The organism is Holzapfeliella sp. JNUCC 72 (assembly GCF_053668685.1).
In genome coordinates, this window is sequence record NZ_CM132220.1 from 749,728 (window position 1) to 865,070 (window position 115,343).

The 115,343-nt window shown below is 35.3% G+C and carries 108 protein-coding genes, 1 other RNA gene and 2 riboswitches (2 of these 111 only partly in view); of the genes, 13 read left to right on the plus strand and 96 right to left on the minus strand.

The features are described from left to right. Positions 1-433 carry the start of a diaminopimelate decarboxylase gene (gene lysA, locus JNUCC72_RS03670; protein ID WP_454143002.1) on the minus strand. It extends 872 nt beyond the left edge of the window, so the window shows 433 of its 1,305 coding nt (coding positions 1-433); the start codon lies at positions 431-433; its stop codon lies beyond the left edge, outside the window. 97 nt (positions 434-530) lie between these two features. Then, positions 531-706: riboswitch (Lysine riboswitch) on the minus strand. 200 nt (positions 707-906) lie between these two features. Here lysA and JNUCC72_RS03675 point away from each other — a divergent pair. Continuing rightward, positions 907-2,259, plus strand: a complete 1,353-nt coding sequence (locus JNUCC72_RS03675; protein WP_454143004.1) for an aspartate kinase — start codon at positions 907-909, stop codon at positions 2,257-2,259. 10 nt (positions 2,260-2,269) lie between these two features. Then, complete coding sequence (gene dapF / locus JNUCC72_RS03680) at positions 2,270-3,253, plus strand: diaminopimelate epimerase (protein WP_454143006.1); 984 nt, start codon at positions 2,270-2,272, stop codon at positions 3,251-3,253. Here the strand turns inward: dapF and JNUCC72_RS03685 are convergent. From JNUCC72_RS03685 to JNUCC72_RS03720, 8 genes are all read right to left on the minus strand, one after another. Continuing rightward, entirely contained in the window at positions 3,250-4,431 is a 1,182-nt protein-coding gene (locus JNUCC72_RS03685) for a cation:proton antiporter (RefSeq protein ID WP_454143008.1), read from the minus strand. The two genes, dapF and JNUCC72_RS03685, sit on opposite strands and share 4 nt — an antisense overlap. Positions 4,432-4,516: 85 nt before the next feature. Continuing rightward, on the minus strand, positions 4,517-4,993 hold the full coding sequence (locus JNUCC72_RS03690; protein WP_454143010.1) for a nucleoside deaminase: 477 nt from the start codon (positions 4,991-4,993) through the stop codon (positions 4,517-4,519). Positions 4,994-5,102: 109 nt separating this feature from the next. Beyond that, a complete protein-coding gene (locus tag JNUCC72_RS03695; protein ID WP_454143012.1) occupies positions 5,103-6,443 on the minus strand; it encodes a glucose-6-phosphate isomerase in 1,341 nt (446 codons plus the stop codon). 148 nt (positions 6,444-6,591) lie between these two features. Beyond that, the gene (fba, locus tag JNUCC72_RS03700; RefSeq protein WP_454143014.1) at positions 6,592-7,461 is read right to left on the minus strand and encodes a class II fructose-1,6-bisphosphate aldolase; all 870 of its coding nucleotides are present in this window, start codon (positions 7,459-7,461) and stop codon (positions 6,592-6,594) included. Positions 7,462-7,526: 65 nt separating this feature from the next. Continuing rightward, positions 7,527-8,156 carry a VanZ family protein gene (locus JNUCC72_RS03705; RefSeq protein WP_454143016.1) on the minus strand — a complete coding sequence of 210 codons (630 nt, stop codon included), beginning with the start codon at positions 8,154-8,156 and terminating at the stop codon, positions 7,527-7,529. Positions 8,157-8,161: 5 nt separating this feature from the next. After that, on the minus strand, positions 8,162-9,625 hold the full coding sequence (locus tag JNUCC72_RS03710; protein ID WP_454143018.1) for an ATP-binding protein: 1,464 nt from the start codon (positions 9,623-9,625) through the stop codon (positions 8,162-8,164). Next, positions 9,625-10,332, minus strand: a complete 708-nt coding sequence (locus JNUCC72_RS03715) for a winged helix-turn-helix domain-containing protein (RefSeq protein ID WP_454143020.1) — start codon at positions 10,330-10,332, stop codon at positions 9,625-9,627. Before JNUCC72_RS03715 ends, JNUCC72_RS03710 begins: the two co-directional genes overlap by 1 nt. Positions 10,333-10,344: 12 nt before the next feature. Further along, the gene (locus tag JNUCC72_RS03720) at positions 10,345-10,746 is read right to left on the minus strand and encodes a hypothetical protein (RefSeq protein WP_454143022.1); all 402 of its coding nucleotides are present in this window, start codon (positions 10,744-10,746) and stop codon (positions 10,345-10,347) included. A gap of 234 nt (positions 10,747-10,980) precedes the next feature. Between JNUCC72_RS03720 and JNUCC72_RS03725 the strand changes: the two genes are divergently transcribed. After that, positions 10,981-11,865, plus strand: a complete 885-nt coding sequence (locus tag JNUCC72_RS03725) for a GRP family sugar transporter (RefSeq protein WP_454143024.1) — start codon at positions 10,981-10,983, stop codon at positions 11,863-11,865. Positions 11,866-11,926: 61 nt separating this feature from the next. Here the strand turns inward: JNUCC72_RS03725 and ssrA are convergent. The 11 genes from ssrA to JNUCC72_RS03780 form a co-directional block, all read right to left on the minus strand. Further along, positions 11,927-12,292: a transfer-messenger RNA gene (gene ssrA / locus JNUCC72_RS03730) on the minus strand. A gap of 32 nt (positions 12,293-12,324) precedes the next feature. Continuing rightward, positions 12,325-12,747: a hypothetical protein gene (locus JNUCC72_RS03735; RefSeq protein WP_454143026.1), complete on the minus strand. Its 423-nt coding sequence runs from the start codon at positions 12,745-12,747 to the stop codon at positions 12,325-12,327. Positions 12,748-12,806: 59 nt separating this feature from the next. Next, the gene (locus tag JNUCC72_RS03740; protein WP_454143028.1) at positions 12,807-13,994 is read right to left on the minus strand and encodes an acetate/propionate family kinase; all 1,188 of its coding nucleotides are present in this window, start codon (positions 13,992-13,994) and stop codon (positions 12,807-12,809) included. A gap of 13 nt (positions 13,995-14,007) precedes the next feature. After that, positions 14,008-15,012 carry a class I SAM-dependent methyltransferase gene (locus tag JNUCC72_RS03745; protein WP_454143030.1) on the minus strand — a complete coding sequence of 335 codons (1,005 nt, stop codon included), beginning with the start codon at positions 15,010-15,012 and terminating at the stop codon, positions 14,008-14,010. A gap of 216 nt (positions 15,013-15,228) precedes the next feature. Next, positions 15,229-15,669, minus strand: a complete 441-nt coding sequence (locus JNUCC72_RS03750) for a competence type IV pilus minor pilin ComGF (RefSeq protein ID WP_454143032.1) — start codon at positions 15,667-15,669, stop codon at positions 15,229-15,231. Next, a complete protein-coding gene (locus JNUCC72_RS03755; protein WP_454143034.1) occupies positions 15,659-15,925 on the minus strand; it encodes a hypothetical protein in 267 nt (88 codons plus the stop codon). The genes JNUCC72_RS03750 and JNUCC72_RS03755 overlap by 11 nt, the downstream gene beginning before the upstream one ends. Then, a complete protein-coding gene (locus JNUCC72_RS03760) occupies positions 15,915-16,343 on the minus strand; it encodes a hypothetical protein (RefSeq protein WP_454143036.1) in 429 nt (142 codons plus the stop codon). The genes JNUCC72_RS03755 and JNUCC72_RS03760 overlap by 11 nt, the downstream gene beginning before the upstream one ends. Next, positions 16,324-16,614: a competence type IV pilus major pilin ComGC gene (locus tag JNUCC72_RS03765; RefSeq protein WP_454143038.1), complete on the minus strand. Its 291-nt coding sequence runs from the start codon at positions 16,612-16,614 to the stop codon at positions 16,324-16,326. The genes JNUCC72_RS03760 and JNUCC72_RS03765 overlap by 20 nt, the downstream gene beginning before the upstream one ends. Then, positions 16,611-17,612, minus strand: coding sequence for a type II secretion system F family protein (locus JNUCC72_RS03770; RefSeq protein ID WP_454143040.1), 1,002 nt, complete (start codon positions 17,610-17,612; stop codon positions 16,611-16,613). The genes JNUCC72_RS03765 and JNUCC72_RS03770 overlap by 4 nt, the downstream gene beginning before the upstream one ends. After that, positions 17,578-18,546 carry a competence type IV pilus ATPase ComGA gene (comGA, locus tag JNUCC72_RS03775; RefSeq protein WP_454143042.1) on the minus strand — a complete coding sequence of 323 codons (969 nt, stop codon included), beginning with the start codon at positions 18,544-18,546 and terminating at the stop codon, positions 17,578-17,580. Before comGA ends, JNUCC72_RS03770 begins: the two co-directional genes overlap by 35 nt. A gap of 92 nt (positions 18,547-18,638) precedes the next feature. Further along, positions 18,639-19,373, minus strand: coding sequence for a YebC/PmpR family DNA-binding transcriptional regulator (locus JNUCC72_RS03780; protein ID WP_454143044.1), 735 nt, complete (start codon positions 19,371-19,373; stop codon positions 18,639-18,641). Between the two features lie 129 nt (positions 19,374-19,502). Next, a riboswitch (PreQ1 riboswitch) is annotated at positions 19,503-19,547 on the plus strand. A 7-nt stretch (positions 19,548-19,554) separates the two neighbouring features. Between JNUCC72_RS03780 and JNUCC72_RS03785 the strand changes: the two genes are divergently transcribed. Then, positions 19,555-20,070: a QueT transporter family protein gene (locus tag JNUCC72_RS03785; RefSeq protein ID WP_454143046.1), complete on the plus strand. Its 516-nt coding sequence runs from the start codon at positions 19,555-19,557 to the stop codon at positions 20,068-20,070. Positions 20,071-20,300: 230 nt separating this feature from the next. Then, positions 20,301-21,461, plus strand: coding sequence for an IS3 family transposase (locus tag JNUCC72_RS03790; protein WP_454144710.1), 1,161 nt, complete (start codon positions 20,301-20,303; stop codon positions 21,459-21,461). 50 nt (positions 21,462-21,511) lie between these two features. On the opposite strand, the gene glmS is transcribed toward JNUCC72_RS03790, so the two are convergent. The 9 genes from glmS to murB form a co-directional block, all read right to left on the minus strand. Further along, positions 21,512-23,326: a glutamine--fructose-6-phosphate transaminase (isomerizing) gene (glmS, locus tag JNUCC72_RS03795; RefSeq protein WP_454143048.1), complete on the minus strand. Its 1,815-nt coding sequence runs from the start codon at positions 23,324-23,326 to the stop codon at positions 21,512-21,514. 193 nt (positions 23,327-23,519) lie between these two features. Next, positions 23,520-24,875: a phosphoglucosamine mutase gene (gene glmM, locus JNUCC72_RS03800; protein ID WP_454143050.1), complete on the minus strand. Its 1,356-nt coding sequence runs from the start codon at positions 24,873-24,875 to the stop codon at positions 23,520-23,522. Between the two features lie 41 nt (positions 24,876-24,916). Continuing rightward, positions 24,917-25,870: a CdaR family protein gene (locus JNUCC72_RS03805; protein WP_454143052.1), complete on the minus strand. Its 954-nt coding sequence runs from the start codon at positions 25,868-25,870 to the stop codon at positions 24,917-24,919. Continuing rightward, positions 25,870-26,712 (minus strand): diadenylate cyclase CdaA, encoded by an 843-nt coding sequence (gene cdaA, locus JNUCC72_RS03810; protein ID WP_454143054.1) that lies wholly within the window; start codon positions 26,710-26,712, stop codon positions 25,870-25,872. The genes JNUCC72_RS03805 and cdaA overlap by 1 nt, the downstream gene beginning before the upstream one ends. Before the next feature lie 50 nt (positions 26,713-26,762). Further along, positions 26,763-27,833 (minus strand): ABC transporter substrate-binding protein, encoded by a 1,071-nt coding sequence (locus tag JNUCC72_RS03815; protein WP_454143056.1) that lies wholly within the window; start codon positions 27,831-27,833, stop codon positions 26,763-26,765. Next, positions 27,830-28,645 carry an ABC transporter permease gene (locus tag JNUCC72_RS03820; RefSeq protein ID WP_454143058.1) on the minus strand — a complete coding sequence of 272 codons (816 nt, stop codon included), beginning with the start codon at positions 28,643-28,645 and terminating at the stop codon, positions 27,830-27,832. Before JNUCC72_RS03820 ends, JNUCC72_RS03815 begins: the two co-directional genes overlap by 4 nt. A gap of 14 nt (positions 28,646-28,659) precedes the next feature. Next, positions 28,660-29,451: an ABC transporter permease gene (locus JNUCC72_RS03825; RefSeq protein ID WP_454143060.1), complete on the minus strand. Its 792-nt coding sequence runs from the start codon at positions 29,449-29,451 to the stop codon at positions 28,660-28,662. A gap of 2 nt (positions 29,452-29,453) precedes the next feature. Next, entirely contained in the window at positions 29,454-30,539 is a 1,086-nt protein-coding gene (locus JNUCC72_RS03830; protein WP_454143062.1) for an ABC transporter ATP-binding protein, read from the minus strand. Between the two features lie 10 nt (positions 30,540-30,549). After that, a complete protein-coding gene (gene murB, locus JNUCC72_RS03835; protein WP_454143064.1) occupies positions 30,550-31,449 on the minus strand; it encodes a UDP-N-acetylmuramate dehydrogenase in 900 nt (299 codons plus the stop codon). Positions 31,450-31,547: 98 nt separating this feature from the next. On the opposite strand from murB, the gene JNUCC72_RS03840 reads away from it, so the two are divergent. Next, positions 31,548-32,081, plus strand: a complete 534-nt coding sequence (locus tag JNUCC72_RS03840) for a 3'-5' exonuclease (protein ID WP_454143066.1) — start codon at positions 31,548-31,550, stop codon at positions 32,079-32,081. Here the strand turns inward: JNUCC72_RS03840 and tsaE are convergent. From tsaE to JNUCC72_RS03855, 3 genes are read right to left on the minus strand one after another with little or no spacing between them, the layout of a single operon-like run. Further along, the gene (tsaE, locus tag JNUCC72_RS03845; RefSeq protein WP_454143068.1) at positions 32,078-32,557 is read right to left on the minus strand and encodes a tRNA (adenosine(37)-N6)-threonylcarbamoyltransferase complex ATPase subunit type 1 TsaE; all 480 of its coding nucleotides are present in this window, start codon (positions 32,555-32,557) and stop codon (positions 32,078-32,080) included. The genes JNUCC72_RS03840 and tsaE overlap by 4 nt on opposite strands. A 13-nt stretch (positions 32,558-32,570) precedes the next feature. Next, positions 32,571-33,539, minus strand: a complete 969-nt coding sequence (gene pta / locus JNUCC72_RS03850) for a phosphate acetyltransferase (RefSeq protein WP_454143070.1) — start codon at positions 33,537-33,539, stop codon at positions 32,571-32,573. Between the two features lie 21 nt (positions 33,540-33,560). After that, positions 33,561-34,238 (minus strand): uracil-DNA glycosylase, encoded by a 678-nt coding sequence (locus JNUCC72_RS03855; protein ID WP_454143072.1) that lies wholly within the window; start codon positions 34,236-34,238, stop codon positions 33,561-33,563. Positions 34,239-34,309: 71 nt separating this feature from the next. On the opposite strand from JNUCC72_RS03855, the gene JNUCC72_RS03860 reads away from it, so the two are divergent. Beyond that, positions 34,310-35,176, plus strand: coding sequence for a Cof-type HAD-IIB family hydrolase (locus JNUCC72_RS03860; protein ID WP_454143074.1), 867 nt, complete (start codon positions 34,310-34,312; stop codon positions 35,174-35,176). Positions 35,177-35,221: 45 nt separating this feature from the next. On the opposite strand, the gene JNUCC72_RS03865 is transcribed toward JNUCC72_RS03860, so the two are convergent. From JNUCC72_RS03865 to JNUCC72_RS03905, 9 genes are all read right to left on the minus strand, one after another. Beyond that, positions 35,222-35,725, minus strand: coding sequence for a hypothetical protein (locus tag JNUCC72_RS03865; RefSeq protein ID WP_454143076.1), 504 nt, complete (start codon positions 35,723-35,725; stop codon positions 35,222-35,224). 125 nt (positions 35,726-35,850) lie between these two features. Further along, positions 35,851-36,315: an SsrA-binding protein SmpB gene (gene smpB / locus JNUCC72_RS03870; RefSeq protein WP_454143078.1), complete on the minus strand. Its 465-nt coding sequence runs from the start codon at positions 36,313-36,315 to the stop codon at positions 35,851-35,853. Between the two features lie 17 nt (positions 36,316-36,332). Then, the gene (gene rnr / locus JNUCC72_RS03875) at positions 36,333-38,714 is read right to left on the minus strand and encodes a ribonuclease R (RefSeq protein ID WP_454143080.1); all 2,382 of its coding nucleotides are present in this window, start codon (positions 38,712-38,714) and stop codon (positions 36,333-36,335) included. 72 nt (positions 38,715-38,786) lie between these two features. Next, on the minus strand, positions 38,787-39,023 hold the full coding sequence (gene secG, locus JNUCC72_RS03880; protein ID WP_454143082.1) for a preprotein translocase subunit SecG: 237 nt from the start codon (positions 39,021-39,023) through the stop codon (positions 38,787-38,789). A gap of 129 nt (positions 39,024-39,152) precedes the next feature. Continuing rightward, positions 39,153-40,445, minus strand: coding sequence for a phosphopyruvate hydratase (eno, locus tag JNUCC72_RS03885; protein ID WP_454143084.1), 1,293 nt, complete (start codon positions 40,443-40,445; stop codon positions 39,153-39,155). Positions 40,446-40,521: 76 nt separating this feature from the next. Continuing rightward, positions 40,522-41,277, minus strand: coding sequence for a triose-phosphate isomerase (tpiA, locus tag JNUCC72_RS03890; RefSeq protein WP_454143086.1), 756 nt, complete (start codon positions 41,275-41,277; stop codon positions 40,522-40,524). A gap of 24 nt (positions 41,278-41,301) precedes the next feature. Next, positions 41,302-42,513: a phosphoglycerate kinase gene (locus tag JNUCC72_RS03895; RefSeq protein WP_454143088.1), complete on the minus strand. Its 1,212-nt coding sequence runs from the start codon at positions 42,511-42,513 to the stop codon at positions 41,302-41,304. Between the two features lie 94 nt (positions 42,514-42,607). Next, positions 42,608-43,624, minus strand: a complete 1,017-nt coding sequence (gene gap, locus JNUCC72_RS03900) for a type I glyceraldehyde-3-phosphate dehydrogenase (protein WP_454143091.1) — start codon at positions 43,622-43,624, stop codon at positions 42,608-42,610. A gap of 45 nt (positions 43,625-43,669) precedes the next feature. Next, positions 43,670-44,701, minus strand: a complete 1,032-nt coding sequence (locus tag JNUCC72_RS03905; RefSeq protein ID WP_454143093.1) for a sugar-binding transcriptional regulator — start codon at positions 44,699-44,701, stop codon at positions 43,670-43,672. A 390-nt stretch (positions 44,702-45,091) separates the two neighbouring features. Here JNUCC72_RS03905 and JNUCC72_RS03910 point away from each other — a divergent pair, with 390 nt between their 5' ends. Further along, positions 45,092-46,906 (plus strand): FAD/NAD(P)-binding protein, encoded by a 1,815-nt coding sequence (locus JNUCC72_RS03910; protein ID WP_454143095.1) that lies wholly within the window; start codon positions 45,092-45,094, stop codon positions 46,904-46,906. 34 nt (positions 46,907-46,940) lie between these two features. On the opposite strand, the gene JNUCC72_RS03915 is transcribed toward JNUCC72_RS03910, so the two are convergent. Continuing rightward, complete coding sequence (locus JNUCC72_RS03915; RefSeq protein ID WP_454143097.1) at positions 46,941-47,684, minus strand: amino acid ABC transporter ATP-binding protein; 744 nt, start codon at positions 47,682-47,684, stop codon at positions 46,941-46,943. Beyond that, complete coding sequence (locus JNUCC72_RS03920) at positions 47,684-49,144, minus strand: ABC transporter substrate-binding protein/permease (protein ID WP_454143099.1); 1,461 nt, start codon at positions 49,142-49,144, stop codon at positions 47,684-47,686. Before JNUCC72_RS03920 ends, JNUCC72_RS03915 begins: the two co-directional genes overlap by 1 nt. A gap of 213 nt (positions 49,145-49,357) precedes the next feature. Between JNUCC72_RS03920 and clpP the strand changes: the two genes are divergently transcribed. Next, the gene (gene clpP, locus JNUCC72_RS03925; RefSeq protein ID WP_454143101.1) at positions 49,358-49,939 is read left to right on the plus strand and encodes an ATP-dependent Clp endopeptidase proteolytic subunit ClpP; all 582 of its coding nucleotides are present in this window, start codon (positions 49,358-49,360) and stop codon (positions 49,937-49,939) included. Positions 49,940-49,991: 52 nt separating this feature from the next. Here the strand turns inward: clpP and JNUCC72_RS03930 are convergent, their stop codons facing one another. The 24 genes from JNUCC72_RS03930 to JNUCC72_RS04045 form a co-directional block, all read right to left on the minus strand. Further along, positions 49,992-50,435 carry a MarR family winged helix-turn-helix transcriptional regulator gene (locus JNUCC72_RS03930; protein WP_454143103.1) on the minus strand — a complete coding sequence of 148 codons (444 nt, stop codon included), beginning with the start codon at positions 50,433-50,435 and terminating at the stop codon, positions 49,992-49,994. Between the two features lie 19 nt (positions 50,436-50,454). After that, a complete protein-coding gene (whiA, locus tag JNUCC72_RS03935; RefSeq protein WP_454143105.1) occupies positions 50,455-51,396 on the minus strand; it encodes a DNA-binding protein WhiA in 942 nt (313 codons plus the stop codon). Between the two features lie 12 nt (positions 51,397-51,408). Beyond that, positions 51,409-52,374, minus strand: coding sequence for a gluconeogenesis factor YvcK family protein (locus JNUCC72_RS03940; protein ID WP_454143107.1), 966 nt, complete (start codon positions 52,372-52,374; stop codon positions 51,409-51,411). Beyond that, positions 52,371-53,255, minus strand: a complete 885-nt coding sequence (rapZ, locus tag JNUCC72_RS03945; protein ID WP_454143109.1) for an RNase adapter RapZ — start codon at positions 53,253-53,255, stop codon at positions 52,371-52,373. Before rapZ ends, JNUCC72_RS03940 begins: the two co-directional genes overlap by 4 nt. Before the next feature lie 72 nt (positions 53,256-53,327). Continuing rightward, positions 53,328-56,156 (minus strand): excinuclease ABC subunit UvrA, encoded by a 2,829-nt coding sequence (uvrA, locus tag JNUCC72_RS03950; RefSeq protein WP_454143111.1) that lies wholly within the window; start codon positions 56,154-56,156, stop codon positions 53,328-53,330. A gap of 6 nt (positions 56,157-56,162) precedes the next feature. Further along, complete coding sequence (uvrB, locus tag JNUCC72_RS03955) at positions 56,163-58,160, minus strand: excinuclease ABC subunit UvrB (RefSeq protein WP_454143113.1); 1,998 nt, start codon at positions 58,158-58,160, stop codon at positions 56,163-56,165. 110 nt (positions 58,161-58,270) lie between these two features. Continuing rightward, on the minus strand, positions 58,271-60,001 hold the full coding sequence (locus tag JNUCC72_RS03960; RefSeq protein WP_454143115.1) for a phospho-sugar mutase: 1,731 nt from the start codon (positions 59,999-60,001) through the stop codon (positions 58,271-58,273). A gap of 76 nt (positions 60,002-60,077) precedes the next feature. Further along, positions 60,078-61,004, minus strand: a complete 927-nt coding sequence (gene trxB / locus JNUCC72_RS03965; RefSeq protein WP_454143117.1) for a thioredoxin-disulfide reductase — start codon at positions 61,002-61,004, stop codon at positions 60,078-60,080. Between the two features lie 71 nt (positions 61,005-61,075). Beyond that, positions 61,076-62,086: an NAD(P)H-dependent glycerol-3-phosphate dehydrogenase gene (locus tag JNUCC72_RS03970; RefSeq protein WP_454143119.1), complete on the minus strand. Its 1,011-nt coding sequence runs from the start codon at positions 62,084-62,086 to the stop codon at positions 61,076-61,078. A 21-nt stretch (positions 62,087-62,107) separates the two neighbouring features. Further along, the gene (lgt, locus tag JNUCC72_RS03975; protein WP_454143121.1) at positions 62,108-62,944 is read right to left on the minus strand and encodes a prolipoprotein diacylglyceryl transferase; all 837 of its coding nucleotides are present in this window, start codon (positions 62,942-62,944) and stop codon (positions 62,108-62,110) included. Continuing rightward, complete coding sequence (gene hprK / locus JNUCC72_RS03980; RefSeq protein ID WP_454143123.1) at positions 62,944-63,897, minus strand: HPr(Ser) kinase/phosphatase; 954 nt, start codon at positions 63,895-63,897, stop codon at positions 62,944-62,946. The genes lgt and hprK overlap by 1 nt, the downstream gene beginning before the upstream one ends. A 75-nt stretch (positions 63,898-63,972) precedes the next feature. Next, positions 63,973-64,329, minus strand: coding sequence for a phage holin family protein (locus JNUCC72_RS03985; RefSeq protein ID WP_454143125.1), 357 nt, complete (start codon positions 64,327-64,329; stop codon positions 63,973-63,975). Continuing rightward, positions 64,322-64,615 (minus strand): hypothetical protein, encoded by a 294-nt coding sequence (locus JNUCC72_RS03990; RefSeq protein WP_454143127.1) that lies wholly within the window; start codon positions 64,613-64,615, stop codon positions 64,322-64,324. Before JNUCC72_RS03990 ends, JNUCC72_RS03985 begins: the two co-directional genes overlap by 8 nt. 11 nt (positions 64,616-64,626) lie before the next feature. Continuing rightward, positions 64,627-66,447 carry a glycerophosphoryl diester phosphodiesterase membrane domain-containing protein gene (locus tag JNUCC72_RS03995; protein ID WP_454143129.1) on the minus strand — a complete coding sequence of 607 codons (1,821 nt, stop codon included), beginning with the start codon at positions 66,445-66,447 and terminating at the stop codon, positions 64,627-64,629. A 45-nt stretch (positions 66,448-66,492) separates the two neighbouring features. Continuing rightward, entirely contained in the window at positions 66,493-67,176 is a 684-nt protein-coding gene (phoU, locus tag JNUCC72_RS04000; RefSeq protein WP_454143131.1) for a phosphate signaling complex protein PhoU, read from the minus strand. Positions 67,177-67,199: 23 nt separating this feature from the next. Further along, a complete protein-coding gene (gene pstB / locus JNUCC72_RS04005) occupies positions 67,200-67,958 on the minus strand; it encodes a phosphate ABC transporter ATP-binding protein PstB (protein WP_454143133.1) in 759 nt (252 codons plus the stop codon). A gap of 13 nt (positions 67,959-67,971) precedes the next feature. Then, positions 67,972-68,775, minus strand: coding sequence for a phosphate ABC transporter ATP-binding protein PstB (pstB, locus tag JNUCC72_RS04010; RefSeq protein ID WP_454143135.1), 804 nt, complete (start codon positions 68,773-68,775; stop codon positions 67,972-67,974). Positions 68,776-68,785: 10 nt separating this feature from the next. Then, positions 68,786-69,673 (minus strand): phosphate ABC transporter permease PstA, encoded by an 888-nt coding sequence (gene pstA / locus JNUCC72_RS04015; RefSeq protein WP_454143137.1) that lies wholly within the window; start codon positions 69,671-69,673, stop codon positions 68,786-68,788. Beyond that, entirely contained in the window at positions 69,673-70,599 is a 927-nt protein-coding gene (gene pstC, locus JNUCC72_RS04020) for a phosphate ABC transporter permease subunit PstC (RefSeq protein ID WP_454143139.1), read from the minus strand. The genes pstA and pstC overlap by 1 nt, the downstream gene beginning before the upstream one ends. 12 nt (positions 70,600-70,611) lie before the next feature. Then, positions 70,612-71,472, minus strand: a complete 861-nt coding sequence (locus JNUCC72_RS04025; RefSeq protein ID WP_454143141.1) for a phosphate ABC transporter substrate-binding protein — start codon at positions 71,470-71,472, stop codon at positions 70,612-70,614. Positions 71,473-71,491: 19 nt separating this feature from the next. Then, positions 71,492-72,608, minus strand: a protein-coding gene (gene prfB, locus JNUCC72_RS04030) for a peptide chain release factor 2 (protein WP_454143143.1) whose coding sequence is annotated in 2 segments (ribosomal slippage) — positions 71,492-72,535 and positions 72,537-72,608 — 1,116 coding nt in all. Because the reading frame shifts where the segments join, the coding sequence is not laid out codon by codon here. A 56-nt stretch (positions 72,609-72,664) separates the two neighbouring features. Then, complete coding sequence (gene secA / locus JNUCC72_RS04035) at positions 72,665-75,031, minus strand: preprotein translocase subunit SecA (protein WP_454143145.1); 2,367 nt, start codon at positions 75,029-75,031, stop codon at positions 72,665-72,667. 125 nt (positions 75,032-75,156) lie between these two features. Continuing rightward, positions 75,157-75,849 carry a ComF family protein gene (locus JNUCC72_RS04040; protein WP_454143147.1) on the minus strand — a complete coding sequence of 231 codons (693 nt, stop codon included), beginning with the start codon at positions 75,847-75,849 and terminating at the stop codon, positions 75,157-75,159. Beyond that, on the minus strand, positions 75,840-77,126 hold the full coding sequence (locus JNUCC72_RS04045) for a helicase-related protein (protein ID WP_454143149.1): 1,287 nt from the start codon (positions 77,124-77,126) through the stop codon (positions 75,840-75,842). Before JNUCC72_RS04045 ends, JNUCC72_RS04040 begins: the two co-directional genes overlap by 10 nt. Positions 77,127-77,157: 31 nt before the next feature. Here JNUCC72_RS04045 and JNUCC72_RS04050 point away from each other — a divergent pair, with 31 nt between their 5' ends. After that, on the plus strand, positions 77,158-77,784 hold the full coding sequence (locus tag JNUCC72_RS04050; protein WP_454143151.1) for a YigZ family protein: 627 nt from the start codon (positions 77,158-77,160) through the stop codon (positions 77,782-77,784). Between the two features lie 17 nt (positions 77,785-77,801). Here the strand turns inward: JNUCC72_RS04050 and JNUCC72_RS04055 are convergent, their stop codons facing one another. The 12 genes from JNUCC72_RS04055 to JNUCC72_RS04110 form a co-directional block, all read right to left on the minus strand. After that, a complete protein-coding gene (locus JNUCC72_RS04055; RefSeq protein ID WP_454143153.1) occupies positions 77,802-78,935 on the minus strand; it encodes a glycosyltransferase family 4 protein in 1,134 nt (377 codons plus the stop codon). 96 nt (positions 78,936-79,031) lie between these two features. Beyond that, a complete protein-coding gene (gene rny, locus JNUCC72_RS04060) occupies positions 79,032-80,594 on the minus strand; it encodes a ribonuclease Y (RefSeq protein ID WP_454143155.1) in 1,563 nt (520 codons plus the stop codon). Between the two features lie 111 nt (positions 80,595-80,705). Next, positions 80,706-81,764, minus strand: coding sequence for a recombinase RecA (gene recA, locus JNUCC72_RS04065; RefSeq protein ID WP_454143157.1), 1,059 nt, complete (start codon positions 81,762-81,764; stop codon positions 80,706-80,708). A 159-nt stretch (positions 81,765-81,923) separates the two neighbouring features. Then, on the minus strand, positions 81,924-82,511 hold the full coding sequence (gene pgsA, locus JNUCC72_RS04070) for a CDP-diacylglycerol--glycerol-3-phosphate 3-phosphatidyltransferase (RefSeq protein WP_454143159.1): 588 nt from the start codon (positions 82,509-82,511) through the stop codon (positions 81,924-81,926). Positions 82,512-82,513: 2 nt separating this feature from the next. Beyond that, entirely contained in the window at positions 82,514-83,389 is an 876-nt protein-coding gene (locus tag JNUCC72_RS04075; protein WP_454143161.1) for a helix-turn-helix domain-containing protein, read from the minus strand. A gap of 66 nt (positions 83,390-83,455) precedes the next feature. Then, positions 83,456-84,706: an EF-P 5-aminopentanol modification-associated protein YfmH gene (gene yfmH, locus JNUCC72_RS04080; RefSeq protein WP_454143163.1), complete on the minus strand. Its 1,251-nt coding sequence runs from the start codon at positions 84,704-84,706 to the stop codon at positions 83,456-83,458. Positions 84,707-84,721: 15 nt separating this feature from the next. Then, positions 84,722-85,930 carry a M16 family metallopeptidase gene (locus tag JNUCC72_RS04085; RefSeq protein ID WP_454143165.1) on the minus strand — a complete coding sequence of 403 codons (1,209 nt, stop codon included), beginning with the start codon at positions 85,928-85,930 and terminating at the stop codon, positions 84,722-84,724. A gap of 6 nt (positions 85,931-85,936) precedes the next feature. Then, a complete protein-coding gene (locus tag JNUCC72_RS04090; protein WP_454143167.1) occupies positions 85,937-88,447 on the minus strand; it encodes an FtsK/SpoIIIE family DNA translocase in 2,511 nt (836 codons plus the stop codon). Between the two features lie 28 nt (positions 88,448-88,475). Continuing rightward, positions 88,476-88,868 carry a DUF1149 family protein gene (locus JNUCC72_RS04095; RefSeq protein WP_454143169.1) on the minus strand — a complete coding sequence of 131 codons (393 nt, stop codon included), beginning with the start codon at positions 88,866-88,868 and terminating at the stop codon, positions 88,476-88,478. A gap of 23 nt (positions 88,869-88,891) precedes the next feature. Beyond that, positions 88,892-89,407, minus strand: coding sequence for a tRNA (uridine(34)/cytosine(34)/5-carboxymethylaminomethyluridine(34)-2'-O)-methyltransferase TrmL (trmL, locus tag JNUCC72_RS04100; protein WP_454143171.1), 516 nt, complete (start codon positions 89,405-89,407; stop codon positions 88,892-88,894). 174 nt (positions 89,408-89,581) lie between these two features. After that, on the minus strand, positions 89,582-90,781 hold the full coding sequence (locus tag JNUCC72_RS04105; protein WP_454143173.1) for an AI-2E family transporter: 1,200 nt from the start codon (positions 90,779-90,781) through the stop codon (positions 89,582-89,584). Positions 90,782-90,801: 20 nt separating this feature from the next. Then, positions 90,802-91,170 carry a PTS glucitol/sorbitol transporter subunit IIA gene (locus JNUCC72_RS04110; protein WP_454143175.1) on the minus strand — a complete coding sequence of 123 codons (369 nt, stop codon included), beginning with the start codon at positions 91,168-91,170 and terminating at the stop codon, positions 90,802-90,804. 113 nt (positions 91,171-91,283) lie between these two features. Between JNUCC72_RS04110 and JNUCC72_RS04115 the strand changes: the two genes are divergently transcribed. Genes JNUCC72_RS04115 through JNUCC72_RS04125 form a run of 3 tightly spaced genes read left to right on the plus strand, consistent with a single transcriptional unit; the run spans position 91,284 to position 93,846 of the window. After that, positions 91,284-92,303 carry a lactonase family protein gene (locus JNUCC72_RS04115; protein ID WP_454143177.1) on the plus strand — a complete coding sequence of 340 codons (1,020 nt, stop codon included), beginning with the start codon at positions 91,284-91,286 and terminating at the stop codon, positions 92,301-92,303. A gap of 42 nt (positions 92,304-92,345) precedes the next feature. Then, positions 92,346-93,173: an undecaprenyl-diphosphate phosphatase gene (locus JNUCC72_RS04120; protein ID WP_454143179.1), complete on the plus strand. Its 828-nt coding sequence runs from the start codon at positions 92,346-92,348 to the stop codon at positions 93,171-93,173. A gap of 28 nt (positions 93,174-93,201) precedes the next feature. Next, positions 93,202-93,846: a copper homeostasis protein CutC gene (locus tag JNUCC72_RS04125; protein ID WP_454143181.1), complete on the plus strand. Its 645-nt coding sequence runs from the start codon at positions 93,202-93,204 to the stop codon at positions 93,844-93,846. Between the two features lie 59 nt (positions 93,847-93,905). Here the strand turns inward: JNUCC72_RS04125 and JNUCC72_RS04130 are convergent, their stop codons facing one another. The 17 genes from JNUCC72_RS04130 to groL all read right to left on the minus strand — a co-directional run. Next, positions 93,906-94,229, minus strand: a complete 324-nt coding sequence (locus JNUCC72_RS04130; protein WP_339969116.1) for a DUF1292 domain-containing protein — start codon at positions 94,227-94,229, stop codon at positions 93,906-93,908. 21 nt (positions 94,230-94,250) lie between these two features. Continuing rightward, positions 94,251-94,667: a Holliday junction resolvase RuvX gene (gene ruvX, locus JNUCC72_RS04135; RefSeq protein ID WP_454143184.1), complete on the minus strand. Its 417-nt coding sequence runs from the start codon at positions 94,665-94,667 to the stop codon at positions 94,251-94,253. Then, on the minus strand, positions 94,667-94,924 hold the full coding sequence (locus JNUCC72_RS04140; RefSeq protein WP_056974458.1) for an IreB family regulatory phosphoprotein: 258 nt from the start codon (positions 94,922-94,924) through the stop codon (positions 94,667-94,669). Before JNUCC72_RS04140 ends, ruvX begins: the two co-directional genes overlap by 1 nt. 67 nt (positions 94,925-94,991) lie before the next feature. Continuing rightward, positions 94,992-97,631: an alanine--tRNA ligase gene (gene alaS, locus JNUCC72_RS04145; protein ID WP_454143186.1), complete on the minus strand. Its 2,640-nt coding sequence runs from the start codon at positions 97,629-97,631 to the stop codon at positions 94,992-94,994. Between the two features lie 248 nt (positions 97,632-97,879). Continuing rightward, complete coding sequence (locus tag JNUCC72_RS04150) at positions 97,880-99,226, minus strand: DEAD/DEAH box helicase (protein ID WP_454143188.1); 1,347 nt, start codon at positions 99,224-99,226, stop codon at positions 97,880-97,882. A 2-nt stretch (positions 99,227-99,228) separates the two neighbouring features. Then, positions 99,229-100,185: a DHH family phosphoesterase gene (locus tag JNUCC72_RS04155; protein WP_454143190.1), complete on the minus strand. Its 957-nt coding sequence runs from the start codon at positions 100,183-100,185 to the stop codon at positions 99,229-99,231. Between the two features lie 33 nt (positions 100,186-100,218). Further along, positions 100,219-101,346, minus strand: a complete 1,128-nt coding sequence (gene dinB / locus JNUCC72_RS04160; RefSeq protein ID WP_454143192.1) for a DNA polymerase IV — start codon at positions 101,344-101,346, stop codon at positions 100,219-100,221. Positions 101,347-101,396: 50 nt separating this feature from the next. After that, positions 101,397-102,845, minus strand: a complete 1,449-nt coding sequence (zwf, locus tag JNUCC72_RS04165; RefSeq protein ID WP_454143194.1) for a glucose-6-phosphate dehydrogenase — start codon at positions 102,843-102,845, stop codon at positions 101,397-101,399. A 103-nt stretch (positions 102,846-102,948) separates the two neighbouring features. Further along, positions 102,949-103,296, minus strand: a complete 348-nt coding sequence (gene yajC / locus JNUCC72_RS04170; protein ID WP_454143196.1) for a preprotein translocase subunit YajC — start codon at positions 103,294-103,296, stop codon at positions 102,949-102,951. A 26-nt stretch (positions 103,297-103,322) separates the two neighbouring features. Further along, entirely contained in the window at positions 103,323-104,459 is a 1,137-nt protein-coding gene (gene tgt, locus JNUCC72_RS04175) for a tRNA guanosine(34) transglycosylase Tgt (protein ID WP_454143198.1), read from the minus strand. A gap of 28 nt (positions 104,460-104,487) precedes the next feature. Continuing rightward, positions 104,488-105,519: a tRNA preQ1(34) S-adenosylmethionine ribosyltransferase-isomerase QueA gene (queA, locus tag JNUCC72_RS04180; protein WP_454143200.1), complete on the minus strand. Its 1,032-nt coding sequence runs from the start codon at positions 105,517-105,519 to the stop codon at positions 104,488-104,490. Between the two features lies 1 nt (position 105,520). After that, a complete protein-coding gene (gene ruvB, locus JNUCC72_RS04185; protein WP_454143202.1) occupies positions 105,521-106,522 on the minus strand; it encodes a Holliday junction branch migration DNA helicase RuvB in 1,002 nt (333 codons plus the stop codon). 14 nt (positions 106,523-106,536) lie between these two features. Then, positions 106,537-107,139, minus strand: a complete 603-nt coding sequence (gene ruvA / locus JNUCC72_RS04190; protein ID WP_454143204.1) for a Holliday junction branch migration protein RuvA — start codon at positions 107,137-107,139, stop codon at positions 106,537-106,539. Between the two features lie 2 nt (positions 107,140-107,141). After that, positions 107,142-109,037, minus strand: a complete 1,896-nt coding sequence (mutL, locus tag JNUCC72_RS04195; RefSeq protein ID WP_454143206.1) for a DNA mismatch repair endonuclease MutL — start codon at positions 109,035-109,037, stop codon at positions 107,142-107,144. 20 nt (positions 109,038-109,057) lie between these two features. Further along, a complete protein-coding gene (gene mutS, locus JNUCC72_RS04200; protein ID WP_454143208.1) occupies positions 109,058-111,646 on the minus strand; it encodes a DNA mismatch repair protein MutS in 2,589 nt (862 codons plus the stop codon). A gap of 83 nt (positions 111,647-111,729) precedes the next feature. Then, on the minus strand, positions 111,730-113,562 hold the full coding sequence (locus JNUCC72_RS04205; protein WP_454143211.1) for an APC family permease: 1,833 nt from the start codon (positions 113,560-113,562) through the stop codon (positions 111,730-111,732). Between the two features lie 180 nt (positions 113,563-113,742). Further along, a protein-coding gene (gene groL, locus JNUCC72_RS04210; RefSeq protein ID WP_454143213.1) for a chaperonin GroEL crosses the window boundary here: on the minus strand, positions 113,743-115,343 show its 3' portion. It continues 19 nt past the right edge of the window; only the last 1,601 of its 1,620 coding nucleotides appear in the window; the start codon falls outside the window, past its right edge; its stop codon occupies positions 113,743-113,745.

Below are 115,343 nucleotides of genomic sequence, written 5' to 3' on the forward strand. Positions count from 1 at the left end.
CAATCAAGTAAGACGATAGCAATTCAATCTCATGAAAGTTATCAAGGACGATAACACCTACACCCGCATCGACAGCCATTTTGATTTCATCAAATGATTTATTATTGCCATGAAAACTAATTTTTGATAAATCAAATCCAGCTTGTTGCGCGGTGAATAATTCGCCACCAGATACTACATCCAGATGTAGATTTTCTTTTTGCATCAATTCATATAAGGCTAAACATGAAAATGCCTTGCTAGCATAACTAATTTCATATTCAACATCGTTTTGCTCAAAAACAGATTTGAATCCTGCAATTTGTTGTTTGATTTTTGAAATATCATAAACAACTAATGGCGTCTGATATTTTTGAACCAAATCAACAGTATCGATTCCGCCTATTTCTAAATGATGATTCGCATTTGTGACTAAATTAAAATTATGTTCCATAACGAAAATTCCTCCAAGACTATATAAAAAGGGTTCTTCTGCTATCTAAAATAACAAAAGAACCCTTTGAAAGTTTCACATTCATCATGATTGTTCGTTTGTCGATAGCTCTCCGCAATTACTGCGACAGTCCATGACTTGTTCAATCATGTCCCAGCCGATACTTATCTGCTTAAGTACTAGCTTCGGCAACTTCCCCTTTCAAAATAACATAATTGTCTTAACAGAAGACTAGTTATTTCTAATAATGTTAGCTGCAACCTCTTCGATGTGATTAAAATATTATAATAAAACCAATCAAAAGTCAAACCATTAGGTTAATTATTTTTTAAAAATTTTTTTATTTTTATTTATTTCCATATATTGACCTTTAAAACGACATGTATTAGTCGGATTTGGGTGTTGAAATTTAAAACAGGCATGTTAAATTTAATTTACTTATCATTTGAAAAGAAAGCTAAAGGGGAATTTTTATGAAAGTAGTTAAATTTGGCGGAAGCTCGCTAGCTTCAGGACAACAGTTTGAGAAAGTTATTAATATTTTAAAACAAGATTCAAGTCGCAAAGTTGTTGTGACTTCAGCCCCAGGAAAAAGAAGTGCTTCTGATACGAAAGTTACAGATTTATTAATCAAATACGCTACACTTACAATCGAAAACAAGCCTACTGAATCAATCACCGAACAGCTATTCAACCGATATGTTGAAATCGCAAACCACTTTGATTTAGAAGAAGAAGAATTGCAAAGCATTAAAGATAAAATCGAAAAATTAAAGTATGAAAAATTCGAAAACAACGCCTATCTAATGGCTTGTTTTAAAGCTCATGGTGAACGATTAAACGCAAAGCTAATGACATTGATTTTAAACCATCTAGGGCTTAAAGCTCGATTTCTAGATCCGGAAAAATTTGGATTTTATGTTAGTGATTCAGCTAATAACGCACAAGTTTTAGATGAAACTTACGACAACATTAAATCAATTGATGTTGGTGATGAGCTTTTAATTGTACCTGGATTCTTTGGCATCACTAAAGACAATAAAATCGCCACTTTTTCACGTGGTGGCTCAGATATTACAGGTGCTATCTTGTCAAAAGGCTTCAATGCCAGCTGCTATGAAAATTTCACAGATGTTGATGCAATTTATGCAGCAAACCCTAATACTGTCAAAAATCCATATGCCATTAATAAAATGACTTATCGTGAATTACGTGAACTCTCTTACGCTGGATTTTCAGTATTCCATGATGAAGCCATTATTCCAGCAATTGAAGCTGAAATTACTATTAACGTTAAAAACACTAACCATCCTGATTTACCGGGCACACTTATCGTACCTGAAAATGATTTTGAGCCAGAACATTTAATAACAGGTGTGGCCAGCTCTGATCGTTTTGCTGCTTTATATCTCCACCGTTATCTACTTAATAAAGAGGTTGGCTTCACATTAAAATTGCTAGAGATTTTATATCGCTATAATGTTTCTTATGAGCATATGCCTTCAGGTATCGATGATTTGACAATTATCTTTGATAAAAGCCAACTTACAGACCTTAAAATCAAACAACTTTGTCAAGAGATTAAAAACACTCTTCAACCAGACGAAATGCAATGGATTAATGATTACGCCATTATCATGGTTGTTGGTGAAGGTATGAAAGATAATATTGGTGTCTTAGATCGTGTCATTTCGCCACTGGCTCAAAATAATATTGGCATTCATATGATTAATCAAGGTGCCTCAAGAATTTCTGTAATGCTTGGGACTAGACAAGCCGATGCTGATTTAGCAATAGACTATATTTATCATAATTTTTTTAGTTAGGAGTTTAACAATGATTACATTACAAAAAGTTCACGGTTCATCTAACCAGTTTTTTATTTTAGACTTAGATCAACTTTCATTTAATCCCTCAGATGACCAAATCATCGCACTTACACAGCAACTAACAGAATCTTTTTTGGAGGGGGCCGATGGTCTATTAGTCGTCTCAAAATCTCAAAATACCGATTGTTTAGGCAAAATGCGCGTCATTAATGCCGATGGTAGCGAGGCATCTATGTGTGGCAATGGATTGCGTACGGTGGCGCGTTATTTAGCCGAAAAATATCAAGAATCTGAATTCAAAGTCGAAACAGCTAATGCAAATTTAACTGTTAAAAAACAAGACAGCCTGGCTCAAAACGTTCCTGCGTTTGGTGTGGAAATCTCACCTGTCCACTTTGATAACCATTACTTCCCTTTTCATAACCTAGGAACAACACAATTACTCAACTCACCCGTTCCAAAATTTAATGATCATTTAAATTTCTATGCTATCGCGGTCCCTAATCCTCACTTAATTAGTTTTGTTCAAACAGATGAAGACTTAAATAACACACTTGAAACATTAGGGGAAAAACTCAATCAAAAGAATGATTATTTCCCTGATGGTGTTAATGTCAATTTTGGAAAAATACTATCAGATAATACGCTTTTTGTTCGTACATTTGAGCGCGGTGTTGGCTTCACAAATGCTTGTGGTACTGGAATGTCTGCGACTTCTCTTGCTTATGTTTTACATAAAGGTATCGATTCTTTTCCTTCAGATGAAATAACCGTTTATAATCCAGGTGGTGTCGTTAAAACGATTGTTCACAAAGAATCTAATAATGACTTTTGGATAGAGTTAATCGGCAACGCCACTCACACTCATAACATCACAATATCTGAAGATGATTTATTCAATCGTCAATTCAATCACGCCACTGTTAGTGAAACAGGAGAACAGAAAAGCTATCTAAAATTTATTGAACAAATAAAAAAACAAGCAGACTAATCTGCTTGTTTTTTTTGTGGGTATATTTTCGAGAATACAATTGGATCAACAATTGTTGTAATAACAGCCGCTAGAATAAAAGCACCTGCTTGCTTTGCATCAATAATATTTGCACTTTGACCTAGGGTAACATTAGGTACAATCAACGTAATAGTTGTTGTTGTCAACATCATGCCTGAAAGTGCTTGTCTGAATGAGTATTTTTGCATCAAAATTGGTACGACTAGAAGTCTTGTCAACATAAACCCAAAGAAGAAAATAGGAATCAACATCAGCGTATTAGGATCACTCACTAAACTTTTTAAGTCTAATTTTAATCCAGTTGAAATGAAAAATATTGGAATAAAGAATCCATATCCAATTGAGGTTAATTTTTGCTTTGTTTCTTCGCTTGGATTAAGTGATTTCATGACCAACCCTGCTAAGAAACACCCTAAAATATTTTCAACACCTGTTTTTTCAGCAACTGTAACTAATACAATAATTAAAAAGAAAGCTAACCGAATATCTAACTGTGTTGTTGACTTGTCTATTTTATCAAAAAACTGATGGACTTTTTTGACGTTCAATAATAATAATGCCACTATAAATACGAGTGGGAATAACCAAAGTATTGCTCCCCTGGCACCTTTAAATGTCATATAAAAAGTGATTTCAATTAATGGGATAACAACACCCAGAATTGCAATTAGAAGCAGGGTTTGTCCATAACTAGTATTTTCAAGTTTTTTATCTTTTAGTGCAACTAAAATCATGCCAATTGTCATTGTGGTAAATAAAATTGTTGCAAATAAAAATTCCGAAAAAATATTAAAGTAACTTAGTAGTAAGCTGTAGCCTAATGCCAGCACAATAATTGAGATAATTGATAAAACCGCCATCCCTAAAGGCATTTTAAAAAATGATTGTCCTGCTTTCTCAGCTTTACTTCGCCGTTTAAATATCGATAAGTCAACTTCCATCCCACTTAAGAATAACAATATCATAACACCTAAGGAGGATAATTGGTTTAGCGTCGGGGTCATTTGAACAATATTCAAAAGCCCTTTCCCTAGAACTATTCCTATCAATATCTCAGCGACAGGAACAGGAACATTATTTATTTTAAACTTTGCCATTACAATTGGTACAATCAATGCCATGGATAATACGATTAATAATTCTAAATTAGTGTGCATACTTCTTTCCTAACTATAAAAATTCTCGATAAAGTTTACCATAATTTTAATTCGAACAAAACAATAAATTTTAATTTGTTTAAATTTAATAGATTGTTTTGTCTTGATCAGCAGCAAATTCTTCAAAACTTTTAATAGTCAATTCTCTATCATGTTGTTGTAAGTCCATGACAGTTTTATCTTTTGTTCCACCTTCAATGAATTTATAAATATAATCATCACGAAAACCAATATCAGCAGCATCTACGGCGCTATTACCATAATAAACCATTTTAATGTTTGCCCAAATAATAGCACTTAAACACATTGGACACGGTTCACTTGAAGTGTATAACTCACATCCTGACAAATCAAATGTCTCAAGTTTTTGACCAGCATTTCTGATTGCGGTTACTTCACCATGAGCCGTTGGGTCATTGTTTAATAAAACTTTATTGTGTCCAGTTGCAACAATTTCGTCGTCTTTTACGATAACGCATCCAAAAGGACCACCTTCATTTGTTAAGTTATTTGAATGCGCTTCTTTCACGGCTAATTCCATATATTTTTTGTTATATGACATTTAACATTCTCCTTTTATCTATTTGTAATTCAATAATACACTATAACCAACATTAAAAAAAGGATTTCACGAACATTACGCGAAATCCTTTTTAGATTATTCTATTTAATTATAGACGATTGTTTAATTCTTGTGTTAATTCTTCAAAACCTGGTTTACCTAATAAAGCGAACATGTTTTTCTTGTATGCTTCTACACCTGGTTGGTTAAATGGGTTAATACCATTTAAGTATCCTGAGATACCAACAGCGATTTCGAAGAAGTAAATCATGTAACCTAATGTGTATTCTGTTTGATCTGCAATAGAAACAGTCATAACTGGAACACCACCATCAGTATGAGCTAAAACAACACCTTCGTATGCTTTTTCATTAGCATGGTTCATTGTTTTACCTTCTAAGAATGAAAGACCATCTAAGTTTTGTTCATCGCTTGGTACAGCAACATCAAAACGAGGTTTTTCAACTTTAATAACAGTTTCCATTAAGTCACGACGACCTTCTTGGATGTATTGTCCAAGTGAGTGCAAGTCTGTTGAGAAGTTGGCTGATGAAGGGTAAATACCTTTTTGATCTTTACCTTCTGATTCACCCATTAATTGTTTCCACCATTCACCAAAGTATTGTAAAGTTGGTTCGTAGTTTTCAAGCAATTCAACAGTATAACCTTTACGGTATAAAATATTTCTTAACGCAGCATATTGGTAAGCTTCGTTTTTGTTAAGGTCTGTTTCTGTATATTCTGAGCGAGCGTCTGCTGCACCTTTCATCAATTGATCGATATCAGCACCAGCAACAGCAATTGGTAATAAACCAACAGCAGATAATACTGAGAAACGTCCACCAATGTCATCAGGAACAACAAATGTTTGGTAACCTTCTGCATCAGCTTCTGATTTTAAGGCACCTTTTTCACGGTCAGTTGTTGCATAAATACGTTTAGCAGCTTCTTCTTTACCATATTTTTTAACTAATTTGTCTTTCAATACACGGAAAGCAATAGAAGGTTCCATTGTTGTTCCTGATTTTGAAATAACGTTTAGACTAAAGTCACGGTCACCGATTTGTTCGATTAAATCGTGTAAGTAACTACCACTGATTGAGTTACCTGCAAAGTAAATTTCAGGAACTTTACGATCAGGTGCATAGTTATAAAAAGCATTATTTAAGAAATCGATAGCAGCACGAGCACCTAAATAAGAACCACCAATTCCGATAGCTACGAAAACTTCTGAATCTGATTGTACTTTTTTAGCCACGTCTTTAATACGTGAAAATTCGTCTTTATCATAGTCAACAGGTAGGTCAATGAAACCTCTGAAATCGCTTCCAGCGCCTGTTCCTTTTCTTAATTGTTCATCTGCAGCATTCACCATTGCTTGCATTTCGTTTAACTCATTTTCTTGAACAAATGGAGTTAATTTTGAAGCATCAAACTTAACTTGTGCCATTGTTTGCCTCCTATATTTCTTTTTATCTACCCTACTTACTTTAAGCGCATTCGGTCAAAAAAGCAAGGTTTAAAACAGGATAATTCTTATTTTGATATCAAAAAAAGTCACGACCAAATGGCGTGACTTTTTTGTTAAAAGGTATGAATTAGTTGTTACCTTTTTGTGAACCAAACCAGTCGATACGTTCTTCAACTGTATCTTGGATAGCTTGTGTACCTGGTGCAAGAACTTTACGAGGATCGAATCCTTTTTCTGCTTCATCTTTGTCAGCAGCGTAGTAAGCTTTAACAGCTTTTGACCAAGCAATTTGTTGTTCTGTGTTAACGTTGATTTTAGCAACACCTAAGTCGATAGCTTTTTGGATTTGGTCTTTAGGAATACCTGAACCACCGTGTAGTACCAATGGTACTTCAACTGCGTCAGCGATTTCTGAAAGACGGTCGTAGTTTAGACCTTCCCAGTTTTCAGGGTAAACACCGTGAATGTTACCGATACCAGCAGCTAAGAAGTCAATACCTGTTGCAGCTAATTCTTTAGCTTCTTCAACTGATGCAAGTTCACCTGCACCGATGATACCGTCTTCTTCACCACCAATTGAACCAACTTCAGCTTCAACTGAAATACCTTTTGGATGTGCTAAAGCAACGATTTCTTTAGTTTTAGCAACGTTTTCTTCGAAAGGTAAGTCGTGACCATCGAACATAACTGATGAGTAACCAGCTTCGATAGCTTCTTTAGCAGCTTCAAAGTTACCGTGGTCTAAATGCATTACAACTGGAACTGTGATGTTCATTGATTCAACTAATCCTTCAACTAGTTGACGAACTACTTTGTATCCACCCATGTATTTAGCAGCACCCATTGAGCTTTGAACGATTGCTGGAACACCTTTAGCTTGGGCAGCAGCTAAAATAGCTTTTGTCCATTCCAAGTTGTTTGTGTTGTAAGCACCGTGTGCGTATCCGCCTTTACGAGCAGCTTGCATAATTTCTGTACCGTGAATAAATGATGACATGAGTCATTCCTCCTAAAATTTCTTTTAAAAAATTCAACAATGTGATTTTAACATATTTTTGTGTATTAGTCAGACCTTTTAGTAAAATTATTAAATATTTGTTGAAATATCAGCCCTACAACAGCTCCTAAGAAGCCACCTACAGTATTAAAGATAACATCATCAATATCTGCGACTCCTGTCCATAAAACAAACTGCATCCCTTCTATGCTGACTGAGAACAAAATAGAAATAATCGTAATTTTTAATATCGATAGTTTCTTTTTAGATAACAATTTCATTAAGAACCCTAAGGGCATAAACCACAAAATGTTCCCAAAAGAATTATAAAAGAAATCTAATTGAGATTTAGCTAGCGAAAGCTTCATCGTTTCATCTAAAATTTGTAGGTTTATCTGATTCAAGGGTCGATAGAAATAAAATTTGATATCACTTGGAAAATAAATACCTCTAAAAACAGTCAACGAGAGTAATAACATAAGATAAAACGCCAATATCAAAATAATCGTAATATGCTTTTTTGACCGCTTTTTCTTGAACAACTTTAAATATACTGTATAAAGAGAAATAAAAATCAAAAAGTAAAAAATGGTTTTGTCTAAACTGTAAAATACTAGTTCCACCAAAGGAAAGTGATTAATTTTAGTAGCAAAATGCTCAACTATAAATTGATATATTGGATTTAAAAATATCATTTTAATTACTCGCTATCTACTTTTTTTTCTGGTTTAGGATCAAAGAAAGTTAAAGTAAAGGTTGTCCCTTTGTTTTCTTGACTATCAACTTCAATTTGTCCCTGATGCTGATTAACTAGAGAGTAGACAATAGCTAGTCCTAATCCTGACTCTCCAGTCCCAACGTTATTACGAGATGGATCAGCTTTGTAAAAACGCTCAAAAATAAAGCGCTTTTGTTCATCGCTCATCCCAATACCAGTATCCTTTATTTTAACACGTGTGCCACCATCTATACGATAAATTGTTAAATCTACATTGCCATTTTCAGTAAACTGAATTGCATTTTGTGTAATATTGAAAACAACTTGCGTAAAACGATCATGGTCGGCATAAATCATGACGGGTTCTTTTGATAGTAGCTTCAACTTATTGTTCTTCTTCTTAGCATTTCCCGAAAGTTGTTCAACAATATTTTCAAGCACTGATGTCCCATTAAACTCTGTTTTAAACAACTTAATTTGATTATTTCTAATTTTTTCGTAGTCTAAGTTTTCATTAACTAATCTGATTAATCGATTAGTCTCACTTTGCATCAATTGAATACTCTTATCTTTTGAATCAGCGGGAATTGCGTCATAACGTAATCCTTCTAGAATACCATTAATTGTTGTTAGAGGTGTTCGCATTTCATGTGCGACATCCGCCATAAACTGATTTCTTCTCGCTTCTTGTCGTTTAATCTCCTCATCAGATAATCTGAGTGACTCAACCATCTTGTTAAAATCACATGCCAAATCATCGATTTCATCATTATCTTTGTGCTCTATTCTAACTGAGAAATCCCCTTCTCCGACTTTTTTAGTTGCACGCGATAATTTTTTGATTCTAGACAAATTAAACCAAACAATCACTAAACTGATAAGCATCCCTATCAGCACACTGGCAAAGAGGGCCACAATAGAATTTTGTTGTGCTTGTTTAATCGTCGTTTCAGTTGATGAGACTTTAGCCCCTAGCCAAACAACGGCTTTCAGTTGAGAACCATCAAACCACGGTACCATTATTGATGAATAAGGTTCTTTAGTCGACAATTTTGGCTGATTATTAAGATAGTCATTTTGAATTCTAAAACTCTTACCAGACTTTAACTCTTGCCAAACATCTTCTCTTAATGAGTAAGGCGTGAGTGTCGCTTCAGGATAGATTTGCTCGTTATCCTCATTAAACACCCTGATTGTTACATTTTGAACCTGCATAACTTGTTGAAACTCATCCAAAAAAGAAGGCTTAATTTGCTGATATCTACCTGTTAATGGGTCTTTTTTGAGCGCAATATGACCCATTGAATCAGCATAGCCCTCCAATTGAGAGAAAGTATTATCATAGGACTGTCTGGTAATGAAATTCATCATTGAAAAGCCAATAATTGAGAGTGTAATCACAATAACTAAAAGAAAAGATAATACTTGCTGATAAAACAGTTTCATTATTTATCCACATCCGAATCATCAAACTTATAACCTACGCCCCAAACAGTTTGAATAATTTGAGGTGCTATTTTTTCGATTTTTTGTCTTAGTTTTTTGATATGCGCATCGACTGTTCGTTCCTCACCAAAGTACTCATAACCCCAAACAACTTCTAATAGTTTTTCTCTTGAAAATACTTGTTTTGGGTTTTTAGCCATCGTTACAAGTAAATCAAATTCTTTTGGTGTCAATCCCTGAACTTTTTGGTCATCGACATATACTTCTCTTGTTTTTTCATTGATTTTCAGATGAGGTGTTTCAACCATATCTTCGGTATCTGCTGGTTTTGTCGTTTGATTCATTAACGTTCTACGGTGTAATGCCTTGATTCTAGCAATCAAAGTCAACGGACTAAATGGCTTAGTTACATAATCATCTGCCCCAAGCTCTAGCCCCAATACTTGATCAGACTCCGAGTCTCGAGCTGTCAACATGATAATTGGAACATCAGAAACTGCTCTAATTTCACGAGCAACTTCCATTCCATCTTTTCCAGGTAGATTCAAGTCAAGCGTCACAATATCGTAATATTCTTGATTAGCTTTAAACTTGTCAACAGCTTCATTCCCGTCAACAGCCAAATCCATTACCCACTGTTCTTTTTCAAAAAACATTTCCATCATTTGTGCGACAGAAACATTATCTTCTACCATTAATAGTCTCATTAAAAATTCCTCCTATAGGTCTTTAAACCCTTTCACTCTTTTTTTAGTGGTATGTGCCTTTTCATATTTATCGATTTCTTCTTTTGATACAATACCATCTCTAACTAAAATTTTTCTTAAACACGTTTCGGTGATTGCATAGACCAAAATAATGGAGAAATAAAAAGTCAATAACCAAATTAAGAAGAACTGATCCCAATTCAAATACTTGATTATGAAGCCAATAATTATTTGAATAATACCCACGATCAAACATGCTTTTCGATAAATCACTTGCACTCTTTTTTCAATATTAGAATCTATTTTTGAAAAATAGGATTGGTAACCAAACAAAAAACCTGGTTTTTGTTTTCTCATAACAAAACTAATAAAACTCATCATAACTAGTAAACAACCGGTATAAATATAAATCACTTTTTGTTCCCCTTACCTTTTTTTCTAAGTTTAACATGAAATAATTTACCACGATAAAAAAAGTCCTTTAATCTCTTGAAAAAGAAAAAAGAAAGCGTTTACATTTTTTTGTTGCTTTTTTGGTTCGGACTTGTTATATTATGAATGTAAACGTTTTCTTTTTTAAAAAGAAAACTTCTGATTTTTAAATATTTCAAATATAGACTATTATTATCACGAGAGGTGGATATAAAAATGAACTTACTTATTGGAATTTTACCAGCACTATTTTGGGGGTGTATGCCCCTTGTTATGTCTAAAATTGGCGGACGTACAGTTAACCAAATTTTAGGAACTACATTTGGAGCAATGATTACTGCGATTATTTGCTTTATTATTATGCAACCTGCAATGACGACAGAAATCTTTCTTTTTGGTTTTCTAAGTGGTCTAGCTTGGTCTCTTGGACAAATTCTTCAGTACGAATCATTTAAAGCAATTGGTGTTTCAAAAGCAATGCCAATTTCAACAGGTCTTCAAATTGTTGGTACATCATTTGGTGGTGTTTTACTATTTAGTGAGTGGGCTTCTGCTTCCGCAAAAATTGCTGGATTTGTAGCTATCATTATCATTGTTGGTGGTATTTACCTCACAACTATTAGTGAAAAAACAGCTGAAAATGCAGCTAAGAAATCAAAAGTTAAAACTTCCACTATCTTCTGGATTTTCTTTTTCTCAACAATTGGTTATATTGGATTCTCAATTTTCCCAAGATTTGCTCACCTTCAAGGACTAGAAGCATTCTTACCACAATCAGTAGGTATGGTTTTAGGTGCTCTAATCTGTATGTTTTTACCACAAAACAAAGACGTTAAACCTTTAAGAGAAGCAGTTACTTACAAAAATATACTGGTTGGTTTAATCTTTGCTGGTGGTTCACTAAGCTACTTAATTTCAGCAAACCTTAATGGTGTTGCAACAGGATTTACAATTTCACAAATGAATGTTGTTATTTCAACACTTGGTGGCGTTTACATCCTAAAAGAAGCAAAAACCAAAAAAGAATTAACCTTCACTTTAATTGGGCTTGTCCTAGTTATTGCTGGTGGCGTTATGATTAGCTTCATGACAGGTGCTTAATTTCTAAGTACTAATTGAATAAAAAAAAGAACTGGATAACTTAAGTTATCCAGTTCTTTTTTTATGGAGGTGAGGGGATTTGAACCCCTGTCCATACATGTTTCATCATAAACTTCTACAATCATAGTTATACTATTTAATTGTACTCTTCAAAGAACGCCGCATAACAGGGCTCACCTTCAAAGAGTTATCTGATTATCTCTTTTTAATTATTCAGATGGCATAATTAAACGTAACCCGTTAAAGTTGAGACCTAATAGAAATCCGGGTCAATTTCAATCAGATCACGCGAACTGTTTTTTAGGCAGCTACTGCGTAAGAATTTTCGTTATTTGCAGTTATATTTAAACTGAACGTTTTTACGTAGACGTGACCTACGAATTGCCATTTATGCAAAATCATGCATGTCGAATTCCAAAACACCCCCGACATCTCCACTATTCTAACACAAAATAGTTGCTAAACAAAATAGTTGTTTAAAAATTCAGTTACTTCTTTAGCTTTTCCTTTAACTTTCATTGCTAATCTTACTTGTTTATTTGAATAAAACTTAATTTCAGTTTCGTTATCTTTCACTTGATTTGCTTTAAAACTAGTAAATTCACGATAGGATCTGATTCGATAATTTTTAAAGATTATCGATCCTAATCCTGCTCTGAAAAAAGTTAATACAATACAAAACATACCAATTAAAAGAAGTACAGACCATTTGATTGCATTTGTTTGGGTAACGGCTGTTATAAAAAGTATAACAAACACTATTGCTGCAAAAAGTTTAATTACTTTTCCCTGCTTTTGATCAAGAAATTTTACATTTAACCTTTGCCAAACTAAAAAGTACCCCAGTAATAAAGCAATCGCAGTGTATAATATATCAATCATTAAAATTCACCTTTCTAAAATAAAAAACATCCTTTTAAAAGGATGTTTTTTATTTTACGCTAAAGATTAGCAATTTCAACCAAATCACGAATAATCATAATTTCTTCGTTAGTTGGGACTAATATTAATTTGATTTTTGAATTTTCAGCACTAAAAATAGTTTCTTGACGTGTAATTTCAACTTTTTCGGGGTCAACTTTTGCCCCTAAATAAGCAAATTTATTAGAAATACGATCTAATAACCAAGGGTTATTTTCACCGATACCTGCTGTAAAGACGATACCATCTACACCGCCCATTTCTGTAATGTATTGTGAAATGTATTTCACAATGCGATTAACAAAAATATCGACTGTTAGCTTAACTTGCGGATTTTCAATATTATCTTCTAAATCACGCATGTCAGATGAAAGTCCTGAAAGTCCTAAAAGACCTGATTTTCCATTTAAAATACTAATCATTTCTTGTGGATTTTCAATTTCAAGTTTTTCCATCAAATAAGCCATTAATGATGCATCAATATCACCAGAACGTGTACTCATTGTTACTCCGGCAAGTGGTGAAAAGCCCATAGATGTGTCGATTGATTGACCATTTTCAACAGCTGTCAATGAAATACCATTACCCATGTGAACAGTAATCAAACGTAAATCTTTGATATCTTGCCCTAACATATCTGCTGCTCTTTGTGAAACATAGCGATGACTTGTTCCATGAGCACCATATTTTCTAGCACCAAATTTTTCGTAATATTCCATTGGAATAGAGTATAAATAATTTTCTTTTGGCATTGTTTTATGGAAAGAAGTATCAAAAACAGCGACTTGTGGAATATCAGGTAGAACCTTTTCAAATGCTTCAATACAGCGTGCTTCAACTGGATTGTGTAAAGGTGCAAATTCTGAAAGGTCGTAAATTTTGTTTAAAACATCTTCGTTAATCAAAGTGCTTTGAGCAAAATGTTCACCACCGGCCACAATTCGATGTCCAATTCCTTTAATTTCGTCATACGATTCAACAATGCCTAGTTCAATCATTGCTTTTAAAATAATTGATACTGCTTGCTCTTGGTCTTTAATTTCAATTGTTTCTTCGTATTTTTTACCATCGTATTTAATTTGATAGTTAGAACCTGTGATACCGATTCTTTCTGCAGCACCTTCTGCTATTACTTCTTCATTTTGTACGTTAAACATTTTCCATTTAACGGAAGAACTTCCGGCGTTAATTGCTAAAACTTTAGTCATTATTGTCTATCCTTTACTTTAAATTTTTGATGTACCAATCTTTTAAATTATAATTGAAAGTTTCAAGTACATTTCTATCATTTAAGCTTGGGAGTTGTCCCAATAAAATATTGTCGGCTTGTTTAGTTTGGGCACCACGATTTTGAAGGACCAAAATTGCTTTTTGATATTTTTCATCATTAAATGAATCTTCAGGTAATGTTAGAAAAGCTTGAATATGCGCTTTCTTAGCTAACCATTTCGTTAATTCTGAGGCGTTGGCATCTTGTAGCATCATCGCTGGAACAATGAAAATTCCTAATCCGCCTGGAGATAAGTGCGAAATTGCTTGTTCTAACATTAAATAATGTGAAAATGAATGTCCAGATTTGGCTCTCAACTCATAATTTTCAGCTCGGGAGTCAATTGGATAATACCCCACCGGTAACTCTGAAATAATCAAATCTAACTCGTTAATCAACCAAGTATCTAATGCATCTTGATGGAATAACTCCGCTTTAATTCCTAAAGATTCCGCATATAAACTTGATAATGCTAATGAGATTTCATTATTATCCATTCCATAAACTTCAAAATCAATAGTGTCTGTTTGTTTTAATTGATCTACTGTATTTAGTAACAAGCTACCAAACCCACTACTCAAGTCGAGTACTTTTGCAGATTTTTTACCTTGTAGTAATTGGTGTGCAATCATAGCTACAACAACAGATAAAGATTTTGGTGTCATTTGCAAGTTAGTATCAAGCTTATCTTCTTTGATACCTGCTAGAATTAATAGATAAATCAGTTCACTTTTTTCTTTAGATGATTGATTAACAAAGTCTACTTGATCAGAAATCTCAGTTAATCGTTTCACTGTTTCTGGACCAGGGGCGCCATTTTCCACTTTAACTTGTTGATCAATTAAGTTTTCAATAGTTTCTATCAAAGCATCTAGATAAGACGTTTTAAGTTCTTTTTTTAGACGCTGAACCGCTTCGTCAATTAAAGCATATCGTTCTTGTATTGATAATTCCAATGAAAATTTCTCCTCAAAACAGTTAAAATACTCCTACCTATATCATTACTTATTTTTTGTATGCATGCAACTTATTAAGGTGAATTTAAAATTTCTTTTAAATTTGATACCACTAAGTCTTTTTGCGACATCTCAATCTGGAAGATTTCAAGTTTAAAATAAAGGGTGGCTAGTGAGATACCGATTAAAAAAATAACACTTAACAAAAGACTTGCCTTAACTTTTAAGTATGAATAATAACTGTGATTTTCTTTTTTTGGAATCTTCCACATCTAAGCTAAAGCCCCTTTCGATATTATAACAAAAATTTGCGCGACGTACCTCCGTTAAAACTGGTACGTAACCTTCATTGTTATTACGTAAAATAACTGTGTTTTCTTTTATAACAAGCGATAATCGACTGGTTTGATTATTTTTTTGAGTCGTTAAATAAATTTGTTTATCCTGACTTTTACTTTTATCAATTTCAACTCGATCATATTCATTCAATGTATCCCTTATTTTTAAATAAAAATAGGCATAATCAGTCTGGTCGTTGCTGGGGTTTTGATTGACACGTTGATTCAACCCACTTATTTGTAAAATAAGTTGCAAAGAAAGTACAACAATTGCAAGAGAAACAACTGCTTCTATTAAAGTGAAGCCCTTAAATTTCATAAGACAAGTTTTTCGTAATATTTATGATTCTTGTCTTTCCGACCAGTCTGTACCAGTCCCCTTTTAATTGACAATCTTTTTGAGTTGATTCATTCAACATGGCAGCAGCTAAATAAGCATCAACTTCCAAATTTTTACGAATTTCAAGCTGGTTGAATTGCCGTATTGTTCCTGCAAAGCTCATCACTATCGCCACTAGTAGTAAAAATGAAACTACATGTTCTACCAAAATAAATCCTGATTGTTTAATTTTCATAAATTTCACCCCATGCCATCTGAATTCGAAAACTATAGTTGAAGCCCTGCGGCCCCTTCAATGTAATTGTTTTAGGTGCAACATAACCGCCTTTTTTAATAACTAGCTCATTTCCAGGAAGTTCTAAATAATAATCAGTCGGAAATTTAAGATAGTACTTTACGTTAGCTCCTGACTTCAACGTCATCAGTTGTTGTTTCTTACTGTATTGAACAAAAACTGCTCTGTTTGATAAAAATGCTAATTTGATTCCCTGCTTTAAGTTAGTCCGCACTTTTGTTATTAGTTGATCTTGTTGCACTTTTGGATTAGGTTTGTAATTGACAGTCAAAGTCATCAGAGTAGCTAATACACAAACAATTAATAGGCAAATAACGGTTTCTAACAACATAAATCCTTTAGCTCTGGGGTTTGACACGTTTTTTCACCAGACCATTGACTATTTCATAGTCTTTTACTTTTTCTTTTTGACTAGGTGACAATTCTAAATCAGCTAAATTAACAATTGATTTATCTTGCAATTCTAATTGCGTTTGTAAAGTAGTTTGAAAAGCTTCTTCTATTTTTTGTTCGGCTTTTTGTTTTTGCTGTGTAATATTAGGCACAATTAACAATACTAAAATAGCAATAATGGCAATAACCAAACACATCTCAATTAATGTAAATCCCTTTGCTTTCACTTTCATCATAATCCCCTTAACGTACCATACAGTGGCATCAATATTTTTAAATATAATCCTAAAACAAATAAGCCAATTAAAATAAAACAAGCTGGCTGTATTTTCAGCGTCACACGTTTTAAATTTCCTAGTAGCTCATCGTAAATAATTTGATTCAAAACTTTTATCTGCTGACTTTTCACTTGTCGATTTTTTCCAGATTCTATGATTGGAATCAGTCGATTAGGCAAAAAAACTTCTTGAAACACAAAAGACTTCAAAGATAGTCCTTTGATTAAGTGCTGATTTAAATCAGCGGCTATTATCCCTGGCAAAGAATCTTTTTGATTGTTTTTCAAAAAAGCACAAATCTCACTAATTTGATAATCATTAGCTACTAGATAAGTCAGATTAAACGTCGCAACATAATGAATGTATAATTCAATAATTTTGCCAATAACTGGCCACTTTATTAAAAATCTCAATTGCTCAATTTTTTGGCAATGTTTGGCATATAGTAAATAACTAACTAAACTCACAAACACCCCGGCTAATCCTAAAACAGAGTAACTAACTAAAATTTCAAACCATGACGTTGTTGACTCCAAAAAACCTGAATTTAACGTTTGTTGAATGAAAAAGAACCCCACAAATGTCAAAACAAATAGCATAAACGGATAGGCTAACTGGCCTTTTATTCTTTTCATTTGTTTGTGTTGTAACTCTGTTAGCGTAATTAATTGGGACAAACAAGAAATAAGTGTTCCCTGCTTTAGCGCTAACTGAATTTGAAAACTAACAATTTTATTAAACCTGGCTTTAAGTAGTGCGGAGTGAATATCATTACCTGACTTCAAATCAATCGCGAATCTTTCAAACCAGCTCAATCTATTTTTAGGCCAAATCAACTTCATAAAACCAATTGCCTCACTAAAAGAAAAATGACTCTCTAAGTACATTTTTAAATATTTCATGAACAACAACTGCTCCGAATCACCCTTCTTGGTATTGCTGAAAAGTTTTTTCATTTATTTGCCCCCTATCGTAAATACTTTGAAGGTTCTGATGCCACTGCTTATAATTTTTTTGTTGATGCCCTTGATAATCTGTATTTTGGGAAGTCAAAATATCAAGAAGACAAGCTAAATTGTTATCAACTTTTGGTAATAGTCGCTGATAGCACAGACAATTGACGGTACTTTTTAACCTATCACCGTCGACGCCCAGTTGATTAAAACGTTCAATAATGCCATAAGTATTTTTAGCATGAATAGTCGTCATTACCAAGTGACCACTTAGTGCTGCCTCAATGGCTGCTTGAGCAGTCTTTTGATCTCTAATTTCACCAATAATCAAAATGTCAGGTCGATGTCTTAAAGCAGCTTTTAGTAAATCAGCATAAGCCATTTGAACTTGATCATTGACTTGTACTTGAAAAAAATTGTCATTTTTTATTTCAACCGGATCTTCAATTGTCATAACCATTTGATTCACCATCAATGATTTAGCAATTTCATACATTGTTGTCGTTTTTCCTGAACCAACTGGTCCTGCAAAAACAATTAACCCCCTATTTTTAGCAAGTAATTTTAATTGTTCTAATTGTTTAGGTAAAAAATAATCTTGTTGGTGAGTCGAATAAATCAAACGCATTACCATTGACTCTTGATTTTGAAAGTTTGATAATGTTGCTACTCTAAATCCAATATTAGGATAGGCTTTCAAGTTAAAACTCCCGTTTTGAGGGCGTCGATGCTCAGCAATATCTAGCTTAGCAACATACTTGAGTTGATTAATGATAATCTGTGCCTCTGCTATTTTTATTTTTCTTAATAATTTAAAATCATTGTTTTGTTTGTAGCAAATACGGTAGCACTTCTTTTCTGGAAGTAGATATAAATCCTGTACATTGTGTTTAATTACTTCTTCTATTAAGCTTAGTGATTCATAAGATAGACCCATATTTAATCCTTTCAATTGATTGATAGAATTAAGTACGCTAATCTTTGTTAATCACATTTTGGGCAAAAAAAATAAGCCTTTCGGCTTAATTTTTATTCGTCATCTTCGTCTTCTGCAGCAGTGTAAACGTTTTGAACATCATCATTGTCTTCTAAAGCATCAATCATACGTTCAAATTGTTCTTGTTTTTCTTCTGGAACTGCCATTTTGTTTTGTGGGATCATTGTCAATTCAGAGTTTGCCAATTCGTATCCTGCAGCTTCTAAAGCATCACGAACATCTGTAAATTCTTTTGCACCTGTATAGATTTCAAATGCATCGTCACTTGTTTGTAAGTCTTCTGCACCTGCATCCATAATTTCAAGTAGCAAATCATCTTCTTCAACATCAGTTGTTGAACGGTCAATTACGATGTAACCTTTACGGTCAAACATGTAAGCAACTGATCCTGGTTCACCTAAAGTTCCACCATTACGTGAAAAGTTTAAACGAACAGATGTTGCTGTACGGTTTTTGTTATCAGTTAATGTTTCAACAAATACCGCAACACCACCTGGGCCGTATCCTTCGTAAGTTACTTCATCGTAACTTTCACCGTCTCCACCTTGTGCTTTTTTGATGGCACGTTGAATATTATCTTTAGGCATGTTAGCCGCACGAGCTTTATCCATTACCAGACGTAATGCTGGGTTATTTACTGGATCTGTATCGCCGTTACGCGCTGCCATGTAAATTTCTTTTGAAAGTTTTTGGAAAATTTTTCCACGTTTAGCATCTTGTGCATTCTTACGACCTTGAATGTTATGCCATTTTGAATGTCCTGACATGTTGTATCCCTCTTTCAGAATAATAGATTTAACCTATCCTAGGATAGCAAAACATTAGTTTAAGAGCAAGGCTTTACACAATTTATTTGTCAAATTTTTGAAAATCCTGTATATTATATTATTGTTTTGAATTTTGTGGTTCGAAACCATCCCACATAAAAAAACTAGGAGTGACTATATCATGAATCAAAACGTTGTTAGTCTAACTAAGACAGCGCTTGTAACAGCTATTTACCTTGCACTAGGGTTTTTGTTTCAGCCTGTTTCTTTTGGACCATTACAATTTAGAGTTGCAGAAATAACTAATCCTATTGCTGTTTTTAATAAAAGATATGTTTGGGGTATTACTATCGGTTGTTTCTTATTTAACCTTATTTCAAGTCCTAACGCCCTTATTGATATGGGAATTGGAACAGCTAATACGTTAGTAATGACCGGTGTTAGTTATTTAATTGCCAAAAAAATCAAAAACTATTGGACAAAATTGCTAATCACACCTTTTATCGGTGCAATCAGCATGTTTATGATTGCAGCAGAATTATACTGGTTTGCAAGTGCGCCATTTTGGATTACTTACGGCACTTTGATGGTGACACAATTTGCCATGATGCTAATTGGTGCGGTGATATTTGGAATTATTGAAGAAAAAACACATTTCTTTAGAAATGAAAATAAAACTGATTCATCAAATAAATAAAACAAAAAAAGCAAAGCACTCTTTCATGAGGCTGATGTGACCCAAAAAAGTTGGACCAAAAATCCAAACTTAAAGGGGTCTTTTTTATGGTCAAATTTAATCAAGCATTCAAGCTAAAAGTCGTCACAGATTATTTAAATGGGACAGGGTCAACTAGTCTGTGCCGTTACTATCATATTGCTAAACCGAGCACTATTTTTAAATGGGTTAATCGATACCAAAGTTATGGTATGGCTGGTTTAGCGATTCAAAAACCAAATACCAGCACTTATACTTTGGAATTTAAACGACAGGTGTTAGACTTTCAAAAAAGACACCAATTATCCTATCCGGAAGCAGCTTTATATTTCAATATCCCAACTGCTAGTACGATTTATAATTGGCAAAAACGATGGGAGTTATACGGTGCATCAGGCTTAAAATCAAGTCCTGGTCGCTATAAAAGACAAATGAAACCACAAGATCCACATTATTTTATTAAGTATCACTATGAAAGAATCAAACATCAAGCAACTTCAACTATCAAGGCTGCGACAGAATTAATTCAACAGTTACCTGAGTATTCAACTCGGTTTATTTTGCACACCATTGGTCTGGCTAAAAGTGTGTATTATTATCACTTAAATCAAGACAAACAAAAAGATGAGCAATTACTTAATCACATCAAGTTAATTAAGCAAGCTCATCCTAACTATGGTTATCGGCGTCTAACCTTCGCCCTTAAAAATGAAGGACTAGACGTTAATCATAAACGCGTTCAGCGTATCATGCAGTTAAATAACTTGCAAGTAACCGCCTATGGCAAGAAAAAGCGTCGCTATAATTCTTATCGAGGTCAGATTGGAAAAATCGCAAATAATCATCTCAAGCGTCGTTTTGATGCTCAAAAACCTTATCAAAAACTGGTAACAGATGTCAGTGAATTTAGATATGGTAAAGCCGATATCAACCATCGCGTTTATTTCTCGCCAATACTAGATTTGCATTCTCGAGAAGTTTTAGATTATGAAATCAGTTCCCATCCGACTGTGAAGTTGACACTAAATCCAGTTCAAAGACTGGTTAAACGATTACCTCAAACACAGACGCAGCCTATTTTACATAGTGATCAAGGATTTCAATATCAAACACCAATTTGGCAAAAAACGTTAAAAGATAATTCAATTAGTCAAAGTATGTCACGCAAAGGTAACTGTTTAGATAATGCGGCCATGGAATCATTTTTTCACATTATGAAAGCTGAAGTCATGACAACACATTATCAAACAAAACCCGAATTAGTTGACGCAATGAAAAAATGGATTCATTATTACAATAATGATCGAATCAAATTAAAATTGGGTGGCAAGTCTCCGGTTCAATACCGAAAACTCACCACCCATTTTAACTAAATCAATGTGTCCAACTTTTTGGGGTCACATCAGGCTTTGCTTTTTTTGTTTTATTCAACAGTTACTGATTTTGCTAAGTTACGTGGTTGATCAACATCATGACCACGATTCAAACTTGTATAGTAAGCAATTAGCTGTGCAGGAATAACACTTAATAACGGTGTTAATAGTTCATCTACATCAGGTAAAACGATTCCGTCGTTTTCATTTGCAACGCGCTTCATAGAGATTGTAAATACTTCTGCTCCACGAGATAACACTTCTTGAAGATTACTTCTAGTATGACCAGCGCTTAATTTATCTGTGATAAATCCAATAACTGGTGTTCCTTCTTCAATTAAAGCGATTGTACCGTGTTTCAATTCACCAGCTGCAAAACCTTCGGTATGAATGTATGAAATTTCTTTTAACTTCAATGCCGCTTCAAGTGCCACATTGTAATCGATTCCACGTCCAATATAAAAGGCATTATCTGCATCTGTCAAAATACGACGACTCATATCATCTAATAATTGTTTTTCGTCTACAATTTCTTGCATCCCATTAGCTACTAATGCCAATTGTGTTTGCAAGTCAAATTGCTTACCACTTGCGTAGTTAGACTTTTCACTAAGTGCTTTAGCTAGAACAGCTTGCACAGCAATTTGAGCCGTATAAGCTTTAGTAGAAGCTACTGAGATTTCAGGACCTGCGTGAAGTAACATTGTATAAGTTGCTTCACGAGATAAAGTTGAACGGTCAACGTTCGTGATTGTTAGACTTGGATAACCTTTTTTGTTAACTTCAGATAGCACTTGGCGACTGTCAGCAGTTTCACCAGATTGAGATAAGAAGATGAAGAATGGTTTCTTAGATAAAATCGGTGGATAGTAACCGAACTCACTAGCAACATGAACTTCTACTGGAATACCTGCTAGTTTTTCAAGAATCTTTTGTCCAACTAATCCAGCATGATAACTTGTCCCTGCAGCAACAATGTAGATGCGGTCACTATCTAAAATGCTGTTCACAATATTTTCATCCACTTCTACTTCACCTTTTGAAGAAAAGTATTCTTGACTAATTCTTCTCATTACAGAAGGTTGTTCATCAATTTCCTTCAACATAAAGTGTGGGTATGTCCCTTTTGAAACAGCTTCTGAATCAACTGATAAGTGGTACGAATCACGTTTAACTTCTTGATTATTTTCGTCAAAAATACGGTAATCATCTTTAGTTAAAATAACAATTTCGCCATCGTTTAATTCAACGAAATCTTTTGTTTGATCAAGCATTGCCATCGCATCACTTGTTACCACATTATAGCCTTGTGCAAGCCCAAGTAGTAGTGGACTTTTTCTTTTAGCAACATATAATGTTTCTGGGTTTTCACGGTCCACTAATAAAAATGCATATGAACCATCAATTAAGTGAAGTACTTTTTGAAATGCTGTAAAGGTATCTAAACCTTCGTCAACAACAAAGCGGTCTACTAATTGGACAACAACTTCAGTATCTGTTTGACTACGAAACTTCACATCAGCCAAGTAGTCATCTTTTAATTCTTGATAATTATTAATCACACCATTATGCACTAAGTAAAAACGATTATCATTTGATAAATGTGGGTGTGCATTTTCAATAGTTGGAATACCATGAGTAGCCCAACGAGTATGCCCAATTCCAATAGAACCTTTTACTTCGGGTGTAATTTTGTCTTTTAATTCTTTAATTTTTCCAGTTGCTTTAACTAGAAAATCTTGATTATTTTGATTATTAACATAAATACCAGCTGAATCATAGCCTCGGTATTCTAATTTAGTTAAGCCATTAACTAAAATGTCTGTGGCGTTTTCATTCCCAACGACTCCCACGATTCCACACATACTATTGAACTCCTCTATAAATTGGTATATATCAATTATACCAGTAGTTTTTATTATTAATACTTGTTAAAAGTACGTTACAGTAACAATTTTAGTTATTGTATAATTAAAAGTCAACAACTTATTTCTGAATTGGTATAGATTAAATAAAATTTAAACAAAAAAAGAACTAGCATTTAGCTAGTTCTTTTTTTTATAATCCAATTTGATCTTCAACAACGTCTACAATTCGATCAACATAACTATGTACTAGTTCTTCTGTTGGTGCTTCTGCCATTACTCGTAGTAAAGATTCTGTTCCACTAGGGCGAACAAGAACACGACCATTTGAACCCATTTCTGATTCAACTTCAGCAATAATCGCTTGAATTTTGTCGTTGTCTTTCCACGCATTTTTGTCTTTAACTTTAACGTTAACTAGTTTTTGTGGGTAGATTTTTACTGGAGCAGCTAATTCACTTAGACTCTTACCAGTTGCTTTCATCACATAAAGTAATTGTAGTCCAGTTAACATCCCGTCACCTGTGTTGTGGTAATCAAACAAGACAACGTGACCTGATTGTTCACCACCGATGTTATAGCCATGCTCTCTAATTTCTTCAACAACATGACGGTCACCTACAGCAGTTTTAACATAATCAATGCCTAATTCATCAAAAGCTTTATATAAACCAATATTACTCATTACTGTTGTTACGACAGTGTCTTTTTTAAGGCGGCCGCGTTCTTTCATAAATGCAGCAATAATGTACATGATTTTGTCACCATCTACTAAATCACCGTTTTCGTCAACCGCAATACAACGATCGCCATCACCATCAAAAGCTAATCCAGCTTGTGCTTTATTTTCTAAAACAGCTTCTTTTAGCAGTTCTGGATGTGTTGATCCGGCATTCTTATTAATGTTAATTCCATCAGGGCTAGCATTAATTGCTACAAAATCAGCATCAACATCAGCGAACAAACGGTTAACTAAGGCACTTGTTGACCCATTGGCACCATCAACAACCACTTTTAGACCATCTAAGTCTTCTGGAATAGTTTGTTCAATAAATTGCAAGTACTTAGCAGCACCTTCAGGATAATCTTCTAGATGACCTAATTTTTCTGCAGATGGTCTTGGTAGGTCATCTACAGGATTATCTAAGTATTCTTCAATTTCAGCTTCTGTATCGTCTGACAACTTGTAACCGTCACCACCAAAGAATTTAATACCATTATCTTGGGCTGGATTGTGAGAAGCAGAAATCATGATTCCAGCATCTGCGCCTTGAACTTTCACAAGATAAGCTACAGCTGGTGTTGTCACAACACCTAACTCTAAAACTTCAATTCCAACAGATAAAAGACCTGAAATCAAGGCATACTGTAGCATTTCTCCTGAAATTCTAGTGTCACGTCCTACTAAAACTTTTGGACGTTCTGTCCCCTCAGCTTTATGTTTTGTTAAAACATAACCGCCGGCTCTTCCCAATTTAAACGCTAGTTCGGGTGTTAGTTCTTTATTAGCTACACCTCGTACACCATCTGTTCCAAAATATTTAGTCATTGATTAACAACCTTTCTTGTTTTAAATGCTTAGGCATTTAATTATGATTCTTTATTTGTTGATTTTATTTTAATATGAGTGGTATCTGGAGTTACTCCCATGATACCTGTCGGTAATTCAATTTTCAAATCTTGCTCTGTCACATCTTTAACATTAGCGACATCTACCGAAACGTTAAGTTCATCCAAATCATCTAACGCTGATTGTGGTCCAAAAACTTTAACTTTTTGAGTATTTGAAGTTACCTCGTAGTTCAGTTTATCAGATTGGTTTTTCAAATTAAATTTCAAGTTAACTTCTTTACTTGGTAAAGTAACTGGCAATTGAACATGTGTTGTTTCTGGATTTAATACGACATTAACTTGGTTGCCACTAGCATCAAGCGCTTGTAACATCACTTGTTGTTCAACCGTTTCCTTCGTATTTGGTGTTAGATTCAAGTGCGCTTCAATTCGTGAAATCTTAGCAATTTCAGATTGTGGCCCTGTCACACTAACTGTGTCTGGTGAAAGTTGTGGAATTCCTACATTATAACCTGATGCAATACTTGCTTTGTTAAATGTTGGTTGAATTGGTAAAGTTACCGCACCTCTTGGCTGAATATTAACTGTAATCGTTTCAGGCGAGATTTTTGTCGTGATTTGGTTATTAATACCTGATTGTTGCAATTTCACCTGATGTGTTCCCACACCTAATGAACTTAAATCTGCAAAAACCTTGAAGTTATTGTTGTTTAGTAGAACCGTTACAACAGCTGCTGGACCGTCTAAATCAATATTAACTTTTTCGGGGTATCCCGTAACAAAGTATTTATCAGAATCAAATTCAAGTTGTAGTGGTACGCTAGCTGAACGCATTGTGCTAGCAACTTGAGAATTTTCGGTACTATTTTTTGAAATACCGAGGTTATTATCGTGAACATAAAAATAAAGGCCCACAGCAAATAACAATGCTAAAATCTTATAAATAATTGGTCTGTTTAGAAATTTACGCATTATTTATTTGACCCCCATTTCCAAAAACGATCAATGACACGATCCCACCAAGATGTCTTAATATCTGCTTCAGGAACAAACTGGGCTGTTAGATATTTCAAATAATCTTCACGAGTTAAGTCAACCATTAACTGACTATTTCTCGTAATGGTTACCCCACCTGTTTCTTCAGAAACAACAATAGTAATAGCATCTGTCACTTCTGAAATACCAACTGCTGCACGGTGTCTGGTTCCTAATTTTTTAGGAATAATGTTGCTATCTGAAAGTGGTAAATAAGCGGCTGCAACAGCAAGCTTACCGTCTTTTACAATAACTGCACCATCATGAAGCGGTGTATTTGGAATGAAGATATTAATCAACAATTCTCCTGTAATATCAGCATCCAATGGAATTCCAGTCTCAATGTAATCATCAAGTCCTGTATTCTGCTGGATACTAATCAATGCCCCAATACGTCTTTTAGACATGTATTGAATTGATTTATCTAGCTCTTTAACAAATTTTTCACCTGTCTTTTGAGCCATTTGCGAACGAGACCCTAAAATGGGTGTGCGACCAATATGCTCTAGTCCGCGTCTGATTTCAGGCTGGAAAATGATGATAATTCCAATAACTCCCCAAACCATAATTTGATTAACAATGTAGTTAACCGTGTCCAATTTTAAAATTGAACTTGCGATTTGCACAACTACAATAACAGCCAACCCTTTAACTAATTGAACCGCTTTTGTGCCTTTAACTAGCGTAATTAGTCGATACAAAACGTACCAAACAATAAAAATATCAACTACGCTTAAAAAATTGTGCAAGGTAATAATATTACCCCAATCTAAACTCACAAAAATCCCTCCATTACTAAACGTATTATATCACGCTTTTAGCCGCTTTTTTAATTACGGTACATTTTAAACTCTAAAAATAAATCATTGTAAGTTTGTACAGCCTCTTGGCCTAAATCTTTAAATACTTCCAAGTGCTTCATCTGGTCAGCTGTTGGATAAAAAGCCAACACTGGATCTTGTGTTTTTTCTAATTCTTGTTTAGCCAACACATTAGGTGTTGAATAACCCAAGTAAACCGAATTTTTAGCAGCGTTTTCAGGTCTCATCATAAAGTTCATAAAGGCATACGCAGCATCTGGATGTTGAGCTGATTTTGGAATCACAAAATTATCAACCCAAAGATTACTACCTTCTTTTGGAATCACATAATGCAAATGCTCATTATTCTTCAACATTTCTGCTGCTTCACCAGACCAAGTCACACCAATAGCTGCTTCATTTTGAATCATGTACATCTTCATTTCATCGGCCACGATTGCTTTGACATTGGGTGCTAGTTTATCCAACTTTTCTTTAGCTTGTTTTAAAAGACTATTGTCAGTTGTATTTAAGCTGTGACCATCAGAAATTAAAGACAGCCCCATCACGTCACGGGCACTATCAACCAGCATCATGCTATGACGATAATCTACCCGCCACAAATCGTTAAATGACTGTAACTTGGCACCATCAACGTACTGATCATTATAGACGATACCTAACGTGCCATAAAAATAAGGAATCGAATAATTATTTTGACTGTCATAAGATAATCCCATGATACTTGAATCCATCTCATTTAAAAAATTAAGCTTACTTTTATCAATTGACTGTAAAAGACCATCCTTTTTCATCTTCTCAACCATGTAATCAGATGGAATTGTTAGATCGTAATGATTAGACCCTTGTTTTAACTTAGTATACATCGATTCATTACTATCAAATGTCTCATATACGACGTGATAGCCTGTTTCACTCTCAAATTCAGATATCAACGAGGGATCAATATAGTCTCCCCAGTTATATAAGTTTAATACTTTTCCTGACTCCTTTGGTGTTTCATTCAAAGCACTTGACCCTAGTCCAAGAAGGAGACAAAATCCCAAAATCACGCCACTCAGCAGTGCTAATTTTTTCATTTTGTCACCCTCTTCTTTTGACTATTAATCTTGCGATTTTGGCTGTATTGGCTAAGGAAATAATAACCAATTACTAACAATAGTGAAAATAGAAACATCAATGTACTTAGCGCATTAATTTCTAAACTAATGCCACGGCGAGCTCTTGAGAAAATTTCAACGGATAAAGTTGTGAATCCTTGACCCGTTAAGAAGAACGTCACAGCAAAATCATCTAACGAATAAGTTAATGCCATAAAAAACCCAGAAAGAATACCCGGTGTAATTAAAGGCAAAATAATAGCTGAAAGCACCTTATATTTGCTGGCACCTAAATCATAAGCCGCATCAATTAGTGTCGGATTAATTTCTTTTAGCTTGGGGAGTACCATTAGAACAACAATTGGTACACAAAAAGCAATGTGACTCAATAATACTGAATAAAATCCTAAGCTAAACCCAGCAAATGTAAATAATATCAAGAAACTAGCCCCTATAATAACATCAGGTGAAACTAGTAAAATATTATTTAATGACAACAAACCATTTCTCACTGCTCTTTTTTTGACTTGATGAATATAAAGTGCGCCTAAAGTCCCAATCACTGTTGCAAACAAACTGGCTAAAAGAGCTAACAAGATTGTATCTAATACGATACGGATTAATCTTGGATCATTCAAAAGTGCTTGATAGTGATCAAACGTAAAACTTTCAAAATAATTCATCGAATCACCACTTGAAAAAGAGAAGTAAATCAAATAAAAAATAGGAAAGTATAAAACAACCATGACTAATGTTAAATAAATAAGTTCAAATTTCGATTTTTTCTTCATGTGCCATACTCCTCCTACTTCGATCCATTCGTTAGTTTCATTGATGCAATCATAATAATCATTAATATTACACCGATAGTTGACCCCATACCCCAGTTCATTGTGGTTAAGAAATGTTGCTCAATAGCCGTTCCTAAAGTGATTACTCGATTCCCACCAATTAATCGTGTAATCATAAACAATGATAAAGTCGGAATGAAGATAGATTGGATACCTGATTTAACACCATCTAAACTCAATGGCCAAATTACTTTAGTAAACGTTTGAAATCGCGTTGCACCTAGGTCATTAGCAGCATGTATGTATTCACCATTAATAGTTTTTAGTGAGTTGAAAATAGGCAAAATCATAAATGGAATTTCAATATATGATGCCACAAAAATAAAGGCAAAATCTGTAAACAGTAGCTGTGCTGGACCGATACCAAAAATACCTAAAAATTGGTTAACCCAACCACTTTGACTGAATAATCCAATAAACGCATAGGCCTTTAACAACACATTAATCCAAGTTGGCAAAATAATTAGCAACAAGAAAAACTGCGAATGTTTTAATTTAGTTAAAATATAAGCCACAGGATAACTGATAACTAATGTGATTACTGTCACAATCAAAGCATAGATAAACGAGTTCAATGTCATAGACAAGTACGTCCCACTTGTAAAGAATTCAGCGAAATTAGCAAGTGTTAATTTGCCGTCTGTTCCAAACAAAGACTGTACAATAATTAAAATCAGTGGCAAGATTACAAACAAAATCAACCAAAATAAATAAGGCAGCATAAAAAGATTTTTTCTTAGTTTCATAGCTACTCTCCATATTCTTCGATTCGATTATGAAAGTCGGTTTGTGATTCCCCTATTCTCATAACATGAATATCTTCTGGGTCAAAATATACACCGACTTTTTGTCCTACTGAAACAGAATTTGTGGCATGAATAACCCACTGATTATTATCTTCATCAATAGCATTAACTTCAAAATGATTACCTAAAAACATCTGTGAACTGATTGTTACAGTTAACTTACCTTCATCAACAGAAGTAATATCAAGATCTTCTGGTCTCAATACAACATGCACAGGTTCATTTTGTTGCATCCCTGCATCAACACAGTCAAATGTCTTCCCAACAAATTCAACAGAATAATCCGCCTTCATGACACCATCAACAATATTAGACTCTCCAATAAATTCAGCAACAAAGCGATTGATTGGTTCGTCATAAATGTCAGTAGCTGTTCCATTTTGGACTAACTTACCTTCATTCATAATAAAAATTTCATCACTTAAAGCTAACGCCTCTTCCTGATCATGCGTCACAAAAATAAACGTAATGCCCAAATCTTTTTGGAGACGGCGCAACTGATATTGCATATCTTTTCGTAGTTTTTTATCTAAGGCAGATAGCGATTCATCAAGCAATAGCACCTTAGGTTCATTAACAATAGCACGTGCAATTGCAATACGTTGCTTTTGCCCACCACTTAACTCAGAAATTTCTCGATCAGCATGATTAGGCAGTCTCACTTTTTCTAGCGCATTCGCTACCTTTTGCTTAATTTCGTCTTTAGGACGTTTTTTAAGCTTCAACCCAAAAGCAATGTTGTCAAAAACATTTAAATGTGGAAAAAGCGCATAATCTTGAAACACCGTGTTAACTTTACGCTGATTAGCAGGCAAATGTGTAATATCTTGATTATCAAAATATAACGCACCACTCGTAATATCACTAAATCCTGCAATAATTCGTAAAACTGTTGTTTTACCTGAACCTGAAGGTCCTAAAATCGAATAGAATTTGCCACTTTCAATTTTTAAATTAAGATTGGTTAAGGCTTCAAAACCATCATCATATCGTTTTGAAACATTTTTCATTTCTATAATAGTTGCCATCGCAATCTCCTTACTTGGCTCTTTCACCAATAATTCTAACTTCTGGCACTAACTTAATTTGGTTCTTTTCCCAAATTGTTTTTTGAACTAATTCAATTAAATCAAGATAATCGGTTGCTGTTGCGTGGTTAATATTCACAATAAAACCCGCATGTTTTGTTGAAATCTGTGCGCCTCCAATAATTTTACCCTGAAGTCCAGCTTCAATGATTAATGGCCCTGTAAAATGACCAGCTGGTCTTTTGAAAACACTTCCGCAAGAAGGATACTCTAGGGGTTGTTTACTTGAACGACGTTCATTGAAATCATCCATCATTGCTCTAATTTTTGATGCTTCATCTTTTTGGAGTTCAAAAGTTGCCTCTAGCACGATATCTTCATTATCTTGTAGTAGACTATGGCGATATGAAAAATGCAAGTCTGCATTTTGATAGGTCTTAAGTTCACCTTGACGTGTCAAAACAGTTACTGTTTTTAATACATCTTTGATTTCACCACCATAAGCACCTGCGTTCATAAAGACCGCACCTCCAACACTACCTGGAATGCCTGCTGCAAACTCGAGTCCGCTTAGACTATGCTGATAAGCTGTTTCAGAAGTTTCAATGATTTTTGCACCTGCTTGTGCAGTAACCTGATAATTGTCTACTGTAATTTTATTCATCTTCGTCAAAATAAGGACTAGACCTTTGATGCCACCTTCACGAATGATAAGGTTACTTGCATTACCTATGATTGTGATTGGTAAATTTTCAGTCTTGCCAGCCTGTAATAACTGCTCGATTTGTGTTATATTTTTTGGAAATGCTAAAAATTCAGCTGGACCACCTGTTTTAGTAAATGTAAACTGATCCAGTGAAATGTTTTGGTCAATTAAAAAACCTTGTTCTTTTAATTCTTTGATAGTCATACTTCTCACACCTCTTTGCTATTCTTATTCATTTTACCAAAAAAACGACTAGACTAAAATTAAACGTTATTCATATTTATAAAATAAAGGAGTTTTCTATGAACTTTATTGCTTTTGATTTTGAAACCGCTAACCAAAAACGCAACAGCGCCTGCTCGCTTGCGATTGTCATGGTTCGAAATAACCAAATTGTCGATTCTTTCTATTCACTAATTAATCCGCAAGATAAGTTTCACTATCGCAACGTCCAAATCCACAATATTACGGAAGATCAGGTACAAGATGCTCCTACATTTGCTGAAATTTGGCCTTACATCAAACCCCTTTTTGCAGAAAATTCGTTGACTGTAGCACACAATGCCCCTTTTGATAATAGTGTCTTGAAAGCTTGTCTTAAAAAATACAATTTTGAAGTTCCTAATTTTTTATCTTTAGACACGGTCAAAACTAGCCGTACCTTTTATCCAGAATTACCGAATCATAAGCTGAACACTGTTTCAGATTATCTTGAAATTGAACTAAAAGATCATCACAATGCTTTAGCTGACAGTCTGGCATGTGCCAATATTTTAATCAACCAACATCAACAATTTGGCAATCCCCCATTAAAAAAACTAGTTAAACAGGTTTAACCTGCAAAACTAGTTTTTTTTAGTTCTTCAATTAGCTGATTATTCTTTTTACCAACTGCTTCTAGTGTAAATTGACGTTTAGTTGATTCAATCTCGTTATCTAATCGTTCAATTTTGATACGTAAATAGTCTTCAGGTAATTGATCTAAAACATTGACTGACCATTCCATTACGATGACTGAGCCTTGATCAAAATAAGATTGCAAATCAATGCTACTCATATCGCCATCTTCCAGACGATACATATCCATATGAAATAACGGTAATCTACCCTTCAAATATTCGCGCACAATAGTAAACGTTGGGCTTTTGATCGGACGCTTGATTCCTAGTGCACTAGCAATTCCCTTAGTTAAGGTGGTTTTGCCAGCACCCAAGTCGCCATCTAGTAAAATTAGCGTCTTGGGTGTCAAAAGTTCCCCCAACTGCTGTCCAAACTTCAATGTCTGTGCTTCATCTTGTGTGACAAATTGCATTATGTTCACCTCTTTAAAGTGATTGTGCAGCAGTTAAAATCGCTGTTTTGTAAACATCTTCTTCATTAGCCCCACGGGATAAATCGGAAATTGGTTGGTTAAGGCCTTGCAAGATAGGACCTACTGCTTCATAACCACCCATACGTTGTGCAATTTTGTATCCAATGTTTCCTGATTGTAATTCTGGGAAAACAAATACATTAACATGTCCAGCAACTTTTGAGCCTTTCGCTTTTGATTGACCTACGGCTGGCACAAAAGCGGCATCAAATTGAAATTCACCATCAATATCCAATTCTGGCGCCATTTCTTGTGCGATTTTGGTTGCACGTTGAACTTTTTGAACTTCTTCACTATTTGCGGATCCTTTTGTAGAAAAACTTAGCATCCCTACTTTAGGTTCTAGTCCTGCCATTTTAGCTGTTTCAGCTGATAAAACAGCAACCTCTGCTAGTTCTTTATCTGTTGGATTAATACTAATTGCGCTATCTGCAAAAATATATCTTTCATCGCCTTTTTGCATAATAAAAGCACCACTAATACGGCTAATACCAGGTTTTGTTTTAACAATTTGTAAGGCACTACGCACTGTTTCAGCAGTCGAATGAACCGCACCAGAAACCATGATATCTACTTTATTCATGTAGACTAACATTGTCCCAAAATAGCTAACCGTCTTTAGCAATTCTTCAGCTTGTTCGCGTGTTTCCTTGCCTTTGCGACGTTCCAAAAACGCCTCAACCATGTCATCAAACGCCTCATAATTCTGCGGGTCTAAAATCGAAAGATCTTCAAGCGATAATGATAATTCAGCTGCTTTATTTTCAATTTCTGCTTTATTTCCTAGCAAAACTGGGTTTAACAAGTTATCAGCTTTCAAACGAACAGCCGCACTTAAAATACGTCCATCATTTCCTTCTGGAAAAACAACACTAATATTTTTTCCTGTGATTTTTTCTTTGAATAATTTAAATAAATCCATAATAAATTCTCCTTGGTTTTTTTAAGGGGTTTCGGGAAGTTGCCAATCAATCGGGGCTTCTCCGAATTGTTTCAAAGCCTCATTAGTCTGCGAGAATGGTTTTGAACCAAAAAATCCTCGATAAGCAGACAATGGGCTTGGGTGGGGTGATTTAATCATGACATTTTTTGTCGAATCAATCAACTTACTTTTTTTCTGAGCATAAGCTCCCCACAAAATAAAAACCACGTTTCCTCGATCACTTAAGGCTTTAATAGCAGCATCCGTTACTTGTTCCCATCCTTTTCCAGCGTGAGAATTAGGTTGGTGATATTGCACAGTTAACACTGCATTCAACATCAAAACACCTTGATCAGCCCAAGACTTTAAGTAACCATGGTTAACAGGACTAACTCCTAAATCATCGTTTAATTCTTTATAAATATTTTTTAAGGATGGTGGTAGTTTGGAGCCTGGCAATACACTAAAACTTAACCCGTGAGCTTGATTAGGATTATGATAGGGATCTTGTCCCAAAATAACTACTTTGGTTTTTTCAAACGGTGTTAACTTAAATGCTTCATAAATATGATGCATTTCAGGATAAACTGTTTGTTGACTATATTCCGATTTCAAAAATTCTCTCAATTCTTGATAAGATTCCGATTCAAAGCTCGATTTTAAAACTTTGTCCCAATCATTTCCAATAAGTTGTTTCATTATTAAACCTACTTTACTAATTAATATTATTTTATGTTAAAATTTAAGTATAACTTTAGGAGGTGGCTCTTTTGATTAAATTAATTGCGTCCGATATGGATGGCACATTATTGAATGACAAACTTGAATTATCACAAACAAATGCACAAACAATTAAAAAAGCACAAGAAAAAGGCGTTGAATTTATCGTAGCTACAGGACGTAGCTTAACAGAAGCTCGCCCACTAGTTGAAGGTGCTGGCTTGAAAGCAAGCTACATTACCTTAAACGGTGCAATGGTTTTTGACCCTGATGGCAATGTTGCGGTTGAAATTCCACTTGAAAAAGAACGTACACAAGATTTAATGACCTTACTAAATGAACACGGCTTTTATTTTGAACTTGTCACAAACAAAGGCCTTGTTTCAGATAGCCGCGTTGGTCGTATCAAAAACGTTGCTGACTTAATCGTATCATTAAACCCTGGTACTGATTTCAAAACAGGAATCGCACTAGCCTCAGCTCGTGCTGAACTAATGGATATCCTTTACGTTGATGATTATAACAAAATTTTAAACGACGATTCTTTCAAAGTCATGAAAATGGTCGTTTTTGATGAAAATGGTCCAGATGTCTTCAAAGATTTACGTCATACTTTAGAACAAAAAGATGACTTAATCATTACCTCTTCATCACCTAACAATATTGAAATTAACCATAAAGATGCACAAAAGGGAATTGCTCTAGCGCGTTATGCTGAAGAAAAAAATGTTGATATCTCAGACGTTATGGCAATTGGCGATAATTACAACGATGAATCAATGATTCGTACAGCCGGATTACCTGTCGCTATGGAAAATGCAGTTCCAGAAATTAAGGAACTTTCAAAATACATTACAGATACTAACAAAAATAACGGTGTTGCTAAAGCCATTGAGCATTTTATTGACTTAGACTAATGCTAATAAAAACCCTTATCTTATTTACAAGATAAGGGTTTTTTATTAGTTGAATCGTTCAAGAAGACGCAGTGAGAAAATTAAGTCATAAATCACTTTTTCATAGCTATCATTAAAATCTAAACTCATCCATTGAATAATTCTTGAAGCATTTGACCGTGAAACAAGTTCATACATTCGATTACTCTTTAAGGTTGGTGAATTATGCTTAATTAAAAAATGGACCATTAAGCGATTTAAAGTCTCTAACTGTAAATCAATTGCAATTTTGGTTTTTAATTGCGCAAATAGTAACTTTTCTGCATCCAACAATAGGACTAAATTCTTAAACTTGATATCTAAAGGCTGTGATTGCTTATTAAAAATCATTCTGACTTCTTCAGTAAAAATATGGAGATACGCTTGTTCTAGTCCTCGACTGAAGTAGCGATAAAACGTTGAGCGATGCACATTCGCTAGTTTACAAATTGATGTCACAGTTATTTTGGGTGATCCTTTTATTAATTCACTCTTGATATGATTACAAATCGTCACCAAATGATTAGCCATATTTTTACCATCCTTAAGTTTTGTCTTATTGTTTAATTATATACGCTAAGGATTAAAAAATACATTTATTTTTCATCAAAATTTTATTTGGGTACTAAAAAAGCCGATTGTCTGGTTACAATCGACTATCTTACTTTCAATAAACGTTGCATATCTCTTTCTTGGTCACGACGACGAATTGTTTCTCGCTTGTCATAGTTTTTCTTACCTCGACCTACCCCAATCAAGACTTTAGCAAATCCACGCTTAAGGTAAACCTTTAAAGGTACAATCGTTAGCCCTTTTTCTTGTTGAATACCCAGCAAATGAGCAATCTGCTTTTTATGCAACAATAATTTTCGATTTCGAGTAGGCTCTTGATTAAATTGGTTACCCTCTTTATATTCACTAATATGAACATTTTCTAACCAAGCTTCGCCTCTTCGAATACGAACATAACCATCTTTAATGTTAACACGGCGATTACGAATTGATTTAATCTCTGTTCCAGTTAAAACCAAACCAGCTTCAACCGTTTCATCAATAAAATAATTATGGTTCGCTTTTCTATTTTGTGCAATTAAGTTATCTGTATTTTGTTGTTTTTTCACGGTTTATCACCCCATGATTATCTAGATTTTTTAGCTCTCTTAAAATCTTGACGATTATTTTGTCCACGTTTATCTGATGATTGACGGTTATCTCGCTGATCATTGCGACGACGTTTGAATGGACGTTTTTTACGACGACCGTTATCTTTGTCGTCTTTTTCACTTTTTGGCATAACCACTTCAGCTTTACCATCAGTACGTTTAACTTGACGCTTTTCTTGTTCAACTTTTTCATCATAAATTTCAAAGTCAATTTGACGTTGTTCAAGATCGGCACGAATTAGTGTAACTTTAATAGGCTGTCCAATCTTGAACTGACGGTTAGTCTTTTTACCTACTAATGTTAACTGTTTTTCATCAAATGAATAGAAGTCATCTTTCAAGTTAGTAATGTGAATAAGACCTTCTACTGTGTTTTCTAACGCTACAAACATTCCGAAACTTGTAACAGAACTGATGACAGCATCAAAACTATCGCCAACTTTGTCAATCATGTACTCAGTTTTCTTCAAGTCATTAACCGCACGTTCAGCGTCAACTGATTTTCTTTCTTGTTGTGATGAGTGCTCTGCAATAACAGGCAATTCTGATTCAAAGTGTTGTTTTACTTTTTCAGTCGCACCTTTTTCGATGTATTGGTGAATTAGTCGATGCACCATTAAGTCAGGGTAACGACGAATTGGTGAAGTGAAGTGCGTATAGTAAGGTGCAGCTAATCCAAAGTGACCTAATTGGTCTTCACTATAACGAGCCTGTTTCAAGCTTCTAAGCATCATTGTTTGAACAACTGGTTCTTCCGGTGTACCTTGTGTTTTGGCTAGAATTTTTTGTAATGTTTTAGGCTCTAAATCATTTGGATCAGCTTTAATATTCAATCCAAAAGCTGAAATAAATTCAAAGAAGTTCGTTACACGTTCACCTTCTGGTGTTTCGTGAACACGGTATAAGAACGGTACATGTTTTTTATTGAAGTGCTCAGCAACGGTTTCATTTGCCATCAACATGAATGACTCAATCATTTTTTCAGCTGTACCACGTTGTCTCAATTGAATATCAACAGCATGACCATCTTGGTCGACGATGATTTTAGCTTCATTTTCTTCAAAATCGATTGCACCACGTTGATGACGTTTGTTAAATAGCGCATGGTGTAAGTCTGACATTTGATGTAGCATTTCTTCAGATTGTTGGTATTTGTCTTCTAATCCTGCCATATTGTTATCTAAAACAGCATTTACATTATTATAAGTCAAACGACCATGTGAACGGATGACACTAGCATAAATATCATAATCGACACGTTCTCCATCAGGTGTTAGCTCCATATCACAAGATAAAGCCAAACGGTCTTCATCTGGATTCAATGAGCAAATACCATTTGATAGGCGGAAAGGTAACATTGGGATAACACGATCAACCAAGTAAGTACTGTTTCCACGTTCAAATGCTTCTTTATCAAGTGGTGAATTTTCTGTTACATAGTGGCTAACGTCGGCAATGTGGACCCCTAGATGGTAATTCCCATTATCTTTTTTCCAAACAACTACCGCATCGTCAAAGTCTTTTGAATCATCACCATCAATGGTTACCATTGCTTGGTCACGAATATCACGACGATTTGCCATATCACCTTTTTGAATATGATCAGGGATTTTATTTGACTGTTCTAATGATTCTTCTTCAAAATCCGTTTTGATATCGTTGTCATAAACTAACGACATAATATCAACACCTGGATCATTTTTGTTACCGATTGTTAGTAGCGCATTTCCTAACATACGAGTTGGAAACTCTGATGAAGGATAGTCTGTAATTTCTACTTTAACCATATCTCCCATTTGAGGATGAATTCCAGTTTTAGAAATATATGCTGAATAAGCACTCAATTTACGATTTTTGCTTTTAACATAGCCATAAAAACCAGTTTTATTAACCATGACATCACTGTATGGCATAAATTCGCCGACCATTGTTTTTAGTCCACGCTCAAGAATTTGATTAACCTGGCCTTCTGGTCCTTTATTGTTCCAAGGATTTTCACCCTTGATAATTTTGACTTCAACAGTATCTCCGTCTAATGCAAAATTAGTATTGGGTTTTGCGATAAAAATATCGTCTTCATCTTCATCATCTACTCGAACAAATCCAAATCCTTTATCATTTGCACGAAAGACACCTTCAACTAAACGGTCTTCTTGTACCAGTTGGAATTGACCTAAATCATTTGAAAAAATCTTATTTTCATTTTCCAAGAAAGTCAATGTTTTGACTAAATCGCTAAATTCAACGGCATTACGGCCACGTCTTTTTCTACTAATTTGATCGACTGTATATTTAAAAGTTGGTTTTTGTCTGAATATTTCTAAAATATCAGCAATCATTTGCTCATTTTGAGCCATTAAAACACCTCATTATTTGTTATTATTTTTTGATAAACTAAATAAAACCTCCCAATAAATAGGAGGCTTTGATTATTTTGTAAGCATAGCTAAGATAATCGCAAGAATAAAGAATAATGCGAGAAGAACAGATGTTAGTCGTTCCATAAACGCTTCAAATCCACGCTTTTTAGTATGTCCACTAAAAAGCTCTCCTGCTCCTCCTGAAAGTGCATTCAATGCATCCTGCTGTTTAGATGGTTGTACCATAACGGCGATAATTGCTAACACCGAAACAATCACCAATAAAACTAAAACAATATTATACAAGATTTTCCCTCCATAACTTAGAGACTTCACACTATTTACTATTACAACTTTAACATATATCTGGTTTTATTGCTACAAAAAAGCAGGCCTGATAACTCAAGCCTGCTTTTTATTAAACTAATAAATTAATTATTTGTTTAGGTTGTAGAAACTGTTGATACCTTTGTATTTTGAAGTATCGCCAAGTTGTTCTTCGATTCTCATCAATTGGTTGTATTTAGCAATACGGTCTGTACGGCTTAATGAACCTGTCTTGATTTGACCAGCGTTTGTAGCAACAACTAGGTCAGCGATTGTTGTATCTTCTGTTTCACCTGAACGGTGAGATACGATAGCTGTGTAACCAGCTTCTTTAGCCATTTCGATAGCGTCAAATGTTTCTGTTAAAGTACCGATTTGGTTAACTTTGATAAGGATTGAGTTTGCAACACCCATTTCGATACCTTTTTCTAGGTATGAAGTGTTTGTTACGAATAAGTCATCCCCAACGATTTGAACTTTCTTAGCTAGACGATCTGTAAGTGTTTTCCAGTCATCCCATTCGTTTTCATCCAATGGATCTTCGATTGAGATAAGTGGGTATTTTTCAACAAGTGATTCAAGCAATGAAGTAAATTCTTCAGCTGTGTATTCTTTGTTGTCAGCAACTGTAACGTATTTACGTTTTTCTGCATCGTAGAATTCTGAAGCAGCAACGTCACATGCGATAGCGATTTGTTCACCAGGTTTGTAGCCAGCACGTTGGATAGCTTCAACAAGGATTTCAAATGGAGCTTCGTTGTTTTCAAGGTTAGGAGCAAATCCACCTTCGTCACCAACAGCTGTGCTGTCGCCACGTTCTTTCAAGATAGCTTGTAGTGAATGGAATGTTTCTGCACCCATACGAACAGCTTCGTGAATGCTTTTAGCACCAACAGGCATAATCATGAATTCTTGGAAGTCAACGTTGTTGTCAGCGTGTTCCCCACCGTTAATAACGTTCATCATAGGTGTTGGCATAACGTATGAGTTTGGTCCACCTAAGTATTCGTAAAGAGGTAAGCCAAGTTCATCAGCAGCAGCGTGAGCAGCAGCTAGTGAAACACCTAAAATAGCGTTAGCACCTAATTTACTTTTTGTTTCTGTACCATCTAGTTCGATCATTGTTTTGTCGATACCGCGTTGGTCAGTAACATCTAAACCAATAACTGCTTTAGCGATTTGTGTATTTACGTTTTCTACAGCTTTCAATACACCTTTACCACCAAAACGTGATTTATCACCATCACGTAATTCTACAGCTTCGTGTTCACCTGTAGAAGCACCTGATGGAACGATTGCGCGACCGAAGCCACCCATTTCTGTGTAAACTTCAACTTCAACAGTTGGGTTTCCACGTGAATCTAAAACTTCGCGACCTAAAATATCAGTAATTACAGACATTTCATTATCTCCTTTAATCTTTATTATACAAGTATATTTTATACTATTTCGATGAATTATTAAACCTTTTGTTTAATTAATCTTGGTAGTTTACTAATGCTAAGAATGATTCTGGATCTAAACTAGCACCACCAACAAGACCACCATCGATATCTGGTTGAGCCATTAATTCTTTGATGCTATCTGGTTTTACAGAACCACCGTATTGTAAACGAACTTTATCAGCAGCTTCGTCACCGAATTCTGCACGAATAGTTTCACGGATTGCATGAACTGTTTCTTGAGCTTGTTCGCTTGTAGCAGTTTTACCTGTACCGATTGCCCAGATTGGTTCGTAAGCAACAACTAAACTAGCAACTTGATCAGATGATAGTCCTTTAAGAGCTGCTTTAACTTGGCCACCAACAAATGCATCTGTTTCACCAGCTTCACGTTGTTCTAAAGTTTCACCAACAGCAATGATAGGTGTCATGTTGTTGTTGAAAATAGCGTGAGCTTTTTTGTTTACATCTTCATCTGTTTCGTGGAAGTATTCACGACGTTCTGAGTGTCCGATAACAACGTATGAAATTCCCATTTCTGAAAGAACTTTAGGACTTGTTTCACCTGTGAAAGCACCTGCATCTTCAAAGTATGCATTTTCTGCTGCTGCTTTAAGGTTTGAACCTTTTGCTGCTGCAAGTAATGCTGAAAGGTCTACTGCTGGTGCAGCAATAACTGATTCAACTTTATCTGAAGCAGGTAGTTGATCTTTAACAGCTTCAACAAATTTTGTTGTTTCTTCTGGGTTATTATTTAATTTCCAGTTTCCTGCGATAATTGGTGTACGCATATCTTAAAAACCTCCGAATTGATATTATTTATCAGAAATTGAAGCAATTCCTGGTAATTCTTGTCCTTCTAAGTATTCTAGAGAAGCACCACCACCAGTAGAAATGTGAGTGATTTGGTCAGCAATACCTAATTGAATAGCTGCTGCTGCTGAATCACCACCACCGATGATTGTAGTTGCATCTTTCAATGCACCTAAAGCACGACCTACTTCTAGAGTACCTTCAGCAAAGTTACTCATTTCAAATGCACCCATTGGTCCATTCCAAACAACTGTTCTAGCATTTGCTAGTTTTTCTTTGAATAGTGCAATTGATTTAGGACCAATGTCAAGACCCATTTGGCCATCAGGAATATCTTCCCCAACAACTTCGTGAGCTGCATCATTTGAGAATTCTGCTGCGGCAATGTTATCAACTGGTAATACTAATTTGTCGCCAGCTTTTTCAATTAGTTCTTTTGCAAGGTCTAATTTATCTTCTTCAAATAATGATTTTCCAATGTTGTGACCTTTAGCAGCTAAGAATGTGTAAGCCATTCCACCACCGATTAAGATGTGGTCTGATTTTGGAATTAAGTTTTCAATAACACCGATTTTATCTGAAACTTTCGCACCACCTAAGATAGTTACGAATGGGTGAACTGGGTTATCAACAGCTTCACCTAAGAATTTGATTTCTTTTTCCATTAGGAAACCAGCAGCAACTGGTTTACCAGCAGCTTTCATAGCTTCAGAAATACCAACGTTAGATGCGTGAGCACGGTGAGCTGTACCGAAAGCGTCGTTTACGAATACATCACCTAATGATGCCCAGTATTCACCTAATTTAGGATCGTTTTTACTTTCGCGTTTACCAAAATCGTTATCAATATCTTGGAAACGTGTGTTTTCCATTAATAGAACTTGGCCGTCACCTAAATTGTTAACAGCATCTTCTAGTTCTTTACCTTCATTTGTAGGAACAAATGTAACATCTTGTTCAAGTAACTCACTTAAACGTTCTGCAACAGGTTTTAATGTTAAAGCTTTTTTGTCTTCGTCAGATTTAATACGACCTAAGTGAGAAAGTAAGATAACTTTTCCACCATTTTCTAGAACGTATTTGATTGTTGGAAGTGCTGCAACGATACGGTTATCGTTTCCAATAACACCATCTTTAATAGGCACGTTAAAGTCAGCACGAATAAGAACTTTTTTATCTTTTACATTAACATCAGAAATAGTTAATTTAGCCATGATTTACCTCCAAAATTTCTTTAAAAAAGGCGGAAGGAGTTAATCTCCCTCCGCCTTTAACTCCAAACTAGTTATTAAAAGTTGGAATATCTAATTAAAGAGCTGCGAATTTCAATAGAGTACGAACCATTTGACATGTAAATCCGTATTCATTGTCGTACCAAGCAACTGTTTTAACTAGTTGTTTGTCACCAGCAGTTGTAACTTCTGTTTGAGTTGGGTCGAAAACTGAACCAGCAGTTGTACCGATAATATCGCTTGATACTACTGAATCTTCGTTCCAAGCAAAACTTGGGTTGTTTTCTGTGTATTTCTTGATTGCTTCGTTAACTTCGTCAGCAGTAACTTTTTTGTCTAAAATTGTTACTAATTCTGTTAATGAACCATCTACAACTGGTACACGTTGTGCGTGTCCTTGTAATTTACCGTTCACACTAGGAACAACTAAACCGATAGCTTTAGCAGCACCTGTTGAGTGAGGGATTGTGTTTGCAGCAGCAGCACGAGCACCACGAGGGTCTCCACCACGAACTGGACCATCAAGAATCATTTGTGTTGATGTGTATGCGTGAACTGTTGTCATTGTACCAACTTCAAGACCAAATTCTTTGTCTAGAGCGTTAGCCATTGGAGCTAAACAGTTTGTTGTACATGAACCAGCTGATACGATTGTATCTTCTGATGTCAATGTGTCATCGTTAACGTTGTAAACGATTGTTTTTAGATCGCTTCCAGCTGGAGCTGAAACTAATACACGTTTAACACCTGCATCCAAGTGAGCTTGTGATTTTGCTTTTGATGTGTAGAAACCTGTACATTCTAGTACGAAGTCAACACCATCGTTTTTAACCCAAGGAATGTTTTGTGCTTGAGGTTCTGCGTATACGTGGTATTCTTTACCGTCAACCACGATTGCGTTTTCTGTAGCACTAACTTCATGGTTTAATGTACCATGAGTTGAGTCATATTTTAATAAGTGAGCTAATAATGATGGACTTGTTAAGTCATTGATTGCAACAACTTCGATATCGCTTGAGTTTAATTCAAGAATACGACGAAATGCTAAACGACCAATACGTCCAAATCCGTTAATACCAATTTTTACTGTCATAACAGTTCCTCCTTAGGAATTATGTAAAATTATTTTAAAGGGGCATTATTTCCCTTTTAAAATCGAGTTAGCGGCACCCTCGTCAGTAATTAACCATGACTGACTAGGCGCATGTTTCATGTATGCTTCAATAGCTAAGGCCTTACTTTGACCAGCAGCTACGGCAAAAACACGGGGTATTCGATTAAGATCCTCTAATTGCAAACCAATTCTGGGTATCTTATATATCATCTGACTTTGCTGATTGAAGAAGTACCCAAAGCATTCAGCAACGGCTTTCTTTTCTGTCAACATCGATTTTGTCTCAAGACTCAAGCCTCGACGCTTTGCCATGATTTGTGCATCCCCGATGCTGTGAATTACAGCGTCACTATTTGAAATAAAGTCTAGCACATCACCAATATTTTCATCTTTGATTAAAGACTTCATCGCCTCAGAACTAACATTCTCAGGTAAATACAAAGTACGATAATGTGAATGTGTACTGTTTGCCATCATTTGGCAAACGGTATTACTTTGAATTTCAACTGACTCCCCTAATCCACCTCGACCAGGAACAAATAGCAGGTCTCGATGTCGGTTCAGAGTTGGTGAGAGCTGTGAAGCTACACTAGACATTGTCACACCACCGAAAACAGTAATGATATTATGCCCAAGTGGTAAAAGCAACTTTAATGCATCATTAAGTGCATCACCTAATGACTTCGAAAGGTGTGGCTGAACATCGGTATTACCCGGAACAATCACCGCACGAGCGATTTGTAAATGTGCAGCTAAGTCAGATTCTATCTGACTTACGTTATACACTTTAGCAATTACTGGTGCTAATTGTTCTAACGTTTGCTCACCTTTCTCAGTTAAAGTCATCCCTCGACGGCCAATATCTATCAGTCCAACTTGTTTAAGATATTCTGTTTCAGTACGCATACTTCTTTCAGAAAGCCCAAGTTTAACTGCTAAAGACCGCCTTCCAACTGGAGAAAGCCATGAAATTTGTTGTAAAATTTCATATCGCTGTCGAATGACCTTTAAGAAATCCGGAGCGATATTCTCAATCCACGATAAATTATTTAACATGAACGGCACTCCTTTTGGGTCTCAAAACGTCCCTTAGATGTCGTTGAGTGACCCATTAATTTCAAAAAATTAAGAAGTAGCTTTTTTGCTATCTCCTTCATTCGACAAGTAGAGTATACCAACTATAAAAATTCTTTTCAAGTGAAAAGTTTATTTTTTAATTTGTTGGCTATTTATAATTTTATTGTTATAATTCTCGTTGTGTCGCACCTTTAGTGTAATGGATCGCACGCAAGATTCCGGTTCTTGAAATCTGGGTTCAACTCCCAGGAGGTGCATCATTCTTAAACCGCCAAGCATTCTCATTGAGTGCTTGGCGGTTTTTTATTGGTTTAAAAATGTTAAAATATAAGTAATCATTATATAGTGAATAAGAAAGTAGGTTTAATTATGAAAATTGCAATTGTTGGGGCTGGACCTCGGGGAATTTCGACACTTGATCAAATCAACTTGAATAGTGAACAGCTAAGTCATGAATCATTAGACGTTATCGTCTTTGATTCTTTTGATATAGGGGGCAGTGTTTGGATAGCTGACCAAAATCATCTTTTAATTATGAATACCCCGTGTGGTCAGGCAACTTTATTTAGTCAAAACACATCAGAGTCTCCTAGCTTTTTTGACTGGATTAAATCACCACGTAGTTCTTTAGCTATTAAAGATTCACAACTGACACCTAGTCAAAAAGAAGCACTTTTAACCGAAGTTGAAAGGTTGTCTGCCACTGACTATGCTTCAAGAAGTTTATTCGGTGTCTATGCTAAATGGGCTTTTAAAAAGCTAGTTGATACCCTTACACAAAAGAATATTTCTATTAATTTTATTAATCAAGAAGTTACAAGTGTTACCGTTACTTCTTCTAATTTGTTTGAAGTTCAGACTTCAAGTTTTACAGATTCTTTTTCAGCAGTATTTATGGCGACTGGATTTCCTCTAAATACACTTACAAAATCCGAAGATAGGTTAATTGACTTTGCTGCTAACCATAATCTTACTTATATTCCAGCTAAAAATCCTAGTTTAACTAACCTTGAAACAATTAAGCCACAAGAAAAAGTAATTTTACGCGGTTTAGGATTAACCTTTTATGATTACGTGACACTCTTAACTCAAGGTCGAGGCGGCCACTTCACAATAGATGACAAAGGTCGATACCATTATCACAAAAGCGGTCAAGAACCACTTATGTATGGCTTTTCAAGACGTGGTTACCCTTCTCATGCTAAAGGAAACTATGAAAAAGGTTTAACTGAGACAATGACACCAAAATTTTTAACACGCTCTTATCTCAAAACACTTAACCCTTCTAGCTTGTCCTATCAAACATTTCTTAAATTGATGGTAAAGGATTTAGCCTATGTGTACTACACAAAAAGCCTACCTAATCTAAGTCAAAAAGAAGTTTTCAATCAATTATCTGACGGCCATCTTGATGACAATATCAAAAAACAATTTTTACCTCACCGTCTCTTTGATTTTGATAAGTTAATCCAACCCGAAGCAGAAATCAAACCTAGTGATTTAGACGACTTCACCTCTACTATCGGAAACTTTTTGCTTCACGATGCAACAGAAGCTTTACAAGGTAATCAAACTAGTCCACTGGCAACAACACTTGAAATGATTCGTGATCTTAGAAAGAGTATTCGTTTTATTATCGAAAATGATTTATTTGATCCATCAGATTACGTCAACCAATTCTTGGGTAACTTCAAGTCACTGAATAACTTTTTAGCTGCTGGTCCTGCTGTGACACGTTTATTAGAGTTAGAAGCACTTGTCAGGTCTAATATTGTCCATTTCATTGCACCGCCTGTTGAATTTAAACCTTTTGATAACCAATTTATGATTAAAAATCACTGGCACAATATCAAAGCGACAACATTAATCGAAAGCCGTTTACCTAAAGAATCTGTTATCACTGCACATGACCCTGTTTACAAGGAACTGTTGAACACCACAATCAAACCACATAAACTCAACAACGACGATAACTTGCAGACAGGTGCTATTGCAGTCGATCGTAAAACTAATCAAGTTATCAACCATGAAGATAAATTGGTTAAAAACTTATTCATCTGGGGACTACCAACTGAAGGTCTTCATTTCCAAACGACAACCGTTGCTCAAGTTACTCCTGACAACTTCTTTATTAATGAAAGCCAGGCCATATTCAACGCATTCTTAAAAAATATTAACAATTAAAAAAAGCTACCGCGATATCGCGGTAGCTTTTTGATTATAGCACTTTTGATAAAAAGTCTTGTGTTCGTTTGTGTTGTGGATGATCAAAGATTTGTTCAGGTGTTCCCTGTTCAATAATGTGTCCTTGATCAAAGAATAACACGTGGTCTGCTACTTCTTTAGCAAATCCCATTTCGTGAGTAACCACAAGCATGGTCATTCCTTCTTTAGCCACGTCTTTCATAACGCCTAAAACATCGCCAACCATTTCAGGATCTAACGCACTTGTTGGTTCATCAAAAAGCATCACATCTGGGTTCATCACAAGTGAACGCGCAATTGCGACACGTTGTTTTTGTCCACCTGATAGTGAGTCAACTTTGACTTCTGCTTTGTCACTTAGACCCACACGTTTAAGATATTGACGCGCTTTCTTTTCAGCTTCTTCTTGACTCATTAAGCCTAGTTCTCTTGGTGCTAAAGTCAAGTTATCAATCACGTTTAAGTTATTAAATAAGTTAAAGTGTTGAAACACCATGCCGATTTTTTCACGGACTTTATTGATGTCAGTTTCTTTACTGTTTAAATCATGACCATCAATGTTAATATTGCCACCAGTTGGTTCTTCTAAATGGTTTAGCATTCTCAAGAAAGTACTTTTACCTGATCCAGAAGGTCCAATAATAACCACAACTTGGTTACGTTTAACGTCTAAATCAACGCCTTTGATCACGTGATTGTCGCCATAACTCTTTTGCAAGTCACGAACTTTAATAATGTTTTCGGTTTTTTTAGCCATTATTTGTTCAACCTTCTTTCTACGTATTTAGAAGCCCATGTTAATAAGGTAATGATTACTAAGTAAATTAGTGCGATAATTGCCCAAACCTTGAATCCTTCAAGGTTTCTAGCAATAATAATCTTACCTGTTTGTGTTAGTTCAACTAATCCGATAATCGATAAGATTGACGTATCTTTCAATGTGATAATGAATTGATTGATAAATGATGGAATAATTAACTTAATTCCTTGTGGTAGCACAACTCGTCTCATGGCTTTACCAAATGGTAATCCAAGTGAACGTGCTGCTTCCATTTGTCCTTTATCAACAGACTTAATCCCACCTGCAATGAAGGCCGCTGTATAAGCCCCTTCATTGAACATTAAGGTGATAATTCCGGCAACAACAGCTGGAATTTTTACCCCTGTTAAGCTTGGGATACCTGTATAAATGAACAATGCTAATACTAGCAATGGCAATCCACGGAAAATATAAATAACTGTCGTTGAAATACCATTTAAGATTTTACTTGGGACAACGCCCATTAATCCGAAGACAATTCCAAAAATAGTTGCAAAGAAAATGGCCATAATCGTCAATGCCATTGTTTCTTTTAATCCATCTAATAATGCAGTACCGTTAACTTTTAGCAACCCTCCAAAAGTACTTTCACTTTCTTTTTGTTGCTTTTGTAATTCTAAAGCGTCTTTTCCTAAGTAACGTGACACGATTTGATCGTATTCGCCACTCTGCTTAATTTTTTCAAGACCTTTATTGAAGGCTTCCAGTAATTCTTGATTTTGACCTTTTTTAACTGAAAAACCATACTGACCTGTTGTGTTAGCTTCTGAAGATACCTTTAAAGCTGTCCCTTGGTTAATAGCATAGGTAATAACCGGCATATCTTCAAACAAACCAGCAGAATTACCAGTCAAAACATCTTGATACATGGAATTAGTGTCATCAAATGTTACAACTGTAAAGTCATATTTTTTAGCTTGTTCAATACCATAGTTAGCAGCGGCTGTCCCTGTTTTAACTGCGACTCTTTTACCTCTAGCATCTTCCATGGACTTGATTGAATCATTATTTTGTGCCGTTACAAAAACTGCCCCTGTGTTGAAATATGGTGTTCCAAAGTCCATTTTCTTCTCACGGTCAGCAGTAATTGTTGTCCCAGCAATCACACCATCTACTTGACCTGTATCAAGTGCTTGAACTGCAGCACTAAAGCCAAGTGGTAAAATCTTAACCTCAAAATTTTCAGCCTTAGCAACCGCTTTTATTATATCAATATCGATTCCTATGTACTCTGTATTGCTTGAATTAGCAAACTCAAAAGGTGGATACGTTACATCAGTCCCAATCTGGTAAACTTTTTTTTCTTCAGCCTTAGCGATCTCTTGATGACTGGTCATAAAAATACCACTCACTAAGAGTGCAAAGCTCATCACAACTAGCATAATTTTGCTTTTCATTGTAAACCCTCTCACACAAATAATGTTTTATTATAATACTTAATATAAATTTAAGATATCATATTTTAGTATAAAAACGCCAGTTTAATTTAGAATACAGCTGGTTTTAGCTTAGTAAATTTAGTCATTGCATATTGACCTTATTCTTATTTTATGATTAAATTAGCACAGTACTTAAAAGAGTGCTAATTACTAAAAGGAGGCACTTAAAATATGCTTATACCAACAGTTATTGAACAAACTTCTCGTGGTGAACGTTCTTACGATATCTATTCTCGTTTACTAAAAGATCGTATTATCATGTTATCTGGAGAAGTTAACGACCAAATGGCTAACTCAATTATTTCACAATTACTTTTCTTGGATGCCCAAGATTCTGAAAAAGATATCTCAATCTACATTAACTCACCTGGTGGGGTTATCACTTCTGGATTAGCTATTTTAGATACAATGAACTTCATTAAAGCTGATGTTCAAACAATTGCAACAGGTATGGCTGCGTCAATGGCCAGTGTCCTACTTGCAGGTGGAACAAAAGGTAAACGTTTTGCTTTACCTAACTCAACAGTTTTAATTCACCAACCTCTTGGTGGTGCTCAAGGACAAGCAACTGAAATTGAAATTGCCGCTGAAGAAATCCTAAAAACACGTAAAAAAATGAACAAAATTTTAGCTGATGCAACTGGACAAGATATTGAAACTATTCAAAAAGATACTGAACGCGATCATTATCTAACTGCACCAGAAGCAAAAGAATACGGTTTGATTGACGAAATCATGACTAACAAACGTTAATGATAATTCAATCAATAAAAAACACGCCTCAATTTTATGAGGCGTGTTTTTTTTATATTTCAAAACTGATTTTTGATAGTTTTGAACCTAATTGTGTCATCGTTTCTCTCAATGATTGATATTGTTCTGGTGTTAAGTCTAATTTACTCAAACAAAAGTTGAGATGATCATACAACTCTTGACGCTTTTTAAGAGCTGAAGGTGTTGGCTTCAAAATTAATCGACGTTCATCTTCTGAAGAATGACGACGCTTAACCCAATCAAGCTTTTCAAGCCTTCTTAATAAAGGTGTTAGCGTTCCACTATCAAGACCTACATTTTCACCCAGCTCTTTTACAGACATTGATTCATGCTCGTATAAAGCAAGCATTACAATATATTGTGCATACGTCAAATTAAAGGGTTCTAGTGCTTTTGAGTAAAATCTCTTAAAAAATTTATCTGCTTGATAAATCGAAAAGCATAGCTGCTCTCCTAGAATAATTTCATTATCCATAACCGATTCTCCAATTTATTTATTCTGTTCTAATCTTGTCTGCAATATCATTTAGCTTTTTAAATCTATGATTGATTCCAGATTTTGAAATTGGACCATCTGGAATTTTTGCAGCTAGTTCTTTTAGTGACATTTCTTGATTTTTTAATCTAAATGAAGCTAAAACTTGTAGTTTTTCTGGTAACATATCTAATCCATAAGTCTGCTCGATTAAACTGATATTTTCAACTTGTCTAGCCGCAGCATTTGCTGTTTTTTTCAAGTTAGCAGTATCACAATTCACTAAGCGATTAACCGAATTTCTCATGTCTCGCATAATTCTTAAATCTTCAAAAGCTAGCATCGCACTTGTTGCGCCTGTAATATTTAAAAATTCAGCAATCTGTTCTGCACCTTTTAGATAGGTGATGTAACCACTTCGCCTTTGCGTAGTCTTAGCATTTAAACTAAATTTATTCATAATTTTGGCGATTGCTTCATTGTGATTACGATGATTTGAATAAATTTCCAAGTGATATCGACTAGTTTCAGGATTGTTAATACTGCCACCTGTCAAAAATGCGCCTCTTAAATAACAAATGCTATCTTGCTGGCTGTCAATAACACGTTGTGGAATCGTTGTACTAATATCAAAAGAATTAGGCTTCATGATTTTTAAGTCATCTAATATTTCTGATACTTTTTCTTTAATTCTAACAACGTACTGGTTATTCTTTTTGAGTTTCATTTTTCTTGAAACAATAATTTCAGGTTCAATATTATATACTTTTTTCATCAAGGAAAATAAGCGTCGAGCTGTGGCTGGATGTTCAGTTATAACATTAAGTTGTAGCCTTTTATGACCAATTGAAATTGAACCGCTCATTCTGATGAATGCGGCTAGTTCAGATTTGGCATGCTCATCGTTAACTTCTAGTGACGCAAGCTCTTTTTTAACTTGGCTTGCATAAGATGCTACCATGCGCTTCTCCTTCTATAATAAATCTAATATTGCGTTTCTCACTTTTACCCCATCATGGTAAATATTTTTATTTTTGATATCTAAAAAATCGCCTGAGATAACTTTGACGCCATTATTTAATAAGGCTTCTTCATCATGTTCAACAGGTTTGAGGTATCCTTTAGGTGAATTTTGGTGGACTATTTTTTGAGGGATTTGGCGGTTATTAACTAAAACAGTATCAACCGTGCGCGTTTTAAGATGACGGTTGATAATTTCAAGATGGTTATAATCAGTCAAGCACTCCGTTTCGCCTTCTTGAGTCATAATGTTGCAGATATAGGTAATATCAGCTTGCGTTTGTGCTAAGGCTTGACGCACGTTGGGAATAACAACATTAGGTAGAATGCTAGTAAAGAGGCTTCCCGGTCCTAAAATAACCAAATCAGCCTGTTCAATCGCATCAATAACTTCAGTTACTGCTTTGGGTACTTCATCTTGACGGGCTGGATCAGTTACCCAAACTGACTTTATTTGTTTATCAAAAGTCACAATATGACTTTCCCCGCTTTCAACTGTACCATCTTCAAATTCAGCATTTAAAATCAAGGGACTATTTGAAACCGGATAAACGTTGCCATCTATCTTCATTAGCTTTGATAAATACTGAATAGATTCAAACATATCATTTGTCATCTCTGAAAGTGCAGCTATAATCAAGTTCCCTAATGCGTGACCTGAGAAAAAGTCATCTTGGCTCTTAAAACGATACTGAAATAAATCTAGCTGATCTTTTGGTAATGTTGAAAGAGATACCATAACATTTCGAATATCACCAGGTGGGACGACATTAATATAATCTCGAATAATGCCGGAAGACCCACCATCATCTGAAACTGTCACCACTGCTGTTAATTCAATATCTGAATCTTTTAATGAGTTCAAAATTACTGATAGCCCTGTTCCGCCGCCAATAACGACAACTTTTTTTGAGCTCATAATTCTTCTCCTTGATAACGCCAAATTTCTCGATGCGTAATATCCGTTGGATAGTCTTTCATTAGTTCCTTACCGAGTTTTTCTGCTAATGCAACTGATCGATGTTGCCCACCAGTACAGCCAATAGCAATCGTCAAATTAGTTTTACCTTCTTTAATATAGCCAGGAATAATTGTGATTAATAATTCCCACAGTTTGTCATAAAAATCTGTGGTCATTTTTTGTGTCAAAACATATTCTGCAACCGGTTTTTGTAGCCCCGTTAACGGTTTCATTTCTGGAATATAGTATGGATTAGGTAAAAATCGAACATCAAAAACTAAATCAGCGTCAATTGGCAACCCATATTTAAAACCAAAGCTCATAACTTCAATGTGAAAGATATCAGATAAATCTTCCCCCTTAGTCTGCTCAATTAGTCGCTGTCTTAACTGTTTGGGCTTAATGTTTGACGTATCAATTATTAAATCAGCATGCTGCATAACTGGCATTAGCAGCTGACGTTCTTTGTTAATCCCGTCTAAAAGACGACCTGACATTGCTAAAGGATGGCTACGTCTGGTTTGATTATATCGCTTAACCAAAACTTCATTTGAAGCGTTGAGATAAATAATTTTTGACTGAACTTCTTCTTTAGTTTCAAGAATAGAAACCGCATCAAGTAGTTCGTTATCCAAATCTCTTGATCTCAAATCAATCACAACAGCAACTTTGTCAATATGGCCTGATTCAAACATCAAATTCCAAAATTTGCGCAAAAGCTTTGGCGGCAAATTATCAACGACAAAGTACCCCATATCTTCAAAGCTTTGAATAGCAACAGTTTTACCTGCACCAGACATTCCTGTAATGATGACCAACTGTTTTTTATTATTAACCATGGCGACCCCTCCTAAATAGACCCAAATATTATAACACACCCGGGTGTTTCTTTTGAAGCAACTAATTAATAATTAGTTTTGATTGAGATATTTTTTTAAATAATAACCTGTATAACTTTCAGCATTTTGAGCAACTTCTTCTGGTGTCCCTAGTGCAACGATTGTTCCGCCACCTTCTCCACCTTCGGGACCTAAGTCAACTAATTGATCTGCATTTTTTATTACATCTAAATTGTGTTCAATTACCAAGACCGTGTTTCCTTGATCTACCAAACGCTGTAATACCGTAAGCAAACGATTAATATCATCAGTATGCAACCCTGTTGTCGGTTCATCTAAAATATAAAGATTTTTCCCACTTGATTTTTTGTACAACTCTGAAGCGAGTTTCATCCGTTGGGCTTCCCCACCTGAAAGTGTCGTAGCCGATTGACCTAATTTGACATAACCTAAACCAACATCTTCAATGGTTTGGAGTTTGCGTTTAATTTTTGGAATATTATCAAAAAATTCAAGAGATTCTTTAATCGTCATCTCTAACACTTCAGAAATATTTTTATCTTTGTACTTCACTTCTAGTGTTTCAGAATTATAGCGCGTCCCATGACAAACTTCACAAGGTACATACACATCTGGTAAGAAGTTCATTTCAATTCTGATAATCCCATCACCACGGCAATTCTCACACCTTCCGCCTTTTACATTGAATGAAAAACGGCCTTTTTGATAACCACGAAGTTTAGCTTCGTTTGTCTTAGCAAACAAATCACGAATATCATCGAACACACTTGTATAAGTCGCGGGATTACTTCTAGGGGTACGACCAATTGGACTTTGATCAATATTAATTAGCTTTTCAATGTTGTCATATCCTGTAATTTCTTTGAATTTACCTGGTTTTTCGTGATTATTATTCAATTTTTGAGCTAAAGCACGTTTCAATACGGTGTTAACTAGAGTTGATTTTCCTGATCCTGATACACCTGTAACAGCTGTAAATGTTCCCAATTTAAAATCAACGTTTACATCTTTTAAGTTATTTTCACTAGCACCTTTTACACTAATTATTTCACCATTTCCAAGACGGCGTTCCTTTGGTATGTCAATTCGTTTCTTACCAGATAAATATTGTCCAGTTAATGACGCTGGGTTCTTTTCAACTTCCTTAGGGGTTCCTGCAGCCGTTACATAACCACCGTCAATTCCTGCAGCTGGTCCCATGTCAATGAGATAATCCGCTGCATTCATTGTGTCTTCATCATGTTCTACAACAATCAATGTATTGCCTAAATCTCGCATCTGTTTAAGGGATTCAATCAAACGATCATTATCTCTTTGATGCAATCCAATTGAAGGCTCATCCAAAATATATAAGACACCTGATAGATTAGAACCAATTTGAGTGGCTAAACGAATACGTTGTGCCTCCCCACCTGAAAGCGTTCCTGCTGAACGAGATAAAGTAAGATAATCCAATCCTACATTAATTAGAAAGTCTAGGCGATCTTTAACCTCTTTCAAAATAGGCTTAGCAATTGTCATTTCCTTTTCAGGTAATATCACATGATTAAAAAAGTCAAAAGTATTAAAGATTGAGTAATCAGAAACTTCAGCAATATTTTTGCCATCGATTTTCACACTTAAAGCTTGGCGGTTTAATCGAGACCCGTGACAAGTTTGACAGGTTAATTCTGTCATGTATTTTCTCATTTGTTCGCGTGTGAATTCACTATTTGTCTCATGATAACGGCGCTTGATGTTAGTCATGACACCTTCAAAAACTGTTTCAACATCTTTAACACGGCCAAAATCACTTTCATAATGAAAATGAAAAGGCTTATCAGCCCCATTCAAGACTAAGTCTTGTTGTCTCTTTGTGAGCTTTTTAAAAGGTTTGTCCATTGAAATTTTAAATTGTTCAGCAAACTGGCGTAACATTTCAGGGTAATAGTTTGAACTGATTGGATTCCAAGGTTCGATAGCACCCTCGGCTAATGTTTTTGTATCATCAGGAACAACTAAATCGTAGTCTACTTCAAGTTTTGATCCTAATCCATCGCAGTCTTCACAAGCACCAAAAGGTGCATTGAATGAAAACAGACGAGGCTCTAATTCACCTACAGTAAAACCACAGATTGGACAAGCATTATGCTCTGAAAAAATTAACATTTCTTTGCCAATTACATCAATATTGACATAGCCTTCAGACATCTTTAGTGCTGTTTCAATTGAGTCAAATAATCGTGAACGCACACCGTCTTTAACGACAATACGGTCAACGATAATACTAATATCATGTTTTTTATTTTTATCTAAATCTAGCTCCAAAGCATCAGCAATATCATATTGCTCACCATCAACTAACAAACGTACATAACCTTGTTTTTGAATATGCTCAAAAGCTTTTTTATGTTGTCCCTTTTTTTGTTTAACAATAGGTGCAACCACCTGTAGTTTTGTACGCTCTGGTAATTCAAGCACTTGATCCGTAATTTGATCAACAGATTGACTGGTTATTTTAGTGCCATCGTTAGGACAAATCGGTTCTCCTGCACGAGCCCACAATAATCTTAAATAGTCATTAATCTCAGTTACAGTTCCAACCGTCGATCGTGGGTTTTTTGACGTTGTTTTTTGGTCAATTGAAATGGCAGGACTTAACCCATCAATTGAATCGACATCCGGCTTATCCATTTGTCCTAAAAACTGTCTAGCATAGCTGGATAATGATTCAACGTAACGACGTTGACCCTCGGCGTAAAGTGTATTAAAAGCCAATGAACTTTTACCAGAACCCGATAACCCAGTCACAACAACTAATTGATTTTTAGGTATTGTTAAATCAATATTTTTTAAATTATGTTCACGTGCGCCATGAATAATGATTTTGTCATTTAACATTTAATCTCATTCTCCTTGTAATTCTAAAATTGCATCCCTCAAATTAGCAGCTGTTTCAAAATCAAGTTTTTGAGCAGCGCCTTCCATTTGTGTAGTCAAATCGCCGATTAATGCCTGTTTTTGATCTTTAGTCATTTCAGAAAAGTCAAAATCAGTTAATTTCTTGTCATCAGACTTATCACTTGATTTCTCGTTAACTGAAATAACATCGCGAATTGGTTTGATAATGGTCTTAGGGGTAATATGATGTTTTTCGTTGTAAGCTTCTTGAATTTCACGACGACGGTGTGTTTCATCTATCGCAATTTTCATTGATTTGGTTATCTTATCAGCGTACATAATCACTTCACCATTTTGGTTACGTGCAGCACGACCAATCGTTTGAATCAATGGGCGTTCAGATCTTAAAAATCCTTCTTTATCTGCATCCAAAATAGCTACTAGAGAAACTTCTGGTACGTCTAGTCCTTCTCTAAGCAAGTTAATCCCGATTAAGACATCGAATTCACCTTTTCTTAAATCATGAATAATTTGTGTGCGTTCAAGTGACTTAATTTCACTATGCAGATATTTCACACGAATCCCTAAATCCTTCAGATAATCTGTTAAGTCTTCGGACATTTTCTTCGTTAAAGTTGTAATGAAGACACGTTCATCTTTTTCAACGCGTTGGTTAATTTCACTTACTAAGTCATCGATTTGTCCCATAATTGGACGGACCTGAACAATGGGGTCAAGTAATCCAGTAGGTCGAATAACTTGTTCAACAATATCATGTGTTCGATTTAGTTCATAATCTCCTGGTGTTGCTGAAACATATAATATTTGATTAACATGGTCTTCAAATTCTTCTAGTGTTAATGGTCGATTATCCAAAGCACTCGGCAATCTAAAACCGTGGTCAATTAACATTTGCTTACGTGCGCGGTCACCATTATGCATCCCTCTGATTTGAGGCATTGTTACATGTGATTCATCAACCATAATCAAGAAATCATCTGGAAAGAAATCAAGCAATGTATAAGGTGGTTCCCCTTCTGCACGCCCTTCCATATGACGAGAATAGTTTTCAATCCCGTTGGTATAACCCATCTCTTTCATCATCTCAATGTCGTAATGCGTACGCTGTTCCAGACGTTGCGCTTCGAGTAATTTATTATCGTTTTTTAATTCAATCAAACGGTCATTTAGTTCTTTTTCAATGCGTGCAATGGCTTTTTCCATTTGCTCATCATTAGTTGTAAAGTGAGTCGCTGGGAAAAGTGTCACAATTTTCTTTTCAGTTATTTTTTCGCCTGTTAACGCATCCACTTCTACAATACGATCGATTTCGTCCCCGAAAAATTCAACACGGTAAATATTTTGTGTGAATCCCGCTGGAAAAATTTCAACGACATCTCCACGAACACGAAAACGACCACGTTGAAAGTCATAGTCATTTCTATCGTATTGATTCTCTACTAACAGACGTAGCAAATCATTACGTTCCATTTCTGCACCAGTTGAAAGTGAAATAATATGTTTAGCGTACTCTTTTGGATCACCTAGCCCAAAGATACTCGACACACTAGCTACAATAACCGTGTCATTTCGTTGTAATAGTGCACTAGTTGCCGCATGGCGTAATTGATCAATTTCATCATTAATGGCAGAATCTTTTTCAATATACGTATCTGATGAGGGCACATACGCTTCTGGTTGGTAATAGTCATAGTAAGAAACAAAATATTCCACCGCATTTTCTGGGAAGAATTCTTTGAACTCACTGTACAACTGGCCTGCCAAAGTTTTGTTATGTGACAAAATTAGCGTGGGCTTATTAACTTGTTCAATAATATTAGCCATTGTGAACGTTTTACCCGTTCCTGTTGCCCCTTGCAAAATCTGTTCTTTCTTGTGGTCTTTGAAACCTTTGACCAATTTTTCAATAGCTTGGCCTTGATCACCGGCCGGTTGATAATCTGATTTTAATTTAAATTTATTTTGAGTAATTTCAGGAGTCATCTTGCACCCATCCCTTCAGCTATATAAAAAAGTTGGATAATAATATCCAACTTTCACAGTAATTATAGTTTAGCACTTGCCAGTCATTATGACTATTTCAAAAGTCTGACTTATTGTGTCATGAGCTCAAAAAAAGCCTTTTGATAATTTTCTATTTTTGTGTCCGCTTCTTGCTGACTGGCTGTCTCAACACCAATGTATAATTTGATTTTTGGTTCAGTTCCAGAAGGTCTCAAAGCAAGCCAAGTACCATCTTCAAGATAGTATTTCAAAACATCCGCTTTTGGATACTCAGTAAAGTCTTTAGCTTGACCTGATTGATGACTAACTTGACTTAAATAATCTTCTATTTTGACAACAGTTGTGCCATCCAAATCAGTTAACAAGTGACTGCGAAGCTTTTGCATTAACTGTTTCATCTTTGCAGCACCATCTAGTCCTTCAAATTCAAATGAATAGGTCTTTTCAACAAAGTAACCATATTTTTGATAAATATCTTGCATGGCATCATACAATGTTTTGTTTTTAGCTTTATAAAACGCAGCAGTTTCAGCCAATATTAAAGCTGCTTGCATGGCATCTTTATCGCGAACAAAGTCTTTAAGTAAGTACCCGTAGCTTTCTTCAAACCCAAATAGGAAGTGTCCTGACTGTGTTTCGTTTAGTCGTTCAATTTCTTCACCAATATATTTGAATCCAGTTAACACATCACAACAACTCACTTGATAGTCAGCCGCAATTTTTGCAGGCAATTCACTTGAAACAATACTTTTAACAATTTCACTATTAGGCGCTAATTGTCCTAACTGATGACGAGATTCCAAAATATATTGTGTGACGATTGCCGCAATTTGGTTACCTGTTAGCACTTCAAATTTTTGGTCTGAGTTTCTAACAGCAACACCTAGTCTGTCAGCATCTGGATCAGTTGCAATAATCAAATCAGCTGCCACTTCATCCGCTTGTTTTTTCGCTAAATCAAAGGTCTCCATGAATTCTGGATTAGGAGTTTTGACTGTTGAAAAGCCAGGATCTAAAATAGCTTGTTTAGCAACAACATAAACTTGTTTAAAGTGATTCATTTCAAAAACTTGACGGTACAACATTTTACCTGTCCCGTGAAGAGGTGTATAAACAATTTTTAGGTCTTTTCCTTGTTCTTTGTTTAACTCTTCATTGATTGAAACAGTCTTCAATTTTTCCAAGTAAGCTTGATCAACATCTTCACCAATATAAGTTAGCAACCCATCTGCTTCTAGTTCGACAATTGGCGCTGTTTTGATATTAAAAATATCAGTAATTTTTGCCATTTCATCGATAACAATTTGAACATGCTTAGGTGGCATTTGGCCACCATCTTCACCGTAAATTTTGTAACCGTTATATTCTTTAGAATTGTGGCTAGCCGTAATCATAATTCCAGCATAAGCATTCAGATGACGAATCGCAAAAGATAACTCAGGTGTTGGTCTTAACGCATCAAATAAATAAACCGGAATTTGGTGGTTTCCTAAAACTTGGGCACAATGTGCCGCAAATTCTGCAGAGTGTAGACGTGAATCATAACTAATAACCACACCACGTTTTTTGTTTTCGATAGACAACTGATCCATCAAACGTGCTAAAGCTTCTGTTGTTTGACCAACCGTCAATAAGTTTAGACGATTAGATCCAGGTCCCATAATGGCACGCATTCCTGCAGTCCCAAATTCTAAATTAGTACTGAAAGCTTCTTTTGCCTGTTCATGATTTGTTTGTATTTTATCTAGTTCTTGTTTCAAGTAATCAGGTAATTTTGCCTGATTGTCTTGCCAAATTGCAATGTTTTCTTGCCAGTTCATTAAAACAACTCCTCTTAAAAACCATTATACCTGGAATTGTCACAAAAAAAAGCCTTAAACAAGGCTTTTAAAAATCTTAATGTTTGAGTTCTTGGATATAGTCGTAAACTTGTTGACCTGCATTACCACCATCACCAACAGCTGTCGTGATTTGGCGTAGTGCTTTTTCACGTACATCACCAACAGCAAAGATGCCAGGAACCTTTGTCTTCATAAGTTCGTCAGTTTGAATCCAACCGTTTTCATTTAAAATTCCTAAATCTTTAAATGGTTCTGTGATTGGGTAAATACCAACATAAATGAAGACACCTGAAGCTTCGACTTTTTTCTGTTCACCAGTATTTTTATCTTTGTAGGTTACACTCGTTACTTTTTGGCCATCGCCATCAATTGTTTCAACTTGTGCATCCCAAATGAAGTTCATTTTATCGTTCTTAAAAGCACGTTCTTGTAAAATTTGTTGGGCTTTTAATTCTGAACGACGGTGAATTAAAGTGACAGACTTAGCTAATTGAGTCAAGTAAATACCTTCTTCAACAGCTGAGTCTCCACCACCGACAACAACAACATCTTTATCTCTAAAGAATGCACCATCACAAACGGCACAGTATGAAACACCCATACCAGAATACTCTTCTTCACCCGGTACGCCTAAATGTTTGTGTTGTGCACCTGTTGCAATAACAACACTTAAAGTTTCAATATCGCCATCGTCAGTATGAATCACTTTATGATCACCAAGGTCAGTAATTCCTGATACATTACCGTAGCCATACTCTGCACCAAATTTGATAGCAGAAGCATACATTTTTTCACTTAACTCAGGGCCCTTAACATTTTCAAACCCTGGGTAGTTTTCAACATCGGCTGTATTATTCATTTGACCACCGTAAATACCACGATCTAAAATCAAAACTGATAAATTAGAACGAGAAGCATATAACGCGGCGGTCAATCCACCAGGACCAGCACCAATTACAACAACATCATATTTTTTTGTCATAGTATCTCCTCACTTACTAAAAATAAGTATATAGAGATTATATACTATCTCAACTTATTTTGCAAAATCTATTATTGAAATTCACGTTTTAATGGACGGTGCATCATATTTGTGATTTCATCTTCGACTTTAGTTTGTTCGTATAATACACGATAAACTGCTTCTGAAATTGGTAAATCTAAGTCTAGTTCTTCAGCTAGTTCATGAACAGCTTGAGCTGTTTTGACACCTTCAACAACCATTCCCATGTTGTTGACAACATCATCTAAGTTTTGACCTTCAGCTAATTGTTTACCTGCACGCCAGTTTCTTGAATTAGAACTAGAAGCAGTCACAATTAAATCACCAATTCCTGAAAGGCCATAAAAAGTTTCTTTTTGACCGCCTAAAGCTTCACCAACTAAGGCTAGTTCGCGAATACCACGTGTAATTAAAGCAGCTAAAGCGTTAATTTCATACCCCTTACCTGCAATCATTCCAGCAGCTAGGGCTAGAACGTTTTTGATAGCCCCACCAACTTCAACACCAATAGGATCAGAGTTTGTGTAAAGGCGAACATAGTCACGTGTAAACATTTTTTGAACCGCTTTTGCATTTTCTTCATTATATGAAGCAACAGAAAGCGTTGTTAAATCTTTTTGAGAAGCATTTTCAGCATGACTTGGACCTGAAACTACAACTAAATCCTGGACCACTTCTTTATCAAATTCTTGTTCTAAAATTTGAGATACAATACGTTTTGTGCCAGGTTCAATTCCCTTGGTTGCACTCATCAAAATAGGATTTTTAGCAGTAGGTAATAGCGGCTTCAATTGTTTTGACACGCTTGCAATTGCTGCTGTTGGAATAACAAACAAAATACCTGAAGCATCTTTAACAGCCTCAGCCAAGTCTGTTGTTGCTTTAATTGGCTTACTAAATTTAAAGCCTTCTAAATATCGACCATTAGTTTGTGATTCATTAATTTCACGAGCAACACTTTCTTCAATACCATAAAGACAAACGTCATAATCGTTTTCAGCTAAGATATTAGCTAATGTGCTACCCCATGATCCTGATCCTAACACGGTAATTTTTTTCATAATGGATAATACCCCTTTTCACTAACGTTTATAAGGAAACTTAAAACCACTGCCATCAATATACTGCTTAGGTTTTACAATTTTTCTACGATAAATCATAATCCCAATTACAGCAACAAATAAAACAATGGATAATGCTTGAGATACGCGAATGCTGCCTAGCATCAAACTATCAGTTCGCATACCTTCTACAAAGAATCTTACAACTGAGTACCACAGTACATAAGATAAAGCGACTTCACCTTGTTTAAATATTCTTTTATGTCTTAATACTAGAATTAGTACTAATCCAATCAAGTTAAAGAAAGATTCATACAAGAATGTGGGTTGGCGATAAGCCCCATCAATAAACATTTGTTGAATGATAAAGTCTGGTAAATGTAGTCCCTTCAAAAAATCAAGTGAAGTGACAGCACCGTAGGCTTCTTGATTCATAAAGTTTCCCCAACGTCCCATGATTTGCGCCAACATCACACCTGGTGTAATGATATCTAACAATAACCATGTTGGAAGATGTCGATAATATGTATAAACGATTAATGTTATTAGTCCAGCGATTAACCCACCGTAAATTGCAATTCCACCTTGCCAAATCATAAATATTTTAGCAGGTTCGTGCGCATACTCAGACCACTGAAAAATAACATAGTACAATCGTGCACCAATAAAACCAATTGGTAAAATAAAGAATAATAAATCGATGATGTCATCAGGCATAATTTGACGTTTTTTGGCTTCGTTTGTTGCCATTAATACAGCCACAATCACACCTGTCATGATAATAATACCATACCAACGCACACTAAATGGGCCTAAATTGAAGGCAACCGGAGATAATGATTGTAAAAAGTTGATCATTAGTTTGCATCTCCTTGATTATCTTGCTTGTTTTTTTCGATTAGTTCTGTTAATTGATTTTCAAATACTTTAGTTGCGTCAAATCCAAGATTCTTAGCTCTAAAGTTCATTGCCGCAACTTCGATAATAATTGATAGATTGCGTCCAACTTTGACTGGGATTGTCATTTTAGGAACGTCTACATCAAAAATTGTTTGATAATCATCTGCTGAACCTAAGCGATCATAAGATGCTTTTGGATCCCAATTTTCAAGATTAATAATTAAAGATACCGGTGTAGACTGTCTAACAGCACCCACACCAAACAAGTTCATGACATCAACAATTCCAATGCCTCTAATTTCAAGCAAGTGTTTCAAAATTGAAGGCGCTTCACCCACGATAGTCTTTTCATCTTGTTGGAAAACATCAACACGATCATCGGCAATTAGACGGTGACCTCTTTGAACCAATTCGAGAGCCGTTTCACTTTTACCAATTCCAGAATTACCTGTTAGTAAAATACCTGTTCCATAAATTTCTACTAGAACACCGTGAATACTTTGACGTTCAGCTAATTTATAATCTAAGTAATCAGTAATCACACTGGATAAACGTGTTGTTGGTAATTTAGAAATTAGTACTGGCATTTGATTTTTTTCAGCAGCTTCCACTAATTCTTTTGGTGGTGTTAAATCTCTTGAAATCAAAAATACCGGTGTGCTTTTAGTACACATTTTAGTAAAAACAGTCATTCTTTCATCAGGTGTTAACTGATTAGCAAATGAAATTTCAGTCATTCCAAACAACTGAATACGTTCATGTGGATAGTAGTCAAAGTAACCTGTCAATTCAAGTCCTGGTCTTGATATATCACTAACATAAACGCGCTTACTGTCTAAATATTCTTCTCCAACTAGCACTGTCAGATCATTGTCTTTGGCAAAGTCTTTCATACTAACGTAATTCAACATAGCGAACCCTCGTCTTTCCTATACTCTATAGCTTTATTTTATCATTCTATTACTCATTTTTCGAAATATCTCACTTTATTTCAAATTGTTTTGAAAAAAGTTTGCAACAACACGTTGAACAATCGTAATGACAATTGCACAAATAATGGTTGACCAAAAACTTGATATGACAATAGCTCCACCTGAAAGTGAGATGGCAATCGCAAGCGTTATACCATTAACGACTAGTGCAAAAAGCCCTAGCGTTAAGAACGTTAATGGTAGTGCAAAAAATTGCAATAAAGGGGTCAATGTCATACTCAAAACAGTCAAAATCACACCCACAACGATAGCTGCCAATAGGTTGTCTACATAAACCATTTTGGGAAAAATTCCAGCTAACGCAATTAAGACAATCGCATTAATCAAAGAACGACCGATAAATTTAGTCATGAGAATCCCCCTTTGTTTCTTCGGTTACATTTTCAGCGTGTTTGCGTTTTGAATTTGATTTGTAATAACTATGATAACGATTATTTTTAAAATAGTTTTTATTAAATTTAGTTGTTCCTTTGCGACGATTATGGGCAACATAAATCCACATTCCAATCGCAAATATAATAAATAGCGGCAAAATAAATTTAAATAGGACAGTTAAAATCAATCCTAGCATTATAAAGAAAATAACCACTAACATAACTAAAAATAAAATTCCTAATACGATTAGAAAAACTGACATTTTGTTCTCCTTTAGTTTACTAAATAATTTTTCAATCCATTTATTTCACTAATATATATTACTAATTTTTGTGTGATAGAAGTAGCGTTTCTCAATTCATTAACGTTTTCTTTAACTTCTTTCAAGTTATCAGTTATTAACCCGTCCACTCGATACAACATCATTAAATGAATCGATTCTATATCATTGATATCCCAAGCATAGACGTTCTTACGGCCTTGATGAGCTTTTAAAACTAAATAACGATTTAATGTTGAAGACTCCATACTGTAACCATTTACATCTAATGTGGGGGTAAATATATTGTAGGTCGTAATGTAATTTACATCAAATTCTGAGTTGATTTTTTTCAATTCGGTTACTACCTTAGCTGATAGCGAGTGAATTTTGTGCTGGTGAAGTAAGACATTTTTTTGGTACTTTTGATTAAATTGATTAACGACTTCTGCGGGATTATCTCCCTTATCTGTTTTGATTTCAATTAATAGCTTTTGATGATGATCATTTGCTGTTTGTAAGTAATCATCAAAACTAGCTAGGGGCGCACTTTGCCCGTTTTCTGAAACAGTTAATTGTTTTAACTGTTCTAGCGTCAAGTCATGAACATGCGCATTCTTGCCAGTCAATGCTGATAAATTATTATCATGCATCACCACAAACTGTCGATCTTTTGTCATATGAATATCCATTTCAACGTAATCTGGATTTTCTGGGATAACATGCAGTAAAGCTGGAATTGTATTTTGAACACCGTTGTTTTGATCTAATCCCCTATGCGAGATAATTGTAACATTATTGAATCCGGGATTTTTGAGGTAGCCATAATTAGAATAAGTTACGCGTATCGCAATTAATAGAATCGATAAGCCAATAAATAGTCGATAAATTCTTTTTTGTTTTTTTATTTCTGAGTAATCAATCTGGTAGTTAATATTTTTGGCAACAATCTGCTCTTTTTCTTCATATAGCTGAAGCAGCACAATCATAACCGATGCAGTTGATAGTGTTGTTGTAATCACTTGTGTCAATTGGATTAGCACAAGAATAACTTGTCCTGATACAAAGGTGTATTGTGGTAACATTTGCTCTATTAAAAATGAAAGCGTTACCCATAGACCCATTAAAACAAGATTAATCAAAGCAAAAATTCCTGCTGGTATCAAAATTCGCAGTAAAATCTTCCAAAAACTGCGCTTAGTTGATTTTAGGCAGTTCTTAATTAACTTTTTAGGGCGGCGCCAATTAAATGACATTATGGGTAATAATAAAATGAACCGAACTTCTATATAAATTAATACCGCGGTTAATGCGATAAGAACAACCGCTACGATTGGATTTTGCGTAATAAATACCATTACAAATTGCGGAATCTTAACTTTACTTAACAACGGTGATGAGAAGATAAAGTCCGAAAATGGAATAATAACTAATGCATAGAATATGAAAAATGGAATTGTTTTCATATTTAAGCTACGCAAACTATTTTTTACATCTTTGAATAAATTATCTAAATTGATTTGGTTCAAATGAACAATCTGACGAATACCATTTAGCAAAATTGAAAATTGTAAAAAAACAATAAATAAAATCGCCAACAGTAACAGTAAAATCGTAATAATAAATAATAAATCGTGTGAAATAATAGCCAGAATATTATCATATGCGATATATTCCACTTCAAATAACTTAGCTAAAAAACTCGTTGTGGCATTTGTAAAAGGTACAATGAGCCCTAACAAAATAATATCAACAACAATATAAAGCAATACAATAATCGAAAAGTTCTTTCTTAATTCTTTTAATGTCTCTTTTACTGACTCAATAATCGACATTTTTATCCCCCCTAAACAAAAAAGCCGACATTAAATGTCAGCTTTTTAGTTATCTTGGCTATCATGTTTAACATGATTATTTAATTCAATTAATTTACCTGTCTTTAGGTAAACAACCCACTCACAAATATTAGTTGCATAATCACCAATACGCTCTAGGTAACTTGTTACTAGCATGTAGTAAGTATTACCTAAAATTGTATCCGGATCTTTTTTCATTTCACTAATAATATGAGCATTAATTTTTTTAGCTTGTTTATCAATTGAAATATCTTGTTTTGAAATTTCACGAGCCCATTGATCGTCTTGAACGCGGTAAGCTTCTAAAGCATCAATTACAAGTTGGATAACTAAATCAGCCGTGTGTGCAATTTCATCTTCGATGCCATATACACGTGCTTCACCTTTAACTTTAATTGTTGCTTTGGCAATACTTACAGCATGGTCTGCCATACGTTCAAGGTCAGAGCTAGCTTTCATAATTGTTACAATGTTTCGTAAATCAGTTGTAACAGGTTGTTGCAACGCAATCATTTCAAATGATTTCTTTTCCAAATCAACTTCAATACCGTTGATACTTGGATCAGTATCAATCACGTATTGTGCTTGTTGTTTATCATGATCAATGAATGATTTGACTGCACGGCCAATATTTTCACTGACTAATCGACCCATGCGACCAAAATTATCATGCAATTCATGTAATTCTTTTTCAAAATTTGATCTCACAATATTTCTCCTCCCTTATTGTATTAACCAAATCTACCAGAAATGTAATCATCTGTTTCTTTTTCAGACGGTGTCATAAAAATGTGTTTTGTCTTATTATATTCTACCAAATTACCATCTAAAAAGAACCCTGTTTTATCAGAAATTCTGGATGCTTGTCCCATGTTGTGAGTCACGATAACAATTGTATACTCATCTTTCAATGATAATAACATATTTTCGATTTTCCCACTTGAAATAGGATCCAATGCACTGGTTGGTTCATCTAATAAAATCACTTCAGGGTGAACGGCTAAAACACGTGCAATACAAACTCTTTGTTGTTGTCCACCTGATAATGATAGCGCACTCTCATGCAACTTATCTTTAACATCATCCCACACAGCTGCAGCTTTTAGACTGTCTTCTACAATTTGATCAATTTCTTCTTTGGTATGTTTTTTTTCTAATTTTAATCCATAAGCAACGTTTTCATAAACAGAAAATGGAAAAGGATTAGGTTGTTGGAACACCATACCTACACGTTTTCTCAAGTCAACTTTATTGGTTGTAGGTGCATAAATATTTTTACCGTCAATATTCACAGACCCCGTGATTGTCACATCATCTTGTAAGTCATTCATTCGATTGAGTGAGCGCAGTAAAGTTGATTTACCACTACCACTAGGGCCAATTAACGCTGTGATTTCATTTGGGTAAAAATCCATCGAAATCCCTTTAAGAACTTCCTTTTTTCCATAAAACAGATGTACATCTTGAGTTGAAATAATTGGTTTTGTCATTTGCTTTACCTACCTATCCAAAGTGTCCTGATACATAATCTTCAGTTAATTTTACTTTTGGTCTAGTAAAAATCTTACGTGTTTCATCATATTCAATTGCATCACCTAAGTGGAAAAAGGCTGTACGATCACTAATTCTAGCAGCTTGTTGCATATTGTGAGTCACAATTACAATTGTATAATGCTTTTTAAGTTCCATTAATGTTTCTTCAACTTTTGATGCTGAAATAGGATCTAACGCACTAGCTGGTTCATCTAAGAGTAGAATATCTGGTTTCATTGCGATTGCTCGTGCAATACACAATCTTTGTTGTTGTCCACCTGACAAGGCTAAAGCACTTTTATGAAGATCATCTTTAACTTGATCCCACAAAGCTGCTTGCTTGAGTGATGTTTCAACAATTTCATCTAGTTGTTTTTTATTGCGTATACCATGACGCTTTAATGCAAAAGTGATGTTATCATAAATAGATTTTGAAAATGGATTAGGTCTTTGGAATACCATTCCAATATGCTTATGCATTTCATAAACATCAATGTTATCACGGTTAATATCTAACCCACGATAATTAATTTCACCTGTTACCGAAGTATTCGCAATATTGTCATGCATACGGTTCAAAGCTCTTAAATAAGTTGACTTTCCTGAACCTGACGCCCCAATTAAGGCAGTGATCTTATAACGTTCAAACTGTAAATCTACACCGTGAATCGCTTCATGATCACCATAACTGACACGTAAGTCTTTTGTAGAAAGTGCAATTTCATGCTTATTTTCATCTAGCTTTTGAATGTTTTTTGTTAATCTTTCTGCCATGAGCGTCTCCTTATTTAGCACCTGTTAAGCGTTTGTACAACCTTTTACCCCAGCTTCTTGCAATTAAGTTAAAAATTAAAACTGCTAGAATCAAGATAGCTGAAGAAGCTGTTGATACGGCATTCAAATCAGGGATAATCCCTTCACCATTGATTTTCCAAATATGAACAGCTAATGTTTCAGCTGGTCTAAATGGGTTCAGTGGACTATTAATATATAGCGGGTTCCAATTTGAGAAGTTTAGTGCAGGGGAACTTTGACCTGCTGTATAAATTAAAGCGGCCGCTTCACCGAATACACGTCCAGCTCCCAAAATAATACCTGTAATCAAACTAGGTAATGCTTCAGGAATAATAACGCGCGTAACTGTTTCCCAGCGAGATAGTCCTAATGCATATCCTGCTTCACGTTGAGTAAAGTGGATAGATTGAAGTGATTCTTCTACATTACGTGTTAATAATGGTAAGTTAAATAGTGTTAGTGCTAAAGCACCTGAAATGATTGAAAATCCAATCTTAAATTGAATAACGAATACTAAAAATCCAAACAACCCTACAACAACTGAAGGTAGTGAACTTAAGATTTCGATAGCTGTTCTAACAAAGTCAGTCAATTTATTTTTAGGTGCATATTCTGAAAGAAAAATTCCAGCTAAAATAGATAATGGAATCGAAATTATCATTGAAAGAACCAATAAGTATACTGAGTTAAATAACTGGGCAGCAATCCCACCACCTGCTTCGAAAACTTTTGAAGGAGATACAATAAATGACCAGCTAACATGAGGTAGCCCACTAACTAAAATATAAGCTAGTAAAGCAACCAGAATTAACACAATAATTCCTGCCATTGCATAAATGACACCTGTTGCTATTTTGTCGACACGTTTTGGACTCATTATTTACTGTTTCCTCCTTTGTTACCAATCCATCTAATCACTAAGTTAAAGATTAAGGACATCATCAATAAGATTAAAGCAAGTGACCAAAGAGCGTTATTACTCAAAGTTCCCATTACTGAGTTACCCATTCCCATTGTCAACACACTGGTTAATGTTGAAGCAGGTGTTGTCAAACTGTTAGGAACTGTGAAGGCATTACCAATAACCATTTGAACCGCTAAAGCTTCACCAAATGCACGAGCCATACCGAACACGATTGCGGTTAAAATACCTGGCATTGCTGAACGTAAAATGACTTTATAAATTGTTTGCCATCTAGTTGCAGCTAAAGCATAAGACGCTTCACGATAGTGTCTAGGAACTGAACGTAACGCATCAACAGTCATTGAGGTCACTGTTGGCAAAATCATAACAAAAAGAACGAAAGTCCCCGCTAAAATACCAAATCCAGTTCCACCAAAAACTGATCGAACGAATGGCACAATAACTGATAATCCAATAAATCCGTACACAACAGATGGAATACCAACTAATAATTCAATAACTGGTTGTAAGATACTGGCCCCTTTTTTACCGGCAACTTCTGTCATGAAGATAGCAGCAGCAATCGCAAATGGTGTTGCAATTACAGCAGCTAAAATTGTTACTAAAAATGAGCCCAAAATCATAGGTAAAGCTCCAACAAGTGGCTTACCGTCAGCTCCTTTTGAACCTGGATTCCATGTGTCACCTGTCAAGAAGTCCCAAAAATTAACACCGTTTTGAGTGAAAGTTGAGATTCCTTTTGAAGCTACAAAGTAAAAAATTGCTGCAACAACAGCCACAATAATGGCAATTGCTAAAAATGATATTGTTTTCCCAAAAGTCTCACGTCTTGCGGCCTTGGACTTTTTCAGCATACTCTCTCTAATTGGATCGTTCATAAATCACACCTCTTATTCAATTGACTTAATTTGACCATCTAGCGTTTTTTCAACTTTCATATCTTTAATTGCGATATAACCCATCTTATTAACGATGTTATCTTGAACATCATCAGATAGTATAAAGTTTAAAAACTCATGAACACGTTCTTTTTCCATATCTTTTCGGATATACATATGTTCATATGCCCAAATTTTCCAACTATTGTCAATAACTGTATCATGACTCAAGACAACACCATCAACTGCTGGTGTCTTAACTGTGTCATTAATATAACTGTATGATGAATAACTAATTGCTCCCGGTGTTGTGGCTACAATTTGACGAACCATCCCACTAGAATCTTGTTCTTGAGCTTTAACAGCTTTTTCACCATTTTTGAAGACTGCACTTTCAAATACAACACGTGTTCCACTACCTTGAGCTCTATTGATTACAGTAATTGGTAAGTCATCGCCACCAATTTCTTTCCAGTTCGTAATCTTACCTGAAAAAATGTCGCTCAATTGTTGTGTTGTTAAATTAGAAACCTTTAAATCTGGATTGACAATTGGGGTAATCCCAACAACAGCCACACGATGATCAACTAATTGTGAAGCATCAATCCCTGACTTTTCCTCAGCGTATAAATCGGAGTTTCCAATATCAACGGCTCCAGCTTGAACTTGCGCAAGTCCAGTACCAGTTCCGCCTCCTTGAACATTAACATATAAATCTTGATGAATTTTTGAAAAGCTTTCACCTGCAGATTCAACTAACGGTTGTAGCGCAGAAGAACCAACGACGTTCATTACTTCACCTTTAATTTGGCAACCTGTTGCCATTAGCATTGTTGCTAGTAGTGTTAACAGTCCTAATATTTTTTTCTTCATACCTAATCTCCTGAGAGTTTTAATTATTGTCTTGATGGCTTAAATGCCATTGTAAATAAGCATACATAAATGAATCAAGATTCCCGAGCATAACACTTTGACCATTTCCCACTTCATGTTGAGTACGATGATCTTTGACCATCGTGTAAGGATGAAAGACATATGATCTAATCTGTGAGCCCCAACCAATTTCCAACTGTTCACCTTTGATTGCTGCTTTTTCTTGCTCTTGCTTTTCTTTTTCTAATTGGAAAAGCTTCGCTTTAAGCATTTTCATAGCTGTTTCTTTATTTTGCAATTGCGACCTTTGGGCTTGTGAACTTGTCACAATACCTGTTGGTAAATGCGTAATTCGAACAGCAGATGACGTTTTATTAATATGTTGGCCACCCGCACCGCTAGCACGGAAAACATCAATTCGCAAGTCATCGTCATTAACTTCAATATCAATCGAATGATCAATATCAGGCATAACTTCAACAGAAGCAAAAGAGGTATGACGACGATTTGCTGAGTCGAACGGTGATATTCGCACCAACCGATGGACCCCATGTTCCGATTTTAACATACCATAAGCATTTTCACCTTTAATTAAAAGACTAACACTTTTAATACCGGCTTCCTCTCCTGGCTGATAATCGTTAAATTCTACAGAAAAATGATGTTTATCTGCCCACTTTTGATACATTCGCAACAGCATAGAACCCCAGTCCTGGGACTCTGTCCCACCTGCACCTGGGTGAATTTCAAGTAGTGCATTTTTTGAATCATATTCATCAGAAAGAAGTAAGCTCAATTCATATTCTTGCATTTTTTCTTTTAATGACTCAAGCGAAGTTTCAAGTTCAACTTTCAGCTCTTCATCACCCGTTTCTTGTACGAGCTCAAACGATACTTTTGCATCATCTAGCTCCTGAATTAATGATAACAAATTATCATGTTTTTTCTTCATTAAATTTGTTTCATCAATCACTTTTTGTGCCTTTTGATGATTATTCCAAAAATCGTTTTGACTCATTTGATGCTCGTTTAGAGCAATCGACTCAGCTAGACTATCTAAGTCAAAGAGACCCCCTAAATTGAGTTACTTTTTGGTCAAGTTCGGATAGTATTCTGACAATTTCATTATTTTCCACAGGTCACTTTTCCTCTCCATCAAAAAGCAGGTCGTATGTAACGGCCTGCCTATTTATTAACGACGCATGTTTTGACGAATTTCTGCTTTCATAAACAATCTTGTAACATCGTATTCGATATTTCCAATCATTTCTTCAAACATTTTGAATCCTTCTTCTTGATACTCAACCAATGGGTTAAGTTGACCATAACCACGTAGTCCAATTGATTGACGTAATTGTTCCATCGCATCAATATGGTCTGTCCAACGATCGTCTACTACACGCAAGATAACCACTTTTTCAAATTCTAAGAATTGTTGTGGATCTGGTAAATCTTGTGCTTTTTGATCATAACTAGTATCAGCTAATTCTTGTAAACGGCTTTTAACTGCTTCAGCGTCTTTTAATTCACTAAAATCAATCTGACTTACTGCTTCTTCAGATCCAAGTGAATTGATAGCAAAGTCTTTAAGTGCATCCACATTCCAATCGCTAACATTACCTTGTGCATACAAGGTAACTTGTTGTTCGATTGTTCTATAAACCATCGGCATTAGAATTGGTTTTAGGTCAATTCTTTCTTCGATAACTTGCATTCTTTGTTTGTAGATAACTTCACGTTGTTCACGTAAAACATCATCGTATTGCAAGGTTTGTTTACGTGTATCATAGTTATTACCTTCAACACGTTTTTGGGCAACCTCAACTTGACGAGTTAACAAGCGACTTTCAATCACTTTGTCTTCATCATCTCCTGAAATGCGATCCAAGAATGCTTTTACACGTTCAGAACCAAAACGTTTCATCAAGTCATCTTCAAATGACAAGTAAAAACGAGTTTCACCAGGGTCACCTTGACGTCCTGCACGTCCACGCAGTTGATTATCGATACGACGTGATTCGTGTCGTTCAGTACCAATAACGGCTAAACCGCCGACTTCTTTCACACCAGGTCCTAATTTGATATCAGTACCACGTCCGGCCATGTTTGTCGCAATTGTTACTGCACCACGTTGACCAGCGTTTGTAATAATTTCAGCTTCTCTAAAGTGATTTTTAGCATTTAAAACAGCGTGTGGAATATTTTCTTTATTTAACATTCTTGATAATAGTTCTGAAGATTCAACCGCCACTGTTCCGACTAAAACAGGTTGACCTTTTTGGTGGCGCGCTTTGATATCTTTTACAACAGCTGAGAACTTGCTTTCTAGTGTTGGATAAAGCAAGTCAGGTAAGTCATTTCTTTGAACTTCACGGTTAGTAGGAATTGTAATAACTTGCATGTTATAAATTTCTCTAAACTCTTCTTGTTCAGTCTTAGCTGTCCCTGTCATCCCTGATAGTTTAGCGTACATTCTAAACAAGTTTTGGTAAGTAATGTTAGCCATTGTTTTAGATTCGTTTTCGATTTTAACGTTTTCTTTAGCTTCAATAGCTTGGTGAAGACCATCAGAATAACGACGACCTTCCATTACACGACCAGTAAATTGATCAACAATCATAACTTTACCGTCATCTACCACATAATCAATATCGTGTAACATTGTGTAGTTGGCTCTTAATGCTTGATCAATGTGGTGGTTTAATACTGTATTTTCAATATCATATAAGTTATTTAAGTGGAAAGTTTCTTCCGCTTTACGAATACCATCTTCAGTCAAACTAATCGTCTTAGTTGGCCAGTCGATAGTGTAATCGTCTTCTTCTTTAAGAGTTTTAACGAATTTATCAGCACGAACATAATTTACTGTCGCATTTTCAACAGGCCCAGAAATAATCAATGGCGTTCTTGCTTCATCAATCAAGACAGAGTCAACCTCATCAACAACAGCAAAGTTTAATGGGCGTTGCACGCGTTGTTCTTTATAAACAACCATGTTATCACGCAAGTAATCAAACCCTAGTTCACTGTTTGTTGAATAAGTGATATCTGCATTGTAAGCTTCACGCTTTTCATCTGAAGACATTTGATTTAGGTTCAACCCAACAGTTAGGCCTAACCACTTATAAAGTTCTCCCATTTCTGTTGCATCACGAGAAGATAGGTATTCATTAACTGTTACAACGTGAACCCCTTTTCCACTCAATGCATTTAGGTATACTGGCATTGTCGCTGTCAGCGTTTTACCCTCACCCGTTCTCATTTCTGAAATATTACCTTCATGTAAGGAAATACCCCCCATAATTTGAACGTGGTATGGATAAAGACCTAAAACACGTTTAGCAGCTTCACGAACTGTCGCAAAAGCTTCAGGCAAAATATCATCTAATGTTTTACCTGATTCTAAGCGTTGCTTTAATTCTGGTGTTTTTTGTTGTAATTCTTCATCAGATAAAGCTTCAAACTCTTTACCAAGAGCGTCAACTTGATCTGCTATCTTACTAATACGTTTGACTTCATGGTTATCATTTTCAATCCAACGTTTTAAAATATTTGCCATATATAAATTCCCTCAATTATGTTTTGATAATTAGTATTTCTAACTCTTCCGATAATATTTTATCATTTATAGTCAAAAAATTAAATTGTATAACCATTAAATTGTAGCAATTTTAGCGAATAAATTCACCTAGCAATACTCAAACTATCAATTTGTCCCTTAAATCCTGTTTTTTGGATAGCATCTCTTGCGTGATATAGTGTTCGTCCAGTCGTATAAATATCATCAAGTAATAAGATTTTAGTTGTCTCATCAAAATCGAAATTATCACACACAAACATTTGTTGCGTCTTCAATCGTGCTCGTCTATTTTTCTCACCTTGTGCTTGATAGTTACTATCGTTTATATACTTTAAAAGTGGGGTTAACGGATAAATTTTTGAAAATATCAATGCAACGTGATCAAATTGCCGTTCTTTAAAATGCTGACTACTGGTAGGAAGACTAACATAATAATCATAACTTTTAGGGATAGCTATTCTTTTTATTAAAGCAACGAAAACTTCGCTTATTGATGCATCGTAAGAACGCTTATAACGCTTAATTACAGTTTTAAATGCTTGATTATACCGATAACAAGCAACATTTTTTAGGGAATCATTTGGATACAATTTTTGCCATTTTTGACAGTCTCCACACTGATTTTTCTTTTGTTCCAGTGGTTTTCGACACATTTTGCAGGTTATTTCAAAGTTACAAATCGCCTCAAACTGAACCAAGCATCCCTCACAAATTTGTGCTTGATTACGCTGAATTACTAACTGATACAGATTAGTCTCCATAATTGGCTTTTTGCAAATCAAACACATTACTCCCATTTATTCATCCTCTTAATTTGTTTAATACATTTTTTGATAGCCCCTGTATAATGATGATAAAAAAAGTGTACTTCCCCATCAGGAAAATCCTTTTTTCTCCCAGCTCTTCCTGCTATTTGAACAAGTGATGACGTTTTAAAAATAGCATCATCAGCGTTTAAAACGACCACTTGCACATTCTCAAAAGTAACGCCTCTTTCTAAAATAGTGGTCGTTAATAATAACTCAATCTCACCTGATCTAAACCGTGAAATTTTTTGATGACGTTCTGAATCGACTGAGCTAACCGTTTCAATTACTAGATTAGGATAAACCCGGTTAAGTCTGGCTTTCAAATCTGGTAGGTTTGCTATTTTGTCTGCAAATATCAAAATAGGTTTCTTGTCTTTTATAAATTGATTTAGTATTTTCTTTAACCTAAAATCAAGCCTAAATCGGCCAATAGTCTCTTTTTGCCAGAGCAGGTGACACTTTGGAACTGGCAACTTATGACCATGATATCGCTTATTCAATAACAAATAATTTAACTCGCCTTTTTTAACTTGTTTGAGCAGTACTTGACTTGGTGTTGCTGTTAGCAATATCTTTTGACCAGTTGGCTTCAGTGCCTGATCTAACGCATTATGCAAAATAACTGAGATTTCAAAGGGAAAGGCATCCACTTCGTCGATTACAATTAAATCAAAAGCCTCAAAAAATTTCATCAATTGATGTGTCGTACAAATAACTAATTGATAGTTAAATAGTGGTGGATGAGCATTTCCATGATACTTACCAATCTGAGTTTTTGAAAAAGCCACTGACATCCTATCGAATAATTCATCTACAACATCTACCCGTGGGCAACATATTGCCACTCGCATCCCTTCTTTCAAAGCAAAAGCCACTGATTCAAATAACATTTCAGTTTTACCTGCTCCTGTGACGGCATGAACTAGTGTGTCTTGCTTTCCTTTTAGGTTACAAGCCAATTGCTGTGAAATCTTTTGTTGTTCTTTAGTCAAACTCCCGCCCCATGTTAAAATAGAACCAGTTACTTTTTCAAAGTCAACACTAGGGACCCTTAGCAAAAAATCGGTCTCAAAAACGGCTCTTAATTCAACACAAGCTGTACATTGTCTGACTTGCGTAGGTAGTGTATAAAACTGACTTTGACCGCATCTCAAACACTTGTCATTAGAGATTACTGGCACAAGTTGTCCCCATCGGCTAGCTTTTTCTTTTTGAAACCCTTTTATTAAAAATTGACGTCCACTTATTTTATCTCGTTTAATCATATTAATAATTACGCTATTAAGGAGTGATTTCATGAATTATTATACAATTAAAGCAGAAGCTGAATCTGAAATCGTTATCAAAAAGAGTCGTTTCATTGCAACCTTCAAACGCGCTTTCGATGAAGAAGAGGCCAAAGCATTTATTGACCAAATTAAAAAAAGACACCGCAGTGCTACTCACAACTGCAGTGCTTATATTATCGGTGAAAACAATGAGCACCAACGTGCTCACGATGATGGCGAACCTTCAGGAACTGCCGGTGTCCCAATGCTTGAAGCTTTGAAAATGATGAATCTACAAAATGTTGTAGTCGTTGTTACCCGTTATTTTGGCGGAATTAAATTAGGAGCAGGTGGTTTAATCCGCGCTTATAGCAATGCTGTTTCTAAAGGAGCAGAAGAAATTGGGGTCGTTCATCGTGTTCTTCAACCCGAATTGCTATTCCACGTTGACTATCCAAATCTAGGAAAGATTGACTATTTCTTAGAACAAAACGAAATTGTCTTAGCCAAAAAAGAATTCGGTAGTGATATCTTAATTGGTATTTTCCTGGATGAAGTTGATATTGAGCCCACAAAAGAAAAAATTATTCAAATTCTAAATGGACATGTCGAATTTGAGATAGGCAAAGCGCGTTACAACGAATTGCCCGCATAAAAAATAAGCCCTAATTATTAGGACTTATTTTTTTTATCTACTTTGTGATCCATTTTTGAAACCACTTTTTCATTATGATTATTTTTTTGAATTTTTCGTCTAATAAAAGATAACAATGGTTTGCGATTAGGTCCCATTAGTCCAATTGATTCTACAAAAATTTCTAATGCAAACGCTACTGCAATTAGTAAGAACCATACGCCTTGTGCGGGTGATAAAACAAATAACATTGCACAAAACGCAAAAATTAATGAAATTCCATAAATAGCCAAGACTGTTTGTCTATGTGTAAAGCCCATTTGCATCAGTTGATGGTGTAAATGGTGCTTATCTGCTTGTGAAATCGGTTTTTTGTTCAAAACACGTCTAAGCATGGCATAAATTGTATCTGTAATTGGAACACCTAAAATAACAATCGGTACAATTGATGAAATTAGCGTAACATTTTTTAAGCCTTTCAAAGATAATACTGCAATCATAAACCCTAAGAACAACGCACCCGTATCTCCCAAAAAGATTTTGGCTGGATGAAAATTGTAAGGTAAGAAGCCAATCAAAGCGGCAACTAATACGAATGCCATCAACGAAACATAAGAGTCTGTGTTTACTAGGAAAAAGAATCCAATAACACCCATAGTCAATAAACTTATCATTGAAACACCAGCAGCCAATCCATCTAATCCATCAATCAAGTTGACTGCATTAGTAAACGCTAAAATCCAAAAAATAGTAATTGGAAAACTTAGCCAGCCTAAATTGATTAGGCCAAAAAATGGTAGATAAAAATGAACCATTTTAATACCAGCTAATAGGTAAATGATTACTGAGGCTAGAATCATCCCCATCATTTTATAACGGGGCTTTAATTCTCTAATATCGTCGACAATCCCAGTTAAAATAATCACAGAAGCTGCTAAAAAGATTCCAAATAATTCATGTGTTGGAAATTGGTTTCGTAACAGCACAAAAGTTGAAATTGAAAAGGTTATAAATAGACTTAGGCCACCAATTGTGGGCATAGGCTTTTTGTTAACACGACGCGCGTTAGGATTATCAACTGCCCCCAACACAAAAGCTAGTCGTCTTACAAACGGGGTTATAAAGGCTGAAATTATAACCGTTAAAAACAAATTGACTATAATGTTATACATGATTTTTTGCTCCAATAACTAATTTATCTATTACAAATTATACAAGTGACCCACTTTAAATACAATTTAAAAAGCGAAGATACTAATATCTTCGCTTTATTTTGCATAGTCAATAGCTCTTTTTTCTCGAATAACCGTTACTTTAATGTTACCTGGATACTCAAGTTGATCTTCAATTGTTTGACGAATTTCATGTGATAAGATGACAATTTCATCATCTGAAACTTCTTCTGGCGATACCATAACTCGAATTTCTCGCCCAGCTTGAATCGCAAAGGTCTGCTTAACGCCGTCAAAGTTGTTAGCTATAGCTTCTAGTTTTTCAAGCCTTCTAACATAATTTTCAAGTGATTCAGATCTTGCTCCTGGTCGAGCTGAAGAAATAGTATCAGCAGCTTGCACGAGTAATGCAATGAAAGAAGTTGGTTCTACATCACCATGGTGAGAAGCAATGGTGTTAATAACAACTTTAGGTTCATGATACTTAGTTGTCAATTCAACCCCTATCTCAACATGTGACCCCTCCAATTCGTGATCAATAGCTTTACCTATATCGTGTAATAATCCTGCTCTTTTAGCTAGTTGTTCGTCTAGATCGAGTTCAGCGGCAAGGTTACCGGCAAGTTGAGCCACTTCAATAGAGTGATTCAATACGTTTTGTCCATAACTTGTTCGGTAATTTAAACGTCCGACAATTTTGATTAAATCAGGATGCATATTATGAATACCCAATTCAATTAATGCATGTTCACCTGCTTGATAGATATCGTCGTTCACGTCTTTACGTGACTTATCGACAATCTCTTCAATACGTGCAGGATGAATACGACCATCTTCAATTAACTTTTCAAGTGATCGTTTTGCAATTTCGCGTCTAATTGGGTCGAATCCACTTAGAACAACCACTTCTGGCGTATCATCAATAATAAGGTCTATCCCTGTTAGCGCTTCAAAACTACGAATGTTACGGCCTTCACGACCTATTATACGCCCTTTCATTTCATCATTAGGTAAATTAACTACGGAAACAGTCGTTTCAGCAACTGTCTCAGCAGCACCCTTTTGAATGGCTTGAACTAAAAGATTCTTAGCGTGTTTATCAACAGAATTATCGATTTGTTCTTGATTCTGTTGAATTAAGTTCGCACGTTCATGTCTTAGTTCATCAGAAAGTTTAGTCAAAATCAGTTCTTCAGCATCTTCTTTAGACAATTGTGCAATTTGGTGCAACTTGTCTTCTTGCTGAGCCACTAACTCGTCAGCGTTTTGCTTTCGTTGTGTCACTTCAGCTTTCAAAGCATCTACTTGCTGTTCATTTTGACGAATTTGCTTTTCTCTTTGGTCTAAAGAAATATCTTTTCGGTCAATGGTATCTTCACGAGCAGCTAGGCGATTTTCTTGCTTTGAAATAGTGTCACGTCTTTGCTTTAACTCATCTTCAATTTGATTTCTGTAGTTGTATGCTTCTTTTTGAGCTTGCAGAAGTGTTTCTTTTTTTAAAGTTTCTGCATTTCGTTTAGCATCATTCACAATTGAACTTGCTTCATCTCTTGCAGAGTTCACTTTAATAGCATAAGCTCTTTTTTGAAGTCCGTATCCTACTAGTAAACCAATAAACAATGTCGCAATAGCTAGGATTATCGCTATAATAATATCCATTATAAATCCCCTATCACTTTATCTAAATTAATACACTATTTAATAGTAATTGTCATAACAACTAATGTCAATAAATAAAAGCGATGAGCACTTGCGCCCATCGCTTTTTATTTATTTCTTATCTTCTGTTTTTGTAACATTTGTTTCATCTGTTGTTTCTTCTTCAGATGTTTGAGCTTCTTCCAAGCCATAAGCTTGCCTTACTTTGTGCTTAATTTCTTCGTACATTTGTGGATTATCTTCAAGATATTGCTTAGCATTTTCTCTACCTTGACCTATTCGTTCAGTTCCGTATGAATACCAAGCACCTGCTTTTTTGATGATATCTTTTTCAGCAGCCATATCAACCAGTTCCCCGCTTTGAGAAACTCCTTGACCATACATAATATCCACTTCAGCTATTCTGAATGGTGGAGCTACTTTATTTTTTACCACTTTAATTTTAGTACGGTTTCCTCGAACTTCTGTACCGTTTTTGATTTGTTCTGCACGTCTAACTTCTAGTCTAACAGTGGAATAAAATTTCAATGCTCGACCACCAGGTGTTGTTTCAGGATTACCAAACATAACACCAACTTTTTCACGAATTTGGTTAATAAATAAAGCGATTGTTTTAGTTTTGTTGATTTGGCCTGAAAGCTTTCTTAAAGCTTGAGACATCAAACGGGCTTGCAATCCAACGTGAGAGTCACCCATTTCACCATCGATTTCAGCTCTTGGTACTAGCGCTGCAACAGAGTCAACAACGACAATATCAACAGCACCACTTGAAACAAGTGCATCAGCAATTTCAAGTCCTTGTTCTCCTGTATCAGGTTGTGATAACAATAGCTCATCAATATTAACACCTAAGTTAGTCGCGTACGCTGGATCCATCGCATTTTCAGCATCAATATAAGCAGCTGTTCCACCATTGCGTTGAACTTCAGCAACGGCATGTAGCGCTACTGTTGTCTTACCAGAACTTTCTGGTCCATAGATTTCAACAATACGGCCTCTTGGAAAACCACCTACACCTAACGCTGTATCTAAAGCAATAGATCCAGATGACACTGTAGAAATACGCGTATCAGCCTTTTCGCCCATTCGCATAATAGCGCCTTTACCATAGTTTTTTTCAATTTTTTTAAGCGCCATATCCAAAGCGGCTTTTCTTTCGTCTTTTACCAAATTTGTCCCTCCTTCATCTCAATTATCGAGATGACTATCGTAGATATATAGTTTAATTGTTCTCTTCTAAAATTGCAAGCAAAACAGAACAAATGTTCTGCTTTGTTAACCTTTTATTTAATTACGTCAACTAATAAAAATAACGCTCTGAAAAGAACGTTATTTTTTGAATGAATCTGCAAAAATTTGTCTATTTTGATAAAAATAATCAATACCTGACCAAACAGTGAAGACTAAACAAATCCATAGTAGTAACTCACCTATTGGTAAATGAATAACTGTAAACGGTACATTATTCAACAATAAGAATATAATTGCTGTCATCTGTGAAAATGTCTTAATTTTACCCAAAATAGCCGCTGACAGAACAGCACCATTTTCCTCAACAATTAATAATCGAAGTCCTGTCACAGCTAATTCACGACAAACAATAATTGCAATCATCCATGCAGGTGCTTTGTCAATCGCAATAAGTAAAACAAACGCGGTAATGACTAGCATTTTATCAGCTAAAGGATCTGCAAATTTACCAAAGTTTGTCACTAAGTTATTTTTTCTAGCAATGTAGCCATCTAAAAAGTCTGTAAATGATGCCACAATAAAAATTATCGCTGCAACCAGTTGGAATATTGGAAGCGATGTTCCCAAGATTGCAATAGTATCAGTCCAAAAGCCACCTACTAATACTAAAATAAAAACAGGAATCAAAATAATTCTAAAAACAGTTAATTGATTAGGCAAATTCATAATTAGCCCTCAAAGTTAACTGTCAATTGGCGAGTCATGCCCAATTGATCAGCATTTTCTAAAGGTACTTCTTGATTGTTTAGAAGCAGTTGCGTTGTACCAATGTTTCCACTATTAATGGTCATTGTTGTGGCATTTTGTGGTAATGAAACAACTTGTGATTGGTTAGCAGATAATGTTCCTTGCCAAACCATTGATCCATTAACTGTTACACCCAACCAAACCGCTTGACCTTTACTTTTTAGAACTAAGTTATGTGCAGCTTCAGTTAACTTAGATGCAGTATATTGATTTGTACCTGTCAACTTAATGCTGTAAGCACTTGATGCACTTGAGCTTGAAGCAACAGATGATTCAGAAGAACTTGACTGACTTTCGCTTGAACTACTACTTTGACTTTCACTTGACTCAGATTGTGAACGACTTGTCATAATCACTTGATTGTCGTTGTTATTAGATGAAGCTGGTTTTGCAAAAACACGACTAAAAATGAAAACAATCAATGCTAACACAATAATGATAGCTAGCGTCGTAATAATATGGGGTAAGTAATTTTTCCAAATTCCTTTTTTATTATTAGTTGTGCGCTTTACTTCATCGCTTTTATTATCAATAGAGTTTTCTACATATGTATCTGGATTTGTTTTTGGTAAGTCGTTTTCAACACTTGCAAAAAACTCTTTTGAATCGTATCCCAAAGCTTGAATATATTGCTTAATAAAAGCTCTAACATAAAATTCACCAGGTAATTGGTCGAATTCTCCTTGTTCAATATTAATTAAATAACGTTTTTGTATCTTAGTACGTGCCTGTATATCATCAATAGATAACCCCTTTTCAACACGTAAATCATGCAGTCTTTGACCTATTTCATTCATATCCAACATTCCATCTTTCTAAAACTTTGTAGCTAATTATACCATATATTAAAACTGTGGTTTAGTCTATTTGTCAACATTATTTTGATTAAATAAAATAGCCGTTTGAGAAGTTGATTTATTTTTAATTTCATCAATTAGGTCAATGCAATCTTCAAAGTCGATTTCTTGAATGTCCGTGTAATATTGATAATAGTCTTCTTGATCAAAAATACTTTCAATAAATTCAATCCCATAACTTTCAAAATCATCTAACTGACGGATTTCTTGTCCAAATAATTTACGTTTTTGTTTTTCAAAATCATCTTGATTAATTGTAGCGTGATAAAAAGCCTCTGTAATTGCTTCAACTGCTTCTTCAGGTTTTTCAGATGAACCACTAATAACAGCAAAGTCTCCTTGGCGATTGAAATTAATATCAAAATCGATTTCACCATTAATTAAATCTTGGTTTTGCAACTTTTGATAAAGTTGACCACTTAGCCCAAATAAGTTTTCCATTAAGATTTGCATAACAATATATAATTGCGGTCTTTTTACTGCAAAGTCAGTTTCACTAAACTTAATTCCTATTGAAAACTTGGGAGATTCCACTTTACCCTCAATTTTAATTAACTGAGAATCACTTTGGGTATCTTTATTCTTTACTTCAGATATTACTGTTGGATGGTTATTAATCTCTAACACCTGTGCTTCAATTTCAGTTATTAGCTGTTCAAAGTCCAAATCGCCAACAACAACTAGCTTCATATTCTGAGCAGAATAATAGTTATTGTATGCCGCTGTCAATGTGTCTGAAGTAATGGTTTCAAGAGAAGCTTCTGTCCCGACAACTTCTTGACTCAAGGGTTCTTCACCATACATAAGGTGCATGAGTTGATTATTCAATTGCCAATCAGGCATATCTTGATACATTTTTAACTCTTGCATAATAATTTCACGTTCAGTATCAACATTCTTTTCTGTAAAGTATGGATTAGCAACTAATTCGATTAGTGTTTTGATATTTTCATACGTGTGATGTGTAAAATTCGCAAAGTACATCGTTTCATTATAAGAGGTAAAGGCATTAGAAGATGCTTCATACTGCTCAAATTTATCAGTAATATCACCATATGGTTTTGCAAAAAGTTGATGTTCTAAAAAATGAGCCGTTCCTGCAGGTAATGTAAAATCATGTGGTTGATCAGCACCACCATAATTGATCATCACACCTGCAAACTTTTGCATAAAGCCCTTTTTTTCAATATAAAAAAGATCAAATCCATTTGCAAAAGTATGTTGATGTACTTGCTCATGATATTGGTTAGTTTGCATAATAGCTCCTTTCAACTATTTAATTAAAACTTTCATTGGTCTCGTTAACTGTTTGGCAAAATCAACAATTTGTTGTTTAGTAACAGCATTAACTTGCTCAGCAAAATCTGATTTTTCAATTTGTCTTAATTGAGAAATTAATTCTGATTGCACCTTAAACTGAGGCATTTCTTCTAAAATAAGTCGATGACTAATTAGTTGTTGTTTTGCTGTTTGTAATAATTCACCTTGCCATTGGTTATCGCTTATCTTTTTAACTTGAGCCTCAATTATTTTTGAAGCTTCACTAACAGAATCAGAAATTAAACTGGTTTGAATCATGACTAAGTTGTTATAGAAGTAGTAATCACTAAAAACCGAGTAAACCAGCCCTGCTTTTTGTCTAACTTCTTGGAATAATAACGAGTACTCATCTCCACCCAAAATTTGAGAAAAAACCAGTCCTAGAATTGGCGTTTGATAATCTAATTGGGTTTGATAACCATAGACCAATTGAGCTTGATTGTAGCCGTAATCAAATTCAAGCTCACAATCAACTTGACCTACTTTTGTTTTTAAGTCTTTTTGCCCAAAGTTTTCGCCTTCTAACTGATCAAAAGCTGTACTTTGCAAAATGGTTGTCATTTTTTCAGGATGCTTGGCATATGCAATAACCGTTGCAGGCGCTTTAATCAATTTTTGATAATAATTCTTCAAATCATCAACAGTTAATTGATTAACTAATTCTAAGTCACCAAATATTGGGTTTTGAAAATCTGGATAGGCTTGATAAAATTCTTTGAAAAACAATTGATAGGCTTTATTTGAAGCCACTTCACTGAAAGATTCATAATCGTGTTTAACTTGTTTTTTTGCCAGCTCCAACTGATGCTCAGGTGCATTACTAAAATTCGGTCTGAAAATCATCTCTTCAAAAAAATGCACAATTGTCTCGTAATTATAGTGTTCATCTGCTACCAAATCAGGTTCGATAAAATTGCCCTCTGCTCGCACAACAATAGTATTGCCATAGATTTGGGGTCTAGTCTCAAACTTTGCCGCATATAAATAATCGGCATGTGCTTCTAATTTTTGTTGATTATTATATTTTTGTGTACCTAATTGTTGGTAATTACTTAAAAGTGTTAAGTAAGATAAATTTTTCTTTGTTAGTGGTAACTTAAAAAAACAGCCAATACTGACTGTTTTAAAATTATCATTTTTTAGTATTTTTGCAGTTGTCATATTATACTACTCGCCTTCTGTTTCATTTTGATTCGTTTCTATTTCATAGACTTTTCGAGGTTTACTACCCTCATAAGGGCCAACAACGCCTCTGTCTTCCATCTCGTCAATTAATCTGGCTGCGCGATTGTAACCAATTCTGAATCTTCTTTGTAGCATCGAAACACTTGCTGAACGTTGTTTTTGGACTAAGGCAACTGCTTCATCATAATACTCATCTTCTGGGGGTTCATCACTATCGTGGTCACCATTGCCAGAAGTGTTCGGTAGCATTTTTTCGTCATATTCAACTTCTTTTTGTTTCGCCACAAAGTCAACAACACGTTCGACTTCCTCAACTGAAATGAATGAGGCTTGAATTCGGGTTGGTTTATTCGATCCAATTGGAACAAATAGCATGTCACCATGTCCGAGTAGTTTCTCAGCACCTTGGCTATCCAAAATAGTACGAGAATCAATCCCACTCGATACCGCAAACGCGATTCTTGATGGTACGTTAGCCTTAATTAAACCAGTAATAACATCTACAGATGGACGTTGGGTTGCAATAATCATATGAATACCAGCAGCACGCGCCATCTGTGCTAATCGAACAATTGCAGATTCAACTTCATTGCCGGCTACCATCATCAAGTCAGATAACTCATCAATAATGACAACAATATATGGTAATTTTGTCATAACTGGATTATCAGTATCTTCGTTGTTTTGCTCAACTTTGTGATTATATTCCGTCATGTTTCGAACACCTGAAGCAGCAAACAATTCATAACGACGTTCCATTTCTTTTACTGCTTTCTTCAAGGCATTAGCCGCTTTTTTAGCATCGGTCACTACTGGAATCATCAAGTGTGCAATACCATTATAAACGGACAATTCAACCATCTTGGGATCAATCAAAATCAACTTTAATTCATCCGGTGTTGTTTTCATTAATAGGCTAGTGATAATAGCGTTAATTGAAACTGATTTCCCACTACCAGTTGATCCGGCAATCAATAAGTGAGGCATTTTAGTTAAATCAGCAGAGATAATCTCACCCGTAACATCTTTCCCTAAAGGAACAGATAACGGCTTTTGTCTATCTTCAGCATCTTGTTTTTCAATACTTTCTCTAAAGTAAACTGGCAATGTTTGCTTATTCGGAACCTCAATACCAACATAAGGTTTACCTGGAATCGGTGCTTCAATTCGAATATCTTTAGCAGCTAAGGCCAAAGCCAAGTCATCAGCTAAGTTAACAATTTTGCTAACTTTAACCCCTATATCAGGTTGTACCTCATATTTGGTAACTGAAGGGCCTAAGTCTGCTTTTTTGACTTCAACTTTAACTCCAAAACTCTCAAACGTCTTTCTCAACTTCTCTTTATTTTCTTCAATAAACTCACGTTCTTCAGATTGATCAACCACAGGTGATGGTGTCAACAAGTCTAAAGGTGGTTTATGATAAATTGTTTGATCAGTTGGCGTTTTTGCAGTGATATCTTCTGATGCATCACTTGACTGTTCAAGACTTTCTTCCATTGTTTGCGTTTTTGGTAATTCAACTTCCGCTAATTGACTAGCTTTGGGTTTTTCATCTCGTGCTAGTACTGGCTTAGAATCTGTTTCTGCTTGAGATTTAAACTTTTCTCTTCGACTAAAATCGGCATATTTATTATCTTCAAGTTCTGTTGAATCAGTTGACTGCTTATTTTCTGGATGAACTTGGGTAACTTGTTTTTCTGGTTGCTTTTCGACTTCATGAAAATCTGGTTTTGATATGCTGTTTTCAGTTGTAGGTGTAGACTTTTTACTATTGTCTGTTTGATTATCAAAATCAGTTGTATTAGGAAAGTCGACATTATGTTCAACTTTTTGCTTTTTCTTCTCTACAAAATCACTATATTTTTGTTTTGAGTTTTCGACAACATCTTGTGTTTGATTAATCACTTTTTTACTATTATCTTGAAAAATATTGATAAAACTAGCAAAAGAAACATCAAAAAACAATAGCAACCCAACCATAATCAAAATAGCCGAAATTAAATAAATCCCAACATTTCCAACTAACGGGTTCAAGACTGTAAATAACCCTACTCCGAGGATTCCACCGCTAAAGTTACTACTACCTGGGCTTTTAAATCCCTCAGTTGCAGAGTGTAAAAACGATCCTAGATAGTCAGCTGCTAACCCAATTTTGTTGAAATAAATTGTTGAAATAATACAGAGCACAAATAAATAAGCTAGACCAAACCCTACATAGCGTTTTGCTGAAAGTTTGGGTAGTTTTTCATAGATAATCATTCCAAATCCAATTATGAAGGTCGCAATGGCAGCAAACCACACCGTTTCTCCTACGAAGAATTGATAGCAATTTGCTAACTGACTACCAAGCCAACCAAATTTAAAGAAAGAAAAAATTGAAATAAAGATAATAATGATTCCTGCAATAACAAAATTAAAATCTTTCTTTTTAGGCTTCTTTGTCTGAGGCTTTTTCTTTTTTGTTGCTGGCGCTTTTTTCTTTTTAACCATCTTTATCTCACCATTTAAATCTAATTTCTTATCTGTTAGGTCTAAAAGTCAACTTCACTGGTTCATCTAAAGTTACTTCTGTAATAGCATAAACTAGTTCTTCGATTTTTTCGATTAACGGACGTGTCATCTCTTCAAGTGAGCCACCGTCTAACTCGTTAGCTTCACCATAATAATCAATGGTTTGAATCAATTGACTAACTTGGCCCGTAACTTTAATTCCACTATCTTGAGGAACAATTTCAAAAGGTACTTTCATTTCAAAGTAGTGGCCTTCTTCACCTTTATCTAGTTCACCATTACTGTGGGTAATATTCATACGGTTCATCGTCACATTTAAATCATTTTTGACTTCTGATTCAGGTTTCACTAAATCATAATGAAAAGAGTTTACAATCACCTGATTTTTTTTCAATTCCATCGTTCATACCTCCAAAATATTAATTAATCTTTTAATTTGTCATGTTCATAATGTAATTCACGTTTTAAATCTAAAAAGTTTTGTTGGCGCAACGCTTCATAAATAATAATTGCCGCCGTGTTAGACAAGTTTAGTGCTCTAATTTTATCTGTCATCGGAATTCTCAAAGCCTTTTCTTCATGTTCCTTCATGAATTCTTCAGGTAATCCTGTTGTTTCTTTTCCAAACATAAAGTAGTAATTTTTATCTGGATCTTGATAAGAAACATCGGCATAAGTTTTTGATGAGAATTTAGTAATCAAAAACAGTTCGTCGTTTTCACCTAAAGTTTCCATAAAAGCTTCTAGGTTTTTGTGGTAATGAATATCAACATCATTCCAGTAATCTAATCCCGCTCTTTTAAGATGCTTATCATCAGTTTTGAATCCTAAAGGTTCAATTAAATGTAAGCTTGTTTTTGTTCCTGCAGCAGTTCTTGCAATATTTCCTGTATTTGCAGGAATTAAAGGTTCGTATAAAACAATATGGTTTTGTGTCATTTTTTTATTTCTCCTTGTTTACCAAAAAAAAAACGTACCACCTCGGTGATTGACACAGCAAGGCGTTACGTTAGTGGGATTTTTTCGCAAGTTTTTATCAAGTTTACCTAATAAAAGCCTACGTCAAAGCCGTATTTCTACTATACTACTTATCGTGTGTTTTCGCAACATCAGTCACGCGTTCTCAGACTCTTTTTCTTGCGTTTTATCAGGCAGTTGCTCTTCTTGCTCGTAAAGACCGCTCTTATCACTGTAAATTCTAAATGCGCGTAAAACGATTGTTTTAGCTACTGCATAAACGGGAATTGCAACAATTGCCCCAAGCAAACCACCAACAGCACTAGCACCAATCAATAACAGAATAGTTGTTGCTGGGTGCATATTCATCTTATTACCCATAACCATTGGACTAATAACACGACTCTCAACAATTTGTTCAATTGCAAATACAATGAGCACCTTGATTAACATATCAGGAAACGGTGGCGTACATACTGCAATAATTAAAGCAGGTATTAACGCAATAAACGTTCCAAAATAAGGAATTAAGTTTAAAACTGCTGCCAATACTCCCAAAATAATCCCGTAGCTTTGTCCAATTGCAACATAACCAATAGAAAACATCACACCTACCCAAAAGGCGACTGTTAATTGACCTCTAACGTAAGCTGCAATTGCTTGATTAATTTCACTTAACAATTCACCAGTTGAACGGCGATATTTCGTTGGTACAACCTTTGAAATATTTTGTTTGATTTTTTCGCCATCTTTTAACATAAAGAACAACACAACCGGCGCTGTTACTAATGTAATAAAGATACTTGAAACAAAGTTCACTGCTGAACCGATTTGGTTAAAGAACCCGTTAACACTTTCATTCAAACTTGAAGAAATACTTTTTTGAATTTGATCAGCATATTGTTCAAATGTTTGTTGGAAAGATGATAATCTAGGATTTTGACTCAAATTGTTCAACGTATCTCTGGACGTTTCCCAAATTTGAGGCCAGTTGCGCAATAATGACTCAATCTGAGACTGCACTATTGGTATCAGCGTAAAGATAATCCAAATCACTATCAATAGCACCAAAATTAATAATGCAATGATTGTAAAAACTCTAGGAACTTTAAACTTTTTCTCCATAAAGTTAACTACAGGATTCATCAAGTAATACTGAACAACCGCAAATAGTACCGGCATCAAAATGGCATTTATAAACGTAAAAATAGGCGCAAAAATATAAGAGACCTGGTTTAAGCCAAAAATGATTAAGAGACAAAGCATAACATTCAATAAGATAACTGTCGCTTTGTTGTTTAGAAACCATTGTTCGAACCAAGTTCTCAAAACCTTTTTAGACTGTTTCTTATCCATAAAGACACGACCTAACTTTATTATTTAATCTTGTAAACAATTGTACTACCAGATTTAAATAAGTGATCTTGGTTTTTGTCACCATCTAAATAAATAGTATTTTCCATTGGTTCACCTTCAACAGGGCCAAACATTAATACAGCATGGGCAATATCTTTCAAATTATCGTTTACTAAACGACCAACTTGGTGAACGTTGAATGCTTGGCCATCAATTTCAATAGCATCCCCTGATTTAATGTTAAATTCATCACTATTTTGATTATTTTCAAATACTTGTTGGATACTAACTTCAGCAATATCTGAACTAATATTTTCCTCAAATAAAATATAAATATGCTTATCGAAAGCTTTTGATCCAATTGCTTTTATAACTGCTTTAAATTCCATCAAACTAACTCCCTTTTTATTTTAATTTTATAATAACATAGTTTAATTTTAGCATATAGTCACAAATAATTTATGCTATACTTCGAAATAGATAAATTAAGGAGGAATTAATTTTGAAGCATCGCGTTTTACTGGGTGGTTACACCAAAAAAACCAGCCAAGGTATTTACCAAGCTAACTTAGTTCATAACCAACTTGAAAATGTTACCCCTTTAGTTAATGTAGAGGGTCCTACATACTTCCAAGTTAGTCATAAAAATAATTTATATACGATTGCTAAAGAAGGTGAATTAGGTGGTATTGCTGTTTATAATTTAAATGACAGTAACCCTCAACTAATTGACTCTCATCTAACGCCAGGTCCTCCACCTGCGTATGTTGGCATTAGTCACGAGTTTAATCTATTATTCACCGCCAATTACCATCGTGGAACTATCGACCTGTACCAAATTAAAGCGGACGGTACTTTGTCACTGAAAGATTCCGTTGAACATGAAGGCAGTAGTATTAAACCAGAGCAAACTCAAGCACATCCACATTATGCTGACTTAACACCAGACGGTCGCTTAATTGTAGCGGATTTAGGCTGTGATGGCGTTTTTGTTTATAACATTGACTTTGATAATTATCAATTAACTCAACATAGCCACTACCAAACCGCTGAAGGCTTTGGTCCTCGTCATCTTGTCTTTAACTCTGACTACTCTATTTTGTATATTTTAGGTGAGCTTTCTAGCCAGGTTGAAATTTTAACTTACACAGACGGTCAGCTTAGCCATCTTGAGACGATTGAAACAATACCGAATGATCATACTGATCACAACGGTGCTGCTGCAATTTTGATTTCAAAAGATAATCGTTTCTTGTATACCTCTAATCGTGGGCATGATTCTATTTGTGTCTTTGAAATTTCTAACGAAGGTCAGCATTTGACTGAAATACAAACTGTTAGTACAGAAGGTGAATTCCCTCGTGACTTTAACTGGGACGATTCCCAAAGCTACCTAATTGTCGCCAACCAAAATACAGATAATGCCACATTATTTAGCAGGGATGCACAATCAGGACGACTAACACTACTTGAAAAAGATGTTGCCGTTCCTGAAGCCACACGTGTTTTATTCATCTCTTAATTAACTCAACTAAACTCTAGATAACCGAAAGGAATTTTTTCCGTGTTTGATATTATTAAATCCATTATTTTAGGTATTATAGAAGGAATCACTGAGTTCTTACCCATCAGTTCAACTGGGCATTTGTACTTAGCTAATGATATCCTTCATCTTGACCAATCTCCTGACTTCATCAGTATGTTTATGGTAGTTATCCAATTAGGGGCAATTTTGTCTGTAATTGTGCTATATTTCCACAAATTAAACCCCTTCTCTACCAAAAAATCACAACTTGAAGTTAAACAAACTTGGTCACTTTGGTCAAAAGTTATCGTTGCCACCATTCCTTCCATCATTATTGGATTACCTTTAAATGACTGGATGGATGAACACCTAACTTCATGGCCTGTTATTGCTTCCACATTGTTTATCTATGGTGTTCTCTACATTGTACTAGAACGCTTCAACAAAACTCGTCGTCCTGCTTTAAATGACTTAAACAAAATTACTTATCGTTTTGCGTTAGCCATTGGATTTTGTCAGGTACTGAGTTTAATCCCAGGAACTTCTCGTTCTGGATCAACTATTTTAGGTGCCATGTTCTTTGGTGCTTCTCGTTTTGTTTCTGCTGAATTCTCATTCTTCTTAGGGATTCCTACTATGTTTGGAGCTTCTTTACTTAAACTATACAAATTCTTTAGTCACGGCGGACAGTTTGTTGGTTTACAACTACCAATTTTACTAGTTGGTCTGATTGTTTCATTTGTTGTTGCTTACTTATCAATCAAATTCTTATTGAACTACGTCAAATCACACGACTTCACTGCATTTGGTTGGTATAGAATTATTTTAGCGATTGTTGTTGTTTTATTCTTCGGTCTGTTAAAATAATAGGATAATTTAAAAAGGAGCCTTTCATTTGATAATCAAAGAAGTACTTGTCGAAAACTTTACAAATATTCCCGCAGCTGTTGCCAACGGTGCAACACGTATTCTACTAGCTGATAACTTAGCTGGTGGAACAACAACAGCAAGTCATGGTGTTCTAACTGAAGGTGCCAAATACTTGCAAGATCAAGGGCTATCACTTACTGCCATGATTAAACCACGTTCTGGCAATTTTAACTATAATGACCTTGAACTCAAAATCATGGAACGTGATTTATTTACAGCACAGGAGTTAGGGATTGATGCCGTTAGTTTTGGTGCTTTAACTTCTGCTAAAAGACTTGATGTCGAAGCAATGGAAATGCTTATCGGTGCTGCTCAAGGAATGGAAATCGTCTTTAATCATGCTTTTGATGAAATTAAACCTGAGTACAAGCAAGAGGCATTAGATTGGTTAGTAGAAAATGATATTACTCGCGTCTTAAGCCATGGTGGTCCGCTAGATTCTAATATCAAAAAGAATATCGACCAACTTAACCAAGACAAATCACTAACTCAAAACATTGTTATTACACCTTTTGAAGGAATTGATGCCAGTGATGCAAAAGCAATTGCAGAACAAACAAATAGCTCAATTTTAACAAGTTCAACACTTGTGCCATTACCCAAAAATTAATTTAACTTACAAAAAAAGCTAGCTAAGATAAACTTAGCTAGCTTTTTTAATTTGTAATTTTATTCACCACTTAAACGGTCATCGTCTAAGAATGTATTCAATACACCTTCAACCATGTCCCATTCTTCATCGCTTTCGATTGGGAATAAGTCACCTTTTGTTGCATCCCCATTTTCATCAGCGTTAAAGCCAAATGCTTGGATTTCAACATCTTCATCTGTTCCAACACCTGCTGGGTATAACAAGACATATGAGTTATCGTAGTCGTCTGAATAAAATGTAAATAAGACTTCAAACAGTTCTTCTTTACCTTTGTCATCCACTAGAGTGATTTGACGGTCTTCTGCTGGTAATTGACTTTGATCATTAATTTTAAATGCCATTAATTGTTCCTCTTTTCCGTATTATTGCATGTCTAAATAGTTTTGCAAAATTAAACTAGCTGCTAATTTATCAATAACTTGCTTACGTTTTTGACGAGAAGTATCAGCTTGTTCAATTAGCATTCTTTCAGCTTGCACTGTTGTTAAACGTTCATCAACATAAACAACAGGTTTGTTAAATAGTTCTTCTAATTTTTTGCCGTACTCTTGTGATTTTTCTGCACGCTCACCAATTGAGTTATTCATATTTTTGGGTAGACCCACGACGAACTTTTCGACTTCATAGTCTTTCATCAGTTCTTCTACGCGATCAAATCCAAAAACACCTTCGTTTTCATTGATGGGAATAATTTCAATTCCTTGTGCAGTCCATCCAAAGGGATCACTAATTGCAATCCCAACTGTTTTGGAGCCGACATCTAGTCCCATTATTCTCATTACTTTTCTTTACCTAAATAAGTTTTGAGTAATTCCTCAATTAATTCATCACGCTCATGTTTCAAAATTAGGTTTCTAGCATCATTGTGACGAGGAATATATGCAGGATCACCAGACATTAGATAGCCTACAATTTGATTGATAGGATTGTATCCTTTTTCCTCAAGTGATCGATAGACACTTTCTAGTGTTTGACTGACATTTTTATTTTGGTAACGACTAAAATCAAAATGCATCGTTTTATCAAGTGAACTCATAATAATCCTCCTTTACTCTCTAATCCCATTTTACTTGATTTTTACAAGTATTACAATTAGCGAAACTTTAATCTGCTAGAAGTGATTTGATTTTATCAATAGCTGCTGGAATACCGTCTGGATTTTTACCACCAGCTTGTGCCATGTTAGGACGGCCACCACCGCCACCAGCAAATAGTGAAGCGGATTCTTTGATTAAGTCGCCTGCTTTAAAGCCTTTATCTAAAGCTTTATCACCCAAGGCAACAATCAAGCTTGCTTTATCTTGACCTTGTGCACCAATAACTAAAACATCTGAAACAGATTGACCTTTCCAGTCATCTGCCAGTTGACGTAGGTCTTTCATGTCATCAACTGGTGCCACTGCCGCAACCACGCTTAAGCCATTAATTTCTTCAGTTTGGTTGAATAAATCACCTGAAGCTTGACGGTTAATTTCTGCTTTCGCTTGTTCTAATTCTTTTTGAAGTTGCTTGTTGTCATTTTGTAGTTGTTGTACACGTTTTTCAACATCAGCATCTTTAGTTGCTTTAACGTCTGATTTAACTGCTTTTAAGATTGCAGAGTGGTTGTTTAAGTATTCAAACGCTTCTTGTGAAGTCACCGCTTCAATACGACGCACACCAGCACCAACAGCAGATTCAGAGATAATCTTGAATAAACCTAGCTCACTTGTGTTGTTAACGTGTGTTCCCCCACAAAATTCAATTGACCAATCGCCAATATTAACAACACGAACTTGATCACCATATTTTTCACCAAATAAAGCAATCGCACCCATCTTCTTACCTGATTCAATATCAGTTTCAACAGTTGTTACGTCAATTTGTTGCCAAATTTTTTCGTTAATCAATTGTTCAATTTGCTTAATATCGTCAGTTGAAACAGCATCAAAACTTGTAAAGTCAAATCTTAGGTAAGTTGGTTCAACTAAAGAACCAGCTTGTTTAGTATGTTCACCTAATACTTCTCTTAGTGTTTGGTCTAGCATATGAGTTGCAGTATGGTTACGTTTAACTTTACGACGGAATTCATGATCAATCTCAAGTTCATAACGTGCCCCTTTTTCAAGTGGTTTTAAAACTTCAACATAGTGTAAGTTTTGACCATTTGGTGCATGTTGAACATCTGTCACTTTAGCAACAGCTTCATTTTTATCGTTGTAAATGAACCCAATATCAGCAACTTGGCCACCCATTTCTGCATAGAAAGGTGTTTCATCAAAGATTAATTGTGCTTGGCCTGCAGAAGCTTTGTCAGCTAATTCACCGTCTACCAATAGTTCTACTAGAGTTGATTCTTGTTTTTCAGTTGTATAACCTGTGAATTCACTAGGTGTTGTTAAGTCAAGCAACACTTCGTTTTGTGAGCCCATTGATTGTACTTTTGAACGTGCATTTCTGGCACGGTCTTTTTGTTGTTGCATTTGTTCATCAAAACCTGCTTTATCAACACCAAGACCTGCATCTTCTGCATATTCAAATGTTAATTCATAAGGGAAGCCATAAGTATCAAACAATTTGAAAGTATCTTCGCCAGATAGTTCTTTTTGATTATTAGCTTTAGCTTCATCAATCACTTGGTTTAATAAGTTCAATCCATCAGATAAAGTTTCTTGGAAGCGTTCTTCTTCTGATTTGATTACTTTTTCAATGAAATCTTTTTGTTTCAATACTTCTGGGTAGTATGACTTCATAATATCGCCAACAACTTCAACTAGTTTGTATAAGAAAGCACCTTTAATACCTAGTTTTTGACCATTTAAAGCTGCACGACGAATTAAACGACGTAAAACATAACCTCGACCTTCATTTGAAGGTAATGCCCCATCTCCAATTGCAAAGCTAACTGTTCTTGCGTGATCAGCAATAATCTTGAATGAAACATCGTGTTGTTTGTCGGTTGCATATTTAATACCGTCAGTAAATGATTCTACTGTGTGGATAATTGGCATGAATAAGTCTGTTTCAAAGTTTGTTGGCGCATCTTGTAAAACAGAAACCACACGTTCAAGTCCCATTCCCGTATCAATGTTTTTATGAGGTTGTTCAACGTATTGACCATCTGGCAAATGGTTGAATTCTGAGAATACAATATTCCAAATTTCAAGATAACGTTCATTTTCGCCACCAGGATAGTTTTCTGGATCATCTTCTGCTACATCATTGAAAGATTGTCCACGGTCGTAGAAAATTTCAGAATCAGGACCACAAGGACCCCCACCAATATCCCAGAAGTTATCATCAACATCAATAATGTGGTCTTCAGGTAATCCAACAACTTCGTGCCAGATACGTTTAGCTTCGGTATCTTTTGGATAAACAGTTGCATATAGTTTATCTTCATCCATGTCTAACCATTTTGGACTAGTTAAGAATTCCCATGCCCATTTCAACGCATCTTCTTTGAAGTAATCACCAACAGAAAAGTTTCCTAACATTTCAAAGAATGTATGGTGACGCGCTGTTTTACCTACGTTTTCGATATCGTTTGTTCGAATACTTTTTTGAGCGTTGGTAATTCTTGGCTTATCAGGAACAACACTTCCATCAAAGTATTTTTTCAAAGTAGCAACCCCTGAGTTAATCCAAAGTAATGTTGGATCATCAACAGGAACTAGGGATGCAGATGGTTCAATCATATGATCTTTACTCTTAAAAAAGTCTAAAAATAGTTGTCTAAACTCAGCACTAGATAATTTTTTCATGCTTGTATCTCCTTAAATTTAATATAAAAAAACACTCTTACAAATTCAAGGACGCTAAAAAGCGCGGTACCACCTTGATTGCAACAGTGTTTGTTAACCTCTTTGTTATTGCTATTAAAAAAATGAGTTCATCGGTAGCACATTGCGATGTGACTTGAGCATTTCCACCAGCTAGCTCTCTCTATTAAGCCTTCATTCACAATGTATGTCCTTTGACTCCTTAATTATAGTGTGAAGTCATTTTGATGTCAATTTTGATTTTTGCGGTCACGACGAGTTTGACGCTTTTTACGACGAACTTCTAGTTTTCTCTTTTGACGTGCATCATTTTCAATTTCAGCTCTAATTTTCTTCTTGTAACCTGGCTTTTTCTTAACTTTTGCTTTTTTAACAAAACCACGAATTTTTGGATCTAATTTTTCTTGCTTAGATTGACGATCAGTACGACGGTGACGGCTAGTTGCATCAACTAATTGTCCTTTTTCAATCTTTTTAGGCGCAAATTTAATCCCCATTTTTTCAAGTTCAGCGACTAAGTTTAACTGGCGATGTTCAATCAATGTAATCGCTGTTCCTGACATTTGGTTACGACCTGTACGACCAACACGGTGAATAAAGAATTCTAAATCTTTAGGCAGTTCTGCATTAATAACATGACTAACCCCTTCGATGTCGATTCCACGAGCAGCTAAGTCAGTTGCCACAACGTATTGATATTCAAGGTTTTGAACTTGTCGCATCACACGTTTTCTTTCACGGGTTGTAATGCCACCATGAATTTTAGCAACTTGAAGTCCTTGGGAACTCAAGTAGTGATGAATTTCATCAACACGTGTCTTGGTATTAGCAAAAATCAACGCTAAGTAAGGCTGTCCCATTGTTAGCAACTGATAAATTGTCGCATTTGGATTTTTTCCGTCAACTTCAATTAAATCATTTTGAATTGTTGGGGAAATAATCTCTGGATTATCAATTGTAATGTAGTCAGGGTGTCCCATATATTTTGTTAAAAATGGTTTTAACTTAGCTGGGATTGTTGCTGAAAAAACGCTCATTGAGAGTTTAAGTGGTAATCTTGATGCAATTTTATCAACATCATCTAAGAAACCTAAATCAAGTGTCATATCTGCTTCATCAATAACAAATGTTTGAACGTTATCTAAGTTTAGAATTTTCTTTTCAGCAAAATCTAAAATACGACCTGGTGTCCCCACAACTACTTGAGGTTGGCTTTCAACTTTTTTAATTTGTTTTTGGCGATCTGAACCACCAACTAGAAGTTGTGCTTTGGCATCTAAACCTGATGCTTGTAATAATTGCTCTAAGTTTTTGTGAATTTGTTGAGCAAGTTCACGACTTGGTGCAGTTACAATTGCTTGTAATTGCTTCATATCTACGTCTAGATTATTAACTAGCGGTACCAAGAAAGCGTGAGTTTTACCTGAACCAGTTTGTGCTTGAACCACAGCACTTTGGCGTTTTAAGAGTTTTGGAATAACGCGAGTCTGAACTGGCGTTGGTTTTTTAAATCCGATTTCAATTAATCCATTTTTAACTGCATCAGTTAAATAGTCATTTTCAAAAATACTTATCATTTTTAGTCCTCGTTACTATAGTTTTCAATTGCATGATGCAATTCAGTTTCAATTTGTTTCATTTCAGCTTCGTCTTTAGCGATGGCTCCAGAAGCTAGTGGATGTCCGCCACCTTCATGTTTTTTAGCAATTTCATTAATAATCGTTCCCTTTGAACGCAAGTGAACACGGAATTCACCATCTTCTTGTTCAACGAAAGTTACCCAAGCTTTAATTTCTTTTAAGCGTCCTGGTGTTGAAACAGCAGCCTTTGCCTGTTGGAAAGTAATATCTAGCTTAGCCATCAGCTCTTTTGTAATGGTGATAGAACCCATCCCCACTTCATCAATCGTCAATAACTCTAATGCAAAGTTCTGTAATTTTGCTTGTTTAAAAGTAACTTCAGAAAGCGTACGTGATATTTTACTATGATCAATACCTGTTTCGAGTAAAGCTTGTGCCATTTTTAAGGTATGAGGAGTGGTGTTGTTAAACAAGAAGCGTCCTGTGTCGCCTACAATACCACCATACAATAATTTAGCAACCTCTTGATTTAATACTAATTTACCATTAGATGCAAGAATAAATTCAGTAATCATTTCAGAACAGCTAGAGGCAGTGGTATCAACATCATCAATATCGCCATAAACATCGTCATTAGGATGGTGATCAATTTTGACTAGTGCTTTTCCTAAATCATAGTATTCACCGCTAATTCTTGGACGATTAGCTGTATCAACAATGATAACTAATGCACCTTCATAATCAGCCTTGGCCACGTCATCCATTGTTGAAAACCAGGCCAAGTCTCCTACTTCTCCACCCGCTTTTAAAACTTTTTTGTCTGGGAATCCGGCTTTAATTGCACCCACTAGGCCACCTTGGGATCCTAGTGCATCTGGATCTGGATTTTCATGACGGTGCACAATGATTGTTTGATACTGTTCAATTAAGTTTAATATTTCAGTTACTTTTTGCATATAATTCTCCTCAGCTATTCATTTGTGATTATTTTATCGCGTTTGAAATAACGGCAATGACATCGATTCAATTTCAAAATCTAAGATATTTGTAACAGAAACGCCTAACAACCTGACACCTACAGACAATTCCGACTCAAATTCATCGAGTAGCTGACAAGCCACTTGATAGAACTGAGCACTTTGATCTTCTGCTTGTGTTAAAGTTTGTCGTCTAGTTGATGTATTAAAATCAACATCTCTAATTTTAAAAACAACCGTATGGGCCTTTAGACGTTCTGAAGTTAGTTGATTTTGAATTTCATCACAATATGATTTTAACATTCTTTTAGCTTTGATTTTAGTATGAATCGGTTCCAAAAAAGTAGATTCTTTTCCGTAAGACTTACGCAAACGATTTGCTTTAACAGGTCTTAAATCAATTCCAAAAGCACGTTGCAATAAGTCATACCCTGCACGCTTAAATTCCCGTAAGAAATCATGAATGTTTACACTGATTAAGTCCTCGTGTGTATAGATATCATGATCGTGCAAGCGGGTTAATGTTTTTTTGCCAACACCTGGAAATTTCTCAATCGGATAATCTTTCAAAAATTGCTGAGCCACTTCTGGCAAAATAATGGTTCGACCAAACGGTTTAGCATATTCTGACCCTAGTTTAGCTAAAAATTTATTATAAGAAATGCCCACAGAACAAGTTAATCCTGTCGCCTTTAGAATTCTTTTTTGTAAATAACTGGCAAGATCAATGGTCGTTTTGTCACTGCCCAGCTTATTTTGAGTCACATCTAAGTAAGCTTCGTCAAAAGCAACGGTTTCAACCAAGTCAGTGACTTCTTGAAATATCTGATGAATTTGGTTTGACACCTTGCGGTACTTTTTGAAGTCTGGGGTTACAAAAACCAATTCATTTTTGGGTATTTTTTCAATTGCTTTCGTTGCTGGCATTGCTGAGAAAACACCATATTTTCTAGCATGGTAATTACTAGTTGTGATGACACCATGTCCATTATTTTTTCGTGGATCATGTGCTACAACTAACGCTTTTTGCTTTAAAGCTGGATTTGATAACTCTTCAACAGATGCGTAGAATGCATCCATATCTAAATGAATGATTTTTCGATTTGTTTTATTTTTAGGTAACCAATCTTGTATTGCCACAATTTTAATTCCTCATATCAGACAAAAAAACTGACTTAAAAAAGCCAGTTTTAACCTTCAAATACCCAACTATCAGTTGTTCCTTTAAAAATTCGTGAAACCTCTTTTGGACCCATTGAACCACTTTGATAAGCAAATGGTTTTTGAGCATCTTCTTGCCAAGTTTTTTCAATTTGATCAATAAATTCCCACGTTGTCTTCACTTCATGCCAGTGAACAAAGTTTGTTCTATCTCCAATTAAGAAATCATAAAACAATTTTTCATAAGCATCTGGAATTTGTGCAACTTCATCTTTTGAATAAGCAAATTTCATTTGTAGATTTGATAAATCAGTTTGTGATAATTGCTTACCATTTAAAGTGACCATTAATTTGTTTTCCGGATCAATTTCAATTGAAATAATATTGTCTTGATTTTGCTCAAACAACTCATGTGATGATTTCAAAACTAAATCAACACGCGTTGTTTTTTGAGATAACTTTTTACCTGTACGGACATAAAAAGGCACGTTTTGTAAGGGACCTTGATCAAACATCAACTTACCTGCAACAAAGGTTTCCACTTTTGAATTAGGTGAAACTTGTTCTTCTTCAAGATAACTTTTTTCAGAGCCATCTCCTTGATACTGACCACGTACAAAGTAACGGTTAACTTGATCTGAATCATACATTTGAATACTGTTTAACACATCTTGTTTAGCTTGATGAATATCTGTTGATGTTAATGAAGCAGGTTTTTTCATTGCAACCTGTGATGCGATTTGGAAAATATGATTTTGCACCATATCTCTCAAAGCTCCCGCTGTTTCATAATAACCACCACGATTTTCTACGCCCAAACTTTCAGCTAATGTGATTTGGACATTTTTGATGTGGTCACTATTCCAAATAGATTCAAATAATGGATTAGTCAATCTCAAGTACATAATATTTTGGACCATTTGTTTACCTAAGTAATGGTCAATACGATAAACATCTTGTTCCGCAAAAGAATTTCCAATTTGTTGGTTCAATACTTTAGCGCTTTCAAGATCGTGTCCAAATGGCTTTTCGACTACTAAACGATTATAGCCACTGTCTGTCACCAAGTTTTGAGCTTTTAAATGTTGTGAAATAGTGCCAAAGAATTGTGGTGACATTGCTAGATAAAACGTACGGTTACCTTGGGTATTAAATTTTGCTTCTAATTGTTCAATTTTGTCATTCAGTTCAATATAGTGACTTTCATCGGTCACATCATGTGACTGATAGAAAAAGTGGTGACTAAAATCTGCGACCACTTTATCGTCAACATTTTGAACATTTTCGATAATGGCTTGACGAACCGTTTCTTGAAAATAATCGTCACTCCAAGGACGTCTAGCTGTTCCAACAACAGCAAAATTTTCTTGAAGTGCACCCTTACGGAACAAATTAAATAGGGCTGGATAAAGTTTGCGATGGGCTAAGTCTCCTGAACCACCAAAAATCACAAACAAAACGGGTAAGTTTTTTTTCATAGTTTTCACTCCCTCATCGAAGTTCATACATTTTTATAGGTCTCTAGGCGTATTGTACCTGTTTTAAAAAGAAAAAACACCCTTAGGTGTTTTCCTCAAACGACTAATCTTCTTTTTCTTGATCTTCTTTAGTTGTTTCTTTTTTCGTATCTAATTCTTTTGTTTCATCATCTTCAGTTGTTGTTTGAACTTCTTCACCTGGAGTTACTTGGCGAATAGCGCTACGTTCAAATGTTAAGAATAAGTTATCGGCATCAATTGTGATTGTTTTGCCATCTTCGTTGATGCTTTCAATCACACCATGAAGACCGCCGATTGTGATGATTTTATCACCTTTTTTCATTGCTGACATTTTTTCTTGACGTTCTTTTTGTTGCTTTTGAGCTGGACGAATCATAAAGAAGTAAAATCCAACTACAATCAATATCAAAATAATAATACTATAATCCATAAAGGCACCTCGTCTAATTTTTCTTACTAAAAGTTCATATGTTTACTATTATAACCGTAATTTTCAAAAAATTCAGCCCTAAAATCAGCTAAACGGTCATTTTTTATAGCTTCACGAACCTGCTTCATTAAGTCTAACAGAAAATAAAGGTTATGATAACTAGTTAGATGAATTCCAAAAGATTCTTTTGCTTTTAGCAAGTGGCGAATGTACGCTCTTGAATAATTGCGACAAGCGTAACAATCACAATTATCATCCATCGGACCAAAGTCACGTGCATAAGTCGCATTTTTGATAACAAGACGACCTTTTGAAGTCATGACTGTCCCATTACGTGCAATTCTTGTTGGCAAGACACAGTCAAACATATCAACACCACGAATCACACCATCAATCAAAGCATCCGGTGTCCCAACACCCATTAAGTAACGTGGCTTATCTTCAGGTAACTCTGGCACAATGTAATCAAGAACTTGATTCATTTCTTCTTTTGTTTCACCGACACTCAATCCTCCGATTGAATACCCAGGAAAATCTAGACTTACAAGATCACGTGCACTTTGCTTACGCAAATCTTCATACCCGCCACCTTGAACAATACCAAACAATGCTTGGGTGTCTGGGTTTTTATGAGCTTTAAGACCACGTTCAGCCCATCGAGTTGTGCGATTCACTGCTTTTTGCATTTCGGCATAATCACTATGGAAATCCGTTAGCATGTCCAAACTCATAATAATATCGGCACCTAAGTCGTTTTCCACTTGAATTGCTTTTTCAGGTGATAAAAACATTGGCTTTCCTGATAAATGATTTTTGAAGGAGATACCTTCCTCATTAAACTTCACGTTATCAGTTAAAGAAAAGGCCTGAAATCCACCAGAATCAGTTAAAATTGGGTGATTCCAATTCATAAACTTATGCAATCCGCCAGCTTCTTTAACAATTTTTTCACCAGGTCTTAGCCACAAGTGGTAATTGTTTGCCAAAATAATTTGGGCACCCACTTTTTCTAAGTCTTCTGGTGACATTGTTTTGACAGTTGCTTGTGTTCCTACAGGCATAAAAATTGGTGTTTGAAAGGTACCATGCGGTGTTTTAACCTCTCCTAAACGTGCGCCTGTTTGTTTATCAACATGTAATAATTTATATTCAATTGCTGCCATTAATTTATTATTCCTATTCTGTTTTTAATTAATAAATAAACATTGCATCCCCAAAACTGAAAAAACGATAACGTTCTATTACAGCATGGTGATAAGCATTCAAAATATTATCTCTACCCGTAAAGCTCGCCACAAGCATCACCAAAGTAGATTTTGGTAAGTGAAAATTAGTAACAAAAGCATCGACGGCTTTAAACTCATAACCTGGTTTGATAAAAATATCAGTCCAACCACTATCAGTTTTTACCTCTCCATCAAAGCGACTGGCAATTGTCTCAAGTGTCCGAATGGTCGTTGTACCAACAGCGATAACGCGCCTACCTTCTACTTTAGCCTGACCAATCAGCCTAGCATTGTCGTCATCTAATTGATAGAACTCACGATGCATTTTATGTTCATCAATATCACTAAAGACAACCGGTCTAAAAGTGCCCAGTCCAACATGTAACGTCACATAAGCTAACTGAATGCCTTTTTGTTCAATCCTAGCTAATAAATCAGGAGTGAAATGCAGCCCTGCTGTCGGTGCTGCTGCTGAACCATTTTCCTTAGCATAGACAGTTTGGTAGCGGTCATTATCTTCCAAGTGTTCTTTGATATAAGGCGGCAATGGCATTTGACCAAGCTGTTCAAGTACTTCTAAAAAGATTCCTTCGTACGAAAACTCGATTTGAAATTTACCTTCCTCACGTCTTTTGTTAACTACTGCGGTCAACTGACCATCACCAAATTCTAGTTCATCACCCACATGAATTTTACGTGCTGGTTTGATTAAAACTTCCCAATTATCACCTTGCTCTTGTGCTAGCAATAATAATTCAACATGACCATGGGTTTTAGCTTTTTGACCATATAATCGCGCAGGTAAAACTCGTGAATTATTCATCACCAAAACATCGCCTGCTTGCAATTCATCAATTAAGTCATAAAAATGACGGTCATTCAACTCACCCGTTTGATGATTCAAAGTTAATAGTCGAGAATGATCTCTTTGATCAAGTGGGGTTTGCGCAATAAGTTCTTCTGGCAATTCATAATCAAATTCATCTATTGATTGCATGTTATCTCTCCGTTAATTTTATACCTAAATGATCATAGGCCTTGGCGGTAACCGAACGTCCTCTAGGTGTTCTTTTAATAAACTCTTTTTGTAGTAAATAAGGTTCGTAAATAGTTTCAACGGTTTCTTGATCTTCACCGATATTAGCTGCTAGTGTTTTGATGCCGACAGGACCACCCTGATAGGTTTCAATCATCATCATTAACAGCTTACGGTCAACTTGATCAAGTCCTGCTTCATCAACTTCCAACTGATCCAAGGCTTGCTGTGTTGTTGCTAGACTAATTTCTAATTCTTCTTTAACTTCTGCAAAGTCACGCACTCGCTTTAATAAACGGTTACTAATACGAGGGGTTCCTCTTGAACGTTTTGATAGCTCGTGAGCAGCAGCTTCACTAATTTTAGAATTAAAAACCAAAGAGGAACGCTCAATAATATGCTGTAAGTCTTCTTCTTCATAATAATTCATATGTTCTATAATTCCAAAACGGTCTCTTAATGGAGCCGATAATTGCCCAGCTCTAGTCGTCGCACCAATCAAGGTGAAAGGTGGCAGTGGAATGTGAACAGGATGAGTCCCCTCACCTTGACCAATAATGATATCAATATAGAAATCTTCCATAGCTGAGTACAAAACTTCCTCAACTGTTTTAGGAAGTCGATGAATCTCATCAATGAATAGCACATCTCCTGGATTAAGTTCCGTTAATAAAGCCACCAAGTCACCTGCTTTTTCGATAGCAGGTCCTGTTGTACTGCGTAATTTAACATCCAACTCGTTGGCAATCACAAAGGCTAAAGTCGTTTTCCCTAATCCTGGCGGTCCATAAAGTAAAACATGATCTAATGATTCTTGCCTTTTCTTTGCGGCTTGAATATAAATCGATAACTCATCTTTAACTTTATGTTGACCAATGTATTGATTTAAGTACTGCGGTCTTAAAGAAAGTTCAATATTTTTATCATCTTGGCTCGCTTCTTGATTAATTACTCGATCACTCACAACTTAGCTCCTTTCTATTTTTTTAGTAGTAGTTTAAGCCCTTCTTTAACGTATTCATCAACTTTATTCAGTTGAGCTTGTTTTAATTTTGGACTAATTTTATCAATTTCACGTTGGGTATAACCGAGTGCTTGTAGTGCTTGCAAGCTTTCATCAAATTCTTTTGAATCTGAAGTAAGTTGACTATCTGATTTATCTGAAATTGTAAATAAATCATCTTGATAGATTGCCATTTTACCTTGTAAATCAAGTACAATTTGCGAAGCGGTTTTCTTACCAATACCAGGGAATTTCATTAAATATTTGATATCTCCTGAGTCAACAGCTTCAGCAAGCCCACTGACATCTTCACTAGCCATAATTGCTAAAGCACTGCGTGGCCCTATTCCACTAACACGATTTAACAAATTAAACAATTGCTTATCTTCTAAGCTCTTAAAACCATATAGTGTGAGTTCGCTTTCTCTTACAATTTGTTCAATAAAAATCTGTGCGGACGCATCTTGCTTGTAGTGATAAGGATACGGTGTCAAAACAAGATACCCAACCCCATTATTTTCGAGCACGATATACTCGGGCTTAATTGAGACAATTGTCCCTTTTAAATATTCATACATTATTATTCTCCTATTTCGCCATCATCGCGTTGATGGCTTTGCTGAATGCGACGGAACATTTTTTCAATATCAGTTTGGCTGAAATGAATAAGCACGGGCCGACCATGAGGACAGTTATACGGATTCTTTGCTTGAGAAAGTTGATCAAGTAATGACTGTGCCTCTGACGGTTTAATATAATGATTGGCTTTAATTGCATTTTTACAACTCATCATAATTGCTGTTTTTTCTCTAAACTGTTTTAAAGTTAGTTTTGGATTATCCAAAATGGCATCAATCATTTCTCGAATCAAACTTTCTTGATTTTCAACCATCCATGTTGGGTGCGAATTAATAATAAACGTATTTCCCCCAAATGGGCGTAACTCAATCCCTAGCGTTTGCAGTTCTTCTAGATAGTTTTGAACCTTTAAATAATCTGAACTAGACAATTCAAGTGTCATTGGTGTTAAAAATGTTTGTTGGTCATTTGAGACTTCAGCAATCGTTTCACGATATTTTTCATAGTTCAAACGCTCTTGCGCAGCATGTTGATCAACTAGATACATCCCGTCATCACTTTGTGCGATTAAATAGGTTAAATGTACCTGTCCTACAAAGTATAAGTCTGGAAATGACGATGTTTTCGTTTCTTGTACTGCCTCTAACGGTTGATCTGTTTTAGTTTCCTCTTCAAAGGGATGCGTTTGAACTTGCGCTTTAACATTTTCATTCCAAGTTTTCGATAATTTAACTTTATCACTTTCATTAATTTCAAAAGACTCGTCGGCTTCTTCGATTTGATAATACTTTTGACCATTTGGATAGTTGAACTGACGCGGTTTATTTTTTGATAAGGTCAAATCTGTCTGCTGATAAGTAGGCTGAGATTTAGCTGGTCGAACTAGGTTTTCGAGTCCATCTTGAACCAAGTTGTTCTTTGCAAGTGTTTGCTTAAAAGTTCGCTCAATTAACTCTTTTAATTGGGCTTCTTTTGAAAGACGAACTTCTTGTTTAGTTGGGTGCACGTTGACATCGACCAAATTTGCGTCCATCTTGATATTCAACACAACAACTGGAAATCTTCCTACCATTAGTTTACTACCATAGCCACTGATGATGCTTCTCGATAATTGATAGTTTTTGATAAATCGACCGTTTAATAATATCGACATATAGTTACGGTTTGATCGTGTCATTTCAGGTAATGATAAGTAACCCGAAATTTCAAAATCCATATTTTCTGATGAAAATGGAATCATCTTTTGCGCAATTTGACGATCATAGATATTGGCAATATTCTTTTTTAAATCGCCATCTCCTGTTGTTTGGCTAACTCTTTTTGATCCATTAAACAATCGAAATGATAAGTTAGGATAACTTAGAGCTAGTTGATTGACAACATCAATCATCTTAGCAATTTCTGTTTTTTGTGATTTTAGATACTTTAGCCTTGCCGGCGTATTATAAAATAAATCATTCACAACCACTTGCGTTCCTTTTTTGGCAGCAATTGGCTCTTTGGACTTAATTTCACCTTTCGATATTTTAGCTTTGACACCTTGAGTCTCACCGGTATTTGTTAAAATCTCAACTTGTGAAACAGCCGCAATACTTGATAATGCCTCGCCTCTAAAACCCAATGTTAAAATATTAAACAAATCGTCTGTTGTCGTTATCTTACTTGTCGCATGACGTTTAAACGCTAATGGCAAATCATCTTCTGCAATTCCCAATCCATTATCAGAGACGATAATTTGTTTCAGTCCACCTTCCAAAAACGTAACATCAATTTCAGTTGCCTTAGCATCTATCGCATTTTCAACCAGTTCCTTAACAACTGAACTAGGGCGTTCGATTACTTCACCCGCAGCAATTTGATCACTTAATTTTTGAGAAAGCTCTCTAATTTGTGTCATCTTGCAACTCCTTACTTTTGCTAATCTTTGGACAATTGTTGTTGCCAGTCATTAATTAAATTCATTAATTCAAATGGTGTTTTATTCATTAAATTGACAGATTTAATTTCATCAATAATTTGGTTATCGATTTTTGTCATACTGTCACTTTGCATTTTGGTTTGCGTTTTTTCAATAACTGGTTCAGGTCTAAATAAGTCCATTTGATTGTCATAATCTTGACTATCTTGGTGCACATCCTGGCTTTCAAATTCTTGTAGCATTTCATTAGCTTGATTAATAACTTCTTCAGGTAATCCTGCTAATTTAGCAACATGTATCCCATAAGATTGATCAGCTGGACCTGCAATAATCTTGTGTAAGAATGTTAATTTACCATCTTTTTCACTAGCACCAACGTGAACATTTTTAAGATGTGGTAACTCTTGGTCTAAAGTAGTCAATTCATGATAGTGAGTCGCAAACAACGTTTTAGCACCTACTTTTTGATGCAAGTATTTAATAATAGCACCTGCTAGAGACATGCCGTCATAAGTAGCAGTCCCTCTTCCAATTTCATCAAACAAGATTAATGATTTAGAAGTCGCGTTCTTTAAGGCTTGATTGGCTTCGTTCATTTCAACCATAAAAGTAGATTGCCCTGAAATCAAATCATCTGCCGCACCAATACGCGTAAATACCTTGTCAAAAATGGGCAATTTGGCCGATGAAGCTGGTACAAATGATCCAACTTGATTCATAATCGCAATCAATGCCATTTGTCGCATATAGGTACTTTTACCCGACATGTTAGGACCTGTTATTAGGAAAATGTCAGTATCTTCACCCATCTCAATATTGTTAGGAATATATTGATCATTTTCCAAAACAGCCTCTACGACTGGGTGGCGCCCATCTTGTACTTCAATAACATGATCGGTTGTCAATTGAGGTCTGACTAATCTCTTATCTTCAGCTAAAATACTGAAACTAGTTAAAACATCTAAAGCCGAAATACTATGAGATAGCTGCTGTAACAATTTAATATGGCTTTTGACTTCATCGCGTAAAGCAACAAATAATTCGTATTGATAATCAACGGAATTCGTTTGTGCTTGCAAAATCAAAGTTTGCATTTCCTTTAATTCTGGCGTTAAGTATCGTTCAGAATTAGAAAGTGTTTGTTTTCGTTCATAACGTTCAGGTACTTTGTCTTTATGCGTATTGGTTACTTCCAAGTAATACCCAAAAACTTTGTTATAACCAATCTTTAGACTTGGAATATTTGTGGCTTCTTTTTCTTTTCGTTCCAAATCGGCTAACCATTTTGTCCCATTATGCATGGCATGATAATAGTCATCTAGTTGTTGATCAAAGCCTTCTTTAATTAAGCCACCTTCGGTAATTAATATTGGTGGGTCATCGACAATAGCCGTTAGAATTTTATGACCTAAATCAGATAAGTCGACTATTTCATCTGCATATTTTTGTAAAAACTCATTATCTGAGCTGTCCAATAACTGAATGATTTTTGGAATTTGACTCAATGACTGCCCTAATTGACGCATTTGACGACCATTAATGTTTCCAAAAGCAACTCGTCCGGTTAAACGTTCTAAATCATAAACATTTTTGAGTGCATCACTAATTTCTTCTCTAGTAAAGAAATCATCAAGTAAAGCTTCAACCATATTTTGACGATATTGAATATCTTTTTCTAACACTAATGGACGTTCTAACCAATGCTTCAATAGTCGGCTTCCCATAGCTGTTTTGGTCTTATCCATTAACCAGTATAGTGACCCCATTTTCTTATGAGTTTTACTAGATTGTGTGACTTCAAGATTTTGTTTAACAATATGACTCATTTGCAAATATGATTTTGCTTCATAGCTATTTGCGATTTGCAAATGAGCAAGTTGGCGTTTTTGAGTTTCAACAATGTACTGAATAAGCTGTCTTGTAGCTGACAACTCACTAAGATTATTTAATCGTTGAATGACAAATTCCTGTTCACTCACGCCTTGTGACTCAGTTACAGGAGCTGATACTAAAATATTAGCTTTTTTTAATATCGACTGCTGAGCTTGTGTGAGTTCACCAGACCAAATTACTTCTTTTGTTTGTAGTGATAGCAATTCATTAAATACTTCTTCAAATGAATCAAAGTGAGTGGTTTGGACTTCACCTGTTGCCAAATCCGAGTAACTCAAGCCATATGCTTCTTTTTCAAAAGTAACAGAAGTCAAATAGTTATTTTGAGTAGCCTGTTCTGGTTTTTCATCCATCATAGTCCCAGGTGTAATCAATTGTACGACTTCTCGTTTCACCATTCCTTGGGCATCTTTTGGGTCTTCAACTTGATCACAAATTGCCACTTTATAACCTTTATCAACTAAACTATCAATATAATTTTGAATGGCATGATGTGGCATTCCTGCCATTGGTATTCTATTTTCGGTATTTTTGTTGCGGTAAGTTAAGGTTAATTCTAGTAACTTTGCACCTAAAACCGCATCTTCTTCAAAAAGTTCGTAAAAGTCACCGACACGATAAAATAAAAACGCATCCGCATACTTTTCTTTGATTTCATAATATTGTTTCATCATTGGAGTTTGTGATTTTGCCATAGTTATCGTTTCCCTTTTTTATTTTCACTTTAATTATAACAAAAAATAAGGAACAATTTATGTCCCTTATTTAACAGATTAATTTATTTTTTTAGATGATAGCTATAAGTTGAAACAATGATATTTTCATGTTTGCTAAAGGCTTGTCTCAATCTTAATGCTGTCTGATTATGCAATGCAAATTGCCATTGTTTGTTTGGAACAAACTGTGGAATCAACACTGTAGTTGAAAAGTTACGTTGCTGTGCATTCTTTGATATCACACCAGTAAACCTAACAACAGGTTTAATAACTGAACGGTAAGATGAATGAACATCCACGAAACGGATATTCGGAAAGTCTTTTCTAAACTGTTCTTGCGTTTCACGTTCTTTGTCTGGATTTTCGTCCATTGAAACGTGCATCGCAATTACATAATCTCCAATTGATTGTGCGTAAGCAATTGCACCCTTCGTCACTTGCGTAACATTCGAAACTAGCACAATAACTGTTGAGCCATCATAATGGTGATATTTAGCACCTTCTTGTTCTAGTCGTAACTGTTCGGCAACGTTTTCATAGTGATTTCTAATTTTGTAGAAGAACCAAACTAAGAATGGCATAATCACGAATAGTGGCCAAATTTCGCCTAGACGAAAGACAATTAAAATCATCAAAATTGCAAAAGAAATGAATGCCCCAACGAAGTTAGCAAATGCTTTTGCCATCCAATGTTTAGGCTTTTCTTTATACCATTTTACAATCATACCACTTTGTGACAGCGTAAATGGAATAAACACTCCTGCTGCATACAGTGGGATTAATTTTGAAGTTACTCCACCAAATAGTGTAATTAAAATAATTGAGCCGATTGCTAGCGTTAAAATACCATTTGAGTATGCTAGTCGATCACCACGATCCATATAGTTATGTGGTAAGAACTTATCCTTGGCTAGATTTGATGACAACACTGGGAATGCTGAAAATCCAGTGTTAGCTGCAACAGCCAAAATAAAGGCAGTCGCAAATTGAATAATGTAGTAGAAAATGTTTTCACCACCAAATGTTCTGGCAGCAACTTGAGAAAGTACGGTTACTTTTTCTTCAGGTACGATACCGTACCAGTAGTTTAAGAATGTGATACCCGCAAAGAAAATCCCCAAGATAACAGCCATAATAGTTAAAGTTCCAGCGGCATTTTTAGCACGAGGCTTCTTGAAAAATGGCACCGCATTTGAAATTGCTTCAACACCAGTTAATGATGATGACCCACTTGAGAAAGCTTTTAAAACTAAAGCTGCCGTTATCCCTGGCACAACACCACCAACAGGAGATGCAGCGTGATAAGGAATTTGACCTGACATAATTTTGAATAATCCCACACCAATCATGAGTAAAATTGACCCAATGAAAAGATAAACCGGAATCATTAAGAAATTAGCAGATTCACTTAATCCACGTAGGTTTAAAACAGTTAAAATAACAATAATTGTAATTGCGATTGCAACTTGATGCCCGTAGAGAGCCGGTATTGCTGAGGTAATCGCTTCAGAACCAGCCGAAACACTAACCGCTACCGTTAATATATAGTCAATTAATAGTGCACCACCAGCAACTAATCCTGATGATTTCCCTAAGTTATCACTAGATACCTTGTAGGCCCCACCACCATCTGGGTAGGCATGAATAATTTGACGGTAAGAAATAGTTAAGGATAGTAGTAACACTAAAACAAAAAAGGCAATTGGTAGTGAATACCATATTGCAGCTGCAGAAAGTGTTACCAGCACCATTACAATTTCTTCAGTACCATAAGCCACACTAGATAAAGCATCTGAACTCAACATTGCAAGTGCTTTGAATCTCGTTAGCTTTTGGTCGCCTTCTTCATTTGATTTTAAAGGCTTTCCTAAAATCAAACGTTTAAATTGTCCCATCACGGGCACCTCCACATAATGAACTTTTTCAATAACTTCACAAATATTACGCTATTTAATCTGTAAAATCTACCATAATTTTAAAAAAATTTAAGATTTACAACAGCGTTATTGTGCCACATAAAAAAGCCTACGGCAAGTTATAACTTCCATAGGCTTCTTTTTATGAAATTTAATAGGCTACATCATACCCATTCCTGGGTTCATTGGTGCTTGATTTGTTTCATTATCTTTATCAACTTCAGTCACAACAGCTTCAGTTGTTAGCATCAATGCGGCAACAGATGCGGCATTTTGTAGAGCTGAACGTGTAACTTTAGTTGGATCAATAATACCAGCTTCAATCATGTTGGTCCATTTGTCAGTTACGGGATCATAGCCAACTTCAGGGTCTTCATTATTCAAACGTTCGACAATAACAGAACCTTCAAGACCTGCATTCGTTACAATTTGACGAACAGGAGCTTCAAGAGCAGCTTTGACGATATTAATACCTGTTTGCACGTCGCCAGTTTCTTCAAGAGAAGCAACTGCTTTCACGGCGTTAGCCAATGCAGTACCACCACCAGCAACGTATCCTTCTTCAACAGCTGCACGAGTAGCATTTAGTGCATCTTCAATGCGATATTTGCGTTCTTTTAACTCAGTTTCAGTTGCTGCACCAACTTTGATTACAGCTACACCACCAGCTAATTTTGCTAGACGTTCTTGTAATTTTTCACGGTCAAAGTCTGATGTTGAATCGGCAATTTGTTTTTTCAAGGTATTAACACGTTCTGCAATAGCCGCTTTATCGCCTGCACCTTCAACAATTGTTGTATTGTCTTTTGTTACAGTAACACGACCAGCTTGTCCAAGTTGTTCTAGTTTTGTATCTTTTAATTCTAGGCCTAAATCTTCTGTAATAACGGTTGCACCTGTAAGAGCTGCAATATCAGCTAGTTGCTCTTTACGACGATCACCAAAACCTGGTGCTTTAACTGCGACAACATTGAAGGTTCCACGAATTTTATTCAACACAAGTGTTGGCAATGCTTCTCCATCAATATCATCAGCAATAATCATCAAGGCTTTCCCTTGTTGAACAATTTCTTGCAATAGAGGCAAAATTTCTTGAATATTTGAAATTTTCTTATCAGTTACTAAAATGTATGGGTTATCAAGGTCTGCTTCCATTTTATCGTTATCAGTTACCATGTATTGTGACAAATAACCGCGATCAAATTGCATCCCTTCAACCACACTTAATTCTGTTTCAATTCCTTTTGACTCTTCAATTGTGATAACACCATCATTACCAACTTTTTCCATCGCATCTGCAATCAGACGTCCAACTTGTTCATTAGCTGCTGAGATTGACGCAACTTGTGCGATTTCATCTTTATTAGCCACTTTGTGTGACATTTTATGTAGTTCTTCAACTGCTTTTTTAGTAGCTAATTCAATTCCTTGGCGAATACCTACAGGATTGGCACCAGAAGTAACATTTTTTAGTCCTTCTTGAATAATTGCTTGTGCCAAAACAGTAGCGGTTGTTGTCCCGTCCCCTGCAATATCATTCGTTTTTGAAGCCACTTCAGCTACTAATTTAGCTCCCATGTTTTCAAAATGGTCTGCTAATTCAATTGATTTAGCAATCGTTACCCCATCATTAGTAATTTCTGGAGAACCATAGCTTTTTTCTAACACAACATTGCGACCTTTTGGTCCAATTGTTGCTTTAACGGTGTCAGCTAATTTGTTAACACCACGTAACATTGCACGACGTGCATCTTCTGAAA

Excerpts from the sequence above, each read along its gene's own strand:
- JNUCC72_RS03675 (WP_454143004.1), top strand. The coding sequence starts at position 907 with ATGAAAGTAGTTAAATTTGGCGGAAGCTCGCTAGCTTCAGGACAACAG.
- dapF (WP_454143006.1), top strand. The coding sequence starts at position 2,270 with ATGATTACATTACAAAAAGTTCACGGTTCATCTAACCAGTTTTTTATT.
- JNUCC72_RS03685 (WP_454143008.1), bottom strand. The coding sequence starts at position 4,431 with ATGCACACTAATTTAGAATTATTAATCGTATTATCCATGGCATTGATT.
- JNUCC72_RS03690 (WP_454143010.1), bottom strand. The coding sequence starts at position 4,993 with ATGTCATATAACAAAAAATATATGGAATTAGCCGTGAAAGAAGCGCAT.
- JNUCC72_RS03695 (WP_454143012.1), bottom strand. The coding sequence starts at position 6,443 with ATGGCACAAGTTAAGTTTGATGCTTCAAAATTAACTCCATTTGTTCAA.
- fba (WP_454143014.1), bottom strand. The coding sequence starts at position 7,461 with ATGTCATCATTTATTCACGGTACAGAAATTATGCAAGCTGCTCGTAAA.
- JNUCC72_RS03705 (WP_454143016.1), bottom strand. The coding sequence starts at position 8,156 with ATGATATTTTTAAATCCAATATATCAATTTATAGTTGAGCATTTTGCT.
- JNUCC72_RS03710 (WP_454143018.1), bottom strand. The coding sequence starts at position 9,625 with ATGAAACTGTTTTATCAGCAAGTATTATCTTTTCTTTTAGTTATTGTG.
- JNUCC72_RS03715 (WP_454143020.1), bottom strand. The coding sequence starts at position 10,332 with ATGAGACTATTAATGGTAGAAGATAATGTTTCTGTCGCACAAATGATG.
- JNUCC72_RS03725 (WP_454143024.1), top strand. The coding sequence starts at position 10,981 with ATGAACTTACTTATTGGAATTTTACCAGCACTATTTTGGGGGTGTATG.
- JNUCC72_RS03735 (WP_454143026.1), bottom strand. The coding sequence starts at position 12,747 with ATGATTGATATATTATACACTGCGATTGCTTTATTACTGGGGTACTTT.
- JNUCC72_RS03740 (WP_454143028.1), bottom strand. The coding sequence starts at position 13,994 with ATGACTAAAGTTTTAGCAATTAACGCCGGAAGTTCTTCCGTTAAATGG.
- JNUCC72_RS03750 (WP_454143032.1), bottom strand. The coding sequence starts at position 15,669 with ATGAAATTTAAGGGCTTCACTTTAATAGAAGCAGTTGTTTCTCTTGCA.
- JNUCC72_RS03755 (WP_454143034.1), bottom strand. The coding sequence starts at position 15,925 with ATGAAAATTAAACAATCAGGATTTATTTTGGTAGAACATGTAGTTTCA.
- JNUCC72_RS03765 (WP_454143038.1), bottom strand. The coding sequence starts at position 16,614 with ATGATGAAAGTGAAAGCAAAGGGATTTACATTAATTGAGATGTGTTTG.
- JNUCC72_RS03770 (WP_454143040.1), bottom strand. The coding sequence starts at position 17,612 with ATGAAAAAACTTTTCAGCAATACCAAGAAGGGTGATTCGGAGCAGTTG.
- comGA (WP_454143042.1), bottom strand. The coding sequence starts at position 18,546 with ATGGGTCTATCTTATGAATCACTAAGCTTAATAGAAGAAGTAATTAAA.
- JNUCC72_RS03780 (WP_454143044.1), bottom strand. The coding sequence starts at position 19,373 with ATGTCAGGACATTCAAAATGGCATAACATTCAAGGTCGTAAGAATGCA.
- JNUCC72_RS03785 (WP_454143046.1), top strand. The coding sequence starts at position 19,555 with ATGAATCAAAACGTTGTTAGTCTAACTAAGACAGCGCTTGTAACAGCT.
- JNUCC72_RS03790 (WP_454144710.1), top strand. The coding sequence starts at position 20,301 with ATGGCTGGTTTAGCGATTCAAAAACCAAATACCAGCACTTATACTTTG.
- glmS (WP_454143048.1), bottom strand. The coding sequence starts at position 23,326 with ATGTGTGGAATCGTGGGAGTCGTTGGGAATGAAAACGCCACAGACATT.
- glmM (WP_454143050.1), bottom strand. The coding sequence starts at position 24,875 with ATGACTAAATATTTTGGAACAGATGGTGTACGAGGTGTAGCTAATAAA.
- JNUCC72_RS03805 (WP_454143052.1), bottom strand. The coding sequence starts at position 25,870 with ATGCGTAAATTTCTAAACAGACCAATTATTTATAAGATTTTAGCATTG.
- JNUCC72_RS03815 (WP_454143056.1), bottom strand. The coding sequence starts at position 27,833 with ATGAAAAAATTAGCACTGCTGAGTGGCGTGATTTTGGGATTTTGTCTC.
- JNUCC72_RS03820 (WP_454143058.1), bottom strand. The coding sequence starts at position 28,645 with ATGAAGAAAAAATCGAAATTTGAACTTATTTATTTAACATTAGTCATG.
- JNUCC72_RS03825 (WP_454143060.1), bottom strand. The coding sequence starts at position 29,451 with ATGAAACTAAGAAAAAATCTTTTTATGCTGCCTTATTTATTTTGGTTG.
- JNUCC72_RS03830 (WP_454143062.1), bottom strand. The coding sequence starts at position 30,539 with ATGGCAACTATTATAGAAATGAAAAATGTTTCAAAACGATATGATGAT.
- murB (WP_454143064.1), bottom strand. The coding sequence starts at position 31,449 with ATGACTATCAAAGAATTAAAAGAACAAGGTTTTTTAATTGACCAAAAC.
- JNUCC72_RS03840 (WP_454143066.1), top strand. The coding sequence starts at position 31,548 with ATGAACTTTATTGCTTTTGATTTTGAAACCGCTAACCAAAAACGCAAC.
- tsaE (WP_454143068.1), bottom strand. The coding sequence starts at position 32,557 with ATGCAATTTGTCACACAAGATGAAGCACAGACATTGAAGTTTGGACAG.
- pta (WP_454143070.1), bottom strand. The coding sequence starts at position 33,539 with ATGGATTTATTTAAATTATTCAAAGAAAAAATCACAGGAAAAAATATT.
- JNUCC72_RS03855 (WP_454143072.1), bottom strand. The coding sequence starts at position 34,238 with ATGAAACAACTTATTGGAAATGATTGGGACAAAGTTTTAAAATCGAGC.
- JNUCC72_RS03865 (WP_454143076.1), bottom strand. The coding sequence starts at position 35,725 with ATGGCTAATCATTTGGTGACGATTTGTAATCATATCAAGAGTGAATTA.
- rnr (WP_454143080.1), bottom strand. The coding sequence starts at position 38,714 with ATGGCTCAAAATGAGCAAATGATTGCTGATATTTTAGAAATATTCAGA.
- eno (WP_454143084.1), bottom strand. The coding sequence starts at position 40,445 with ATGTCTGTAATTACTGATATTTTAGGTCGCGAAGTTTTAGATTCACGT.
- tpiA (WP_454143086.1), bottom strand. The coding sequence starts at position 41,277 with ATGCGTACACCAATTATCGCAGGAAACTGGAAATTAAATAATAACCCA.
- JNUCC72_RS03895 (WP_454143088.1), bottom strand. The coding sequence starts at position 42,513 with ATGGCTAAATTAACTATTTCTGATGTTAATGTAAAAGATAAAAAAGTT.
- gap (WP_454143091.1), bottom strand. The coding sequence starts at position 43,624 with ATGACAGTAAAAATTGGTATTAACGGATTTGGACGTATTGGTCGTTTA.
- JNUCC72_RS03905 (WP_454143093.1), bottom strand. The coding sequence starts at position 44,701 with ATGTTAAATAATTTATCGTGGATTGAGAATATCGCTCCGGATTTCTTA.
- JNUCC72_RS03910 (WP_454143095.1), top strand. The coding sequence starts at position 45,092 with ATGAAAATTGCAATTGTTGGGGCTGGACCTCGGGGAATTTCGACACTT.
- JNUCC72_RS03915 (WP_454143097.1), bottom strand. The coding sequence starts at position 47,684 with ATGGCTAAAAAAACCGAAAACATTATTAAAGTTCGTGACTTGCAAAAG.
- JNUCC72_RS03920 (WP_454143099.1), bottom strand. The coding sequence starts at position 49,144 with ATGAAAAGCAAAATTATGCTAGTTGTGATGAGCTTTGCACTCTTAGTG.
- clpP (WP_454143101.1), top strand. The coding sequence starts at position 49,358 with ATGCTTATACCAACAGTTATTGAACAAACTTCTCGTGGTGAACGTTCT.
- JNUCC72_RS03930 (WP_454143103.1), bottom strand. The coding sequence starts at position 50,435 with ATGGATAATGAAATTATTCTAGGAGAGCAGCTATGCTTTTCGATTTAT.
- whiA (WP_454143105.1), bottom strand. The coding sequence starts at position 51,396 with ATGGTAGCATCTTATGCAAGCCAAGTTAAAAAAGAGCTTGCGTCACTA.
- JNUCC72_RS03940 (WP_454143107.1), bottom strand. The coding sequence starts at position 52,374 with ATGAGCTCAAAAAAAGTTGTCGTTATTGGCGGCGGAACAGGGCTATCA.
- rapZ (WP_454143109.1), bottom strand. The coding sequence starts at position 53,255 with ATGGTTAATAATAAAAAACAGTTGGTCATCATTACAGGAATGTCTGGT.
- uvrA (WP_454143111.1), bottom strand. The coding sequence starts at position 56,156 with ATGTTAAATGACAAAATCATTATTCATGGCGCACGTGAACATAATTTA.
- uvrB (WP_454143113.1), bottom strand. The coding sequence starts at position 58,160 with ATGACTCCTGAAATTACTCAAAATAAATTTAAATTAAAATCAGATTAT.
- JNUCC72_RS03960 (WP_454143115.1), bottom strand. The coding sequence starts at position 60,001 with ATGAACTGGCAAGAAAACATTGCAATTTGGCAAGACAATCAGGCAAAA.
- trxB (WP_454143117.1), bottom strand. The coding sequence starts at position 61,004 with ATGACAAAAAAATATGATGTTGTTGTAATTGGTGCTGGTCCTGGTGGA.
- JNUCC72_RS03970 (WP_454143119.1), bottom strand. The coding sequence starts at position 62,086 with ATGAAAAAAATTACCGTGTTAGGATCAGGATCATGGGGTAGCACATTA.
- lgt (WP_454143121.1), bottom strand. The coding sequence starts at position 62,944 with ATGATCAACTTTTTACAATCATTATCTCCGGTTGCCTTCAATTTAGGC.
- hprK (WP_454143123.1), bottom strand. The coding sequence starts at position 63,897 with ATGTTGAATTACGTTAGTATGAAAGACTTTGCCAAAGACAATGATCTG.
- JNUCC72_RS03985 (WP_454143125.1), bottom strand. The coding sequence starts at position 64,329 with ATGACTAAATTTATCGGTCGTTCTTTGATTAATGCGATTGTCTTAATT.
- JNUCC72_RS03990 (WP_454143127.1), bottom strand. The coding sequence starts at position 64,615 with ATGTCAGTTTTTCTAATCGTATTAGGAATTTTATTTTTAGTTATGTTA.
- JNUCC72_RS03995 (WP_454143129.1), bottom strand. The coding sequence starts at position 66,447 with ATGTCGATTATTGAGTCAGTAAAAGAGACATTAAAAGAATTAAGAAAG.
- pstB (WP_454143133.1), bottom strand. The coding sequence starts at position 67,958 with ATGACAAAACCAATTATTTCAACTCAAGATGTACATCTGTTTTATGGA.
- pstB (WP_454143135.1), bottom strand. The coding sequence starts at position 68,775 with ATGGCAGAAAGATTAACAAAAAACATTCAAAAGCTAGATGAAAATAAG.
- pstA (WP_454143137.1), bottom strand. The coding sequence starts at position 69,673 with ATGAGTCCAAAACGTGTCGACAAAATAGCAACAGGTGTCATTTATGCA.
- pstC (WP_454143139.1), bottom strand. The coding sequence starts at position 70,599 with ATGAACGATCCAATTAGAGAGAGTATGCTGAAAAAGTCCAAGGCCGCA.
- JNUCC72_RS04025 (WP_454143141.1), bottom strand. The coding sequence starts at position 71,472 with ATGAAGAAAAAAATATTAGGACTGTTAACACTACTAGCAACAATGCTA.
- secA (WP_454143145.1), bottom strand. The coding sequence starts at position 75,031 with ATGGCAAATATTTTAAAACGTTGGATTGAAAATGATAACCATGAAGTC.
- JNUCC72_RS04040 (WP_454143147.1), bottom strand. The coding sequence starts at position 75,849 with ATGGGAGTAATGTGTTTGATTTGCAAAAAGCCAATTATGGAGACTAAT.
- JNUCC72_RS04045 (WP_454143149.1), bottom strand. The coding sequence starts at position 77,126 with ATGATTAAACGAGATAAAATAAGTGGACGTCAATTTTTAATAAAAGGG.
- JNUCC72_RS04050 (WP_454143151.1), top strand. The coding sequence starts at position 77,158 with ATGAATTATTATACAATTAAAGCAGAAGCTGAATCTGAAATCGTTATC.
- JNUCC72_RS04055 (WP_454143153.1), bottom strand. The coding sequence starts at position 78,935 with ATGTATAACATTATAGTCAATTTGTTTTTAACGGTTATAATTTCAGCC.
- rny (WP_454143155.1), bottom strand. The coding sequence starts at position 80,594 with ATGGATATTATTATAGCGATAATCCTAGCTATTGCGACATTGTTTATT.
- pgsA (WP_454143159.1), bottom strand. The coding sequence starts at position 82,511 with ATGAATTTGCCTAATCAATTAACTGTTTTTAGAATTATTTTGATTCCT.
- JNUCC72_RS04075 (WP_454143161.1), bottom strand. The coding sequence starts at position 83,389 with ATGAATGAAATAGGTCAAAGACTGCATGATTTACGTGTTGAAAAGGGG.
- yfmH (WP_454143163.1), bottom strand. The coding sequence starts at position 84,706 with ATGCAAACTAACCAATATCATGAGCAAGTACATCAACATACTTTTGCA.
- JNUCC72_RS04085 (WP_454143165.1), bottom strand. The coding sequence starts at position 85,930 with ATGACAACTGCAAAAATACTAAAAAATGATAATTTTAAAACAGTCAGT.
- JNUCC72_RS04090 (WP_454143167.1), bottom strand. The coding sequence starts at position 88,447 with ATGGTTAAAAAGAAAAAAGCGCCAGCAACAAAAAAGAAAAAGCCTCAG.
- JNUCC72_RS04095 (WP_454143169.1), bottom strand. The coding sequence starts at position 88,868 with ATGGAATTGAAAAAAAATCAGGTGATTGTAAACTCTTTTCATTATGAT.
- trmL (WP_454143171.1), bottom strand. The coding sequence starts at position 89,407 with ATGACACAAAACCATATTGTTTTATACGAACCTTTAATTCCTGCAAAT.
- JNUCC72_RS04105 (WP_454143173.1), bottom strand. The coding sequence starts at position 90,781 with ATGGATAAGAAACAGTCTAAAAAGGTTTTGAGAACTTGGTTCGAACAA.
- JNUCC72_RS04110 (WP_454143175.1), bottom strand. The coding sequence starts at position 91,170 with ATGGAATTTAAAGCAGTTATAAAAGCAATTGGATCAAAAGCTTTCGAT.
- JNUCC72_RS04130 (WP_339969116.1), bottom strand. The coding sequence starts at position 94,229 with ATGGCATTTAAAATTAATGATCAAAGTCAATTACCAGCAGAAGACCGT.
- ruvX (WP_454143184.1), bottom strand. The coding sequence starts at position 94,667 with ATGAGAATAATGGGACTAGATGTCGGCTCCAAAACAGTTGGGATTGCA.
- JNUCC72_RS04140 (WP_056974458.1), bottom strand. The coding sequence starts at position 94,924 with ATGAGTTCACTTGATAAAACGATGCATTTTGATTTTAGTCGTTACCAA.
- alaS (WP_454143186.1), bottom strand. The coding sequence starts at position 97,631 with ATGAAAAAATTATCTAGTGCTGAGTTTAGACAACTATTTTTAGACTTT.
- JNUCC72_RS04150 (WP_454143188.1), bottom strand. The coding sequence starts at position 99,226 with ATGATAAGTATTTTTGAAAATGACTATTTAACTGATGCAGTTAAAAAT.
- JNUCC72_RS04155 (WP_454143190.1), bottom strand. The coding sequence starts at position 100,185 with ATGCAAAAAGTAACTGAAATATTAAACTTAATTGAACAGTATCAAACA.
- zwf (WP_454143194.1), bottom strand. The coding sequence starts at position 102,845 with ATGAAAAAAAACTTACCCGTTTTGTTTGTGATTTTTGGTGGTTCAGGA.
- yajC (WP_454143196.1), bottom strand. The coding sequence starts at position 103,296 with ATGGATTATAGTATTATTATTTTGATATTGATTGTAGTTGGATTTTAC.
- tgt (WP_454143198.1), bottom strand. The coding sequence starts at position 104,459 with ATGGCAGCAATTGAATATAAATTATTACATGTTGATAAACAAACAGGC.
- queA (WP_454143200.1), bottom strand. The coding sequence starts at position 105,519 with ATGCAATCAATAGATGAATTTGATTATGAATTGCCAGAAGAACTTATT.
- ruvA (WP_454143204.1), bottom strand. The coding sequence starts at position 107,139 with ATGTATGAATATTTAAAAGGGACAATTGTCTCAATTAAGCCCGAGTAT.
- mutL (WP_454143206.1), bottom strand. The coding sequence starts at position 109,037 with ATGACACAAATTAGAGAGCTTTCTCAAAAATTAAGTGATCAAATTGCT.
- mutS (WP_454143208.1), bottom strand. The coding sequence starts at position 111,646 with ATGGCAAAATCACAAACTCCAATGATGAAACAATATTATGAAATCAAA.
- JNUCC72_RS04205 (WP_454143211.1), bottom strand. The coding sequence starts at position 113,562 with ATGGGACAATTTAAACGTTTGATTTTAGGAAAGCCTTTAAAATCAAAT.